Source organism: Leptospira broomii serovar Hurstbridge str. 5399 (assembly GCF_000243715.2).
GTDB lineage: Bacteria > Spirochaetota > Leptospiria > Leptospirales > Leptospiraceae > Leptospira_B > Leptospira_B broomii.
This window is the reverse complement of record NZ_AHMO02000008.1, coordinates 1,955,020-2,070,362: the sequence shown is the minus strand read 5'-3', so window position 1 is coordinate 2,070,362 and position 115,343 is coordinate 1,955,020. Positions and strand designations below refer to the sequence as shown.

At 43.7% G+C, this 115,343-nt stretch carries 101 protein-coding genes and 2 tRNA genes (2 of these 103 only partly in view); 48 read left to right on the top strand and 55 right to left on the bottom strand.

The window, feature by feature from the left end:
* The 7 genes from LEP1GSC050_RS15235 to LEP1GSC050_RS15205 form a co-directional block, all read left to right on the top strand.
* Window positions 1-20, top strand: the end of a protein-coding gene (locus LEP1GSC050_RS15235; RefSeq protein ID WP_010572079.1) for a transporter. 1,345 nt of this gene lie to the left of the window's left edge; only the last 20 of its 1,365 coding nucleotides appear in the window; its start codon lies beyond the left edge, outside the window; the stop codon is at window positions 18-20.
* Window position 21: 1 nt separating this feature from the next.
* Entirely contained in the window at window positions 22-504 is a 483-nt protein-coding gene (locus tag LEP1GSC050_RS15230; RefSeq protein WP_010572078.1) for an LIC11213 family lipoprotein, read from the top strand.
* On the top strand, window positions 501-1,088 hold the full coding sequence (locus LEP1GSC050_RS15225; RefSeq protein ID WP_010572077.1) for a YceI family protein: 588 nt from the start codon (window positions 501-503) through the stop codon (window positions 1,086-1,088). The genes LEP1GSC050_RS15230 and LEP1GSC050_RS15225 overlap by 4 nt, the downstream gene beginning before the upstream one ends.
* Window positions 1,085-2,218, top strand: a complete 1,134-nt coding sequence (locus LEP1GSC050_RS15220) for a DUF5777 family beta-barrel protein (protein WP_010572076.1) — start codon at window positions 1,085-1,087, stop codon at window positions 2,216-2,218. Before LEP1GSC050_RS15225 ends, LEP1GSC050_RS15220 begins: the two co-directional genes overlap by 4 nt.
* Before the next feature lie 153 nt (window positions 2,219-2,371).
* A complete protein-coding gene (locus LEP1GSC050_RS15215) occupies window positions 2,372-2,875 on the top strand; it encodes an RNA polymerase sigma factor (protein ID WP_010572075.1) in 504 nt (167 codons plus the stop codon).
* A complete protein-coding gene (locus LEP1GSC050_RS15210) occupies window positions 2,872-3,924 on the top strand; it encodes a hypothetical protein (RefSeq protein WP_010572074.1) in 1,053 nt (350 codons plus the stop codon). The genes LEP1GSC050_RS15215 and LEP1GSC050_RS15210 overlap by 4 nt, the downstream gene beginning before the upstream one ends.
* Window positions 3,921-4,820, top strand: coding sequence for a hypothetical protein (locus LEP1GSC050_RS15205; protein ID WP_010572073.1), 900 nt, complete (start codon window positions 3,921-3,923; stop codon window positions 4,818-4,820). The genes LEP1GSC050_RS15210 and LEP1GSC050_RS15205 overlap by 4 nt, the downstream gene beginning before the upstream one ends.
* Before the next feature lie 2 nt (window positions 4,821-4,822).
* On the opposite strand, the gene LEP1GSC050_RS15200 is transcribed toward LEP1GSC050_RS15205, so the two are convergent.
* From LEP1GSC050_RS15200 to LEP1GSC050_RS15185, 4 genes are all read right to left on the bottom strand, one after another.
* Window positions 4,823-5,773: a DMT family transporter gene (locus LEP1GSC050_RS15200; protein ID WP_010572072.1), complete on the bottom strand. Its 951-nt coding sequence runs from the start codon at window positions 5,771-5,773 to the stop codon at window positions 4,823-4,825.
* A 55-nt stretch (window positions 5,774-5,828) separates the two neighbouring features.
* Complete coding sequence (locus tag LEP1GSC050_RS15195) at window positions 5,829-7,352, bottom strand: M14 family zinc carboxypeptidase (protein ID WP_010572071.1); 1,524 nt, start codon at window positions 7,350-7,352, stop codon at window positions 5,829-5,831.
* A gap of 103 nt (window positions 7,353-7,455) precedes the next feature.
* Window positions 7,456-7,902 (bottom strand): DUF2147 domain-containing protein, encoded by a 447-nt coding sequence (locus LEP1GSC050_RS15190; RefSeq protein WP_010572070.1) that lies wholly within the window; start codon window positions 7,900-7,902, stop codon window positions 7,456-7,458.
* A gap of 59 nt (window positions 7,903-7,961) precedes the next feature.
* Entirely contained in the window at window positions 7,962-8,411 is a 450-nt protein-coding gene (locus tag LEP1GSC050_RS15185) for a DUF2147 domain-containing protein (RefSeq protein WP_010572069.1), read from the bottom strand.
* Between the two features lie 233 nt (window positions 8,412-8,644).
* Here LEP1GSC050_RS15185 and LEP1GSC050_RS15180 point away from each other — a divergent pair, with 233 nt between their 5' ends.
* From LEP1GSC050_RS15180 to LEP1GSC050_RS15160, 5 genes are all read left to right on the top strand, one after another.
* Window positions 8,645-9,778 (top strand): hypothetical protein, encoded by a 1,134-nt coding sequence (locus tag LEP1GSC050_RS15180; protein ID WP_010572068.1) that lies wholly within the window; start codon window positions 8,645-8,647, stop codon window positions 9,776-9,778.
* A 152-nt stretch (window positions 9,779-9,930) separates the two neighbouring features.
* Window positions 9,931-10,746: a formylglycine-generating enzyme family protein gene (locus LEP1GSC050_RS15175; RefSeq protein ID WP_408605406.1), complete on the top strand. Its 816-nt coding sequence runs from the start codon at window positions 9,931-9,933 to the stop codon at window positions 10,744-10,746.
* A gap of 70 nt (window positions 10,747-10,816) precedes the next feature.
* The gene (locus tag LEP1GSC050_RS15170) at window positions 10,817-12,889 is read left to right on the top strand and encodes a SpoIIE family protein phosphatase (protein ID WP_010572066.1); all 2,073 of its coding nucleotides are present in this window, start codon (window positions 10,817-10,819) and stop codon (window positions 12,887-12,889) included.
* Window positions 12,890-13,090: 201 nt separating this feature from the next.
* Complete coding sequence (locus LEP1GSC050_RS15165) at window positions 13,091-13,519, top strand: MarR family winged helix-turn-helix transcriptional regulator (RefSeq protein ID WP_010572065.1); 429 nt, start codon at window positions 13,091-13,093, stop codon at window positions 13,517-13,519.
* 68 nt (window positions 13,520-13,587) lie between these two features.
* The gene (locus LEP1GSC050_RS15160; protein ID WP_010572064.1) at window positions 13,588-14,337 is read left to right on the top strand and encodes a glucose 1-dehydrogenase; all 750 of its coding nucleotides are present in this window, start codon (window positions 13,588-13,590) and stop codon (window positions 14,335-14,337) included.
* A 98-nt stretch (window positions 14,338-14,435) separates the two neighbouring features.
* Here the strand turns inward: LEP1GSC050_RS15160 and LEP1GSC050_RS15155 are convergent, their stop codons facing one another.
* From LEP1GSC050_RS15155 to LEP1GSC050_RS15115, 9 genes are all read right to left on the bottom strand, one after another.
* The gene (locus tag LEP1GSC050_RS15155) at window positions 14,436-15,380 is read right to left on the bottom strand and encodes a class 1 isoprenoid biosynthesis enzyme (RefSeq protein WP_010572063.1); all 945 of its coding nucleotides are present in this window, start codon (window positions 15,378-15,380) and stop codon (window positions 14,436-14,438) included.
* Window positions 15,381-15,680: 300 nt separating this feature from the next.
* Window positions 15,681-16,451 carry a hypothetical protein gene (locus LEP1GSC050_RS15150; RefSeq protein WP_020987778.1) on the bottom strand — a complete coding sequence of 257 codons (771 nt, stop codon included), beginning with the start codon at window positions 16,449-16,451 and terminating at the stop codon, window positions 15,681-15,683.
* A 107-nt stretch (window positions 16,452-16,558) separates the two neighbouring features.
* Window positions 16,559-17,515, bottom strand: coding sequence for a class I SAM-dependent methyltransferase (locus tag LEP1GSC050_RS15145; RefSeq protein WP_010572060.1), 957 nt, complete (start codon window positions 17,513-17,515; stop codon window positions 16,559-16,561).
* A gap of 84 nt (window positions 17,516-17,599) precedes the next feature.
* Window positions 17,600-18,172, bottom strand: a complete 573-nt coding sequence (locus tag LEP1GSC050_RS15140; protein ID WP_010572059.1) for a C40 family peptidase — start codon at window positions 18,170-18,172, stop codon at window positions 17,600-17,602.
* Window positions 18,173-18,191: 19 nt separating this feature from the next.
* A complete protein-coding gene (locus tag LEP1GSC050_RS15135; RefSeq protein WP_010572058.1) occupies window positions 18,192-19,154 on the bottom strand; it encodes an alpha/beta fold hydrolase in 963 nt (320 codons plus the stop codon).
* Window position 19,155: 1 nt separating this feature from the next.
* A complete protein-coding gene (locus LEP1GSC050_RS15130; protein ID WP_010572057.1) occupies window positions 19,156-19,953 on the bottom strand; it encodes an SDR family NAD(P)-dependent oxidoreductase in 798 nt (265 codons plus the stop codon).
* On the bottom strand, window positions 19,950-20,801 hold the full coding sequence (locus LEP1GSC050_RS15125) for a metal-dependent hydrolase (protein WP_010572056.1): 852 nt from the start codon (window positions 20,799-20,801) through the stop codon (window positions 19,950-19,952). Before LEP1GSC050_RS15125 ends, LEP1GSC050_RS15130 begins: the two co-directional genes overlap by 4 nt.
* 62 nt (window positions 20,802-20,863) lie before the next feature.
* Entirely contained in the window at window positions 20,864-21,817 is a 954-nt protein-coding gene (locus LEP1GSC050_RS15120; protein WP_010572055.1) for a M24 family metallopeptidase, read from the bottom strand.
* 75 nt (window positions 21,818-21,892) lie between these two features.
* On the bottom strand, window positions 21,893-22,987 hold the full coding sequence (locus LEP1GSC050_RS15115; protein ID WP_010572054.1) for an AraC family transcriptional regulator: 1,095 nt from the start codon (window positions 22,985-22,987) through the stop codon (window positions 21,893-21,895).
* A gap of 134 nt (window positions 22,988-23,121) precedes the next feature.
* Between LEP1GSC050_RS15115 and LEP1GSC050_RS15110 the strand changes: the two genes are divergently transcribed.
* Window positions 23,122-24,402, top strand: a complete 1,281-nt coding sequence (locus tag LEP1GSC050_RS15110) for a citrate/2-methylcitrate synthase (RefSeq protein ID WP_020987570.1) — start codon at window positions 23,122-23,124, stop codon at window positions 24,400-24,402.
* A 60-nt stretch (window positions 24,403-24,462) separates the two neighbouring features.
* On the opposite strand, the gene LEP1GSC050_RS15105 is transcribed toward LEP1GSC050_RS15110, so the two are convergent.
* From LEP1GSC050_RS15105 to dusA, 5 genes are all read right to left on the bottom strand, one after another.
* Complete coding sequence (locus LEP1GSC050_RS15105) at window positions 24,463-25,449, bottom strand: cytochrome-c peroxidase (RefSeq protein WP_010572052.1); 987 nt, start codon at window positions 25,447-25,449, stop codon at window positions 24,463-24,465.
* 330 nt (window positions 25,450-25,779) lie between these two features.
* Window positions 25,780-27,642, bottom strand: coding sequence for a 7TM-DISM domain-containing protein (locus LEP1GSC050_RS15100; protein WP_010572051.1), 1,863 nt, complete (start codon window positions 27,640-27,642; stop codon window positions 25,780-25,782).
* Window positions 27,643-27,819: 177 nt separating this feature from the next.
* Entirely contained in the window at window positions 27,820-28,761 is a 942-nt protein-coding gene (locus tag LEP1GSC050_RS15090) for an MBL fold metallo-hydrolase (protein WP_010572050.1), read from the bottom strand.
* Between the two features lie 32 nt (window positions 28,762-28,793).
* Window positions 28,794-30,695 carry a PP2C family protein-serine/threonine phosphatase gene (locus LEP1GSC050_RS15085; RefSeq protein WP_010572049.1) on the bottom strand — a complete coding sequence of 634 codons (1,902 nt, stop codon included), beginning with the start codon at window positions 30,693-30,695 and terminating at the stop codon, window positions 28,794-28,796.
* Between the two features lie 80 nt (window positions 30,696-30,775).
* A complete protein-coding gene (gene dusA / locus LEP1GSC050_RS15080) occupies window positions 30,776-31,801 on the bottom strand; it encodes a tRNA dihydrouridine(20/20a) synthase DusA (RefSeq protein WP_010572048.1) in 1,026 nt (341 codons plus the stop codon).
* Window positions 31,802-31,933: 132 nt separating this feature from the next.
* Between dusA and mnmC the strand changes: the two genes are divergently transcribed.
* Both mnmC and LEP1GSC050_RS15070 read left to right on the top strand, forming a co-directional pair.
* On the top strand, window positions 31,934-33,889 hold the full coding sequence (gene mnmC, locus LEP1GSC050_RS15075) for a bifunctional tRNA (5-methylaminomethyl-2-thiouridine)(34)-methyltransferase MnmD/FAD-dependent 5-carboxymethylaminomethyl-2-thiouridine(34) oxidoreductase MnmC (RefSeq protein WP_010572047.1): 1,956 nt from the start codon (window positions 31,934-31,936) through the stop codon (window positions 33,887-33,889).
* A 5-nt stretch (window positions 33,890-33,894) separates the two neighbouring features.
* On the top strand, window positions 33,895-35,769 hold the full coding sequence (locus LEP1GSC050_RS15070; protein ID WP_010572046.1) for a RecQ family ATP-dependent DNA helicase: 1,875 nt from the start codon (window positions 33,895-33,897) through the stop codon (window positions 35,767-35,769).
* Between the two features lie 90 nt (window positions 35,770-35,859).
* Here the strand turns inward: LEP1GSC050_RS15070 and dinB are convergent, their stop codons facing one another.
* The 4 genes from dinB to LEP1GSC050_RS15050 all read right to left on the bottom strand — a co-directional run bounded on the left by dinB (window position 35,860) and on the right by LEP1GSC050_RS15050 (window position 39,237).
* Entirely contained in the window at window positions 35,860-36,975 is a 1,116-nt protein-coding gene (gene dinB / locus LEP1GSC050_RS15065) for a DNA polymerase IV (RefSeq protein WP_020987372.1), read from the bottom strand.
* A 44-nt stretch (window positions 36,976-37,019) separates the two neighbouring features.
* Window positions 37,020-37,742: a ComF family protein gene (locus LEP1GSC050_RS15060; RefSeq protein ID WP_010572044.1), complete on the bottom strand. Its 723-nt coding sequence runs from the start codon at window positions 37,740-37,742 to the stop codon at window positions 37,020-37,022.
* A 285-nt stretch (window positions 37,743-38,027) separates the two neighbouring features.
* Window positions 38,028-38,465 carry a hypothetical protein gene (locus LEP1GSC050_RS15055; protein WP_010572043.1) on the bottom strand — a complete coding sequence of 146 codons (438 nt, stop codon included), beginning with the start codon at window positions 38,463-38,465 and terminating at the stop codon, window positions 38,028-38,030.
* Between the two features lie 100 nt (window positions 38,466-38,565).
* A complete protein-coding gene (locus LEP1GSC050_RS15050; protein WP_010572042.1) occupies window positions 38,566-39,237 on the bottom strand; it encodes a hypothetical protein in 672 nt (223 codons plus the stop codon).
* Window positions 39,238-39,407: 170 nt separating this feature from the next.
* On the opposite strand from LEP1GSC050_RS15050, the gene LEP1GSC050_RS15045 reads away from it, so the two are divergent.
* Complete coding sequence (locus LEP1GSC050_RS15045; protein ID WP_010572041.1) at window positions 39,408-40,052, top strand: hypothetical protein; 645 nt, start codon at window positions 39,408-39,410, stop codon at window positions 40,050-40,052.
* 327 nt (window positions 40,053-40,379) lie between these two features.
* On the opposite strand, the gene LEP1GSC050_RS15035 is transcribed toward LEP1GSC050_RS15045, so the two are convergent.
* Entirely contained in the window at window positions 40,380-41,426 is a 1,047-nt protein-coding gene (locus LEP1GSC050_RS15035; protein WP_020987398.1) for an NAD(P)-dependent oxidoreductase, read from the bottom strand.
* 80 nt (window positions 41,427-41,506) lie between these two features.
* On the opposite strand from LEP1GSC050_RS15035, the gene LEP1GSC050_RS15030 reads away from it, so the two are divergent.
* The 3 genes from LEP1GSC050_RS15030 (at window position 41,507) to LEP1GSC050_RS15020 (ending at window position 45,309) form a co-directional block, all read left to right on the top strand.
* Window positions 41,507-42,565: a lipase secretion chaperone gene (locus tag LEP1GSC050_RS15030; protein ID WP_010572039.1), complete on the top strand. Its 1,059-nt coding sequence runs from the start codon at window positions 41,507-41,509 to the stop codon at window positions 42,563-42,565.
* Window positions 42,562-44,337, top strand: coding sequence for an apolipoprotein N-acyltransferase (locus tag LEP1GSC050_RS15025; protein WP_010572038.1), 1,776 nt, complete (start codon window positions 42,562-42,564; stop codon window positions 44,335-44,337). The genes LEP1GSC050_RS15030 and LEP1GSC050_RS15025 overlap by 4 nt, the downstream gene beginning before the upstream one ends.
* A gap of 192 nt (window positions 44,338-44,529) precedes the next feature.
* The gene (locus LEP1GSC050_RS15020; RefSeq protein WP_040911754.1) at window positions 44,530-45,309 is read left to right on the top strand and encodes a ribonuclease H-like domain-containing protein; all 780 of its coding nucleotides are present in this window, start codon (window positions 44,530-44,532) and stop codon (window positions 45,307-45,309) included.
* 24 nt (window positions 45,310-45,333) lie between these two features.
* On the opposite strand, the gene LEP1GSC050_RS15015 is transcribed toward LEP1GSC050_RS15020, so the two are convergent.
* Together LEP1GSC050_RS15015 and LEP1GSC050_RS15010 are read right to left on the bottom strand one after the other, a co-directional pair.
* Complete coding sequence (locus LEP1GSC050_RS15015) at window positions 45,334-46,362, bottom strand: MBL fold metallo-hydrolase (RefSeq protein WP_010572036.1); 1,029 nt, start codon at window positions 46,360-46,362, stop codon at window positions 45,334-45,336.
* A gap of 24 nt (window positions 46,363-46,386) precedes the next feature.
* Window positions 46,387-47,535, bottom strand: coding sequence for an LBF_2804 family protein (locus tag LEP1GSC050_RS15010; protein ID WP_010572035.1), 1,149 nt, complete (start codon window positions 47,533-47,535; stop codon window positions 46,387-46,389).
* 43 nt (window positions 47,536-47,578) lie between these two features.
* Here LEP1GSC050_RS15010 and LEP1GSC050_RS15005 point away from each other — a divergent pair, with 43 nt between their 5' ends.
* Both LEP1GSC050_RS15005 and LEP1GSC050_RS15000 read left to right on the top strand, forming a co-directional pair.
* Window positions 47,579-48,454 (top strand): LIC10920 family plasminogen-binding lipoprotein, encoded by an 876-nt coding sequence (locus tag LEP1GSC050_RS15005; RefSeq protein WP_020987424.1) that lies wholly within the window; start codon window positions 47,579-47,581, stop codon window positions 48,452-48,454.
* Window positions 48,455-48,866: 412 nt separating this feature from the next.
* Window positions 48,867-49,175, top strand: a complete 309-nt coding sequence (locus LEP1GSC050_RS15000; protein ID WP_010572034.1) for a hypothetical protein — start codon at window positions 48,867-48,869, stop codon at window positions 49,173-49,175.
* 89 nt (window positions 49,176-49,264) lie between these two features.
* On the opposite strand, the gene LEP1GSC050_RS14995 is transcribed toward LEP1GSC050_RS15000, so the two are convergent.
* From LEP1GSC050_RS14995 to LEP1GSC050_RS14980, 4 genes are all read right to left on the bottom strand, one after another.
* Entirely contained in the window at window positions 49,265-50,224 is a 960-nt protein-coding gene (locus LEP1GSC050_RS14995; protein WP_020987707.1) for a polyprenyl synthetase family protein, read from the bottom strand.
* Window positions 50,225-50,312: 88 nt separating this feature from the next.
* A complete protein-coding gene (locus LEP1GSC050_RS14990) occupies window positions 50,313-51,212 on the bottom strand; it encodes a transglutaminase-like domain-containing protein (protein WP_010572032.1) in 900 nt (299 codons plus the stop codon).
* A 326-nt stretch (window positions 51,213-51,538) separates the two neighbouring features.
* Window positions 51,539-52,363: a transketolase gene (locus LEP1GSC050_RS14985; protein WP_010572031.1), complete on the bottom strand. Its 825-nt coding sequence runs from the start codon at window positions 52,361-52,363 to the stop codon at window positions 51,539-51,541.
* Window positions 52,364-52,387: 24 nt separating this feature from the next.
* A complete protein-coding gene (locus LEP1GSC050_RS14980; protein WP_020987641.1) occupies window positions 52,388-52,774 on the bottom strand; it encodes a hypothetical protein in 387 nt (128 codons plus the stop codon).
* Window positions 52,775-52,870: 96 nt separating this feature from the next.
* Between LEP1GSC050_RS14980 and LEP1GSC050_RS14975 the strand changes: the two genes are divergently transcribed.
* Together LEP1GSC050_RS14975 and LEP1GSC050_RS14970 are read left to right on the top strand one after the other, a co-directional pair.
* A tRNA-Thr gene (locus LEP1GSC050_RS14975) sits at window positions 52,871-52,943 on the top strand.
* A 53-nt stretch (window positions 52,944-52,996) separates the two neighbouring features.
* A tRNA-Tyr gene (locus LEP1GSC050_RS14970) sits at window positions 52,997-53,078 on the top strand.
* 280 nt (window positions 53,079-53,358) lie between these two features.
* On the opposite strand, the gene LEP1GSC050_RS14965 is transcribed toward LEP1GSC050_RS14970, so the two are convergent.
* The 4 genes from LEP1GSC050_RS14965 to LEP1GSC050_RS14950 all read right to left on the bottom strand — a co-directional run bounded on the left by LEP1GSC050_RS14965 (window position 53,359) and on the right by LEP1GSC050_RS14950 (window position 60,572).
* Window positions 53,359-55,098, bottom strand: a complete 1,740-nt coding sequence (locus LEP1GSC050_RS14965) for an alkyl sulfatase dimerization domain-containing protein (RefSeq protein WP_010572029.1) — start codon at window positions 55,096-55,098, stop codon at window positions 53,359-53,361.
* 273 nt (window positions 55,099-55,371) lie between these two features.
* A complete protein-coding gene (locus tag LEP1GSC050_RS14960) occupies window positions 55,372-56,976 on the bottom strand; it encodes a hypothetical protein (protein ID WP_020987338.1) in 1,605 nt (534 codons plus the stop codon).
* On the bottom strand, window positions 56,966-59,647 hold the full coding sequence (locus LEP1GSC050_RS14955; protein ID WP_010572027.1) for a transglycosylase domain-containing protein: 2,682 nt from the start codon (window positions 59,645-59,647) through the stop codon (window positions 56,966-56,968). The genes LEP1GSC050_RS14960 and LEP1GSC050_RS14955 overlap by 11 nt, the downstream gene beginning before the upstream one ends.
* Window positions 59,648-59,705: 58 nt before the next feature.
* Window positions 59,706-60,572, bottom strand: coding sequence for a ChaN family lipoprotein (locus tag LEP1GSC050_RS14950; protein ID WP_020987289.1), 867 nt, complete (start codon window positions 60,570-60,572; stop codon window positions 59,706-59,708).
* Between the two features lie 119 nt (window positions 60,573-60,691).
* On the opposite strand from LEP1GSC050_RS14950, the gene LEP1GSC050_RS14945 reads away from it, so the two are divergent.
* Window positions 60,692-61,402, top strand: coding sequence for a dienelactone hydrolase family protein (locus LEP1GSC050_RS14945; RefSeq protein ID WP_010572025.1), 711 nt, complete (start codon window positions 60,692-60,694; stop codon window positions 61,400-61,402).
* 27 nt (window positions 61,403-61,429) lie between these two features.
* On the opposite strand, the gene LEP1GSC050_RS14940 is transcribed toward LEP1GSC050_RS14945, so the two are convergent.
* The 5 genes from LEP1GSC050_RS14940 to LEP1GSC050_RS14920 all read right to left on the bottom strand — a co-directional run bounded on the left by LEP1GSC050_RS14940 (window position 61,430) and on the right by LEP1GSC050_RS14920 (window position 67,195).
* A complete protein-coding gene (locus LEP1GSC050_RS14940) occupies window positions 61,430-62,536 on the bottom strand; it encodes an alpha/beta hydrolase (protein ID WP_010572024.1) in 1,107 nt (368 codons plus the stop codon).
* Between the two features lie 32 nt (window positions 62,537-62,568).
* On the bottom strand, window positions 62,569-63,111 hold the full coding sequence (locus LEP1GSC050_RS14935) for a glutathione peroxidase (protein ID WP_010572023.1): 543 nt from the start codon (window positions 63,109-63,111) through the stop codon (window positions 62,569-62,571).
* 120 nt (window positions 63,112-63,231) lie between these two features.
* Window positions 63,232-64,554: a thiolase family protein gene (locus LEP1GSC050_RS14930; RefSeq protein WP_010572022.1), complete on the bottom strand. Its 1,323-nt coding sequence runs from the start codon at window positions 64,552-64,554 to the stop codon at window positions 63,232-63,234.
* Window positions 64,555-64,941: 387 nt separating this feature from the next.
* Complete coding sequence (locus LEP1GSC050_RS14925; RefSeq protein WP_010572021.1) at window positions 64,942-66,267, bottom strand: thiolase family protein; 1,326 nt, start codon at window positions 66,265-66,267, stop codon at window positions 64,942-64,944.
* A 52-nt stretch (window positions 66,268-66,319) separates the two neighbouring features.
* Entirely contained in the window at window positions 66,320-67,195 is an 876-nt protein-coding gene (locus LEP1GSC050_RS14920) for a thioesterase family protein (RefSeq protein WP_010572020.1), read from the bottom strand.
* Between the two features lie 153 nt (window positions 67,196-67,348).
* Here LEP1GSC050_RS14920 and LEP1GSC050_RS14915 point away from each other — a divergent pair, with 153 nt between their 5' ends.
* Window positions 67,349-67,960, top strand: a complete 612-nt coding sequence (locus LEP1GSC050_RS14915; protein ID WP_010572019.1) for a TetR/AcrR family transcriptional regulator — start codon at window positions 67,349-67,351, stop codon at window positions 67,958-67,960.
* Window positions 67,961-67,994: 34 nt separating this feature from the next.
* On the opposite strand, the gene LEP1GSC050_RS14910 is transcribed toward LEP1GSC050_RS14915, so the two are convergent.
* Entirely contained in the window at window positions 67,995-68,900 is a 906-nt protein-coding gene (locus LEP1GSC050_RS14910) for an esterase/lipase family protein (protein ID WP_010572018.1), read from the bottom strand.
* 196 nt (window positions 68,901-69,096) lie between these two features.
* Entirely contained in the window at window positions 69,097-69,492 is a 396-nt protein-coding gene (gene msrB, locus LEP1GSC050_RS14905) for a peptide-methionine (R)-S-oxide reductase MsrB (protein ID WP_198012856.1), read from the bottom strand.
* A gap of 359 nt (window positions 69,493-69,851) precedes the next feature.
* On the opposite strand from msrB, the gene LEP1GSC050_RS14900 reads away from it, so the two are divergent.
* A complete protein-coding gene (locus LEP1GSC050_RS14900) occupies window positions 69,852-71,612 on the top strand; it encodes an acyl-CoA dehydrogenase family protein (RefSeq protein ID WP_010572016.1) in 1,761 nt (586 codons plus the stop codon).
* Between the two features lie 207 nt (window positions 71,613-71,819).
* On the opposite strand, the gene LEP1GSC050_RS14895 is transcribed toward LEP1GSC050_RS14900, so the two are convergent.
* Window positions 71,820-73,358, bottom strand: a complete 1,539-nt coding sequence (locus LEP1GSC050_RS14895) for a TolC family protein (protein WP_020987786.1) — start codon at window positions 73,356-73,358, stop codon at window positions 71,820-71,822.
* On the bottom strand, window positions 73,333-76,500 hold the full coding sequence (locus tag LEP1GSC050_RS14890; RefSeq protein WP_051184881.1) for an efflux RND transporter permease subunit: 3,168 nt from the start codon (window positions 76,498-76,500) through the stop codon (window positions 73,333-73,335). Before LEP1GSC050_RS14890 ends, LEP1GSC050_RS14895 begins: the two co-directional genes overlap by 26 nt.
* Before the next feature lie 174 nt (window positions 76,501-76,674).
* Here LEP1GSC050_RS14890 and LEP1GSC050_RS14885 point away from each other — a divergent pair, with 174 nt between their 5' ends.
* From LEP1GSC050_RS14885 to cfa, 4 genes are all read left to right on the top strand, one after another.
* On the top strand, window positions 76,675-77,427 hold the full coding sequence (locus LEP1GSC050_RS14885) for a biotin--[acetyl-CoA-carboxylase] ligase (RefSeq protein ID WP_040911748.1): 753 nt from the start codon (window positions 76,675-76,677) through the stop codon (window positions 77,425-77,427).
* Window positions 77,428-77,429: 2 nt separating this feature from the next.
* The gene (locus tag LEP1GSC050_RS14880) at window positions 77,430-78,203 is read left to right on the top strand and encodes a type III pantothenate kinase (RefSeq protein WP_010572012.1); all 774 of its coding nucleotides are present in this window, start codon (window positions 77,430-77,432) and stop codon (window positions 78,201-78,203) included.
* A gap of 28 nt (window positions 78,204-78,231) precedes the next feature.
* Window positions 78,232-78,867: a ParB-like protein gene (locus LEP1GSC050_RS14875; RefSeq protein ID WP_010572011.1), complete on the top strand. Its 636-nt coding sequence runs from the start codon at window positions 78,232-78,234 to the stop codon at window positions 78,865-78,867.
* A gap of 347 nt (window positions 78,868-79,214) precedes the next feature.
* Window positions 79,215-80,330 carry a cyclopropane fatty acyl phospholipid synthase gene (cfa, locus tag LEP1GSC050_RS14870; RefSeq protein WP_010572010.1) on the top strand — a complete coding sequence of 372 codons (1,116 nt, stop codon included), beginning with the start codon at window positions 79,215-79,217 and terminating at the stop codon, window positions 80,328-80,330.
* Window positions 80,331-80,382: 52 nt separating this feature from the next.
* Here the strand turns inward: cfa and LEP1GSC050_RS14865 are convergent, their stop codons facing one another.
* Both LEP1GSC050_RS14865 and LEP1GSC050_RS14860 read right to left on the bottom strand, forming a co-directional pair.
* A complete protein-coding gene (locus tag LEP1GSC050_RS14865; RefSeq protein WP_010572009.1) occupies window positions 80,383-80,865 on the bottom strand; it encodes a crossover junction endodeoxyribonuclease RuvC in 483 nt (160 codons plus the stop codon).
* A 66-nt stretch (window positions 80,866-80,931) separates the two neighbouring features.
* Window positions 80,932-81,681: a YebC/PmpR family DNA-binding transcriptional regulator gene (locus tag LEP1GSC050_RS14860; RefSeq protein WP_010572008.1), complete on the bottom strand. Its 750-nt coding sequence runs from the start codon at window positions 81,679-81,681 to the stop codon at window positions 80,932-80,934.
* Window positions 81,682-81,871: 190 nt separating this feature from the next.
* Here LEP1GSC050_RS14860 and LEP1GSC050_RS14855 point away from each other — a divergent pair, with 190 nt between their 5' ends.
* Window positions 81,872-82,465 carry a Tll0287-like domain-containing protein gene (locus LEP1GSC050_RS14855; RefSeq protein ID WP_084695343.1) on the top strand — a complete coding sequence of 198 codons (594 nt, stop codon included), beginning with the start codon at window positions 81,872-81,874 and terminating at the stop codon, window positions 82,463-82,465.
* Between the two features lie 14 nt (window positions 82,466-82,479).
* On the opposite strand, the gene LEP1GSC050_RS14850 is transcribed toward LEP1GSC050_RS14855, so the two are convergent.
* From LEP1GSC050_RS14850 to LEP1GSC050_RS14835, 4 genes are all read right to left on the bottom strand, one after another.
* Complete coding sequence (locus LEP1GSC050_RS14850; protein ID WP_010572006.1) at window positions 82,480-83,361, bottom strand: bile acid:sodium symporter family protein; 882 nt, start codon at window positions 83,359-83,361, stop codon at window positions 82,480-82,482.
* 206 nt (window positions 83,362-83,567) lie between these two features.
* A complete protein-coding gene (locus tag LEP1GSC050_RS14845; protein WP_010572005.1) occupies window positions 83,568-86,168 on the bottom strand; it encodes a SpoIIE family protein phosphatase in 2,601 nt (866 codons plus the stop codon).
* Between the two features lie 220 nt (window positions 86,169-86,388).
* Complete coding sequence (locus LEP1GSC050_RS14840) at window positions 86,389-86,898, bottom strand: LIC10604 family protein (protein WP_020987712.1); 510 nt, start codon at window positions 86,896-86,898, stop codon at window positions 86,389-86,391.
* A 40-nt stretch (window positions 86,899-86,938) separates the two neighbouring features.
* Window positions 86,939-88,807 (bottom strand): sodium:solute symporter family protein, encoded by a 1,869-nt coding sequence (locus LEP1GSC050_RS14835; RefSeq protein WP_156895969.1) that lies wholly within the window; start codon window positions 88,805-88,807, stop codon window positions 86,939-86,941.
* Between the two features lie 140 nt (window positions 88,808-88,947).
* On the opposite strand from LEP1GSC050_RS14835, the gene LEP1GSC050_RS14830 reads away from it, so the two are divergent.
* The 10 genes from LEP1GSC050_RS14830 (at window position 88,948) to prfB (ending at window position 103,086) form a co-directional block, all read left to right on the top strand.
* Window positions 88,948-90,171, top strand: a complete 1,224-nt coding sequence (locus tag LEP1GSC050_RS14830) for an aspartate kinase (RefSeq protein ID WP_010572002.1) — start codon at window positions 88,948-88,950, stop codon at window positions 90,169-90,171.
* A 30-nt stretch (window positions 90,172-90,201) separates the two neighbouring features.
* The gene (locus LEP1GSC050_RS14825; RefSeq protein ID WP_010572001.1) at window positions 90,202-91,266 is read left to right on the top strand and encodes a putative peptidyl-prolyl cis-trans isomerase; all 1,065 of its coding nucleotides are present in this window, start codon (window positions 90,202-90,204) and stop codon (window positions 91,264-91,266) included.
* Window positions 91,267-91,302: 36 nt separating this feature from the next.
* Window positions 91,303-92,865, top strand: coding sequence for a spiro-SPASM protein (locus tag LEP1GSC050_RS14820; protein WP_010572000.1), 1,563 nt, complete (start codon window positions 91,303-91,305; stop codon window positions 92,863-92,865).
* Complete coding sequence (locus tag LEP1GSC050_RS14815) at window positions 92,840-94,459, top strand: cytidylyltransferase domain-containing protein (RefSeq protein WP_010571999.1); 1,620 nt, start codon at window positions 92,840-92,842, stop codon at window positions 94,457-94,459. The genes LEP1GSC050_RS14820 and LEP1GSC050_RS14815 overlap by 26 nt, the downstream gene beginning before the upstream one ends.
* Before the next feature lie 1,054 nt (window positions 94,460-95,513).
* On the top strand, window positions 95,514-96,254 hold the full coding sequence (locus tag LEP1GSC050_RS14810) for a TetR/AcrR family transcriptional regulator (RefSeq protein ID WP_010571997.1): 741 nt from the start codon (window positions 95,514-95,516) through the stop codon (window positions 96,252-96,254).
* Between the two features lie 35 nt (window positions 96,255-96,289).
* Window positions 96,290-96,694, top strand: coding sequence for an iron chaperone (locus tag LEP1GSC050_RS14805; protein WP_010571996.1), 405 nt, complete (start codon window positions 96,290-96,292; stop codon window positions 96,692-96,694).
* Window positions 96,695-96,990: 296 nt separating this feature from the next.
* The gene (locus tag LEP1GSC050_RS14800) at window positions 96,991-99,639 is read left to right on the top strand and encodes a valine--tRNA ligase (protein ID WP_010571995.1); all 2,649 of its coding nucleotides are present in this window, start codon (window positions 96,991-96,993) and stop codon (window positions 99,637-99,639) included.
* A gap of 158 nt (window positions 99,640-99,797) precedes the next feature.
* Complete coding sequence (purD, locus tag LEP1GSC050_RS14795) at window positions 99,798-101,069, top strand: phosphoribosylamine--glycine ligase (protein ID WP_010571994.1); 1,272 nt, start codon at window positions 99,798-99,800, stop codon at window positions 101,067-101,069.
* Window positions 101,070-101,072: 3 nt separating this feature from the next.
* On the top strand, window positions 101,073-101,918 hold the full coding sequence (locus LEP1GSC050_RS14790) for a hypothetical protein (RefSeq protein WP_010571993.1): 846 nt from the start codon (window positions 101,073-101,075) through the stop codon (window positions 101,916-101,918).
* Window positions 101,919-101,982: 64 nt separating this feature from the next.
* Window positions 101,983-103,086, top strand: a complete 1,104-nt coding sequence (prfB, locus tag LEP1GSC050_RS14785; RefSeq protein WP_010571992.1) for a peptide chain release factor 2 — start codon at window positions 101,983-101,985, stop codon at window positions 103,084-103,086.
* Window positions 103,087-103,199: 113 nt separating this feature from the next.
* On the opposite strand, the gene LEP1GSC050_RS14780 is transcribed toward prfB, so the two are convergent.
* The 3 genes from LEP1GSC050_RS14780 to add all read right to left on the bottom strand — a co-directional run bounded on the left by LEP1GSC050_RS14780 (window position 103,200) and on the right by add (window position 107,044).
* The gene (locus LEP1GSC050_RS14780) at window positions 103,200-104,549 is read right to left on the bottom strand and encodes an adenylate/guanylate cyclase domain-containing protein (protein ID WP_010571991.1); all 1,350 of its coding nucleotides are present in this window, start codon (window positions 104,547-104,549) and stop codon (window positions 103,200-103,202) included.
* Window positions 104,550-104,749: 200 nt separating this feature from the next.
* Window positions 104,750-105,295: a GyrI-like domain-containing protein gene (locus tag LEP1GSC050_RS14775; protein WP_010571990.1), complete on the bottom strand. Its 546-nt coding sequence runs from the start codon at window positions 105,293-105,295 to the stop codon at window positions 104,750-104,752.
* A 429-nt stretch (window positions 105,296-105,724) separates the two neighbouring features.
* Window positions 105,725-107,044, bottom strand: coding sequence for an adenosine deaminase (gene add, locus LEP1GSC050_RS14765; protein ID WP_010571988.1), 1,320 nt, complete (start codon window positions 107,042-107,044; stop codon window positions 105,725-105,727).
* 119 nt (window positions 107,045-107,163) lie between these two features.
* On the opposite strand from add, the gene LEP1GSC050_RS14760 reads away from it, so the two are divergent.
* Window positions 107,164-108,360 carry a DegT/DnrJ/EryC1/StrS family aminotransferase gene (locus tag LEP1GSC050_RS14760; RefSeq protein ID WP_010571987.1) on the top strand — a complete coding sequence of 399 codons (1,197 nt, stop codon included), beginning with the start codon at window positions 107,164-107,166 and terminating at the stop codon, window positions 108,358-108,360.
* A 180-nt stretch (window positions 108,361-108,540) separates the two neighbouring features.
* On the opposite strand, the gene LEP1GSC050_RS14755 is transcribed toward LEP1GSC050_RS14760, so the two are convergent.
* Window positions 108,541-109,140 carry a hypothetical protein gene (locus LEP1GSC050_RS14755; RefSeq protein WP_010571986.1) on the bottom strand — a complete coding sequence of 200 codons (600 nt, stop codon included), beginning with the start codon at window positions 109,138-109,140 and terminating at the stop codon, window positions 108,541-108,543.
* A gap of 99 nt (window positions 109,141-109,239) precedes the next feature.
* Between LEP1GSC050_RS14755 and LEP1GSC050_RS14750 the strand changes: the two genes are divergently transcribed.
* The 3 genes from LEP1GSC050_RS14750 to LEP1GSC050_RS14740 are packed head-to-tail and all read left to right on the top strand — an operon-like array spanning window position 109,240 to window position 111,252.
* On the top strand, window positions 109,240-110,067 hold the full coding sequence (locus LEP1GSC050_RS14750) for a carbon-nitrogen hydrolase family protein (protein ID WP_010571985.1): 828 nt from the start codon (window positions 109,240-109,242) through the stop codon (window positions 110,065-110,067).
* A 15-nt stretch (window positions 110,068-110,082) separates the two neighbouring features.
* Window positions 110,083-110,676: a YdeI/OmpD-associated family protein gene (locus LEP1GSC050_RS14745; RefSeq protein WP_010571984.1), complete on the top strand. Its 594-nt coding sequence runs from the start codon at window positions 110,083-110,085 to the stop codon at window positions 110,674-110,676.
* Between the two features lie 42 nt (window positions 110,677-110,718).
* The gene (locus LEP1GSC050_RS14740) at window positions 110,719-111,252 is read left to right on the top strand and encodes an inorganic diphosphatase (RefSeq protein WP_198012855.1); all 534 of its coding nucleotides are present in this window, start codon (window positions 110,719-110,721) and stop codon (window positions 111,250-111,252) included.
* An 11-nt stretch (window positions 111,253-111,263) separates the two neighbouring features.
* Here LEP1GSC050_RS14740 and LEP1GSC050_RS14735 read toward each other — a convergent pair whose 3' ends face one another.
* From LEP1GSC050_RS14735 to LEP1GSC050_RS21130, 3 genes are all read right to left on the bottom strand, one after another.
* A complete protein-coding gene (locus LEP1GSC050_RS14735) occupies window positions 111,264-112,088 on the bottom strand; it encodes an alpha/beta fold hydrolase (RefSeq protein ID WP_010571982.1) in 825 nt (274 codons plus the stop codon).
* Between the two features lie 28 nt (window positions 112,089-112,116).
* Entirely contained in the window at window positions 112,117-112,377 is a 261-nt protein-coding gene (locus tag LEP1GSC050_RS21135; protein WP_010571981.1) for a dehydrogenase, read from the bottom strand.
* 86 nt (window positions 112,378-112,463) lie between these two features.
* Window positions 112,464-113,000 (bottom strand): SDR family NAD(P)-dependent oxidoreductase, encoded by a 537-nt coding sequence (locus LEP1GSC050_RS21130; protein WP_010571980.1) that lies wholly within the window; start codon window positions 112,998-113,000, stop codon window positions 112,464-112,466.
* A gap of 167 nt (window positions 113,001-113,167) precedes the next feature.
* Between LEP1GSC050_RS21130 and LEP1GSC050_RS14725 the strand changes: the two genes are divergently transcribed.
* The 3 genes from LEP1GSC050_RS14725 to LEP1GSC050_RS14715 form a co-directional block, all read left to right on the top strand.
* Window positions 113,168-114,127 carry a helix-turn-helix transcriptional regulator gene (locus LEP1GSC050_RS14725; protein ID WP_010571979.1) on the top strand — a complete coding sequence of 320 codons (960 nt, stop codon included), beginning with the start codon at window positions 113,168-113,170 and terminating at the stop codon, window positions 114,125-114,127.
* Between the two features lie 246 nt (window positions 114,128-114,373).
* Window positions 114,374-115,276, top strand: a complete 903-nt coding sequence (locus LEP1GSC050_RS14720; RefSeq protein ID WP_010571978.1) for a diguanylate cyclase — start codon at window positions 114,374-114,376, stop codon at window positions 115,274-115,276.
* Between the two features lie 44 nt (window positions 115,277-115,320).
* Window positions 115,321-115,343: the beginning of a class I SAM-dependent methyltransferase gene (locus tag LEP1GSC050_RS14715; RefSeq protein WP_010571977.1), read on the top strand. The gene runs 652 nt beyond the window's last position; 23 of the gene's 675 nt are visible here — the first part of the coding sequence; its start codon is at window positions 115,321-115,323; the stop codon falls past the right edge of the window.

Below are 115,343 nucleotides of genomic sequence, written 5' to 3'. Positions count from 1 at the left end.
CGGCACAGGCTCTGTTTTAAGATGCACGGATTAAGACTAAACATTTTAATCCGCGGATTTAGAGTCGGGAACTTAAAATTCATTTTCCCGACATGCAAATCTAAAGTCATAAGTGTTCGTTTTGTCCTGATTTTTATCGCCGCTTTAGTCCTATCTTGTGAAAATTCGGGAGCGGATAAAATCAGAGGCGGCGCGTTAGAGACTCTTCTTCTTAGCGGGCAACAAATATCCTATCAATGCTCGGTCGCGAAACCCACATTTGCCAGCCTCGACCAAGGACAAGGAATCACTTCTCACTGTGGACAATGTCATAGTGGAGGAAACATTCGCGCAGGAGTGGACGTTACGAGTTACGCTTCTTTATCCTCGATAGTCGTTTCGAATAACCCGAACAGTAGTATCTTATTTCGGGTGGTTATTCCCGGCGGCCTAATGTCCCAGTTCACCTCGGACCTGTTGAACCAAGCGATTTATTGTTGGATTAAGGGAGGTGCAGGTCCATGAGCTACTTAACGGACTCCATTAATGGAAGATTGTACGCGTTAAGAATTCTATTCCTGGCGATTTCGGCTTTACCGGTATATGAAATCGCCGGAATCGAGTTGCCGAATTCGAATCTCAAAGTCGCCTCTGGTAAAGTATATTTTAAAAGCGAAGCTCCGCAAGAAATCATTCGAGGCGTCGGACAGACGGTTTCCGGTGAAATCGATCCGATTCAAAAAACGTTAACTATCGACATCGATCTTCGCGACTTCACGACCGCAAATCGACTTCGCGACGCTCATTTGCATGATAATTATCTGGAGAGCGACGACTTTCCGTTTGCGAAGTACAAAGGAAAGCTTATTTTCTTCGATTCGATCACGGGAAAGGCGAAAACGATCGGAACTCTTTATCTACACGGAAGAGAAAAAAGCGATTTTACCATCGAAGGGATTTTGTCAGGGAAGGACGGACACCTAGTATATACAGCCACTTTCACCGTACTACTGAGAGATTTTTTGATCGAGGTGCCTAAATTACTGAATCTGAAGTTAAACCAAAAAATCGAAGTCAGAACCGTTTTTCTCTTAGAAAGTCCTCAATGAAAAAGAAATATTTTATCTTCCTGATTTTTCTGATTTCACATTCTCTTTTCGGAGAAGGTTCCGCATTCATGAGCCCGACGCTAATCAATATGCCTTCGACGGAAAATGTCGGATATAAAAATTTAGATCTTAGATTCAATCATAGATTCGGAGACGCTCAGAACGGCTTTAAAGATCTTTTCGGCTTGGATTCTGGAGCAAACATTTTAATCGGAGCCGATTATGGAATTACGAAAGCAATTTCGGTCGGAGCTGCCAGGATCTCCGAGAATAAAACCTACGAGTTACGCTCTAAAGTTCGGTTATTATCTCAATCTTCGATTTTACCGTTCACCATGAGTTTGTGGGGGGTCGCTTCGCAAGATACAGATAAAGAGATCATCCCTTTAAATCCCGCAATTCAACCGCCTTCGACCGGCATTTCCGTTCTAGACGCGAATATTTCCCAAAACGTAAATCATTACACCTTAACGGATAATGATAAAAGAAGTTACATGGCTTCGATTTTGGTTTCCAGAAAATTCAATAAATATTTTTCGTTACAACTTTCGCCGACGTTCGTTCATCGCAATTTCGTGAAATCGACGCTTCGCAACGATCGATTCGGAGTCGATGTGGGAGGAAGGCTTAAATTATTTAAGCGAGTGGATTTTACCTTCGAGGCCATCTTTACGAAACAACGCGACTACATCGGAACCGATTACGTCTCTGCGAGCGGACCAACCACCTTGCAAGGAGTCCGGACCCTAACTGCGACGGATATCAATACTCTTTACGTCCTTCCACGGGATCTACCTGCCGTATATTTTCAAAATGTAGTCCTCCATAAACATGTTCCACATTATACCGTTCCGTTCAGCTTCGGCGTCGATTTCGAAACCGGAGGACATGTATTTCAACTTTTTATCACGGACATACGCGCTTTGGCTCAGACCAAGCTTCTCAACGGAGGAGATTTCGATTTCGGAAAGCGCCAATATTCGGTCGGATTCAATATTCATAGAAGCTTCTCGTTCGAAGAGGAAGCAAAAGGCGTCGAATGGGAAGAGATAAAAACCGATAACTCCGGAGCGATCGAGAATTCCTCCGAACATCGACAAGAATCCATGAAAGAATCGGAGAAAAAATAGGAAATAGGACGGTTTTGCGAAAAAGGACGTCCCTATATTTTAGAATCGTCATATTACATTCGGCGCATTGAAAGCTAGCGAACTCGCTTTCTATACGATCGAAACTTCTTGACTGGAGGAAAGATTTAGGCGGGAATCGAATTAATCCTTCCTATGCCAGAAAAGAATCCAATCGTCGAAGTTTACGAAATTAACAAAAAATCCCTATTCGTTTATTTCTATTCGTTAACCGGAGATTTTGACAAGGCTGACGACTTGGTGCAGGAGGTTTTTCTAATCCTTACGAACGATCCCGGCAAATTCGATCCGCAAAAAGGGAATTTCTACTCTTGGGCGAAGATTGTAGGTCGTAATCTTTACTTTGGAAGTCAGCGGAAAACCAAGAAAGTATTGGAGGGAATGGATATGAATTCGATCGCAGCAAGATTACCCGACGAACCGCGTATCGAATCCGAAAGTATCGCCCGTCTTTCCGAATGTTTAAAGGAACTCCCTGACCATCAACGCAAAGTCATAGATGCAAAATACCTCACTCGCGATAGTTTAGAAACGATCGGTTCCAAATTAGGAATCACGAAACGGTCCGTAAGTAGACGATACGCTGAAGCTCTGAGAAATCTTCGTAATTGCTTAAAGAACCAGGGAGTCGGTTTATGAACTTTCAGGACCAAGTCAAGGCGTTCGAATCCGATCCGGTTCCGTTCGAAGAATTGGTCGCATCCTTCTTACTCGATGAAAATATAACGGAGGGGGACGAACTCCATGATCTGCTTAAAGCCTCGCCCATTTTACGGAAGAAATTCGAAGAGATCAATAAAATACACATAGGTCTGACGGAAGCATTTCGTATTACGAATAAACATAGATCAAAATTCCAAGCTCTAAGAATCGTAATCCCTGCAAGCGGAATCGCGGCAGCGATCCTGATAGGTCTTTCCATTTATCTTACTCGGATGCTCCCGATGCGTAAAATGGAGCGAATCGACATCCTGACTTTCGGAACCTGTATCGCAAACCAAGCTTCGAATCTCAAATCCGAAAAGCTTTCAGTCTGCGATTATTTCTTTCATACCTCCTCCAAGGGTAAATCCTTAAGACTGAGGCTCTTACCTAATTCCGAAGCTCAAGTTTCTCTCATAGATGGAACATGGACTATCAAGTACGAAAAAGGATCTTTGCTTATAGAATCTTATACGAATGAAACTTTCCTCGGAGGATTTGCGAAAGATCTGGAAGTTAATTTCGGATCTAAAAAAGCGATTTTACTCGGAACAAAAATTAGAGTCAGTCCGGGGCCGGAGAATAGTACGAAGTTGGAAGTATTGGAAGGGGGAGTAAGACTCGTTAATTCGGAATCGAGTGTCTCCCGAGTCGGCGAGCAATTACTTGAAAATGAAACCGTAACTTTCATTACTGAGGATGAAGACTCTAGTATCCGACCCTTATCGATCGAGGAAAAAACGATTCTTACGCGCCTATTTTCCGGAATGGAACCTAATAACGAAGGGAGATCCTCCGGTGCCGATCCCGGAAAAATCCTTTTCCCGGAAGCGGTTCCGGTTCCAGGAAACCGGATCTTATTAAAAGACGGTAGGGTCAAAAAAGGAAACGGCTTATTACAAAATAAAGATATATATATTCTTATAATGGATAATCGGATAGAAGAAATAAAAGCCTCTCAAATTCGAAGGATTGAATTCGAGTGACATCTCATTTGGCGATTAAACGGAATGTAATCGCATTACTTCTGGCATATTTAACGCAATCGGTAATCTCTGCCGATACCGTGCGCTTGAAAGACGGTCGTGTAATCACTAACGTTAAAAGCAAGATCGAAGGCAAGGAGATTCGACTCGAATCTCCGGACGGCACTGCTCAATCCTTTCCCATGGATATGGTAAAGGCGATCGAACCCGGCCCGATTGTTTCTACAAAGCCTAAAATTAAAATCAAACCTTCCCAGACTAAAAAACCTGAAAGTGAGGAAACTATAAAGGTTCCGGATACCCCTAAAATCCCGGAGGCTCTTCCCATAATACCTCCGGTCGAAGTTATCGAGATACAACCTCCGGTCCCTCCACTGATCGCTAAACCCGAACGAAATCTATCTTGGCTTTGGGCACCCGCACCGATACGGTCTGGTTTACTCGGAACCGATCGTAGGAATCTTGGGATAGGTCTTATAATCGGAAAATCGATTTCTTTTCTATTGGCGGCAGCTTATAGACGACCTTCGCATTCCACGCTCTCCTCGGGTGAGGATATCACGCTCCTATATTTAGGAGACAAATATTTACAGTCTAACAACGATAAGGCCTTTTCTCTCATCCTATCTCGATATGAACACTTGTCGACTCACGTTTATACTCCTTTCGGAAACAATATCATCGATCATGACGAATATGAGAGAAGAAAACGATCGACGACGAATCTATTCATATTACTGGTATTAATAGACGGAGTATTCACTTATTTTAATGGACCTTCTCCGAGTTCCGCGATCTTAAGTCGTTACAGTCGACTATCCGTGACTCCAACTTACGAAGCGACTCCGGCAGGATTATCTAGCGGCTTTCGCACCGAATGGTCGTTTCGCTTTTAGGATCAAGCCCCGGTTTTGGAGACTCTTTCTTTTGAGGATCCGAAGAGTTCCGCAAATAAAACTCCGGTCATTACCAAACCGCACCCGAGTAACCCGACAAATTGCATACGTTCACCTAAAGTGTAATATGCGATAACTGCCGAGAAAACCGGCTCCAAAGAAAAGATCAACCCCGCCCTCGTCGGAGTTACCGCTTTTTGATATTTCGTTTGTAAAAACGTAGTCCCGACGGAAGAAATCAAACCGTTATAAACCAAAGCTGGCAGCACTCCGGTTTCCCAATGCCACATCAAAGTCTCCCACCCCAAATAATCCAAGCCGAACGCCAGTAAAAACGACAGTATGCTAGTGGTTAGCGTTTGTGATAAAAGTAAGGTTTGTATCGAAACTTCCCGACTTACCCTATCCATTAAGAGAATATAAAGTGAAAAGAAAAAAGCCCCCGCGATAGTTATGACGTCTCCCCAATGAAACAAAAAGGATAGCTTACCGCTGCCTACTTCAGGATCGAACGAAAGAAAGAACAAACCCAGCATGACGATGATTACGCCTAGTAAATTTCCCGCATTGGGAATTCGGCGAAAAAAGATAGTCTGCAAGATAGGAGTTATGACGACCAATGTCCCGGTCAAAAATCCCGACTTTGTTGCTGTCGTAAATTTTAGGCCGATTGTTTGACAAGCGAATCCCAGAAACATCCAGAATCCCAAAAGAATAGGGAACCATAGTCGAGGCTTTTTCGATTCTCCGTAAAATTCTTTTGTCGGTTTCTGTAATAGGGCATAAATTAAAAATACCGCCGAAGCGATCGCGAATCGAATTCCCAAAAAAAGGGACGGAGAAACGGAAACTAGGCTCAGTTTCGTTGCAGTAAACGTCCCTCCCCATACTAGGGTACATAGTATGAGAGCACCTTCATTTTTGAATTGCTTCATCGCAAATCTTTGTTCCATATTCGAATGAATGACCCGCTTTTCGGCGCGCTTCTTTTAACGAAATTACGAGCCACTATCTTAGCCTCTTCAAGACCAAATCCACCGCTTTCCAAGATTTCCAAGTCGGCCCTTCCCAATATAAAGTTTCATAACCGTCTTTTTCCAGACGAATTCGTATCTTTCGAAGAGACGGAAACGTTTGAAAGAAAAGTCCGTCTCTAGGACGGGAAGAGCGAGTTTCGTTTTGAAAGAACGTTTGATTTTCATATATTACATTAGCCGATATAGGATGTCCGCCCTCATCCCGAATCCGGAAGAAGATTTTGTTTCCTTCCAAAATTTCCTCCAACAGTAAAGTCCAAGCGGGGCGCATCGATTCGACGATTTTGGGAACGTCGGAATAAGGGGGGTTGGAATGAGATGTTTCCAAAAGATAAGCGAGAGTACCGTATTTAAAGAAAAAATAATCCTGATCGACTCCATCGACTCCGTAAATATTTTTTCTTGCTTGAAACGACTTTTCGGGATTGTAACTACGAATTTCCGACGCGATTCTTTTTCCGAGATCCCAAGTAAGATCAGGCTCCGGATTTTTCGTATCATCGATGGAATAAGGAACCAAGATGCAATTCGCATAAGCGTGATAGCTAATCGAACCGGCAAATCTTTCTTTTTCCGCCAAGGCGATCATAGCCTTTGTCTCCGGTTCCGATGCTGGACCGGGGCCGCGATAAAACGTACTGGCAGGAATCGAAGATGTTTGATTGGAATTCGTCTTCCCCCAAAAAAAAGGATAGTTCCTATTAATATCGACACCTGGATTATCCTTTTCTAAAATAGGTCCGTAACCGGGCGCTCCGTTTTTTCGCCCCATGGCAATGGTATCCTGCCAAAAAACTTTGGCTCCGTCCGGATTTACTATCGGTACGACCCAGATCTTCAGCTTAGAAAGAGCGTCCGCATATTCCTTTTTAGAGGATAAAATACCGTATATCACGTCGTAGCAATGCTCGACGGAAATCACTTCGTTAGAATGATGAGCACAATTGAAAAGAACGGAAACTTTTCCGTCATCCGAAAGACGAGTATCGGTAAGTAGGATCGCGAAAATGTCCGAACCTCTGGCCGATTTCCCGATCACTTCGAACGAAGCCTGACCGGGAAATAACTTCGTTGTCCAATATAAATAATGAAAATTTAAAGAATTATCCTTATACCCTTTTTTTACGTCGCCGAGAGCGAAAATGGATTCGTTGATTAAATCCTGATAATTTCCGGAATAGTATTTAAACGGATATTTGTTTACGATCGATATCCCGCTTTTCGGAAAACCGTATTGCTTAAGCGTTGCCCTGGATATTACGGCGTAATATGAATCTTTCTCTTCGAAAGTAAATGGAATGCGATAATCAGTGATTCGAAGAAACTCTTCCTTGGCCCCTCGATCCACCCGTAGCAAAGCGGTTTTACCGGAATCGTTCAGAGGTCGAGAGGGTATTGTCGTTCGGTATAGACAGGATGCCAATGAGGAAAGAATCAGGCATCCAGCAGGAATGATGAATAAGCGAAATCGAAGCGGGAGCTGCACCGGAGGCAAAGATAATCGAATACCCCTTCTTATGCAAACCAAGAAAAAACGGTAAGCTCAAATCTAGGAAGGGGTATTTTACCGAATCTATCCTAATGCAAAGATAGATGTATTATTTTTTTATCCAGTATTGAGTCCTGCCTAGCAGCGAAAAGCCCACGTAACCTCGAACTTCCAATTTCTTCCCACCTTCGACCAGCCGGAGAAAGCACTTATACCATACTCCGTCGTTAGGATCTAATATACGTCCGCCGCTCCATTTATCGCCGTCGGCAGATAACCCATTTATGATTACCATACCGAGTACGGGTTTGTTCTTTTCCGCACCGTCACATTCGGTACATCTCGCAGGTTTTCCGTCCTTATCGTTCGGTTCCGCTAAGCTCGTAACCTTCCCGAAAATTTTCCCACCCTGCTCGTAGATTTCGACGACGGATTCCTCTTTTCCTTGCTCGTTAACCGTCTTCCAGGAACCGGTCACGGGTAGAGGTTGTGTGAGTAGGCTTCCCGGGATCAGAAATAATAAAATTAAATACGGTGAAATAAAAATTCGTTTCATTATAATTTCCTTATATTTTCATCCTCCGGACTAGAATCCGCCCGGAGGATTCTAGTCTATTATTTTTTAACCCAAGTTTGAGTGCGCCCTATCAACGAAAATCCGATGAATCCGCGCACATGCAGTTTTTTTCCGCCTTCGACGGCTTTTATTTTGCATTTATACGTTTTACCGTTGTTCGGGTCCATAATCGTACCACCGGTAAATTCGTCGCCATCCGCAGAAAGGCCTTTCATGATGACTAGTCCTATAACAGGCTTATCCTTATCGGCGCCCTCGCATTTTGTACAAACCTTCGGTTTTCCGTCTTTATCGACCGGATCCCTTAGGCTGACAATCTTCGCATAAATCTTTCCGCTTTGTTCGTAGACTTCTACGACCGATTTTTCGGTTCCGTCCTCATCGTCGATCGTCTTCCACTTCCCTACAACGGGAAGAGGATCTGCAAAAATCCCGTCTGAAACAAGAAATGCAGCCAAGGCAATAGAAAGAATGAGTAATTTTCTCATGGTCGATGAACCCCTTACATGTTTTATGGAAAGAGTTATATTTAAAGCCGATTCGGTTGGATCAAGCAAACTATTCTTTGATACGGGATTTTTTCCCTGGAAAGGGTGTTTCAAATGAGTAAAAACCTGGTGTTTGACAGGTTTTTACTCATCTTGTAGAATGAAACGGAGTAGACAGGCTCCGTCTCTCGACTTTTTTTGAACAGTTATTCGATAATGTAGGTTTGGATGAAATGCATGTAGAATACAGAATAATTTCTTTTTTCCTCGCGACAACTGCCTTCATTCTGCAATTCGATTGTAAAAATCAAGGAACGGATCGGCAAAACCAAACTCTTCTGACCGCCTTGGCGCTCTCCGGCCAATACGATCCGGTAGGAGAATCCGTTACATCGGCGCTGGATTCAGTATCTTCTTCTATGGAAGGTTTGACCGGCGAAGGGTCCAGCGTTGCGTTTTCCGAGAAAAGAGGCGGCACAGGAGAAAAGCTTCTTTCGATTCTTGGTAGATACTGGAACCGAGGATTTGATTTCGGCGAATTGGGAGCCTACAATCTTTCTTTTCAATGCTGGGGCGGCGGTAGTTATAAACGGCAGGTTACTTCCGTCAACGGCTACGATTTTATAGACAATTATTTAGTCAGTTCTTCGCGAATTCCCAACTCCACATTCTTCGTTTCGAAAACGTTTCAGGACTGTACTTTCCTTCCCTTTACGAGCTGGCAGATAGAAGGAAGTTCGGAGGCAATTTGGAGCGGACTTTCCGGAGCAAGACCGTTTGTCCAAAGCGGCTCAACGCTATCCATAGGACTGAATCGAACGGTAAAAAGCGGAGCAAACAGGATTACAAAATTGACCGGAACAGGTTCCACATTATCGTTTTCAGGCGCGTCTCCTTCTACTAAACAAGCTACCTCGATATCCTGGACTAGCGTTTCCGGCTCTTCGATTTCCTTTTATACCCAGACGATTAGTATTTTACGAGAAGGTTATACGGGATCGAATCCTCTTTTTTCTCATACGGTCAGTACTCCGACTCCGCTGCAAATCGGAGTGGATAAGAGTAGTTCCGATTTTCTAAATTGGTACCGGATCTGGGGAATCGGAAACATTCAAGTCGTTCACCAGGAAGAAGGATTCACGGCCACCGTTGCAATAGTATCGCCTGTAAAATGGCGTTATGTGGACTGCCTTCCAAAATCCGGAAGCATTTCATTTTCCCTTTCGGGAAGTCGGAGCGGAAGTGGGACGGTGATTTTTAACGGTGGGAAAGGGACTTACTCGTATTCGGGTACGGATACCAAAGGAAATTCCGCCTCCGGCGCCGGTTCGATCGATTTCTCTTCCTGCAGCCTACCGACATTTTAAATGAATTTTTCTCTTGCCAGCAAGAATCCCCATTCAGAAAATTTAATTAATCTCTATGAATTCCGAGACGTAATGTCGTCATGAACTCTTTTCGTCCGGTCCATATATTCCTACTATTACTCTCTTTAGCCTTTATTATTGCTCCTCATATCATGGGAAATCCGGATGCGGGTAAACCTTGCCGAGGAAAGAAAATTCCGAATATGAAATGCATTCCGGCAGGAGATTTTATTCGAGGGAGTAATCAATACGAACTGGACGAAAGACCCGAAAACAATGTTTATATAAGCGATTTTTTTATGGATACGTACGAAGTCACGAACGCCGACTTTGACAAGTGTACTGCCGCTGGAAAATGCAAGGATTGCCTCCGGAACGGAACCTGCGATTTTATAGGTCCGAAATACGGAGATCCTTATCTCAAACCTAAACAGCCCGTTGTAGGAGTTAGTTGGTATACCGCAAAGGAATATTGCGAGTGGGTGGGCAAACGTTTACCGACCGAAGCTGAATGGGAAAAGGCAGCTCGCGGTCCTAACGGAAATTTATATCCTTGGGGAAACAAGCCCGCCACTTGTAAAAATGCAGTCATCAATGTGAAAAAACATAAGGGCTGTGCGCAAGAAATATTGAATCCTCCAAACCTAATGCCGACTTCCGATGTGGGAACTAGAGCTCCCGGAATATACGGTCTTTACGATATGGCGGGAAATTCCTGGGAATGGGTGCAGGATTGGTATACTCCGAATTACGCGGCCTGTGGAGAAGATTGCAAAGGTGTCGATCCGCAAGGACCTTGCCAAGGCCAAGAACCCTGCCCCGGATATGATAGAAAAGTGTTAAAGGGAGGATCTTGGTGGTGGTCTGCCTATTACGCAAGAGGTTCCAAGCGCAGGGCACATATCCCGCAGAACTTCCCCGAATATCACCATTTCGGCTTCCGTTGTGCTAAAGATTCGGACGAATAAAATCTTGCAACAATGATGCGATCCTTACAAATAATAACTCTTAGCCGACTTCGGCCATATATGCGTAAAAATGAAAATCGAATTGAAAAACCTTTTAAAGAAAACCCGTTTCCAGATAGTCGGAATATTAATATATTCATTAATATTTATTAATGCTCTTCGTTCCGAACCTCCTAAGTCCGACTGGTCTCTCAAAAAATCTCCGGCTATTTTGAAGGAATGGTCTTCCCGACATTTTGCGGAGGATCCATTATTGAACTCGCGCAATACCGAGACGTTTCGCGAGAGTGAGATAGTATCCCTACCCCAAATTCCTAAAACGGATTCCCGGGAAAATTATTTCTCCGTCTATTCCCATACAATTCGATGTTCTTCCCCTGCGGGAGAGGGCGGGGAATGCCCGTATCGAGTCGCAGTATATCTTCCATTTTGCCCTTCGGGTTGCATCCTACTGCGCGAAGGGAGTGTATTGGAATCGGATATAAATTTATACAAACGACAAAAGCAGAATGTTTCACGACCAAGAATCGTCCCGATCGAAGCCTTCAACGAAGAAGAACATTTAGATCTAGTTTTATCGCCTTTTGCAGGTCCGAGAAGCTTGCGGGAAGATCCGATCTTAGGAACGTTCGAAGAAATCCAGTCCGTTTTTTTATTGAAAGCGACTAGAGTTTTATTCTTCACTTCGTTAGAACTCTTTTCGTTCGTCTTTTTTATATTTATTTACTTAAGAAGAAGACAGGATAAATTCAATCTCTCTTTTTCGATCCTGAATTTATCCTTAGCGTTATGGTATCCGTCTTACGAGGGCTGGAGCTTATACGTACTCGATTCGCCGTGGACTTATATTTTCTTTGGATATTCGTTGGGAGCGTTTTTACCTATCCTCTTTCATGAATTCACTCGCGGAATTTTTCAATCTCCGAGGGATAAAATCGGGACAATATTGGAGATTACTTTTTTCATACATACTCTCTGGCCTTCTTTGGAGTACGGGTTCACTGGAGGTTTATTCCTTTTCAGTCGATATGCGTTCGATACCTTCATCGTCGTTCTAGTTTTCTTCTTCATTTATACGACCTACATATTCATACAATATCGTAAAACCAGCATCTTGTCCTTTCGTTGGGTCGTTTCCGGATTAGTTTTGGTGGCGACTTCCTCCTTTTACACCGTGCTCTCGTTCGCAGGAATCGGCAACGCAGGTACTTGGGTAAATGAAAGCTTTTTAGGATTGACCCTTTTATTCAGTCTCGCGCTTGCAAAACGGTATGCCGAGGTGTTCAGAGCTCTGGAAAATTCTCAAAGCAAATTGCAAATATTAAACGAATCACTCGAATCGAAAGTAGAAGAAAGAACTCGCATAATCGAATTGCAAAAAACCGAATTAGAGCAAAAAGGAAAAATCCTGGCACAGGACCTTTCTATCGCCGGGAAAATCCAATCCTCCCTACTCCCTAGAGAACTTCCGGTCATTCCCCACGCTTCTATGGCATACCGTTATCGCCCTATGATGGAAGTAGGAGGCGATTTATTGGACGTTTTATATGACTCGAAATCGTTAACGCTAGGAATGTTCATCGGAGACGTAACCGGACACGGAGTTTCCGCTGCGTTACTTGCGTCGATGGTAAAGATGACTTTAGGGAATTGGGCAAACCATCTACAGGACCCGTCGGCGTTATTGCAGCATATACGACAGCAACTGGAAGGAAAGTTGGATGGACATTTTTTAACCGCCACGTTTATCACCATAGATTTAAAGACAGGCCACGCGCTAATCGCGAATGCAGGGCATCCGGAGTGTTTGGTTTTACGAAAGAACGGGCAAATCGAATTCTATCGACCGAAAGGCGTCGCTATCTACGAGTCCATTCCTACCGATTATCAAACCGAGGTTGTCCCGTTAGGTCCGGGAGATAAAATAGTTCTCTACACTGACGGAATTCCCGACGCTAGGAACTCCGAGGGAGATTTACTAGGAGAGGAGTATCTTGCGGAAATATTGAGACAAAATTCAAACCTGACTCCCGAGCATTTATGCGATGCAGTTATGAAGGCCGTACAAGCTTATCAGGGAGAAAACTATTCTTATCAGCATCAGGATGATATGGCCTTACTGGTCGCAGAATATATCGGGTAGACGAGCCTTACGATAGAAATTGTCGCTTAACGAAAAGCGATAATTCAACCGATTTCTGTCATCGACAAACCGAAGCGAGGCATCCTAATTGCTCGATACAAACCCTATTTTTAGATTGTTCGAAGATCTCTAAAAAAAAATAAAATCACGACTTTTTTTCATTTACTCGTTGTCGACTCATATATTTCGATGTCGAAATATATGAGAGCTGATTATGTAATCCATCTATTATCCAGAACTCGGGATAGAATTCAAAAATTTCTCGGACGAGAATTGGAAAAACAAGGGATTCACGACCTAGCTCCAGCTCACGCAGGAGTCCTTTTTGCATTGAGCAAGACTGGACCAATGCGAATGAGCGAGTTGGCTACGATCCTTGATCGCACGAATTCGACGGCGACCGCACTTTTGGATAAGATGGAAGAGCTCGGCTACGTAATTAGGACAAAACTAGATCCGGACGAGCGAGTCACCATTGCGGATTTAACCGAAAAAGGGAACCGATCGGTGGAAAAAGTGATAAAAGCCTCTAAAACTACTTTAAATAAATTGTATAAAGGTTTGGAAGAAGCTGAAAAGGCGGAGTTCATGCGACTACTTTCCAAAATCCATGCTAATTTTGAAATTTGAAAAGATACAGCAATTAACGTATTAACAGCATTTATTTCGATATCGAAATAATAATGAAGGAATTTTTTATGTCTAAGAATAAAACAGCGGTAATCACCGGTTCTGCACGGGGAATCGGGAAAGAGATCGGACGAATTTTCGCGGAACGGGGATTTAACGTAATTATCTCCGATCTTAGCCAGAAAAATTGCGAGGATACTGCCGATGAATTAAAGTCTGCAACCGGAAGCCCCGTCTTAGGAAAGGCTTGCGACGTTCGATCCAAAGAACAAAACAAATCGTTAGGGGAATTTGCTTTGGATCAATTCGGTTCTCTTGATATCTGGGTCAACAATGCGGGAGTCGTGGAGGACGATCTTTTGATCCGGCTTAGCGAAGAAAAATGGGATTTAGTTCAGGATGTCTGCTTAAAAGGGGCTTTTTTGGGAACGCAAACTGCGGCTAAAATCATGCTCAAGACCAAGAAAGGAAGAATCATCAATATAGGATCCGTTTCGGGATTTTACGGGAATGGAGGACAGAGTAATTATTCCTCCGCCAAAGCGGGTTTGATCGCACTCACTAAATCATCCGCGAGAGAATTAGCATCTCGTAATATAACAGTAAATTGCGTCGCTGCCGGGTTTATCGCGAATGGATTTGCCTCGAACCTATCGGAAGAAATAAGAAATTCTATCTTAAATACGATACCGTTAAAGATAGATAGAAACCCCGAAGAGGCAGTCGCATCCGCCGTGTATTTCTTAGCATCGGACGAAGCGGACTGGATCACCGGTACAACCTTAAGGGTAGATGGAGGAATGATGATTGGATTTTAGAATCGAATCAACCGATTTGCGACATTCATTCTATTGAGGCAGAACAATCGAACCCGGAAAATGCATAAAATGGAAATATGGAAGATCCTCGATCAGTATTATGTTTTGATGTTTTTAGATTCCAAGCTCGAATAATTCACGATCGGTAATCTCATGGACGATAAGCAATGTGCGTATTCCGTCAGATGCAGTTTTGCAGCTATCTGTGCAGCTTCACTTAAGTAAGAATTAATCAAATCGGAAACCTTTTGATCCAAATTCGATTCCTCAAACAAAGTAAGCATTTTGACGCGAGTCTGTTTTCCCCAATCAAGCTGAACCTTCTCCGGAAGAAAATAGATCATAGAAGAGACTGATCCGGTTTCGATATCTTCGCCTAAATCCCGATAATCCTCCAAGAGTCGCCATGCTATTCCGAAAGATTCGTACATTTTTAAAACCGATTCCGCTTGCTCTCTCGAAAGAAACGACCTCGCCAACAAATAAGGCTGAAGAGACCAAATGGCCATCTGCGAACGAAATCGAGTTAAATAGTCTTCCAATGTATCAGTGAAGCCATTATCGCGGATCGAGCGAAAATATTTATCTATAAATTCCTCTCGAACGAGAGAAGCCTTATGAATTTCCTTATCGAATAATTTACCTGCTTGAGAATATTTTTCCCATGCCTGAGTACGTAATTGAAGCAGAGTGCCGGATGTCTTTAACGATTTATCGACTAAGTGATCATCGAGAGAATAGAGCAATAAGGCGGACGAATGAGATTGAATGAGCAAGGTCAACCAAGGATCATCCCAGGGAAGATTATGGGCCCGCTCATTTATCCAATAGATAATCGTATAACACGGTCCGTGGTATTTATTAAAAAAATCGAAATTATTGGATATCGCACCTCCCGAATATTCTCTTAAAAAACGAAGCGTTTCCGTTCTCAGAGAAGCCGGAAGTTCGTTGCATAGGTTTAAAATCGCCCCGTTGAAAAGCTTATGAAAGCTCTCTTCTTCCATCGAGGCCTCGTACTTACCGAATTCCAACTTTAGCATATGTTAAAATATATATAAAAAATAGTATTTTACCATTTTTTTTCTTTAAAATTACATTTTTTTATATAATAATATGCGAAATATGTATTTTTACACATAAATGCATATTATCTCGTCTTCTTAGTCGAAGGGAGTTCGCCGGAAGAAGAAAGAAAGTTCGATTTTATCCGAGCGACAGACCTTTTTATCCACGCGCCTTTTCGGAGAATCTAGTAGTAACTTTACTTCGAAATCCATTCATGAAAAGAAAATCGGATCTATATTTTACTACTATATTAAATATATTGAATTTTCTTTAAATTAAAAGGCGAATCCGAGCAAAATCTGAACCTGAGCTCCGTATCCTGCCTGTCTATCTCGGCCGACTTTGTCAGGCTCCAGCCAGTCCTGTTGGAATTGCCGTGGATCCCAATACGTATTAGCAATATAAGCCCCTCGATGAGCCTGATAGGATTTGTTTAAATAAAGTAAGAGATTGCCGCCGAAATGAATGAAGAGTCCGGAAGCAAAGAAATAACGGAACCCTGCTCCTGCGGAGATAAAACCTTTTTTTTGCAGCACATTCCAATCGTGATCCTGGGTTGCTCCTATCGGAACCCAAGTTACTGTCTTTCGTTGTTTTTCTGAAAACGTTTCCAAGCCAGTTCCTACAGCGAAAAAATATGGATTAGCGAAAGGAAACCATTCGAATTGCAATCCGATTTGTCTTTGTTTTTTTTCATGATTCGTTAGCGTAAATTGTGCAGATAAATCCGATTGGACTCCGTTTAATTGTAGGTCAAATCTTTGGATTGTTCTTTGCTCTTGCCATAGTAATGTTACGGCAAATCTTTGAGAGAGTTGGTGTCCGATTCCCACCCAGGTAAAGCCGTTCGCCCCGATTCCACCCAGGAAAAACTTACGATTTGCCCGCCTCTGTATCTGATCCTCTTCAATGACCTGAAGATCTCCATTTAACGAAGCAGGTTGTACTGCGGATTCGGTCTTATCCTGGGCCAGAATCGAATCATTTAGGGAAAAGATTAGAAGTATGTAAACGGAAATAAATAGGATCGATATGCTTGTTCTCATAATTCCGTCCGAATCGTGCCAGTATTATTTATTTCCAAAGATAGGTCAAGCGACCTAAAAGAAGACTATAAGAAGTTATTGAGCAAATCGAATTGAGATAAAAACAGTTAAGATTTATTTTTCATCTTCCAGACTGCTCGGACTTTTTCATTTCGAAAATCTTCGGGGTGAGTAGCTTTCGTCAAATCCTGTATATCTTCCCAAAGTAAAGAATCTGGATCCATCTTAAATTTCCGAAAGTTAGTCGAGAAATACAATGTCGCATTCGGTTCGGAAAAATCCTTGAAGACTGCATTTAACAGAAAAGGATAATCGCGTTGCACGTCGAATATATCCCTCATTTTCTTACTATTCGAGAAAGTGGGAGGATCAACGATAATCAGATCGTATTTTTCCCGCCTAGGATTTGATCGTTCTTTCTTGAGCCATTCGGTTACGTCTTCCCTCAGAAATTCGTTCTCGTCCGGGTACATTCCGTTCAATCGAAAATTTTCCTCCGACCAATCCAGATAAGTTTTCGATAAATCGATACTCGTAACGCGCTTGGCACCGCCGTCGATCGCATATACGGAAAAAGATCCCGTATATGAATAAAGATTCAAAACCTTCCTATCCTTACTTTCCTTTCGAACTAAATCCCGAGTGATCCGGTGATCCAAAAAAAGGCCGGTGTCCAGATAATCGCTTAGATTTACTTTGAATTTAAGCCCGCCTTCGCGCGCGATAATCGAAACTGCTCGATCCCCCATTTTTTCATATTGAGCGCTTCCTCTTTTTTGCTCTCTTCTTTTCCAGAATAAATTATCGGGGGGAATATTGAGAATTTTTAAAATAGAAGATTGAATAAACAACCTTTCTTTTTCTCTATCTTCGTCGGAAAGAGGATATTCGTTCAAATATTCCGAGACTAAACAATAGTCTTCGTAAATATCGACGGAAATAGGAACCTGGGGAATGTCTCGATCGTATATACGAAAGCAGGTAATTTCCCGCCTTCTCGCCCATTTTTTCCAATGCTTGGACATACGAGATAAGCGATTGTCGAACATCTCCAGATGCTTCATACCGGACAGAATTGCCGAACTCTTCCTAAAATCCAGCCCAATCGATCCGAATACATGGTTTTCTAATTTGTCTTAAATTAAAGGTTAAGGGCGAGTCGCCATGACGAATCTCTTCTTATAATACGCCTCGTCCAAAGAATTTACCGTGACTCCCCGAACGACCGAGGCATGCACGAATTTCCGATCCTTTAGATACACGCCGACATGATTAATTCCTTTCTCATAAATATCGAAAAAAACGAGGTCGCCTTCCCGTAAGTCCGAACCTTCTACCGACTTTAAAGTCTCCGAAAGCCTTTTCGAGGAACCGGCGATCTGACGGTGATAAACTCGTTCGATTAATTTGGAAGCAAGATGCGAACAATCGATTCCGTCCTCATCCTTTCCGAAATCTTTATGGGAAGTTCCATACCAATAATATACGGCTCGATACAGCTCTACATTATCTCCCGGTTCGATTTCTATCTTCCATTTCGATAGAAAAAAATCATTAAGGTCCGAGTCCGTCGGTATGACGGCTTGCACAGCGATCAAATTTTGAACGAAAAAGATATTCGTAATAAAAAGGGTAACCGCTCCGAATTTGACCAAGGCCGCCGACTCTCGATCCGAAAATAAACGATTAAGTCGTACGCGTAATTTTCTTTCCAATGACATTCTTTTTGTTCAGGAATATTTAGCCGGTTTCCCAAACAAATTCCTTAATCTTTTCCGTTATGAGTCCCGGTAAAATTCTTTGAACCCAATGATTCGAGTTAAAGCGAAACTCCCGGTACGAAGAACAAATTTCCTTATGTAACTTATAGGATTCGGGCCGAATCGCAAAATCATTGACCGGAATAAAAACCTGTACCGAAGGTTCTATATACTCCGGGACCGGGAATTTTTCGCCGCGTAACAATTCCCGATATAAATTCATCGGCCAAAGCGACGAAGCAAGAATTTCTTCTTTCGTTTTAGAACGTAACGAATCTGCCTTGGGGACGCCGCCTAAGTTCATCGCCGTCTTCCAAAGAAATTTCGGAAATAATTTCCAGGACAATTCCGGTAAAAACGGAATCTGAAAGTATATAATGTACCAAGATTTACGGGCCTGAGTCAGGGCCTTCCAAATCGAAACGGGATTGATCGAAAAGAGTAATCGGAAAATACTTTTTTTCGCTAAAATCGGATGCGGACCTCCCATGGCCGTATAAGATTTTACGAATCGAGAATACCTTTTATCGGCGACGAAGGCCCAACAAATCAATGCTCCCCAATCGTGCGCAACTAGATGAATTGGTTTCCCGTTACCGAGAAACTGGATGACAACCTCTAAATCCTCAAAAATTCTCCTGACATTATAGGCTTTTTGTTCTTCGGGTTTAGAGGATTTTCCCGCTCCCCTAAGATCCAAAGCCGCCACGTTATATTCTTCGCATAATGCATCCAGTTGATACGACCAGGTCCGATGATCGTCAGGGTAACCATGAACAAAAAGAATCGTCTGCCGGTTCGGTCTTTCTTTACTAATATGATTGTACTTTAGAAAAATAGAAACTTTTCCGTTGTTAATCGAAGCTTCTTTAAAAGTATTATCTTTCGAAGATTCGGAGGACTTCCCTCTTTTGGTAATCACGGCACAGTCGATCCTATTCATATCATGAAAATTTTTGCCCGAGGCGCTCCATCGCCCTGATAAAACCGGGAGACATTCTCGTAAAGAATCGAATCATCTTCGAAGTAAATCCCGGAAACACATGAAGTTTTTTCTTTTCCATTCCTCTAATAATCGCTCTAACCACCATTGCCGGACTGTCGACGATAGCCGGCGGGACTACTTTTTGTTTATCCCCGCCGAACTGTTCGGATTTTAGAATATTCGTATCCGCAAAGAACGGATATATATTCGTAGTATAAACCCCATGCTTACGATAACCGGAATCCAAAGCTTTACCTAAAGCTCGAATTCCGAATTTTGAAATGGAATAGTAAACCAGTTCTCCCGGGGCGGTAATGCCGGCCACCGAGGATAAGTTTACGATATGGCCGTATTTTCTATCCAACATCGCAGGAAGAAATAAACGGCTCAGATAAATGGGTGCGTAAAGATTAACATCCAGTATTAATTTCCATTTGTCATTCGGTACATCCAAAAGACGACCCATGAAAGCCAAACCTGCATTATTGATAAGAATGTCCACCTTGGAATCGATTTTCACCGCTTCCTTGTATGCCTTCATACAACCCGCTTCAGTGCTTAGATCGGCGGCAAAACTTCCCAATATGCGACCGTGAGCCGTCTTACCGTTAAGATATGTCTCCGGTTTTGTATCCGGAGCTTTCACATCTGTTAGAATTAAATTCGCTCCCTTCTCTAAAAGTTGTTTCGTTAATTCTCTTCCGAAGCCTCCGTTGGCCCCGGTAATCAATATGTGTTTTCCGTTTAGATTGCTCATGCAATTTCCTTATATCTATGTTCTGGCGATTGTAGAATAGCTTTACTTAGTTCCAAATTGTCTTCTTGATCAGGATGAAAGTTAGGTTTGAGATATCTGAAAAAAGCGGCCAACCAATGAAAGAAGACTTTTTCGTCCAAGAACAGAAAACGAAAAGCATCTTTTCTAGTTTTCCATCTAAAAGTCAAACCGTCCTGCCACAGGAGGATCTCCGCTCCGATGAAGGTCATCGGCCAAAATACTAAAGTGGCCGCAAAAAAACCGAAGACGCGCCTGAAATAATTCCCGCTTACATCCAATAGAACGTCGAAAGCGGCGGATTTATGCTCGATTTCTTCCGCGGCATGCCATTCCCAGAGTCGTTTCATTTCGGGCTCCGCTCCGTCTAAAATCTTCATCTTCAAACCGATGGTTGCTATTAAAGAAGTATAATGTTCGGCGCCTGCAGTCGCGGAAAGGGACATCATTTGTGAGCCGAATCTTTCCAGAATTTTAAAGCAAAGTGCATTAAAGAAACCTACAAATCCGGAGATTCTATACCCTTGATCCTCCAAAATTTTCCAGGTTTTCTTATGTTCTCCCGCATGCTGAGCTTCCTGTCCAATGAAAGCGCTCGCATTCCTAAGCACTCTCGGATCCTTTATTTTTGTCATAAACTTCTGAATACTTCGAATGAAGAATTTCTCTCCATCCGGAAAGAACAAAGTCCAGGTATTCATAATATGCGTCTTATATGCGGATCCTTCCAGCCAATGTTTGCTTGTTCCTCCGCTCGAGAATTCGAATTTAGGCTTCCTGACTGGATAAAAATTAAAACTCTTAGCTTGTAAGGTAGATTTCCTTTTCATAATATTAGTACCTTTTTATTTTCTAATAAATATTTCTATTATTCTTTTTGAATTTCCTTCAATCAGGCAGGAGCGCCTTCGTAAATCTCCTTCGCTTTGCGACCCGAATACTTCTTCTTATTTTTTTCCCATTGCCGGACATGAGGAAGAGAATCATCAAGCCAATAGGCGGTGGATTCTGTAACGACCAATATCTCTTCCCATTTTACGCCGAAGGATTGATCCGCCTGCGAACCCGAATATATCCTGCCTATATGCGGTTCTACTGCCCATAATCCCGGTTCTGCCGAAAATTCGGAGGACTCCGACCACAAAGGAGAGGAGGTGGAACTCCAAGGAAGCAAACCCTCTACCATCTGAGGAACTAAATAGGCAAAGGTTTGTAACGGGAATCCCAGGAATCTTCCGCCGGGTAAATTATAAGCGGGCAACTTGCCGACTTTATGCCCGAGAACCCCTTGTGGATAAACGGAATGGCAATTTACATATCCTGTAGAACGAATTCGCGCGTCGACTTCCCGATATATATCACCTAATGTTCGTTTGGCTAAAACTCCACGAATTATCAACTCGCGATATTCTTCCAGCGCGGCCATCGCTCGATCATGTTCGGGATTTTCACCAAAGGAAAAAGAATATCCGATATCCGCCGAACAACCTTTAAAGGACGGGGCGACGTCCAGAATTACGGCCATTCCTTCCTTTAATTTGCGTTTAGAAGGTTGAAACTCCTGGCCAAAATGAGGTAGGATCCCCTCCCCTTTCCGGAGGTGACGGAGGGATAACGGCCTTTTAAATCCTCGAAATGCGGTTCTATCTCCGAACCAGGCAAATCCATAATGAAAGAAGGAGGACCCGCCCTTGGCTCGGATATATTCGTCTATTTTCCATGCGGCCTCTTTTTCGGTGATTCCAGGATAGAGGTCCTGACGAACGGACTCTACCGCCTCGTATGCCAACGATTGAACCCTACGATGCTCCTCTAATTCCGATAAAGAATACTCTTCTCTCGACATGAGTCCCTCCGCCTGACTCGAATTCGAATCAAGCGGATTTATTCTAACAGATATGCGAAAAAGAATCGTCCGATCTTATGAAATGCGACCTTTTTTTCTCCATTCTTGAGGGGTCATTTCGGCGATTTTTAAAAATTGGGCGTTGAATGTGGATTTGGAATTGAAGCCAACCTCGTAGCCGATCGACAAAACAGTTCGGTCCTCCTCCTCCAAAAGCAAATTTTTTGCCTCTTCGATTCTAAATCCGTTTACGAACTCATTGAAATTCTTGCCGTATCTTTCGTTCAAAATCCTGGAAAGTTGGTGGGGGGAAAGAAGTAGCCTCGACGCAAGATCTTGGATTTTCAAAGCCTCTTCCCGATAAATTTTTTCCAACTCCATCAGTTCTTGCAATCGGGTCTGAACGGCGTGCAAGTCGACCCCGGCGATCTGGGTTCGTTCATAGCGCTTTTGCTGTATTTCGGTTTTTAAGGAGATAAAAAAATACGGGTATCGGGACGAGAATATGAAAATTAATACGATTCCGAGAGTTTGAAAACTTGCACCGACCGCTAGTACGTCCGTGCTTTTCAGAAAATAGCCCAGCCAGCAAAGTTCGATCGTCGTGATAATTACGAGCAGGGATGTATAAACCAGAGAAGAAAGAGGAATTTCCGTTTCTCTTGAGACTCGTCGAAACAGAATCCAGAGAAGCAACGAATATGCGGTCTGATGTATAAACCCGAAGACTGCAACGAACGTTAGAAAATCGATTTTGTTTCCATGGACTGCGTTGTAGATTCCCTCCTTTCTGAATTCTTCCGGAAGAAACAGGATCGCGAGACATTCTCCCGAAAGCAGAAATATTGCGGGAAGAAAGTGAGGCCCGATCGAGATTTCCCTGTCCAGAGCGAACTGAACCATATTTCTCGAGATTAACAAAAGGGCGGGTCCGATGGCCCAAACGGACGGGAAGAAGAAAATCCAAAGCCATGTCTTGTCCAGGGCCTCCGGAACGAGAGTCAGCCCGAGCCGGCTCTCGACGGACGCCAAAAGAAGAGCCAAAAAAAACATGCCGCTTGGAAGTTTTGATTCCCTCTTTTTTGCCAGCTCCATCATGGCTAACAGAAGCGAAAGAGCCGTTCCGAATTGGATCCAGAAATGAAGAAAAAAAATCGGATTGAGTTTCAAAATTCGAGACTCCGCAGCCTAGCGAGGAAAGAAGTAACCTCCGGCCGATGTTTTGTCCAGCCGAAAGGGAAAATTCACGAATCGATTCCCGAAGGAAGGTTGACTCTCTCAGCTATCCCTCTTTTCCTATCGGTATGAGCGACTTCGTGGAATTGAAAGTTGGAGACCAGGTTCACCGTATTCCGTTGATTACGGGAACGGACGGAAAGAAGGGAATCGATATTCGTGAACTACACGATAAAACGGGTCTTACTTCGTACGACCCCGGATTCTTCAATACTGCCTACGCGCAGAGTAAAATATCGCGACGAGATCCGAACACGGGAGATCTTCATTATCGCGGTTACGACGTCGCCGAATTAGTTCATTATTCTACGTTCGTGGAAACCAGTTACTTACTTATCTATGGCGAGCTTCCGGACGAGAAGCAATTAAAGGAATTTTCCACTAAACTGTCCAAACATAGCCTAATCCATGAAGATATGATCAATCTCTTCGACGGATTTCCGGGAAAGGCTCACCCACTCGCAATTCTATCCGTAATGGTCTCGTCTCTTTCCAGTTATTACCAGGACGAATACGAAGAGTATTTGGATAGAGGAATCGATCAAGCAGCGAGACTTCTCGCAAAAATCCGTACGATCGCAGCATTTTCCTACAAGAAGATGATCGGGCAGCCTTTCGTGTATCCGGTAGATAGGCATCCTTATTGTACGAATTTTCTATATATGCTTTTTTCTCTCCCGTCGGTTAAATATCAACCTTCGGAAGATCATGATCGTATTCTAAATCAATTGTGGATTTTATACGCTGACCACGAACAAAACGTTTCGAATACTACGGTGCAATTAATCGGCTCGACCCAAGCTAATATCTTTGCCTCGATTTCCTCCGCGATCAGCGCTCTGTGGGGATCAAGAGAAGGAGGTCGACAAGTCGCAGCTGTCGAATTGATCGAAGATATTATCAAATCCAAGCTTTCCGTTCCGGAATATTTCGAACGATTCACCAAAGGCGAAGTTCATTTCCATTCCACCGGATTCGGACACGATGCATACAAAGCAAAAAGTAAACGCTCCATCATCGCCCAAAAATTGTTCTCCGACTTTTATAGACAGAAAAAATTGGATCCGATCGCGGAAATCGCATTGCAAGTGGACGAGCATTTGAGCAAAGATCCCTTCTTTATACAAAAGAACTTATATCCGAATTTGGAATTCTATAGCGCAGTGCTGTTTCATAGTTTAGGAATTCCGAAAGAACTCTTTACTGCGATGCAAGCGATCGGGAAACTTCCCGGCTGGTTAGCGCATTGGAGAGAGCAACGACTTTCTGCAGATTATTCAAAGGTACGTCCTCGCCAGATTTATACCGGTCATTCTCCCAGAAAATATAAGCAGATTTTAGAAAGATAAAAAAAACCGGTCCTTGTTAAAAGGGCCGGCCTGAATAGGTTTCAATTCTGTAAGTTCGTGCTAGTTAGACCGATTTTTATCGGATAATGCTTTCAAGAAACTGACGATTGAGCCAATTTCTTCGCTAGAAAGTTCCTTTCCTAGTTGAATAAACGCCATTTTCTTCACCGCTTCATCCAAAGTCTTCACTTTTCCATCATGAAAATATGGCCCGGTTAATGCGACATTTCGTAAAGAAGGAACCTTAAACACGTAAAGATCCGCTGCGTTTTTCGTTAAAGTAAATCTTCCTTTGTCTTCCACATTTTCATAGGAATTAACTTGTCCTAATTTTCGGAACGAATTTCCGCCTAAAAGAGGACCATTATGGCATTGAATGCATCCAGTAGATACAAACGCATCTAATCCTTTTTGCTCTTCCGAATTTAAAGATCGGTGGTTTCCGTTTTGGAATTCATCAAAACGATCCTTAGTAATAAGGGTTCTTTCGAATGCGGCAATTGCTTCGGCCAGATTGTCATATGTAATCTTCTTTTCTTGTTTCGGAAACGCTTTGGCAAATAATTCAACATATTCAGGTATCTCTGAAAGCTTCTTTTCCACAGCAGCTTCGGACGACATCGCCATTTCTCCGGGATTTAGGATAGGTCCTTTAGCCTGAGCCTTTAAATCAGCCGCTCGCCCATCCCAGAATTGCGCCACATGAAATCCTGCATTCAAAGAAGTAGGAGAATTCCTATCCCCATTTTTGCCAAGCGCACCTGGAGAGGTGGGTAAATTATCGACTCCTGCACCTTTTCCACTGATGTTATGGCAGGAACTGCACGCTTGGGTATCGTTTACGGAGAGCTTCTTTTCGAAGTAGAGCTTTTCTCCGAGTTTTACCAACTCAGGCGTGTCATTTTGAGATCCGGGCATTTTTGCCGGAATCGTCCCGAAGTTCCTTTTTGCATCTTCCATCAGTAGTTTCGTCTTTTCGGACGGACCGCAGGCCAAAATTGCGAATAGAAGGAAACCAGTCATCGCGATGAGGCGTTTTTTAATCATCGTTACATCCCCTCAAATTAGAATGATTCTAAGACTTTAGACTTTCCGACGAAATTAGGTTACTGCAAGCCTTTTTTCGAATCGGCAAGGAATCCTTGTCAGTGCGTCAGAGTTGTTTTGGGGGCTAGTTGTCATTCCCCACCCTAGTGGGCGGGGGCCGGATCGGTGGTTTCGCGGAGTTGCCTTATTTCACAGAATTAAAGATGTGACCATCCTTTTTCGGCTAGGTTAAGAGTGGGAGCTCCCACATGATCTGAGCTTATTTTTGAATTGAAATATCAGAATTCGATTTGGTCTCGGTAAGCCCGAAACTCCGATTCAAAAGACAGTTTAGGTAGGAACCCTGAGTTCGAACTCGAGATTTCCCTTTTCTGTAAGAAGGACATAGCGCCCGTTCAATTTATCCGTCCTTGACCGAATATCGGAAATTACGAATTCAAACTTATCTTCGTTGGAAGTCCCGAATCCGCTCTGTGAAATTCTTAAAAGCACTGAAGTACCTTCTCTCCCCCAAAAAAGGTTAATTTTTTCCTTCGTTCCTTTTTTCAGAATCTTCCCGGATACCTCGAGGAATATTTTATGCACTTGGAGACATTGGTCGATCCGCAAGGATTCGGATATGTTCTGAATTTCGACATGCAGATCTCCCGAACTCGGATTTTCCTTGAGAAATTTCTTCAACTCTTCTTCCACTAATTCGGTTTTCGTTCCCTGGTAATTCATTAGAAAAACCATGTCACGAACGTTAGTCATTGTGTCGCTTAGTTCGACTTTCAATTTTTGGAAGGACCGATCGTTCTTCTCCTTCGATTCCAGCTCGTACATCAGAGATTTCAATTCGGAATCCATATTGCGATTAATTTCGAGTGCGGCCTTCGCTTTCTCCTCCGCGTTGTGCTTCAATTGTTCATTATATCGAACCTGCAAATCCGCGAAGTCTTTGGATTTTTCCAAATCCTCGGTAAATCGGACCGAAATCAAATATGAATTAAATATGATAAATCCGACTAACCCTACTGGAAAACTATATGGGAAAAGAATATAGACTTCGAACAACCCGTAAGTCACGTCGTTTATCATCGCTACGACCAAAATCAAACCCGACAAGCAAATCTTTTTGGCCTTATTTTCGCCCGCTTTCCATGCTGATCCGATCCCGTAGAGTAGAATCGCCGTATATATCGGGGGAAAATACATAAAAAACGAATATAAAGTGACCACATCCGTTTCGCTCAAAATCGTAATAGCCGCCGTAAACAAAACGGTCGAGCTCATTGCTACGAGCATCCACTTTTCTTTGTATTGACGAGGATACATTTCCCGCATCATCAAGTAAATGATCTGAAAGAAAGAGACTTCGCAAAGAAATTCCAATCGAATTCTTAAGTCCAGCGGAAATTCCGGAATAAGCGAATATTGTATATTAGAAGTTATGAAAGTATAAAATGAAACCAATAGGCAAAAGACGGCGAAGAAGGCGGGAACGTAATCCTTACGATAGGAAGCAAAAAAGACGATATGATATAAACCTACCGAAAAGATCACGCAGATCAAAAGAGTATCGCGAAACGCATCCGTTAATCCGCTCGTAAAGAGGATGTCGGCGCCGCCGAGAAGAAACCCGTTTCGGATTCCTCCTTTTAAAAAATTTCCTCGATAATTCGAAACATTAACGATCAGATCGAATTCAGATTCTTTAATCGGAATGTTTCGAATGACGGGATGGGCGATAAAAAAAGTTCCCGCAGAATTCTCTCCGGTAATCCCATTCGCAAAAACCTGTCTGTTTCCCAAATATACAGAATAAATACCCGGAAGCCTGGGAATTCGCAAGACAAGATTCTCCTCCTTTCCGCTCAACCGTAAATGAAGTTTATATGATGCATGCCCCATCAAAGGAAAGTGATGATCGTAATCTCTCCAAATTCCGGGAACGGTTTCGTATTCAGGCGGCTGTTGAAATCCCTTCCCTGGATAAAAGAGCTCCCCCCATCTAAATTCCCACTGCCCGGCTAACGGAATGATATTACCCCAAAGATTCGTATCCCGTAAATCGATGACTCCCTTGACTGCACGAACATTCGGAGTCCCACTCCCGGAATCAACGCATGACACGGTGCAGACTAGCAAAAGCATAGCAACCGAAATTAATAGAAGTTTTCTTTGATCGTATTTCCGGGAAAAAAGGCGCACTATCCAAATCCATGCTTAGAAGCGGGGAAGGCAAATTAAAATTTCGTCGCGAAAAACTCTCCCGAAACGGACACTCGATAATCTCTCTGGACCGAGATAATCTACGTAATTCGATGAAGAGACGAATAAAAGAGCGAATGATTTATTTAAGAAAGCTATGTTACCCAGGGGATAAAATTATATTTTCTTTCTGGATCTCTCGACTTTAAAAGCGATTCCTTGCGCATTTATCTTTGCGTCGAACGATACGAACTTTTGTTCCTTAGCACCGTAAAAGATTCCACGTTTTTCTAATTGGTCTTCGATATAAGAAAGTACTCGAGCTTCGCAAAATCCGAGCAACGATTCTCCTTCCAAATCGGTTTTACCGGCGGAAATTAGAATATGCTTCATTGTTTCCAAGCCTTCTTTCATTTGGTCAGCACCTGATTTCATGTCGGTCCAAACTCCGAAATGAGTCAGATAAGCTTTCTCCGCTCCGCTCCCTATAATTTTATCGATGGATATAAGGGCTTCTTCCGGATCGAAGTCCGTTGGAGTTGTCGAAGGATATAAGACGGGTTCGCTTCCGTTTCGAAAAATCCCGTAGCCAAGGCCGAAAGTATCACCGGTGAAAATTCCATTCGTTAAAGAATCGTAAATGCAAAAATGATGATTAGCATGCCCGCGAGTATGGATGAATTTGAGAGTCCTATTTCCCCAAACCAATTCTTCCCCATCGTTCATGATACGAACCGACGATTCCGGGACCGGTTGGATTTTTCCGTACAATTTGTAGAAAGCTTCCTCTCCATACACTTGAATGGAACTCTTAATCAGCCGCTCGGGATTTATGAGATGTGGAGCCGCCTTGGGGTGAGCAAGAACTTTCGCATTCGGACAATGTTTGATCAGCTCGCCCGTTCCTCCAGCATGATCAAGATGAACATGGGTAATGATAATATAGTCCACTGCTTCTTTTTTCAAACCCTGGTCTTCTAAGGTTTTCAGAAGTTTGGGAACCGCGTAGTTAGTATTGTTTTCTACGAAGGCGGCGCGATCCCCCTCTCTAACTAAGTAGGCACAGGCTAATCCTTCTTCTATATATCCGCAATCTATGGTTAAAACGGTTTCTGCCATTAGTCTTTCGCCGAAGTTTTATGAATCATGATCTAAATTACGTCCACCGCAAAATACGTTACGTCGTCAGGCAACCTGAATCCGGCAAATTCCCGCAGTGACGATAGGATGGATTCGTTTAGATTTCTAGGACTTCTATTGAACGAATCCCGTAATAAATCCAACAATCGTTCTTCTCCGAACATCTCTCGTCCGGCATTTAAAGCTTCGGTTATTCCGTCCGTATAAAAGAAAAACCTATCTCCTTTTTTTAAATCGCGCTTCCAAGTCCGCAACACGATTTCCTTTCTCCATCCTAATATCGGCCCCCTGCCCTCCAGGAATACGGGTAACGAGGAAGAATCCGTCAATACGATCGGGGACGGGTGACCTGCTAAGGAATATCTGATTTCACCTGTTTTAGTATCGAATAAGGCCGCCACGGCGGTGATGAAATTCTTTTCTACGACAGGAACCATTCTCGCGTTCAAGGATGTCAGAAGATCTGCCGGCTCCGGATGCCGCGGAGCTAATTCCAAGAAACTTATCTTCAACATGGAGGCGATCAGGGCCGCTGAAATTCCGTGACCCGCTACGTCGCATAATAGAAATTGCACTTGTCCGTCCCCGTAATCGTGAAAGTCGAAATAATCGCCTCCGATCTTTTCGACTGGAACGTATACCGAATTAACGCTTAACCCTGCGATTTGTCCGTCCAATCCGGGTATCAATCTGGATTGTAATCCGCCGGCGACTAATATCTCTTCGTTTAATATTCTATACTGTTTTTCCAACTCGTGAGTTCTGCTTTGAACGAGAGTCTCTAAAGAATCATTCAATTTCTTTAAATCCTTTCTAGCTCTCGCATTTTGGATGGAAATTCCCATAATGCCCGAGAATAAAAAGACTAAGAGTCCGTATTGGGAAAAGAATTCGTTTTTGCCGGTCAACAAATCGACGGCAACGTCCGTCACTCCTAGGACTGCGGCGAACAACGCTCCCAACAAAACCAAAGTCGCTTCCGCACTTTTTCTAAATTGAGAGGCAAGAACTCCAATTAATGTCGGAATTTTTAAAACCAGTAAGACTTCCCAAGCGTATACGAGCATAATTCTCGAATCGGGATTGAAATCGTACAACTGGAGGAATCCGAGAACAAGGTCTCCCAAAAGAATACATTTGGCAAAAATTCCAAGTCTCCTTTCGAACATCGCATAAACGAAGAGAAGTAGGAAAGCAGGAAATAAGGTTTGGCAGAAATAGAAGACTCTGATAATTAATTCGAAGGATAGCCCGATATAATGAGTCTTGTTGAGCAGGGTTCCTCGCCAGCCGACAAAAATTATCGCGGATAAAGCGAGATAAAGACTCGCGTTAGAGTATCGATTCAGGAGATACGCGATCGCTTGTTGTACGAAAATGCCTAAAAATAAAACGGCAATCACAACTTGGAATAAATCCTGGTATATCAAATCCTCCTTTAACGAATCGTAATCCCCTACCTTCGGAGTTCCTCGAAAAAGGCCGCAAAGGAATAAGGACTCTCTGCATTCGATCTCAACTTCTAAAAGATTTTTCCCCGGGCGAATCAAGTCCGTCGGAATTGCGTAAAGTCTTGGGCGAAACCAGTACGGAATGTAAGGCTCGAAACTCCCGGTTTCTCCTATCAAAGAACCGTTCCAGTATACTTTATCGGCGGATTGGATTCTGTCCAAATGAATGCCTTGCGTAAATCCTTGCTGCAGTTTAGGATATTCAATTTCTACGCGATATACTCCATGAACGGGAGCGGGAAATCCTTGGGATCTTAGACTTTCTCCTGGATGGATGGCAGTCGGTCGTTCCGCTCCCTTAACCTGAAATGTCCAGCCGTCTACGACCGTGCGAACCGGAACAATCGACTCACCCAGGACGGAACAGACGAATAGCAGATAAATTCCAATCGTTTTCAGCATGGCAATAGGGAGCGTAAGCTAAAGAGTATTGGACCTAAATCAAGGCTTTTTCGTGCCCAGATACAATTCTAAAATTTTCTTTATACGGGCTGGAGTTCCAGGTCGAGCTTTTGATCTAAAAACTCGGAGGGGATCGAAGCGAGTGCATCTCGCAGAAGCGTTGTCGGAGGATTCTGATGCATTCCTTCTGTGAGAATACGACGGTATATTCTAGAACCCCTCACTTCATGGAAGGCACCTAAGAGATGCCTTAGTATTCTACTCGGCTTTTCGCCTTCCTCGGTCCGTTTTTGAATGTATTCCTGCATTTGATGAAAAATTTCCCGACGAGTAGATCGTATTTTTCGCTCCCCGAAAAATCTCTGATCAACGGTAGAAAAGAGAAAGGGATTTTCATAAGCCGCTCTCCCGATCATAACTCCATCTACCTTCGTTAGATGCTCGCTTGCGATATCCAAAGTCCGGACACCCCCATTAAGCTCTAATTTCAGATTCGGGAAATTACGTTTTACTTCATATACGTCGTCGTATCTTAGGGGCGGAACGGTTCTATTTTGGGCGGGACTCAACCCTTCAAGAATTGCGATTCTTGCATGTATAGTGATCCTCGTTGCCCCAGCCTCGGAAACGGTCCTTACGAATTCTAGTAGATCTTCGATGCGGTCTTTTCCGGGGATCCCTATTCTGCATTTAACGGTGACAGGTAAGCGAACTGCAGAATTCATTGCGGCAATGCAATCGCTCACACGCTTTGGATCCCCCATTAGACAAGCTCCGAAATTTCCTTCCTGAACTTTATCGCTAGGACATCCAACATTTAAATTAATTTCGGAATAACCATATTCTTCTCCGATCCTCGAGGATTCGGCTAACTTAAGGGGATCGTCTCCGCCCAATTGTAAAGCGACGGGGTTTTCTTGAGGATGAAACGAAAGATGTCTACGAGTATCCCCTCTCAAAATCGCACCCGTCGTAACCATCTCGGTATATAAGAGAGTCTTTTTTGAAATCAGACGTAGAAAAAACCGAAAGTGTCGGTCCGTCCAGTCCATCATCGGTGCGACGGAAATCGGATATGATAGCGGCACTTTCTGAATTGGGCTCATATCGGTTCCTGAATACGATTTTCAGAATTCGATTGTAAACGTCAAGTCGCTAGAAATCCGCTTGGATTAACGAGATTAATCCGGATTTTAGTCAGTAATGACTGCAAGGAGACGAAATACGGAGGTTCGAAAATGATCGAATGGAAGGAAAACGGCACACCTGTTTCCACCGAATTCGATGATATCTATTTCTCGCCCGAAGACGGCTTAGCCGAAACCAAACACGTATTTTTAGACGGGAATCGACTGGAATCCCGTTGGCGTCGGGATTCGTTTCCGGATAAAAAACATTTTGCGATCTTAGAATTGGGATTCGGGACTGGGCTTAATTTCTTTGCGACTTGGAATCTTTGGAAAAAATTAAGAATTCATAATAAACTTTCGATTCTTCGATTCGTTTCCTACGAGTTATTCCCGCTCACCGAACGAGAAATAAGAAGAGCGATTTCGCATTTTTCGGAATTGACCGAAATTCTTTCTATTTTTCTAAAGAGGTATTCCCTCTTAACCCAAGGTTGTAATTCTTTTCTTTTTGAAGAGGAAGGGATTGCCCTAGACCTTTGGATCGGAGACGCTAGAGAGCTGTTACCCGAAACTTCCGGTCGATTCGATGCCTTTTTCCTGGACGGATTCGCTCCGTCTAAAAATCCGGAATTATGGGGAATACCGATCTCGAATCAATTCTCCCGTTTGGCGGACCAAAACTCCACGTTAGCTACGTTTACAGTCGCCAGAATCGTAAAAGATTCTCTTACGAACGCCGGGTTTACTTTGGAAAAAATTCCCGGATTCGGGAAGAAGAGGGAGATGTTGATCGGAACATTCAGAAACGATCGGAGCTTACCACCCGAGCAGATTTTTATTCGAAGGTTTCCTAAATCGCCACTTCCAAAAAAAGTTGTAGTAATCGGAGCAGGACTGGCCGGAGCAAGTGTAGCTCGTTCTTTTGCGATACGCGGCATCGAAGTGATTGTCCTGGACGACTCTTCTCCGAATCGAGCCTCGAATATTCCGAAAGCGATCTCACATCCGCATATTACAAAATTTAAAAGTCCGACGAGTCTCTGGACAATAAGGGCATTTGGTCATTCGCTCAGGCGCTATCAGGAACTTCTGCCGAAAGATTCGTATGAAATACCGGGTACGCTTCAGCTTGCCGGAAAAGATTTAAATTGGGAAAGAATCTCGGAAGGGATTCGATCGCATCAACTTTCGATCGAAATCGCCAAACTTCAGGAAGATGCGACGAGTTCTTATCCTTCATTACCGCCGGGCTCGCAGGGAGTGATATTCCCTTCGGGGTTTTGGACCGAAACCCCCGAATTGGTTTCAAATTTATTAAAACATCCTAATATATCTCTTAGAACGATTCATATTTCCGACATACGATTCGATCAGAACGAATGGAAAATTTTATCGGAAGAGAATGAAATAGAGACTTCTCCTTGTTTAGTTCTGGCGAATTCCAACGGAATCGAATCGCTATTATCGAAATTTTTCGGAGAACCACTTTTCTTTTTATCGAAAGTCAGAGGTCAATTACTGGAGCTTTCTACGGAAAACGAGAATGAGAGCGATCCGATTTTTGTAGGGGAACATTATATAACTCCGAGCAAGAATAAGATTAGAGTATTAGGATCCACTTTCGATGAGTTCGACTTAGATCCAAGCCCGCGAAGCAAGGATCGGGAAAATTTATTGAAATACGCGAAAGAGCTATTGCCCGGCGAAATATGGGACGGTGAAAAAAATCGGATTAGCCGGGAATTCGTCGGATTCCGCTCCCAGACGAAGGACAGATTTCCGGTACTTGGAGAACTGCATGATCCTGCAACGTTTCGAAAAATTTACGCCGGCGCGGGTCTTCCAAAGAACCGAGATAAAAGGATTTCCGTTCCAGATGCGGTTCCGGGACTCTATGTATTTGGCGGGTTAGGCTCAAGAGGCGTTCTCTCTTCTTTGATTGGTGGGGAAACTCTTACTTCCATCGTCTTGGGAGAACCCTTACCGATCGAAAATAGCTTGTACTCGGCATTGCATCCCGCAAGATTTTTATACCGAGCTATCAGGAAGAAGGAGGAGAAATAGGAAAAATGAAAACTTCTACAAAACGATTGCCTCTTCAAAAGAAAGACGATTGGAGAAAAATCCTGAAAGCCTCCTTCGGATTTGCCGAATTTCGCCCGGGTCAATGGGAGTCGATCGAGTCCATACAGGAAGGACGGGATGTCCTATCGATTCTCCCGACGGGCGGAGGAAAATCCCTCATCTACCAACTACCCGCCTTCGCTCAAAAAGAATTTTTAATATTAGTCGTATCCCCGCTCATCGCTTTGATGAAGGACCAAGTGGATAGCCTGAAAGGAAAGGGGTTAGAAGCCGCATATTGCAATTCTACTCAAGATGAACTTGAGCAAATTAGAATATTATCCGGTGCCGCAACCGGAAAAATAAGAATTCTTTATGTTTCTCCCGAAAGAGCCACATCGCGTTCCTTCCTGGATCTCGTCCCAAAATTACCGTTGGGCCTAGTCGCAGTTGACGAAGCTCATTGCGTGTCTCAATGGGGGCATGATTTTCGCCCCGAATATCGCAAGCTCTACACCTTAAGATCCTCTTTTCATGAAAATATCCCTTGGGTCGCGTTAACCGCCACCGCTACCGATCGAGTAAAGAAGGATATTTGCGATAGCCTCGGATTGAAAAATCCAACCTCTGTTCAGGGAACATATTCCAGACCTAATTTAAGATTCAGAATTCAGTTTCCGGAATCCGAAAGAGACAAGGAGAAGGAGCTACTTTCCATTCTAGAAACCGGCAATTTTCGCAAATCGAATTCGGGTAAGGCGATCATCTATTGTGCGACCAGATCGAAGGTCGACGATGTTTACGAAATGCTAAAGAAGTCAGGATACAAGGTCGGAAAATACCACGCCGGTCGAACCGACTCTAGCCGCGAAAAGACTCAGGACGGTTATACATCCGGCAAAACGAACGTCTTAGTGGCCACTAACGCTTTTGGAATGGGTTTAGACAGTCCGAATGTTCGATTGGTCTTACACTATCAGGTTCCTTCTTCGATTGAAAGCTATTATCAGGAAGCCGGTCGTGCGGGACGGGATGGAAAAGATTCGGATTGCGTTTTATTCTTTCATACTAGCGATTTGAGCATCCAGAATTTTTTACTCTCTAAAGAAGCGAATTACAAAGGCGGAGAAACGTTACTCTCTCACGTGAAATCTTACGCATCTTCTTCGGTTTGCAGACAGCAACTTCTATGCGGTTATTTCGGAGAAACGATCGAACCTTGCGGAGTTTGCGACTCCTGTCTTGAAAGCGATCCTAGCGATCGTGAGAATTTTTTAGAACGAGAACGAATCAAAGCGACAAGGAAGAAGGAGAGAGAATCTCATATTTTCGAAACTAGCGAGATTCAATCTGCAGAAGGTCTATTGGCGGAATATCCGGCTAAATTCGGCAAGAAAATCATCGCGAGCACATTACGCGGTTCTAAATCGAAGGATATTCTTCGGCGTCGATTGGATAGATCGAAATTTTACGGAAATCTCTCGCATATACCGGAAGAATCCATTTTAAAGCTCTTAGAGGATTGGTTAACTAGTAAAAAACTTTTAATTAAAGGCGATAAATATCCTAAGCTCTATCTCGCATCGGGCGGAAAACCCTCCTCAAGAGTGAGGAGTGTCGAAGGACGGGACGGTAGCGTTAAAAAAATTTCCCTCACAGGGGAAAAACTTCTCATTAAGGAATTGAAAAATTTTCGAGATCGAATCGCCCGGAGGCGAAAATGGAAGAAATTCATGGTTCTTCAAAATCCGGTGTTAGTTCGGATTGCGGCGCAAAAACCTTCGACGCTGGAAGATCTAACTCTGATAAAGGGAATGGGAGATTCTAAGGTAAACCAGTACGGAAAGGAAATTCTGGAAATTATAGAAAAGTTCGGTTGATGATTGCACGACCAACCGGATGTGAACGAAAGTAATTTATATTTCCAGAATATTCTTGCGACTGAAAATCGTTCGGCGGTAGTGAAAAGTCTATAAATTTAGAAACTGTTCCTGATCCGGAAAAAGTGACCCGGCAAAGCCATCCTCATTTATTTCGTGAATTTCCGTTTCCGGATGAGAGAGACTCAAACCTAATAGGCGAATCGGCGAAATAGAAGATCCTTGATCGAGCAGGAACTCCTCTAAGAGCTCCTTTCCGAATGAAAAAAATTCCGTAGCAGACGTCGGTGGAATCGGCAATGTTCTACTTCTCGTTTTAAGAGTAAAATCCGAAAACTTAATCTTCAAAGTGATCGTCCTACCGGGAAATGATTTGGACGAAAGCCTCCTCTCAAGCTCGATCGCAAGATCCTTTAATTCCATCAAAAGGTCATCCGTCTTTTCCAAATCTATCGCAAAGGTGGATTCCGCTCCTAAGGACTTTCGGATCCTATCGGATAAAACCGGTCTTTGATCGACGCCTCTTGAAATAGAATAGTACCAACGTCCTGTTTTTCCGAAATTCTTAATAAGAAATTCCAACGATCGGCGTTTCAGATCGCTACCTTTGAAGATCCCAAGAGCATGCATCTTTTTTAATGTAACTTTTCCGACTCCGGGAAACGTCTCGACATTCAGAGATTCTATGAACGTTTCCGTTTCCTCCGGTCGGATTACGGTTAATCCGTCGGGCTTCTTAAAATCCGTAGCGACCTTTGCGGCAAATTTATTAATCGCCACTCCGGCGGAAGCGGTCAGATTCGTTTCGGCTTTAATCCTGGCCCGAATTTCCTTCGCAATTTCGGTCGCAAACGGGATCCCTTTTTTATTCTGAGTCACGTCCAAGAAAGCTTCATCTAAGGATAACATTTCGACCAAATCAGTATATTCTAAAAATATGATTCGAATTGCGGTCGATACCTCCTTGTAAACTTGGAATCTAGGAGGAACAAAAATTGCGTCGGGGCAAAGGCGATATGCCTGCGAGCATGGCATTGCGGAACGAACCCCGAATTTCCGCGCTTCGTAACTAGCCGCACATACCACTCCTCGGGAGTTGGGAGGACCTCCTACCACCAAGGGCTTTCCTCGGTATTGCGGGAAGTCCCTTTGCTCCACGGAAGCGAAGAAAGCGTCCATATCGATATGTAAAATCTTGCGAAGCACTTGCTTGGAAAGTCATACTATACATATAAATAGTTATGTCAATGCTATTCCATAGTTCGTAAGTAGGTTAATACGTAGATTTCTTCCGAACCGTTTTCTCTTAAAATCCGACTCGCTTCGTTAACGCTCGCACCAGTCGTAAAGACATCGTCCAATATCAAAACCTTTTTCGGGCATTTTCCGATCCATTCTTCCCGGATCGCCCAAGAATTTCTGGCATGAAAAAAACGGTCTGCATAACTTTTTCCGGCCTGTCTTGTTTTGCCCATTTTTTTTAGCGGATGAATACAAGAAAGATTCAAAGTTTCTTCCGTACGAAGGAGAAGTTCCCGCATCGGAGAGAACGGGCGAGTGGGAACCGTTCCGAACCAAGGTGGAGATGAACTTGGTAATAATAGATAAGCTTGCAATCCGACGTTTTTAAAATTTCTTAATACTTTCCTTGCACCTAAGCTTAGAAATAAAGAAAGTGGATAGGCCGATTGTTTTTTAATTTTATTTAATGCTTCCGCAAGAAGATCGGTTCGCTCGTGCAAGAAAAAAGCTCGCGTAAAAAATACGTTTCTAGAAAGACAATAACTACATTGTCCGGCCTCGATCTTCCAAGAACACACGGGACACTTCGGGTATTTCAGAGTATCCTTTGCTAAATTAGCACATTCTTTACACAAACCCGAGTGACGGGAAAAGAAATCTTCCCGGCCGCAAATCCCGCATAGAATCGGATAAAAGTAATTTAAAGCTTCGTAGGCAACCTTTCTAATCATACCCTATTACGGGTAAAGGATCGAAATGATAGCGAATTTTTTCCGAATCACCGAACTACTAAGATTTCGGATTCCTCTTCTTGACCCATAATCCGTAAAGAACCCCTACGGCGAATCCTGCTATAAGAATGATTATTACTTTCCAATCCAAAATAGTATCACCTAAAAAATCTTCGAACGCCTGCGGATCTCCGGCGAGATATGCATCGTATTGCAAACGAAATCGGCAAAATCCATTCTCGAAAGTCGGTCCTCACGCATAGGGTTTCCTTTTTCATATCATTATTATTCCAATATATAATCCGGCTCCAAAATTCTCGGACAATAAGTAAAAATCGTTCCCAAATAATGCCTGGCTAATGAATGAAATAACCATTCTCCCGCAGATCGTTTTACGTCCAAAAAATTCGAATTCGCAAAACCGTTTCGTTCGAAGAACGAATCCAGACTCCAATCTTCCTCTCCCGGCAATACTTGAATTTTCAACATCGCATAAAAAGCGCCCGACCCCGGATCGAAACGAAAGACAATCGATCTCCCTCCTGCTGGATTGCGTATCGTAAATGTCGCCCATCCTCCCTTCGGCCCGGATTCTTCGGATTTCAGTTCGTATAATTCGTACTGAAATTCTTTTTCATCGCCGAAGAATTCCCTGTAAGTAGTCCTAAACGCCTCGGAAAACTGCAGCTTGGTTTGTAAGAGAGGATCCTCTTCAGGGTTCATACGGTAAGAATTTTGTAGGGAAACGGATTCTTCAATGGAAAATCAGGGAAGAGTTTCCCCTAAAATTGTTAAACGAAGCTTTCGACTTTTAACGGACTCTTTAACCTACCCAAAACAATGGGTAGCGTTTTTGAGGGGCTTCAAATTCCTTCAAAGCTCCGTCGATGATGCAAGTTCGCTTATTTTCATTTCCGAAATTGCAATCGATGGAATAATCCGCCCTTTTTGATCTTTCTATTAAAGGAATCACATAGGGGATCTTATGAAAAATTTCATTTTTGGAATACTCAATCTTTTCGCGAAAGATCAAAAGGTTTTCTCTCTTTTTCCCGATGTAGATGGAAGTCACACCTTCTCTTTCATTCCTCTCAAAGAAATACACGACTCCCTCGGCAGTTATCATTATCGTGCGAAATAAACTAGTATTATCGTCAGCATATCCTAAAATTTCCGGTTCAAAAACATACACTTGCCCGTTTGCGGAAGCTCCGTGCTTCGTCCCGAAATCCTTGATATCCGAACTCGAAATAAATAATCCAGAAGTTTCATCATCGCCAAGATCCAAAATTCTTTGAAGCTTATTCTTGACAGAATGTTTAAGTAGAATAGGAAAACCTTCCATTCCTTCTCCTAAGATTTGCTGCCGACCATCGACCGAGCGATAAACTATTTTATTACCCTTTTTTAAAGTCGCAAAATGAATTTCATCCTCGTTTTCCGAGGCCGAAAGTAAGATCGGTAAAAATATCAAAATAGCGAAGAGTCGTTTCATGGTCCACCTATCGGACTTTTATCAGAGAAGCTCAACGTCCCACCCCATATTTTCTTATCAATCCGCCGCTGATTGTTCGAGTTAATTTTGCGTAAAACTGGATGAAATAGTCTGGAAATTATCAATTAGGACGATATTTTTATACGAAAGAAGGTTTTAAAATCTTGAAGTTGTTCGAAGAAACAAAATATTTTTCAATCGTCTTATTCATTTACATTTCCCCCTTTTTCTCCCTTCCAAGCGAATCCGAAAACACGCAAATCTATAAAGAAATTATTGTGCAGGATTTTGAGCACGAGAGCTTCGGTCCCGAAAACATAAAAGCGAAGCTGGGACCTGATTTTACCCCTGAAGTCAGAATTTCATCCGTCTTGCGTACTCCGGAAAGAGATTCGACAAAATCTTTGTATGTCGAAGTGACTGCGGAAAAAAATCAGTCCTTTGAAATCCTTTTTAATACCCCTTGGGTATCCAACGACTTTGTGAAAGAATTCCGCTTTCATCTTTATGCGAACGAAGGTGGAGGCTCCCTATACATGTTGGTGCGCGATTCTACGCTCGATATTAAGAAAATATTAATTACTCATTTTCTATTTTCCGGCTGGAAAGCGATCGACCTGGATATCAGCCGTAAAGTTCGGCAGGATGACATAGTCTCTCACAAACATTCCGAACTGACTTTTTTAGGCTTCTTATACGAGGCGCCGTTTGAACGAAAAAGAGGAACAAGAGAAATCTTTGTGATCGACGATATTCTCGCCAAAGTTCGCCCCAAATATTTACTGTTTCCTTCCGAAAAGACTTTGGTGAAATAAATATCATACAAAAACTTCGTCGGAGTTCCTACGAACGATCCTGGCAAAGAAAGAAAAAGAATTTCATCCCGGCAGTGGATTTTGGGACAAAATGCCCCGCCCTTCCTGGGCGGGGGCTGGAGCGCAGCGGCGGTACCCGGCACGTATTTCACAAAATTTAGAATATTACAACCATTTTATGTTCAAAAATTATGTTGGAGCTCCCACAGATTTTTTCCTTTATTTTCAGTGGACGGATCCGATTTTCCGTGATATAAAAAGCTTCTTCGCGAGAAACCGCCTCCATCCCCCGCCCAGGAAGGGCGGGCAGAAAAAACCGGACAACCGCTATACGAGTCCCATATCCAGACGGATAGGATAATCATTTCTCCTTCGCTCGAAATATTCCCAATCTCCGAGTGACCATGCCTCTCTTAAAAGACCATCTTCCTTTTCCAGAAAAGTTTCGGTCTTCCAATCACTATCAGCAATAAGAAAGTTTTCTATCGGAGGAAGCGGACCGTCTTTGTACAAAATGCAAAGTTTTTCCGCCAATCTATAAGTACCGAGTAATCGACCGAGCTGACTATAGCCTGCGATATGCGGAGTGAAAATGGAATTCGAGCATTGTGAAAGTTTTCGAATGAGATCTCCTTTCGGAGGCTCCGGATCAAAGACGTCGATCACTTTCGAGATATCTTCGCGGGAAATAATTTCCTCGAAAGCTTCCCGATTCAAAATTTCTCCGCGACTGGTATTCAAAACTAAAGCTCCGCTTTGTAATCGGATTGCTTCCGTCTTCGTAAACATTCCCGATGTCGGATAAGGAGTTTCGAAAGTCAAAGGAACATGGAAACTTATTATTTCACAATCGCATACTTCGCTTAGCGAAACGGACGCTTCTTTGATATACGGATCACTATAAACGAATCCGATTCCGTAAGAAGAAAGAATCTTTGCAAACGCTTTACCCGTATTTCCGAATCCGACTAGGCCGATCTTTTTTTTTCTCAAATCTTCCGTTGAGAAAAAGGATCGAATCCCTACCCAACAATATTCGCCAACCGATCCCGCGTTACATCCGGGTGAGTTTAGGAATATTCGGCCCGCCTTTTTCAAATCGGACACATTCACATGATCAGTGCCGGAGCTCACCGTCGCAAAAATCTTAACGCTCGGAAACCTAAGAAAGGTTTCCGAATTGATCGGGAGACGAGTGTTTGCGATCAAAATTTCAGGTCCTTCCTTAGCCACCGACTCCAGATCGTTCTTCCTATAAGAACGTGTTTCCAATTTCCGGAAATTCGCAAAAATGAATCCTGCTCCGGCGGTCCCTTCAGGATAATATAGTAAAGGAAGTGGCACCGGGATAGTTTCCGAGGAAGAGACTTTCATTCCAATATTTTTTCTTTCAAAAACATCTTGCCAAGACTGCCCTTGCGGTTACTTTCATCGCTTCGAACCGGAAACTAAATATGTTAGAACGAATCAAACAACTCCCCCGCATCGTTTGGCTATCAGCCATCGGCATTTTTTTATTACTTCTCGTCATTTTTATCCTATGGGAACCGACCTCCAAAAGCGGCGGCTTCGGAAATAGCCAAGACACCTTGGATGGATTCACAATCTCCCGAAACGATGCCGGCGAATGGACCCTTAATCCCGAAATCGTGGATACTTCGCGTAGTATTTATAAAGACGGAGAGTGGTTATCGTACGATGATATTTTAAAATTCACCGCTTCGGGCGAACTGGATCTGGTTTCGGAGCTATGGGCACTGCGCAGACGCTGTCCGGAAGGTTACACCGTCGACCAGTGCAACGAAGTAGTAAAAGCGTTTCTCTTAGACCACTATCCCGGTGCCGCAGGAGAAAAACTAATGGCGTTATTCAGAAAGTATCTCACCTACGAGCAAGTGCTGCGATCATTCGAGATGCCAAAAGATCTGAAGCAGGATGAGACGTACGAACTTATCAAAAAGAAACGACGGGAAGTATTTTCCGAGCAGGATGCCAAACTTATTTTCGGCCTAGAAGAATCCGAACGGCAATACCAGTTCGGACTTTCTCATTTTTTGAATGAAACGAAAAACGTTTCGGGAGATCAGAGGATCAAACGATACGAAAATTATAGAAAAGACGTCTACGGAAACTATTATGATACGGTAGTAAAGAGAGAACCGAAGTTTAACAAGTACGAAACGGAATTATTCCTAAGAGAGACCGACATGAATAAGATGGTAGCGGCCCAAAAAGATTCGCAGCTTCGGTCCATACGGGAAAAATATTTCGGAAAAGACGGCGCGGATCGGATCGAAAAAGTTTATAAGGATATTGAAATACAAAAGACGAAGGAATTGGAAACCGATAAGGAAGAGCAAACTTGGTTAAAAGCTAATCCGAGCGCAAAACCGGCCGAAAGAGAAAAAGCGATATCCGCAATTCGAACCCGCATCTTGGGATCTCAAGACGCCGAGGAATACGGACGTAGAAAAGCTCTTGAAGAAGATCAAAAACGATTAAATCTCAAATGACCTTCTTCCCGAAAAATCCCTTACGACTGTTTCTATCTGCGTTCGGGATTTCACTCGGATTACTTTTCGGAATGGAGCCTTTCGGTTTTTTTCTAGCCGGGGGCGTTTCCGCAATTAGCGCCTACTTATTTTTTATAGAGTTAAAGGAATGGCCGCAGAAATTTCAGATTCTTTGGCTATTGCTACTCTCTCAAATTTTAAATTTCACCATATTCTTCTGGATTCCATCTTCGATCTCAGCCATCTCGGGAGCGGGGGGATTTATTTCCTGGATTCTCTTTTTAATCTACGGTTTTTTTTCCCACGTAAAACTATTTTTGTCCTTTTATGGCTGGAAATTTTCCGTCGACCTCTATAAGAAATATCGCAATAACAAATCGGAACTTCTTCGCCTAGAATGGTTCCTATTTCCGATTTGGGGAATCATAGGAGATATCGTAACGCCGCAATTATTTCCTTGGTTCTGGGGAAATTTGGCCGAAGGGAATCTGTCTTTCTCCCAGACCGCCGCCGCTACAGGAGTATACGGAGTGGGCTTCTTCCTTCTCCTGGGCGGCGCAAGTATTGTTTCATTACAAAATTCAAATTTACGAAAACTAGGCATTCTCGGGATCGTGTTCTTCGGACTTATATGGACTCTCGGGGGATATCGATTATTAACCGCCCCCGATTATAGAGTACCGAATACCACACCCAACGTGGAAAACAATTTGCTTAAGCTTTCGGCGATCATGATTCAGCCGAATACTTCCCCTGCTAAACGTGAATTTGCGGAAAATCCCGAGTATATCGGGCAGGCGATGAGTAGAAATCTGGAAATGGCTTTATCCTCTTCTTTGGAGAATGTCCCGCCTCCGGATCTTATCTTTTTTCCTGAATCGGCGATTCCATTTCATGGAACTGACCTGAATCCGAATAATGTTTCGTCGGGTGTATATTCTCCTACATTTCACGGACTCGTATTATACTTAACTTATAAAACCGGAGCGGATTTATTATACAACGAATTAAATCAATCCGATGAAGGATTGAGAAATCAAGTCACTTTGATCTCTTCCGAAACGAGAGAAATGCAACGTTATGATAAACGTCGCCTATTAGCGTTCGGCGAATATTTACCGTTCGAATCCGCCTTTCCTATCCTAAGAAGTCTATTTAAAGAAACATCTAGGTATGTCCAAGGTGGAAGTCCTAAACCGCTTTTAGGAACGCGCTCGTTTTACCGTGTTCGGCAGCCATCCCCGCCCACGCCACAGGAAATTTCTGCGATCCAAACTCCGGGAAACTTTCCTCCTTCAGCGAATTCCTCTTCTCCCGAAGATAGTGTTCAATACCAGATCCTACCGCTGATTTGCTACGAAGCTATGTTCCCTTCACTTGTGATAGATTCGATTCGCGAAGCTCGCAAAAATGAATATACGATTTTGGCAAATCCTACGAACGATTCTTGGTTTTCGTCAAGAGTGGAAGCCTGGCAGCACGCTGGTACTTCCCGTTTTCGAGCGATAGAATTCGGTTTAAGCTTTGTCCGACCGACGGTTAGCGGGATCTCCTTCGTAGTCGATCCGTTTGGCAGAGCCTTGAGCACTCCTATAGAATCGGGAGAAATCGGAACTAGAGCTTTTCTCTTACCGGTAACTAAACTCGCTCAGGAAGGAAATACATTTTACTCACGATGGGGCAATCTTCCGTTTTACCTCTATTCGATCATCGGTGTGATTCTATTCCCTTTTTTGAATATTTTTCTTTTCGGAAAGAGCGCAAAAAAATAGACAAATGTTTCGATAGAAAAACTAAAATAAATTATGCGAAGAAGAGAATTTCTTTCTCGCTAAAAACGAGTCGTCGAACGACTTTACAAAAGAATAAACGCCCCTGATTCACCGCGAATTGAACAAAAAAAGAAGGGGGCTTTGAACAGAGAACCGAATTTCGGATCTATTTCGACACAAAGAGGGGTGGATTTGTTACAGCATACGTTTTGTCACCTCCCCGGTATCAACACCGTCGAGGAAGGAAACCTTTGGCAAAGGGGAATTTTAAATTGGGAGTCTCTTCGAGAGGAGTTACTTTTAAAAGCTAAATCTCCCGAAGACACATATTCCAGATTGGTATTAGATTCTATCGAGTTTTCGAAAAAAGAACTGGAGAGAAATAACTGGGACTACTTTTTCTTTGCTCTTCCTAATGATCAAAAATGGCGACTCTTTCCTCATGTTCGATCTCGGCTTCTTTACCTGGATATTGAAACGAGCGGACTTTCACGCGAGGACTTTATCACGGTAGTCGGAACATATGACGGAGTTACGTTTAAGGAATTTCTGCGCGGACGGGATATGGACGACTTCCCGGAAAAGATTCACTCCACGCATATTCTTGTCAGCTATAATGGCGTAGCTTTCGACGTCCCTTTTATCGAAAAAGAATTCGGACGAAAATTTAAAAATCGACATTTCGATTTAATGTATCTTTTACGCAGTCTAGGCTATCGAGGCGGTTTAAAGGGTTGTGAGAAAGCATTAGGAATCGTTAGAAATCTTCCCTTCGAAGTTAACGGTGCGGATGCCGTAAGACTCTGGTGGCAGTATGTTCAGTATGACGATTTGGAAGCTCTCGATTTATTGTTGCGATATAATCGAGAAGACGTCATGCATCTCGAACTCTTATTCATCAAAGCCTATAATTTAAAATTACAACAAACTCCTTTTTATGGAGAAGTAATTCAGGAAGATGCTCCCTCTTAATAAGTAAGAACATCTTCGGTAATTCTATGCCGAAGCATCCCCGATCCATCGATAAGTTTCATACGGTGGTTCCGTTTCGATGACTTCGACCCACCCTTTTTCGACGAATTTTCGCACCATCGAATGCAGGATTGCCATTGCGGTATTATAGTAACCGGAATGAGCGACCTTTTCGCCCATTGCTTCATGGGTCAGACTAGAAAGATCATATTCCTTTTCCTTTAATCTGCGAATGATACCTCTTTCCAGTATCTGTAAGGTCTTAAACAATAATTTGATCGCCTTTTTCGGATCTTCAGGCTCCGGCCCATGCGCTGGTAGCAATCGGCGGATCGACATTTTAGAAATTCTATCAAGAGATCTATAATAATCCTCGAGATTACCGTCGATCTCGGCATAAATAGAAGAAATATTCTGTAAAACCAGATCTCCCATAAAGAAAATATTTTCCTCCAATATATAGGGAGTCAGATGCCAGAGATTATGACCTGGAGTGTGTAAAAATCCGATATCCCTACCCCCTGCATGAATTACATCCCCTTCCACCAATTCCACATCGAATTTCAGAATAGGTTGTATTCGATCTCCGCGACTTAAGGTCATCCGTAAATTTTCATTACCCGCTTCCAAACGAACGATTTCCCGTTTACGATCCTCGGGAGATCGGTGTCCTTTATAAACGAGTCGTTTGGAAGCTCTATTGAATACTTCCACGTATTCCAAATAATTGCCGATACCGGTGGCCATTCCTTTCATCGCATACAGCTTAGCGTCGGTATAATAACGAATCGTAAGTATTGCACTAAGATGATCCAGATGATTATGGGTATAGAAGATATGCTTTATTTTGCTTAAATTCAAACCGACTTTTCGAAGCGCTTTTTGAAGCATTCCGAGATTTGCGAGATATCCCGAATCTATTAGTGCAGGTTCTCCGTCCGGAAGAATGTAAATATTATTGGGAGCGTAAAACGGTTGGGGAATTTCGGTTTTGAGGATACCGTCTCCGATTTCGACTACCTCTGGGATTGAATCATACTTATAGACTTTCAATTAGAATCCCCTCTTAGTTTTTCTCTAAGAAAATAGGTTACTCTTTTCACGACAAGCCTCTAAATTACCCGAGCGGATATAACGCGAAAGTTCGGCTATTAATGCCAAACGCGGTTCGGCTTCTTTTCCCAGAATTCGCTTAATATGTTTTGTTTCAAAAGAGGATAGCTTTCCATCAAAGGAACAAGCAAGGCACAACAATCTCAAACAAGCCTCCTTTTCCGATTCCTCCAAATTTTGAATCAGAATCCTAAACGTTTCTAAATCGTCAAAGGTTGTCGCATCAGACGCGATATCGAAAGCTTTGAAAAGTTTTACTAGCAGATACTCTAGATTCGGGTGAAATCTTTGAGTAAAAACGACCGAATTCCCGACAGCCGATAAAAATGCCAGCTTCGCATTCGTACTTAGGAAATCTTTTCTTTCCAAAATTTGCTCGGTTATCTCCCTCGCTAAAACTCTTGAAATCAATCGAATTCTCAATTCGGAAAGAATGGAATATATAACTACCCCGTCCCATATTGCGGTGATTGGAGCCGCGATAAAGTCCGTATAGACTCGCAGCGAATTTCTCGCGAGAATTTTGCGTAGAACTATTTTTGCTAGCAAATTAGAAAGAAGAACTTTGGCTTTGTACAAAAAGGTCGCTACGAGAAAACTTCTCTTATCCGTTAGTCGTAACGGATCGATTCCCAAAAGTTTTAAATCCGGATCGGGAATTTCCAAAGCCATTCTTGCCAAAAGATTTACGTTCCCCGTCAATAGTTCAGGGTCGTCTTCCAATTCCATTCCCGCTAAACTCGTCAATCGATACGCTCCCCATAACCCGAGCTTATACAGAATATAGAATTCTAATATCGTTCCGAATAGCAGCGCCAACCCGGCGTATGTCCATTTTTCTATAAAGACGGGAGAAAGGAATTCAGGAGATTCCGGAAAAAGCTTTTCGATGAGAATGATGCCGCATGTAGTCCAAAAACCCGCGTGCGTTGCCCAAAATGTAACCCAGCGAATGATTCGGTTACTTTCCGGAAAAAAATCCGTAGGGATTTGCCCGATGTTAGGTCCGTTCTTCCTTTCTTCTTGTCGGACATAATCTTGGAGAATATTGATTCCCCATCGTTCCAAAAGACCCGGCTTATATTCGGGGAAAAAGTCTTTTCTGGCTTCCATTCCGTGACGATCCAATCCCGAAAGAATGGAATCGTCAATCTGAATGGGAACCTTAGCCGGATTCTTTAGGTCAGATCATTTGATTCCAGGCGTTATAAAACCCAGGGATTTCATTCTTGACCCTGCCTTACCGATGATTGATACTAGAACTATGGGATCCCTTACGATGCTCGACCGACTCGCGAATCTGAAAAAAAAACAACTATATCTAGTCGGCAGCCTGCTACTTTTTACTCTCTCCTGCGAGCACCACAACTCGACTAAATCCGACTTAACGGTAACTTCTACGGACGGTTCGGTCAACTTTAGCATTCACGGGAGCTTGGATAAAACCAAAACTCCTAACTGCGGAACCGGATCTCCGTATACGGCAAGCAGCACGACAGGTGGGACCTCGACGACTACGACGACTACATCGACTTCGTCCGGTTCATCGAATACGCAATTTACCGTAATCAGCAGGCTTTATTATACGACCGGAGATTACGTTTATTTAAAGTTCCTGTATGATAGTACTCAAAACCAGGGACAAATAGATTCCCAACAAGGATTCTCTTATTCGGGAAGTTTAACCGCAAAACCTCTTGTCGCGAATTACGGAAAAATCGCCTGGGGCGGAAGCGGTGTGCCGATAGATACGTCCGTATCCGGTTCTCAAGCGCTTTCCTATTTAACGGTGACTCTCGATCTGGTCGGGAACGTCGTAGCCAGTGGGAGTGCCGGTTTGTCCCTCACACAATGTTATACCGTCGACTTTATCAATTGTACTTCGGCAACTTCGTCTAGTATGTGTTATACGCAGAATGGACAGCAATGTTTCAATTCGCAATCAGTATCGGGTGTAAGCGTTTCCATTAAAGGAGACGTAAATTGCACTAGCCAGTCGATTCCTGCAGGAACTTCTACAACCACCCAATAAAAAAAAGGGCTGCCCATCCCTGCGGCAGCCCGACTCTCTCTGCTAACTTTGAAATTATAGAATTACCGTTTTATGTGATTCTGTTCGTTTATTAAAATTCTCTCTTTGACAACTGAACCTTCTGAAATTCAAGACCTAAACTCTACATATTCTTATATGGATCAAATTTCTCGGTATATGGGACACATAATAGGCATTATACGCGAAAATTTCATTTCACGAATATTTAAGTATTAGACCCTTTTTCTCGTTATTCCGGGCTAAATTATTCTGAATCGGCTCGGTACTTTGATATAAATTCCGAGAGGCAAAAGCCCTATTATTTTCGGATGATGATTGCTTATGTTTTAAAACTTATTAAACTAAAGGTATGGAAAAGACACTAAACACAGATCAGAAGTTTAGGGAAAAAGTGAAAGTAGTACACGTCGAGCACAGACAATCTAGCGGAACTCATACTCCGCAAAAGTCTGCGATTCGGAGAAAAACGCAAGAAGAAGAGCAGATACCGAATTTCTGGCTCTTTTATTTGCTGATGACGATAGGTTCACTTTTACCCGTCATCGGCGTATTATTGGCGTTCATCGTGTTTTCTTTCGCGAAGACAAAATTCTTTAAGTTTTTGCCGTTGGTTATAAGCTTAACAGCAAACGCTTATTTTTTCTATCTTCGTCAGCATTCGGGATCAGTATTCCACTTATTGAAAAACGCGGTTAATTGATTTCGATTTAGATCAAGCTTCCCGATTCTTCTAAACGGAAGAAATCGGATTCTCTGCGATCCAAAACCAGAGTCCGGGTTCTTAAAGCTCTACACTTCGGTCAGCTTCCGGAACTGTTCCTTAACCAGGGCCCCTTCAGGAGTCTCAGGGTACCCCTTTAAAAATCTCAAGAGTTCCTCGACATCAGCCTGGAATTCCTCATTTAAGGTTTTACGAATATTATACCTATTGAGCAAAGAAAGGATTACCATTTCATCCTGGCTATTACGGTCATCCTTTGCAAAAAGGGAATGAGTCAATTTTTTATCGTTCTTATCCGCGTGTTCAAGAAGCTTTAGGACAGGATAAGTATATAAACCGTTTTTAAAATCCTTTAAGGGGATTTTTCCGGTCTGTTCTCCCGCCTGAAAGTAATCGATTGCATCATCCTGTTTTTGAAAAAGAGAACCTAGGCGGATACCGAACTCATGCAATTTTTTTAGACTTTTCTTGGGTGTCTCAGCAAGAATTCCCGCTGCCTGACAGACGGCCCCGAATAACGACGCGGTTTTACCGTAGACAACTCGATCATAAATACCTAAATCCAATTTCGGATTCCGTTCCCATTCCATCTGAATAAGTTCGCTGATGGAAAGATCTTTGATAACCTGAGTAAATAGATCCATCAATGATGGTGATCCTAGACTATTTAAATGATCGATCCCGCATGCCAATAAATAATCGCCTGCAAGAATGGCCGTTTTATTTCCGAATTTAGAACCTACACTAGGAACTCCTCTCCTAGTCTGCGCTTCGTCCACTACGTCGTCGTGCAAAAGGCTCGCTGCATGAATCAATTCCGCGATTGCTCCTACGTCCGTATATTTTTCCCCTTTATATCCTAATATCCTGCACATGCAATAATGCAGGACGGGTCGAATCCGCTTCCCTCCGGAACGAATCGTATAGTCCTTAATTTCGGCGAGCAAACGCAAATCCTCGTCGATGATTTCATATAGTTTTTTGTCGAACTTTCGGACGAGGAGGTCCTTCAATCCCTTGGCTTTCACGGAGTTTCCTTGTTTCGACACTATTTCTGAATGAATTTCCCGCTCAAGCAGGAAAGCTCAGAAATGCGGAAATGAAAGAAACTAATAATCAAGGTTTCCACTTACTATCCAGCGCTAGAAGATGTCGGGAAAGGATCTTTTCCATCTCACGATTTTCCTTCTTTCGGTAGATATGTATCAAATTCCGGAACATCCTCTTTAAGATCGTGAGGGAGCTTGCATGAGTAAAATATCGATCGTGAGCTTGAAAGCCGTTAGCTTTTAAGAAACGAATGCAAGTTGAACGATCCAGCATCACGCCTCCGTGATAGGGGTCGATATACGTCTCATAATCGTTGGACTCAAAATGTAAAAGAAAATGCAACGGCATATTTACTCCGTACAATGGCAGACGAAGTCTATGAGCCACTAGCAGATAAATTACGGATAAGGATATCGGGATTCCCCGTTTCTTGATAAAGACCCTGTGCAAAAAGGAATTGTCGGGATCTTCGTATTCGTCATGGTTTCCTACGAAACCTTCCTCTTGGGAAAGGACTCGAGTGAGGAAATGCACTTTAACGTCATCCGAGGCCAGATCCTCGTTTAGATCCACGAGCTCTTCCACTCTGAGCGCGATTCGATCCAAATATGTCCTGAATTCCGGATAGGATAATTCTGGTTCTATCACGGAGGAAAGCAGAAATACCCCTTCCTCCAAATCGTCGTAGTGGTTCGGATGTCCTTTTTCAGCCAATGCCACATAACGCAGCGTTATGCGTTCCGAATGAACCTCGGGTGCAACCCCTCTCGCAAATACGCGAAGTGTCGGATCTTTTAGCTCGTCGGCGACCTCGCACACTCGAACCTGCCAGGGAATCATCGAGGCAATCTCACCGATAATTTTAGATCTTTCCGCCGAGGTTGAAAACTCGAGTTGATAAAACTTATCCTCGATCTTATCGGGTGGGAAAGGAACTGTTCCGTAAGGTGAGTCGGAGGATTGCATAGCAATAACGTGAATCTTAGAAAAGCAACGTCAATTAGGAAGTTTTTCTAACGATCAAAAAAGGATGTGATGCATAAACTAACTATGTCGTTCGTTTATGTTCGCTTTCCGTTTAGGAAAAAGTATAGGATGAAGTCAAGGAAGTTGAAAGAGAAAATGAAAAAGCGGCGATTTTTTTCTAAGTTTAAAGGTTTGTAAGAAAGAACGATTTATTCAAAAAAAGACGAAGAAAAAATCTTTTAATTTGTTTTACGAAATAAAACGGTCAGTCAAGGGAAACTTTTCCTAACCGTTTTGGATTATTCGTTGGCCATTATCAAAGAATATTAAACGCTAAGGGCGTCCAGTTCTTCCAATGCCTTTTTTTCCTGCTCTGCATTTGGTGGAGTTCCATGCCAAGCCGGGTTATTCTCCATGAAAGAGACTCCTTTCCCAAGTACGGTGGTAAAGAGGATGATCGTCGGAGATCCTTTATGAGATTTCGCTTTTTCGAAAGCCGAAAGAATTGCGGCGATGTCGTGGCCGTCCGCTTCGATGACGTTCCAACCGAAAGCGGCAAATTTTTTGTCCAGAGGTTCCAAGTTCATGACGTCTTTCGTAAAGCCGTCGATCTGAATCCCGTTCTTATCCATGAATGCGATCAAATTATCGGTCTTATAATGTGCTGCTGATTGCGCGGCTTCCCAAGTCATTCCCTCTCCGCATTCTCCATCCGAGATACAGGCATAAACGGTGTAATTCTTTTTAGCCAAACGCGCTCCGAGTGCGATCCCTACCGAAACCGAAAGACCTTGACCCAAAGATCCGGACGAACTTTCGATTCCTTTGAGATAGCGAGTAGAAGGGTGGCCTTGCAATCTCGAGTTGATATTTCGAAACGTCAATAATTCGGACTCGGGAAAGAAACCCGATTGAGCCATTGCAGCATAACGGACGGCACAAACGTGACCGTTGGAAAGAATCAAACGATCTCTATCTTCCCATTCCGGATCGGTAGGTTTGTGATTCAAAACCTTCTTATAAAGAACGGCATAGATATCGGCAAGGCCAAGGGGACCTCCCGGGTGGCCTGACTTGGCCGCAGTGACCATCTTGATCACATTCTTGCGTATGTTATTGGCGAATTCTTTTAGTTCTTTGATATCGTTCATTCCGACCTGCTGCCTTTCTCAACCTTAACTTCCGGATCGGAAGAGGAATAATCCCGAGAAATATACGATTGTATATAATGGTAGAAAAACAAAGTGCAGTTTCCTATGGAATCTTTTTTTTCCGGTTATCCCGGACCATCCCATAAGAAGCATTAAAATCAAAGTTAGCGCCGCAACACCTCGATGAATATCGATGATCAATCGATCCACTACAGGAATAAATCCGGCGGCATCCATTCCACCGAATAGATATTTTAAGGATAGCAAGTAAGTCGCTGCAGCGAGATTAAAACTCATTCCTGCTATATTGAAAATTCGATGCAGACGATTGTTTCTAAAGCGAAACCAATATCCGAGATAAAATAGAATGATGGAGATCGTCATCCCCAGATTGACAAGGAAAAATGGCATTTTATTCCACTTAGCGATTCTATCCGAATGGAGAAAATCCTTTTTAATCGGTTGACCCGGGAATTCCGATTTGAATACTGGTCAACGAGTCCGAATGCTGCCTTAGCTCAATTGGTAGAGCAGCTGACTTGTAATCAGCAGGTTGGGGGTTCGATTCCTCTAGGCAGCTGATCTGGCGCAGGAAAAGGACATCTTTCTTTTCCGGACTCTTCCAACTACTTCGGGTAGGTACTCAAGCGGTCAACGAGGGCAGACTGTAAATCTGCTGGCCAAGCCTTCGAAGGTTCGAATCCTTCCCTGCCCAATAATTTCTTCATAAACAAAATCAGGATTCGAATAGAGTAATGCGTTTGCGACCCGTAGGGAGCAATACGAGACAGGATGTCGAGTAAGCATTACGACGAGCCTACGCGAACGAGGCAGGATGCCGAGTGACGGGGAGGCGAATCCTTCCCTGCACAATAATTTCTTCATAAACAAAATCAGGATTCGAATAGAGTAATGTGTTTGCGACCCATAGGGAGCAATACGAGACAGGATGTCGAGTAAGCATTACGACGAGCCTACGCAAACGATGTCTTTCTTCAATTATCTCCCAGATACGGAAGTACGGGTTCCATTGGAGAAAAATTTCCGAGAAATTTTGCGAATTCCAAGAGATTCCCTTTTTTGTATTCGAATCCCCTTAATGCGGCTACGGGATTTCTTACCCTGAGCAACATCTCTTTCCATTCTTGAGAATTCAAATAAACTAATATGTTTGAATCGGAAGCCAATTTTGAAGTAATCTCGGCGACTCCTTTTCTCAGGTGAATCGTAAACTCATCCCCAGTGTCCTTGAATTTAAAAGAAACCTTACCGTCGATCTTTGCGCTCGCGACCGGGTCCAAGTTCGTCGCAAGATTGTCGAAAAAGACCGAAAGAGGATATCGGCGAAGCAGAGGAGGATTGGGCTTAACCTGCAACTTTGCGACAAAGCCGTCTCGAATTTCTATCGCTTCCGTCAAATAATAATGCCTAGCATTCGCATTGATTTCTTTCTGCCCTAATTCTCTTAACGATCGAATCCGGATTTCCTTTGCTTTCTTATTCCCGGAATTTATTCGCAAAATGTATCCGGTTAATTGAAGTGCCGACTGGTAATTTTTTTGTTCTAGCTTGTTTTCGGCGAATACCAGTAATTTTTCTTCGCCTCCAGCCAAATCCGAAACAAGTTTCGCCTGCTCATTCCTAGATAACGGTTGTAAGTCGGCGGAATCGCCGCTGAACCAACCTAAGTTTCCGCTAAAGACTGCCCGAACGGACCAGGAAACTTTTCCGTATACTTCCTGGAGATAAGGCGATGAAGCCAAATGCTTCGGCAACTTAACATATTCCACTAAGTCGTCGGGGTTGAATCCGCGATTGATTCCGCGCAGGGATTGATCGTGAACGAATTGAATCGCGTCCCGGTAATCGGTTAAAATTCCGGAAATACCGGAAGACCCGTTAAGAGGACGTCCATGACTAGGAACTAGATATTCGGGTCGAAGGGCCCGGGCAATATCCAACGATTGATACCATTTTTTAAGACTTCGAAACCAAGTTCCTCGAATCGTATATAAATTCGGAAACGATTTGTAGAAATTATCCCCCACTAATAAGGCTTTACGATCCGGAATCCAAACGTAAATCTGATCGTCCGTTTCTCCGGGTGCATGAATCAATTCTAATGGTACTCCTGCAATGGTAACCGATAATTTCTCCTGAAACGTTTTTGTAGGAGGCAGATAATCGATCTTAGTCGAGCTATTATATCCCTGGTAAGGCCCTATTCCTACGTTAACTACCTCGTCTTTCGTTAAGTAATTTCCGTACATCCGTGCGCTTCTGGAACCGATGATGGGAGTCGTTTCGCTAGCCAGTCTTTCTATATTCGTCTTCAAACTTTCATGGGCAAAAACCTCCGGATTGCCGCTTATCGCAAATGCCGGAGAACCGAAAATATGATCCGGATGACTGTGAGTATAAACGATCGCCTTAACCGGCAAATCGGAAATCTTACGAAACTCCGCCATAACTTCCTCGCCCGATTTAAGATCTTCCAAAGTGTCGACGATAATCAACCCGTCCTTTCCAACGATTAATATCGAATTTGAAATTCCGAAACCGACGGCCGAGTAGATTCCTTCGGCGACCTTATAGATCTTCCGTTCAAATTCGGCATTGAATTCTTCCAGCTTCGGAGCTTGGCGCACGGACGATTTTGAATCCGATACGCTACACGAAATAAAAATTAGAATTTGTACAATAGAAATATATATTATGAAATTTTGTTTATTCATCGTGTTTTCCTGCTGGTAAAGTTTACGAAATTAAAATACCAAGGTGCAATAAAAATTATACTTTAGCCTAATGTCGGCATTGATTGCGTTGGCGAGTCATTTGCCAATATCGAAACGGCTTCCCGCCGCAAACTATTCCTTCGCCAATGAGATCCCATACCGATACGCATAGGTTAGTCGGGTCGGACTTCCCATTCTATCTTTCAACAGTTTCCGAGAACGAAAAATAGATCGAATTGTATCAGGAATATTTTAAGCACAACCCGTACGCGATTATTGCTTTTCCCAAAGAATCGAGCTAGGCTTCACCGATATAATATAATATTCATTCCCTTTTCGAATTTCAGCGTAAGTTCTTTTTAAAATTTTTCGATACACGATGTAATCTAAGTTCCAAGGCCCTAATATGGAAAGCGGACCGGCTACCGGAGTGGAACTTGTGACATCGAGCGGATTCGACCCATCGGAGATCGGAAAATTCTTCCAAATCCACTTTGCGTTGACAGGTAGATATCCGAGGTCGGCAAAAGCGTAACTTGCATCTTCTTCCTCTTCGTTAACCGAGGCCAAGATCGTATCCAAATTTCCCGGAAGTACTTCCTTGCAAAATTGAGGTTGAATGCTGACCGGTCCGAAGAACGGTCGTCGAATCACTTTACAAATATATTTTGTTCGATCGGATAAAAGTAAATTCGCTTCGCGATCTCTAATGTCCCAGAACGGAAGATGATTCTTTTCTTCGTCAGGAAGAAGCTTCGACAGGATTTCATTAAACTCGGTCTCTTCTTCGCCGTCATCGTCCCTGTCCGATATTCCCGTATTCATTAGAGAAAGGAAATACTCCGCGCCTTCCCTTCCGCCACCGTGAATTGCATATGCAAAGACAGGATCCGGATTTTCCTTTATTAGTATTTTCAACGCTGGTAGGTATGAACTAATCCAGTCCGTGCTGGACATCTGACATATTTTGCGGAAGAGCAACTCTGCTTCTTCTCCTCCGGTGTACGTATCCGAGGGAAAGGAACAGGCCTCCTTTTTACGATCCATAAGTAATAAGTTCTTAGCGGATTCGAGTTTGCCTCGTCTTACATTGCCGTAGGAGGAGCTCATTAAAAAATAGCGGGCACTCGCTTCTAGACGCCCCCTATTTCGTAGAAACTTCGCATATAGATATAGTATATCCGACTTGGAATCCACGCTGAGGCTCTTGGATCGACCGGATAAAAAAATTCTACGATAAGGTGTTCCTTTTCCCGATTGTAATGCGGAACCCACCCAAAGCGGCAAAGCGGCGTCTTTAGTTAACAGACCTCTCTCGACCAAGTAGGCAAATACATGATCCCAGCCTTCGTAGTCTCTCGTCTTCATTTTAAGCGAGTAACAAAGCCGAACTAGCGGGAGATTCTCCTTTTTCGAAAGGGAACGATAGGGTTCCGGTATCGACTGCGGCGGATTTACTGCGGCATCAGAAACAGTCGTTTGTTCGACAGGAGCAAACTGCCGAGTCGATTTAGCGCAGGAATGGGTGATCCCGATTAAAGCGTAAGGACTTACGCCCAAGCCTTGAGCAAGTCCCTGAACAAAACCTGACCATTCCCCTTTTTTATTTTTAATCGTACCGGCCCTAATCTGGTATTGCAAAGCGGGGATATACTTATTAAATTTTTCGTAAAGAAAGTAAAGCCGTGTCGAAGCGGTCTTCCGCACATCGGAATTGGAGGCGGTTTTAGCGACTTCCTCGTAAAGAGGAATCGCAAAGACTGGAGATTCTTTTTCCAACGAATAGGCATCTTCGTACGTAATGGAAAAAACCGGCAGAACATAAACAAAAAAAAGGACAGATGCACATAAGATATATTCGGAAAACCTAAAATACATTCTTTAGGATCTCCCTTTTAGCGTCGGCTTTATGAGTCAGGGGACAAATTTCCGTCGGGACGTGGGACGGGTGAAACAGTTCGCTTGTTTTTTTATTGCAATCGGGGCCGGGCAATTTTCCCGACTCCGGGCAAATCATAACCGATACGGCTCTTTGAGAGAAAGAGTATTTTCGTCTTTCGTCACGATCTCCCGATTCGGCAACATCGAATAATTTTGCGACCGTCCCCCATAACGGCGCGGCGACCGTTCCGCCTAACGCCGACGAACCCATTCCGTAGATAGGAGAATCGTAGCCGATCCAAACCGCCATCGAAATTCCGGGTCGAACTCCTATAAACCATGCGTCTCGATACTCGTTAGTAGTTCCGGTTTTTCCCGCGACCTCTCCCCTATAACCCGTATTCCTAACGCCGGCATGGTTCGCACTGCCATGCAACAAATCGATCATGATCTCCGCGGTCGGAGGCGATATCGCGCGTCTCTCGTTCGGCCAATGCAGATTGAATTCATCCTGCTCTTTTCGTTGATAAACGACATTACCCGAACGATCGGTAACTTTCTCAATTAAATGCGGGCGAATGATGTTTCCGTCGTTTGCGAATGACGAATAGGCGGATGCCATTTCTAACGGGGATAATTCCAGAGACCCGAGTGCGAGAGAAAGATCCCTTCGAAAGCGATTCTTTAAAATTTTCTCTTCGGGAAAAAAGAATCTTCCGAATGTTTCGGAAATTTCTGATAATCCTAATTTTTCGGCAATTTGAACGGCTGCTGTGTTTTTGGATTTCGCTAACGCGATTCTTACCGAAATATCTCCGTCGTATTGACTTCCTATATTTTCGGGCATCCAATTAGAAGTGGAATTTCTATAGATCAACGGAGCATCCAGAATATGAGTCGCAGGAGTTACGATCCCTTCGTCGATTGCTTCGGCATAAAGGATCGGTTTGATTGTGGAACCTGTCTGACGATACATTCCCGCCGCTCTAGGAAATTGGTTATCGGATTTAAATTCGGTTCCTCCGTGCAGCAAAAGAACATCCCCGGTCTGAGGATCTACTGCTACGACCGCTGCCTGCAAACCGCTATCTTCTCCCGCCCTGAATTTATCGGTATCGATAAAAAGCTCCAGCGCCGGTGATAGGTCGGCGACAAGATTTCGAAACGGATTGGCGTCGGAATTCTTACCGATTTCCGTCAACCTTTGCTTTCTAACTTGCCCCGATCGTATTATGGAATCGACATGCGATTTAACCACCCTCTGCAGTTCCGCCTGAACCGGTTGAGAAATCGTTGTATGCACCGAAAACCCGCCGGTTTCGTAGATATTAGTATCCGGGTATAGAGTTTGCAAAAATTTTCGGACATGTTCGGTGACGTATGGTGAATCGTCCTTTCGATTTCCATAAACCGTCTCACCGGGGGATCTAGTATTAAACGAAGTATATAAATCTCGCATCGAAGGGCGTAGATCTTCCCTTAAGGCGCCGTCATTTTCCAAAGATTTAAGAATCGCCTCCACTCTTCCCATAGAAAGATCAGGATTCTTTAATGGAGAATAACGATTAGGTGCGGATGCCAAGGATGCCAAAACAATCATCTCGGCTAAGTTCAAATCCTTAGGTTTTTTCCCGAAATAAAACTCGGATGCGCTATCGAAACCGAACGCCCCGTGTCCGAGGTATACGTTGTTCATATAATGCAAAAGAATCTTTTGTTTATCCAAATGAGATTCTAAAGCGTAAGCGAGTTGCGCTTCCTTTAATTTTCTTTCCAGACTTTTTTCTCGATCGTTTAATAGAATTCGAGAAAGTTGCTGGGTTATCGTGGAAGCTCCCTGTTTAAACCGTAAATTCGAAACGTTCACGAAGAAAGCCCGCAATAGCGACGAATAGTGAATGCCTCCGTGCGAATAAAAGTTTCGGTCCTCTACCAGCAAAACCATTCGTTTCAAATTTTCAGGGTAAGCGTTCCATTCTAAATTACTGGTTTTCTTTCCGAAAATCTCCGAAACCTTCTTGCCGTCTCGATCGTAAATTACGGTGGGTTGGTGAATGTAAAAGACATTCAGCAATCCTTCTACTTCCGATTCGCGCTGAATAACTCCGATCCAGAAAAAAATCAGGAAAACTAATACGAAGGGAAGCGGAAGTAAATATAACCAAAAATTTAAACGAATCTTTGGAATTCGGAAGCGTCTTCCCCTATCAAGAAGTCGTTCGGCTAACGTCTTGATCGGAGGACGAAACGGGTTAGTATCCTCACCGGGTTCTCGTGCTCGAATCTTTTGGAACCAAGGACGCGATTCGGAAGGCGCTTCGAATTTTTCCCGCAAGGATGCGATTTTACCGTTGAGAGATTCCGCGAACCGAGAGCTTAAACTAGCCTTCGGTGATTCCGGCTTGGAATCCGCTCTATTCGAAAAATTATGGGCTGCCTCGTGCGTTTGAAGTTTCGGTTGTGGATTAGGGGTGAAGACGTGAATCGGTTCGGGGTCTTGAACATTAACTTTATGCGCTAAGCGAACTAAAGCCTTGTGCCCGCAGCGATAACAGGTTAACCGAAAAACCGTCTCGGTTGGAACACTTTCCGGTATTCGGGATAAAGTTCCACAAGCCGGGCATTCGAACTTAGATTCGAAAAGAGTTCGTACTCCTATCTCCTGCATCAGTGGTACTGTCGGAGAAAAAGCGTGCTCCTACAAGCACGAAATTATGGCGGACGTCTTACGGAAGTGACTTTCTCGTCGTTATAACCAAAAAGTCCGCAAGCTCGAATTCCTCCCTACCCAATTTTCGCCCTTCCTCTAAAGGAAAAACGCTAAATACTAGGACTTTTAAACCCATTTGTCTTAGACGATAGGTAACTCCCATACCTTGATCGCTATGAAAACGACCGTTAATATGCACGATCTTTCTGCCGGTAGTATAAAACTCCTCCGCGATAGCATCAGCCATGCTAGCATCCCAAAGATATTGAGCATCTATGAAGTTTTGTATGTTCGATGTCGAGCCTTCCGAGTGATGTCCCCCCATCGCTTGCGTCAACTTAGCTTCATATTCGACTTGTCGATGTAAACGAAGCAGATATCGAGGCGGCAGAAAAGGGGAGCGGATTTTCATTAAAGACTGGATCCCTTTTTGAGAGACTAGATTCACGTATCGTCTAGGTGCATTTGAAGCTAAAACCGGAATATTACGAATTTTTGCGGCTTCAACAATCGGGTGATAATCTTTCGCATAATTAGGCCAAAATTTTGTATGATTCAAGTATCCTTTTTCGGTTAGACCCTCCTTTAGATATTCGTCTACGATAATCTGCTGATCTCTTTCCAACATTTCGAGCGATAACGTGAGGGCGAAACTCTCGGATAATTTTTTAAACGTACTAAGCTGCCATTCATGACCTGCCGCATCATCATGCTCTTCCCCAATTATAATCACATCGGCCTCACGAACTTTACTTTCGACGTTAGTCCGGGAGACGAGGGTTTGAGATTTAGAATCGAATATCTTCTCCGATACCAAGCCGTCGGATTGGGAAGCTAGTCCGAGCGGCATCATGAAAATTAGGAGAACTTTTCGAAATAACATAATCAGAGAATGAACATGGATAAAAAAAAGAAAAGAATTTCTTTAAAGGATTTCAAAATGGAGTCTTGACTTTTCATACGTTAAACGAATGAATTTCCGCCTTGAACGAGGAGTTCCGTGTGATCCTAGAACAAACCCAACTCTCAATCGATGACGGCGGCATAATGCATGCATTTATCGCCAGACCGGATCACGGGCCTTCCCCCGCTCTTATTGTTTTGCAGGAAGTCTTCGGAGTAAACCATCATATAAAAGACGTCGCCCAAAGATTCGCTAAGGAAGGATTTTATACGATCGCGCCGGAATTATTTCATCGAACGGCCCCTCCCGGGTACGAGGGTAGCTATGAAGATTTTAGGGCCGCTCGCCCTCATTTTAGTGCGATCACGATCGAGACTCTTGAATCCGATCTAAAGGCGACGTATTCCTGGTTACTTTCCCGTTCGGAGGTAAAATCGGATTTGATAGGAAGCGTCGGTTATTGCCTGGGAGGAAAGGTTTCCTTTCTTGCAAATTCGTTTTTACCCCTGCAAGCGGCGGCATCCTATTACGGCGGAGGAATTGCCCCCAGTCTATTATCCTATTGCGAAAGACAGAACGGGCCTATCCTGCTCGTGTGGGCCGGTTTGGACAAAAATATCCTACCCGAACACTATAGATCCGTATCTGATTCTTTACGAAAACATAATAAACATTATGTAGAGGCGATATTTTCCGACGCTAACCACGGTTTTTTCTGCGATGCAAGATCGGCCTATAATAAAGAAGCCGCACAGCAGGCCTGGAGTTTGACCGTTTCTTTTTTAAAAACGTATCTTATGATTTCTTAATCGATATTCGAGGCGATGGTTTCCAATCTATCTAGGATTCAGCGAATTGCTCCACTGCTGGGAATAGTAACTCTCCGCCTGCAAAGGTGCAGGGCTGCGGGTAAAATCCATCCGTCTTACGGCAGATCCGTCGGGGTAGGTTCCCATGGAGAAGTTTCCGTTTCCCGAACCCAAGGCGGTATTGGCTCCGGCAGCCGTTCCGTTAAATGCATAGTCTGTCAATGCATCCAACTGCCTCCAGACTCCGTAAAAATCGTAACCGTTCAGGGCGCCGATTCCTAGAATCGTATCTTTGATCGGAACGTAATGATCCGACTTCAATGTGTAGCCGCCGTACGAATCCGTATGGATAACCTGATAGGATCTTTCGGTGGATGCGATGGACGTCACGCTATTAAAGATATCGATTCCCATCCGATGATCGTTCGTCTGATCCTCTTCGTAAACCTGGACGATTAGTTTAGTTGCGTTGGTAAAATCGGTCAGATTCGCGTTCGTCGTACTGAATGAATACCAGGGGGCGGCGAGATACATGAAAGAACCGAGAGAACCCCAAGACTGTTCGAACAAACCTTTATGAGCCATATAGGGAGTGGCGCCTCCGCCATAGGAATGACCCATGAACCCGACTTTCCTAGTGTCGATCTTACTCGGAAACGTATCGACCGCAAATTTAAGTCCGGCCCACATTATATCATAATTCTGTGTTGGAGGTCTTGTATCGGAAAAGTAAATGGGAAATACGACGACGTAACCTTTCGAAACGTAAAAATCGATCAGCGGGTAATACGGTTCTGCGGAAGGAGAGCTAAAACCGTGAAACAAAAATAGTACAGGGGCCGGACTAGATTGATCGGCAGGGTAATAAACGCATACGCGGCGATCAGCGATGGGATTTTGAAGGGGAGCGACCGCGACTTGATGAGTTCCGCGCATTCCGTACCCGCTGGTAATTTGCGTAACCGGCCCTTGAGGAGAAATTCCCGTAATCGCGCAGTTGTTCAAAAGATACGGGTACGACAGGACTAAAAGAACGTCCTGGATCATTTCCGTCTCGCTCATCTTCTTTTCGTGTTGAACGCAAGCCGCTAAGAGAGGTAACAAAATAATAACGACGAAGAAACGAAAATTCATATGGCTTACCTTTGGAAAAGGTCCGACAAAATCTACTTCAAAATTTTCTCGATCGCCTCGGTGATTGCCTTACTGTCAGGTTCTACGGCGGAAGGATAACGAGAAATGATCTTACCCTCGGGCGAGATTAAAAATTTTTCAAAGTTCCATTGAATTTCTCCGGAAGGTTGAGCGGAAGAAGTTAGATACGAATATAACGGATGCTTATCTTCCCCCTTCACGGAAATCTTAGACATCATATCGAAGGTGGCTCCTTTCTGAAGCCTACAAAACTGTTCGATATCCTTATCGCTACCCGGTTCCTGAGATCCGAAATTATTTGCGGGAAAACCGACTACGACAAAACCCCTGTCTTTATATTTTTTATAAACTTTTTCTAAATTGTCATACTGGTAAGTATAGCCGCATTTAGATGCGACATTCACGATCAATACCGTTTTTCCCTTATATTTAGAAAGCGATATATCATTTCCGCGAATGTCCTTAACCGTAAAATCGTAAAGACTCTTTGGAGCTCCCATTATTGAAAGAAACGGTAGGCCAATAAGAAACGCGAAAGGAAGTTTCCAATACATAGTCCTTAGACAAAACCTGTCTGTCCGAAAGTCTCTCAAAAAGTTTTATTAGGGAAAGAATTTTAAGAACGCCCCGGACTTGTTCGTCCGGAGCGTTCCTTTGAAAGGCGAATTGAATTCTTATCGGTATCGCTCGATAATCATCGTGGCGGCGATTCCGCCGTGAGCACAAGCAGTGATTAATATTCGATTCGCGAACTGATCCTCGGCTATGTCCATAATGGCATTGGCAACTAGACGGACCCCGGTTGCCCCGAAGGGATGTCCGATTGCAATCGATCCGCCGTTAGGATTGATTTTCTTGGCATCGAAACTTTTTTCCCAAGCCCAACCGGTATCGATTCTGATCTGCTCCATTGCGCCAATGGCGGTCGCCGCATAAGCTTCATGAATTTCTACGTAATCCATATCTTCGATCGCTAAACCGAATTCCTCGAGCAAACTCTCCGTTGCATAGGCTTGCCCGACACCCATAAGGTTTGGATGAACTCCCTTCATTTTCCAGCCGCTAAGAACTGCTTCAATCTTTAAGCCTAGCTCCTTCGCCTTTTCCACTGTCGTTAAAATAAGTCCGGCAGCTCCGTCAGAACGAGGACTTGCGTTAAAGATCGATACGGTCGGCCCGTGCGTAACCTTCAAATCTTTTCCATACTTCTTTTTAAAATCCTCGAACTTCATTTGAGGATTGTCGAATAGCAACATTGCTCGACCCATTCGACTCGGATTTTCCACCAAACCTCTTCGCAATTCGACCGCTTCGTCCACTCTTAGTTCGTTGCCTTCTTCATCCTTAACCGGAATAATATACGGAGAATACTTTCCTGCCTCGGATGCTTCCAAAGCTCGTTTGAAAGATTCGAACGCTACTTTATCCGAAATTTCTCTAGAAAGATTATAGCTTTGCGCGAGGATCTCCGCAGTGACCTGCATTCCGTAGGAATTTTCACCGTCATCCAGTCCGTCTTCCAAGGTATCGCGGATTTCGACTCCTTCCGGTAAATGATCCGGAAGGAGTTTCTTAAGTTTGTCAAGGGAACCCGCTTTTTTATTCATTCTTGCGTTTTTAACGATAAAGGGCATCCCAGTTTGGGATTCTTCTCCGATCACAAGAAAGAGTTCCCCTTCACCGAGAATAATTCTTCTAGCGGCCTCGGAAACTGCCTCTAATCCCGACACGCAATTGTTTGAAAGAGTAATGGAAGGAACTTCGTCTCTCAAACCCACTAAGTTCGCAATGACGCGAGCCGAGTTTGGCGCGCTCGGAAAACCCTCACCCGCTATGATTCCGTCAAACAATTCTTTCTTTAAACCGCTCTTTTGAATGATGTCTTCAGCAACGATGCGACCTAAATGATGAGCCGGATAAGATCCAAGAGCTTTTGCAATTTGAGCAAAAGGAGTTCTACGCGGCGTGCATATCGCCAATTTCCTTTCGAGTTTCATACTCTATCTCCTGACGGTCGCCTTATCTTATTTTTGATATTCGGCCTGTCTTTAAAAATTAGACCGCTCTTATTATAGAATATTCACGAAAAACAGAACGATCGTTCTTATTTTTTATACCGAAAATACAGAAATAAGGGCAAATAGAGCATTCTTTTTGAAAGTCTATCCAATAGCTCATTATTTCAAGGCTAATAGTATGAGTTATAACGGTGAATGAACTCGGTCGTTTCAAATAAATTTCGAGATCAAACCTATATGATTCGATACGAAAATCCCTGCTTTAGGCGGTAAAAAGAATAAGTCGTCGGCCTAGCTCGAGGATAAAAAAACCCCGAGGGAAAATAACTCCCCCGGGGCCGATATAAACAAAAGTTTAAAGACTTCTTAACCTTCGTATCTTTCGATCAGCATAGAACCTGCGATTCCGCCGTGAGCGCAGGCCGTTATGACGACGCGCTTGGCTTTTGCATCTTCTTTCAGATCCATGATTGCATTCGCTACGAGACGAATTCCGGTCGCTCCGAACGGGTGTCCGATCGCAATCGATCCTCCATTAGGATTGATTTTCTTATCGTCGAAACTTTTTTCCCAATCCCAACCGGTATCGAGCTTGAGTTGTTCCAAAGCAGCGACTGCAGTTGCAGCAAACGCTTCGTGAATTTCTACGTAATCTATATCTTGGATTTTTAAACCTACGTCCTGGAGCAAACCTTCGGTCGAGTATGCTTGTCCGATTCCCATTAAGTTCGGGTTGACCCCCTTCATTCTCCAGCCGGAAAGAACCGCTTCGATCTTAAGGCCGAGCTCCTTAGCTTTTTCAACAGTCGTCAAAATCACTCCGGCGGCGCCGTCGGAACGAGGGCTTGCGTTGAAAATGGAAACGGTCGGTCCATGAGACGCAGTCAAATCCTTGGCGTATTTCGTCTTAAACTCGTCGAACTTCATCTGAGGGTTATCAAAGAGAAGCATAGCACGACCCATACGACTAGGATTTTCCACAAGACCTTCGCGAAGACCGACTGCCTCGTCGATGGCAAGTTCAGTTCCGTCTTCGTCTTTAACCGGAATTATATAAGGAGCGTATCTTCCAGCTTTAGAAGCTTCTAATGCACGCTTAAATGATTCGAATGCGAGTTTATCCGTGAGTTCTCTAGATAGATTGTAATTTTGCGCGAGAATCTCGGCGGTGACCTGCATGCCGTAAGAAGTTTCACCGTCGCCCAATCCGTCTTCAAGAGTGTCTCTTAACTCCACTCCTTCCGGAAGATTGTCGGGCAATAGTTTCTTCAGTTTGTCCAATGACCCGGCTTTTTTATTCAAACGAGCATTCTTTACGACGAACGGCATGGAAGTTTGAGATTCTTCCCCGATCACCAAATAAACCTGGCCTTCACCCAAAATAATACGACGAGCGGCTTCGGAAAGGGCTTCGATTCCGGAAACACAGTTGTTCGAAACGGTGATCGAAGGGACTTCGTCGCGTAAACCGATTAGATTCGCGATGACACGAGCAGAGTTCGGTGCGTTAGAGAATCCTTCTCCAACTACGATTCCGTCAAACTGCTCTTTTTTTAGTCCGCTTTTTGCGATGATATCTTCGGCCACGAGGCGACCTAGATGATGTCCGGGATAAGGTCCCAGGGCTTTCGCAATTTGAGCGAAGGGAGTTCTACGTGGCGTGCATATCGCCAATTTTTTCTCGAGTTTCATAGTCTTTCTCCAGACATTAGTCTTACTTCTATTACTGATTTAATTAAATACTTCATTTATCAACGTCCGTTACTCTACCTTCCGCGAATTCGGTTACCCGAGCGAATCCGGTTACCAATTGTTCGGGAGGTTTCTTGGGTCTGGATTTACTTACGGAAACTACAAGCAAATCATCTAAAGACTCTGCTAAGATTTCTCCGGTTACGGAATCGGTAATTTCTTGGCGCATTCTACTCCAAATTTTTTCAAAGTTTCGGATCCAAGTGCGAACTCTAGCTTTTCTTCCGGGAACCAAAGGTCGGTGGTAGCGGATCTTTCCACCCATATAGAATAATGTAGTATCCAGCGCCACCAGGTCTTCTAGCGAAAGACCGGAATCCGCAGTAAAATGCCATCTCCCCTCTTCCAAAAGACGCCAATATTGAGACGGGTTGTACTCGCCGAAAGGATTTCGTTCGCAATAAAACAAATCCCGATCGGTAGCGGCGCGTTCGCAACGGCCCGAAAAAGGAAGAATGGATTCAAAGGAAGCGATTAAGGCCTCGGCGCTTTCCGCGGCCGCTAAAATTTGCAACGGTTGCCGGTCCTTTTCAATTCGAATCAAGGTTCGAATTTCTGCGGCGACCTTTTCATTGGGTCCGAGTACTTCCTGAGTAAACAGTACTACACCGGTTTCTCCCGGCCGAACCTCCGTCCGAATTCCCAATTCCATATTTTCCATTTGCTGGGCAAGAAATCGTATATCCGAAGCGATCGTATTAATTCGAACCGAGTCTTCGAGCATGCGTTTCCAATCGTATCCTGCTTCTTCCAGAATCCGATATCGATCCCCGAGACAAGCGTCTTCGTAGGTCCGACTAGTCGTATGCCTTTGAGTATCCAGGTCCGAAAACCTGGTCTTGACCGTATGTAATTCGGGTGCAGACATTGGAGAACTTCCTGGCACTAGGTTAGACATGGTCGAAATCGGGGCAACAAAAAATACAGAACGTTCGTTCTGGTTTTTTATCCACTAATCTCAAATTCTATTGACGAGAAGGGGATTTTCGAGAGATAATGAAAATACCCAAGAATTAGCCAAATGACAGCGCAGAGAAAGAAGCGAGACTCCGGGGCGAGCGTCCGGGAACGGATCCTAGACACTGCCACGGAACTTTTCTATAAACAGGGATTCTCCAATACCGGGATGAGACAAATTATCCAGGAATCGGGGTCCGTGGCGGCTAGTCTGTACGACCATTTCCCTTCTAAAAAGGAACTCGGTATCGCGTACCTTGCCCGACAAGAAGAAAAGACTTTGGCGGACCTAGGTTCCTTAATGGACCGATATCCTGAAGTGCAGGAGTTCCTTAGGGCTTGGGTGATTCTCAAAGAGAGACAGATTCGGCACGCGGAATTTCATGGAGATCCGTTTGCAGGTTTTGCGAATCAGGTCATGGATTCCGATCCGGAGTATACGGAGTTCTTAAAGGGAATCGCAGATAAATGGATCCGAATGATCCGGGAGTATTTGAGTCGAGCCGTAGCTTCCGGTCAACTTGCCAGAAACATGGATATCCATTATATCGCAAGACGGGTGTTGATGGCTTATCACGGTTCCATAACTCTTTGGAGAATGACAAAAGATCTGCGATATATTCGTGAAATGGAAGATTCGCTACGTGAAATCTTCGAAGAATATACGATTCGATAAAAATTCGATTTTTATCGAATGTTAATCCTATTCCTTATCTCTTCTTTTTCGGCTTAGCCGATTTTTTTCCCGCCGTTTTCTTTTTGGCAGCGCCCGCCGTTTTCGGCGAAGATTTCTTCTTAGAGGTTTGAGAAGTCTTTTTCGATTTAGCTTTTTTAGGAGTCGCAAGGACTACGCTCTCCGAATCCTGCTTAACGGACTTATGTTTAATCGGAAGCGGATCTTTCTTCTCTTCCGCCGTAATCAAAGAACTTAGACATTCGATTCCCAACGGTCCAAGATATAAATTCAAGTGGCCGTACTCCGGAATCTCCACGTCGTCAAAATGACCTAGCCGAGCGCTTTGCCAAGGACGAACGATAGAATCACCTCGAGTAAAAATCGCTTGGACATTATGAAATGTGGAATAGGTCTCTACGACTTCGCGCACCAGTTTTGATCCGGGGACCATTTGCCAGGTGCAAGGAAAGATCGGCGCAGTATACGCCATATACGTTCCGTGCAAAGGAGAACCCACGGTAAAAATTTTACGAACCCTGTCCCTTCCTTTATAACTCAATCCGGCTGCGATCAGGCCGCCCATCGAATGCCCAACGATGTAGCAATCCTTGATTCCCTTTTCTAAGATGAAATTTTCCAATAGCTTGCTTTTCTTCCGAATATCTCCGGTTTGAAAACCGAGCGGGACCGCATAAACAGGATGCCCCAGAGATACCAAACAATCTCGCATCGCCTTCCAGGTAATGTTCCTTCCTAAAAATCCGGTAACTAACACGACGGGACGTTTGTCCCCTTCCTTATGATCCGGTAAGGTCACAAAGATTCCGATGATATTGCTAACCAAATAATAAAAATTGTAATAGAATTCGGCGAGATGCTGGATAATGACAGGGCGAACGGAACGATTCTCGGGAAAATAAGTTAAATGGTCTTTCTTCATGCGGCTGAATCCGAACTTTGCGGATGCTCCGATGTGAAGGTTCTTTGAGTTCCTTTCCCGCGCAAACAGAATTTTGTCGCAAATCCTAGTGTTCGGACTCGGATAAAGGCAGAACGTAATTAAAGTAAATTCCTTTCTAAATTATCCTAGAAGGAACGCTGAGAAACGTAATCCTAGGATAATGCAAAACTCCGATCTAATCTTTTTTAAACTTTAGAGATGCGGAATTGATACAATAACGTAAACCTGTAGGAGCCGGCCCGTCCGGAAAAACATGGCCTAAATGTCCGCCGCAACGCGCACAATGGACTTCGACTCGAGTCATTCCATGGCTACTATCGGTTTCCGATGCTACCCCTTTTTCCGTCGCGGGTTTGTAAAAAGAAGGCCATCCGCTACCGGATTCGTATTTTGTATCCGAGTTGAAAAGTTCCGCTCCGCAGGCCGCACAAAGATACTTTCCTTTTTCTTTATTATAATAATATTCTCCGGTAAACGCCCTTTCGGTTCCCTTTTCCCGTAATATCCGGTACTGGTCGGGAGTGAGGGCCTTTTTCCATTCTTCTTCGGATTTCTGCACTTCGTAGCTCATCTTATTTCCCTTCGTCTTTTCCTTCGGTACTCCATAACTTGGAGAGCAGGTTCCACTCAGCATTCCCGTCAATAGGGGAATTATGCAGAGAAGAAATACAGGTTTACTCATGGCTTTTTCTCCCGCTATATATTTCGACGGGATTTAAAAAGGTTACGTTCGAATTAGATGAAAATCCCGTAAAAGTTCGACTATCAAAGGATTTTAGATTCTTTATTTTGAATCAAAGCTATAACATCTAAGCAACATAGAGAACACCCGTTCGGAAAACTTAGATACATTCGGAAAAGCAGGTACAGCTTGACAACACCTTCCCAAGAGAGTAAACCTTACCTTCAAAGCTCTGCGGAGGAAACGCGATGATTCAAGGAAACTATTTCCAAGATAATGAAGATCTATTATTGCATTTTGATACTCTTATTGATTGGGAAGAGGCGGTAAACGCCTATGAAGGGAATTTCGGCGATGCGGCCAAGTTCAAGGAAACCGGCGACGAACGTTATGCTTATGCGCCGTCTAGCGTAGAGGAAGCCAAGGAATACTATCGTTCCATCCTCGAATCGTTAGGTGAAATGATGGGAGATTTCGTAGCTCCTCGTAGCAAGGAAATGGACCAGATCGGATTAAAGTACGAAAATGGAAAAGTAACGTTCCCGAAGGCACAAGAAGAATGTTACAAAACGCTAAAGGACTCCGGGTTGATGCCGATTTCAATCAGTCGCAAGTATGGCGGACTGGGCTTACCGGTAACTGTTCAATCTATAATGTGCGAAATCGCTGCGAGAGCAGATGCTGCATTTTGCTTAGCTTACGGAAACATAAACATCGTTGAAATTATGGAACGATTCGCTTCGGAAGAAATGTGCAAGGAATGGCTTCCCAAAGTTGCTGCGGGAGAGTTCAGCGCGGCAATGGCGTTGACCGAACCCAATTACGGATCCGATCTTCCAAACGTCCAGACAAAGGCAGTACAGGCTCCCGATGGAACCTGGAAAATCACCGGAGCGAAACGATTCATCACTCACGCATGCGGCTATATAGATTCACCTTCCGTGATCTTGACGTTAGCGAGAACCGGATCTCCTGAAAGTGGAGCACGAGGATTATCTTTCTTTTTAGTTCAAGGTAAGGACGTTCATATCGCAGGAGTCGAACACAAAATGGGACTACATTGTTCCCCTACCTGCGAAGTAGTATTCGACAATGCACCCGGCCTACTGATCGGAAAAACCGGCTACGGTCTCGTGAAATATTCGATGGGAATGATGAATGCCGCTCGTTTAACGATCGCAACTCAATCTCTTGGAATCGCAACTGCCGCGTATTTCGAAGCAAATAAATATGCGTCCGAAAGAATCCAATTCGGAAAACCTATCTGCCAAATCCCGGCCGTGAAAAAAATGTTGGATCGGATGGAGAGGGAAATTTTAGCCACTCGTTGCTTAATCTCCGAAACGGGTAGAGCCATAGAACTTTATCATTGGCGCAAAGAACGTATGATTAAAGAAGAAGGAAAAAGCGAGCGCGATGTAAGCCAGGACGAGACCATTCGTCGCTGGGAAAAACTCGCCGACTTATTCACTCCTATGAGTAAATATTATGCTTCAGAAGGCTGTGTTTCCATCGCTTCTGACGCATTACAAATTCATGGTGGAAGCGGATACACCGAAGATTACGACGTAGCACGGATCTATCGGGATAGTCGCATTACGACCATCTACGAAGGAACCACCCAGTTGCAAGTCGTAGCTGCGATCGGAGGAGTCGTTTCGGGAATGTCTCCGACAGGAAGTCTCCGACAGTATATCGAATCCGAACTGGCCAGTTTTAAACCGTCCGAGGATTTGAAAAAACTCTGGGAATACGTGGAAACCACGGTTCAGAAATTCAAGACGATCACCGACAGCCAGGTAAAAGATACGTTAGCTTTCGAAACCGTGGAAACTGCGGCTCGGCTCGTATGCGGACTCCTTTTGGAAAAATCTCTCCTAAAGTCAAGCGGAGATTCCAGGAAAAAAAGGGAAGAAGCATCCAAAGCTTATAATATAGATTCCTTAGCGATTGCAGAAGGGAATTTATTCAAGTTAGAGAGAGCTTCCCGCCAAGCAGTGGCCGTTTAGATCCGTTCTGGAGATCGCCGGCAGCATTTTGCGATGCTATCGGTGATCCTGTTCGCGTATTTCATATCGGCTTTATTCCGAAAGAAACGACAGTTCATTACTAATTTGGAATAAAGCTGATGTCGCCAGAACGTCGATACGGAAAAAAATCCGAGCAAGCCCGTGCAGGAGCTCCAACACGGTAGAGAAATTCCGTTTTAAAATTCTCTAATTTTCCTTACTTTCTTTTTCCGCAGGAAGACGAGGGATCTCGCCGGTTGTAACTCCGACGACGATTCGATTCAAATTATGTTGGTGCAACATCCTACGGTAAGTCATTTCGGACGTTAAAGCGGAAAGTCTGGCCGTAATCGATTCGATCCGACTCGTCCTTCCGGTCCTATAACTCGCGACTTGCGATTGAGCCGTCTCCTGAGCTAGAGTATATGCTTTTTCATAAATAGTAAGAAGTCTCTGAGAATTCTTATACCCTTCGAACGCGTTTCTAATCTCCTGAGACGCGGTTCTTCTGGTTTGAGACACGGTAAGTTTCGCCTGTTTCCTTTGAGAATCCGCCGCGCGGTAGTTTTCGAGCTGGGCAAAAGGAGTGAGCGGTACGGTGACCTGGAATTGAGTAACGATATCCTTATTATAAGTCGTTCCAGGTGTAGGAAAAGAATAATAATTGTTAAATGCAATGGAAGGCAGATAGATGTTCGTCATCGCCACCGATTTATTCCATTCGCTCGCCTTGAGGCTTTTATCCGAAGCGAGAACGTCGTATCTTTTCGAAAGAAATTCTTCCGGCTCTCGATCCACTGGGGCATCCGGTAGATTATTAGCTTGGTATCCGGCGACCTTAAGAGTCGGCTCGCTGCCCGCCATCGTAAATAAAGTAATCCTTACCTGTTCCAATTGAAATTTAGTGTCTCCGAGCGAAGCTTCGGCATTGGACAACCTGGTTTCTGCCGAAAGTAGCTCGGATCTCATTATTCGACCCAAGGAATAAAGTCTGCGCCGTTCCTGCACATCCTCCGATGTCAAATCGAAAGTTTGTTGGGCGAATCGTAAATTCTCCTCTAACATTAGAAAATTAAAATATGCCTGGGCCAATTCCAAATACATTCTACCTGCTTCATGTTTCGCTTCCAGTCTTCTCTGCTCAGTGGTAAATTTTGCTGATTTGAAACTCAAAAACGACGTTATCATAGTATTGATCGGAACGCTCAATAGAATACGCGAACCGGCAGTAGCTGTCGGAGAGATAGTAGTCGAAGTTCCTCCGGTAGAGGAAGGGACAAGCAACGCCCCCGGACCGTACTTGTCCAGATTGGCTTGCAGTTGATTATCGGCCGATATTTGTTGAGCCAAAGAAGCGGTCGGAGTCGGATGAACGGGAGGCGTCGTGTAGAATTTGTTATACACATACGATAAAGTCGGAAAGAACCCGGCAAATTGCGCCCATTTTTGAGCCTCCGCCTGTTCGGTGGTCTCGTTTCTTAAAGCGATCCGTTCCGTTCTCTCTACGGCGAGAATGTACAAATCGTCTAAAGAGACTGCGTAACGTGACGATGCTCTTTCCACATCCTGAGTCGTTACTCCGGTTACTTGTTTTAAATTATCCTCTACGACGCCGTCCTTTAGTTTGACTTCAGTCGAAGTTAGCGACGTCGAGGAGGCGCAGGAAATAAAGAAATGAAGAATGGACCATATGCAGATAGGAAGAAAAAAAAGAACTTTTTTATCTATTATGCGATAACTTATCATTCGATTCCTTTTCCATAAGAAAATACGCGGCAGGCACCACGATAAAAGTAATAAGAGTCGAGAGAACCAGTCCACCCAAGATGGTAATTGCCATCGGGACGCGAGTCTCGGAGCCGGGTCCTAATGCTAGCGCCGGTGGAATAGCCGCCGCAATGGATGAGAAAGAGGTCATCAACACCGGTCGCAATCGGACAGGACAACCTTCCCGGATCGACTCTGCAATGCTTTTTCCTTGCGAGCGGACATGGTTTACGAATTCGACTAATAGAATAGAGTTCTTCTTAACAAGCCCGAGCAACATGATCAAGCCGATAAAGCTATACATATTGAACGATTGCTTCGTAAAATAAAGAGCGATTAGCGCCCCGGAAAAACTGAAAGGCATCGCTAATAATATATAAAGAGGTTGCTTTAGGCTATTGAACTGACTCGCTAAAATCATATAGGACATTACAATTCCCATAACAAGGGCGAATAAAAGACTACTAGCGGATTCTCCGGCTGTCTTTGCCGAACCTGTCACGTCGACCGAATAGCCTTCCGGAAGCACTTCTTTAGCGATTCGTATGGATTCTTCCGTAGCTTTGTTCTGTCCGACGGCTACCGGAGGATTTCCGAATATTTTAATCGTTCGATCCCGGTTAACGCGAGTAATATTCTTTAGCGTATTCGTGGCTTGAAGAACCAAAACGTCTTTTAAACGCACGAATTCACCGTACGTATTGCGAACGCTTATATTCGGTATGATGTCGGCTTTTTCTCCCTGTTCCTTGTTAATCTTAACGCGGACATCGTAACTTCTCCCGTTTTCGGTAAATCGACTCACCTTTTTCCCGCCCATCAGAGGTCCGATCGTATTTCCGATATTCGCCATACTAACGCCTCTCAAAGCAGCGGCTTCTCGGTTGGGTAAAATCCGGACTTCCGGCTGTCCCGAAACGTAATCCGTATCGATGTCCAATAGAACTCCACTTTGGTCCAAGCGATTTCGAATTTCGTCGGCAACCTTGGCTAAATTGGCCCAATCCGGTCCGGACAATACGAGCTCGACTGGATATCCTCTTCCCGCACTAAACCCTCTTTGCGACAAGTCCTGAACGGAAAATTTACATTCAGGAACGAGTGCTTTTAAATCTTTTCGTAAATCACCGAAGATTTCGTTTTGAGTTATTTCTCTCCCCGTCTTTTTGCTCTTTGGTCGTTGTCCCATATCTTTGACCGAAACAAAAAACATCGCCCCGTTGGATTCCGTTCCGCCCATTCCGCCTATATTAGACATATACTTGGAAATTTCCGGTTTCTTAAGAAGATACTCCTCCACCTTCTTCATGGCTTCGTTCGTTCGGTAGATGGAGGACCCGATCGGCATTTTTGCACGAATAATAAAACGACCCATGTCCTGTGGAGGTATAAATTCTTTTTTTAGGAGCAGCAAAAACCCTAGAGAAAGCACGAACAGAAGTGTGGACAATATAAGGATGATTTTTGGAAACGCTATCACGTAGTCCAATGCCTTACCATAAATGCGTTCCGAAAATTGAAGGAATCTTTCGATGATCGGATCCATCTTTTTAAAGAAGGAAATCGGCGCTACCGCGGCTTTGAATTTGGCGATCGTTTGTTCGAATCGATTCGGATCGGATACGGGTTCGGGAAAACGTATCGTCGCCTTTCCGCCCCGTTTCTTATGCTCCTGAAGTTTATGCTCCCGATAACGCGAAGCTCGCATCGGAGTAAAGCTCAAAGCTTCGAATAAAGAAAGAGCGACCGCGACCGCGACCGTTACTCCGAATTCGAGGAAGTACCTACCGATGATTCCGGACATGAAAGCGACTGGAAGGAAAATTGCGATAATCGCCAGAGTGGCGGCTAACGCAGCGAATCTGATTTCTGAAGCCCCGTCCAACGCGGCTTGGAACCAAGTCTTTCCCATCTCCCGGTGTCGACTGATATTCTCCAGGACCATGATAGCGTCGTCCACGACGATTCCCACTGCGAGGGAGAGTCCGAGAAGAGTAAAGGTATTCAGCGTAAATCCCGCGAAATATAATATTAAGAAAGTCCCCATCACGGAAGTAGGAATTGCAAGGAGTACGTTCCACGTGCTGCTCCAACTTCCCAAGAATAATCTACATACAAAGCCGGTCAAAAGCGCGGAAAGTACGAGCGTAAAGATCAGCTCTTTGACTGAATCGCGGATAAATGTAGTGTTATCATTCGCAATGGAAAGATCGTATCCTTTCGGAAGCGTCGGTTTTAATTCCGCGATCTTCTTCTTAATTAGATCTCCGACTTGAACCGCGTTTGCGCCTTTGAGTTTTTTAATTCCTAATCCGACTGCTGAAATTCCGTTAAAGCGCGAAATCCTTCTAATTTCATCCAAGCCGTCCTCGATATGAGCGACTTCACGAAGACGAACGGGTCGAAACATGGCGGCCCCGCTTCTCGAATTTATAAAGATATTCGAGAACTGCTCCACTGTCGGGACGTCTCCGACAGCTCTCAACGAAACTTCCGAACTTTTGTTTTCCACTCTCCCCGAGGGCACTTCTATATTCTGTTCGGTTAATGTATTTGTAATATCATTGACGGTCAATTCCGCCCTAGTCAATCGTATCGGATCCAAGAAAACGTTGATCGTCCGATCCACGTATCCGCCTAAAATGATTTCTCCTACACCCGATATCTCTTGAAATTTATCCTTGAGATGCGATTTCACGAAGATCATTTTTTCTTGATCCGTTCGACCGACGGCTGTCAGCGAAATCCAAATGATGGGTGTGTCGTCCGGGTTGGACTTCATCAAGATAGGAGGGTCCAAGGCGTCCGGTAATTTGTTTTGAACTTGAGCGATTTTAGTCTGAATTTCTTGAATCGCAACGTCTACATCGCGCTTCAATTCGAGTTCCACAGTGATTGTGGCGGAGTTATCGGTGGATACCGATCTAACTTCTACTACTCCCTGAACCGTAAGTAAAACTTCTTCGATCGGATCCACCACATCGGTTTCCATAACCGAAGCGTTGGCACCCTCTAAATTTAACGTAACGTTTACTACCGGAAAGTCCACGTCCGGCATCTGAGAAAGTCCCATCCGGGAAAACCCTATAGTGCCGAGTAGGATAATACCGATCATCATCATCCATGCGAAGATCGGGTTACGAATGGAAACTTCTGATAATTGCAAAGGAACCTCTAATTAATGCGGGATCGGTCCCGAGAAACGAGATCTAAGTTCATTTTTTCAGACCTCCCTTTTTATCGCCGGTGCCAGATTTTTTCTTGTCCGAAAGGAACATTCCAATATGAAATTCCCATGTCTTTTCGACTTCTCGAACCCGATAAAGGGATACTTCTTTCCGAGGCAATCTCGACAAATACGATTCTAAAGGGGAAAGAATTTCCTCCAGGAACCTGGATCCAAGCTGACTTTCAGTCTCAAGGAAGGGGACGTAAAAATCGAACCTGGGCGATACTAGGGGACGAGCCTTTCATATTCTCCGGAAAGTTTCGTTCGACAGGCGAATTACCTTCTCCGAATCTTTTTTCCTTATTCATCGGAGTCTCCGTAGCTAAAGCCCTGTTATCAACCTATCCTTCTTTACACGAATCGGGCGATCTTAAAATCAAATGGCCGAACGATATTTTCGTGAACGGTAAGAAAGTTTGCGGGATTTTAATAGAAACCGAAAAAGAAGGAGAAGACTGGGATTGGATCGTCGGCATCGGGATTAATCTTTTCGGAAAAAGTCTCTCGGAAGAATTACCCGAAGCCGGATTTGTGACGTCCTTGACGACCGAGGCCGGAAGAAAAAACCGTTTCTTAGAAACGCTCCTACCGTTGTTAAATGATGCGGCCCTATCCCTGGCCGACGGTAAAACGTATCTTTCGTTTATTAACGAACGACTTCTATGGAAAGGAAATGCGATCTCCTATACGGAAAACGGAGTTCCGCAGACCGCGATATTATTGGAAGTGGATGATTCCGGACGCCTACTCGTTCGATCTCCTTCCGGAGAAATCACCGAATTCATTGACAGTCCCGAAGATTTTAGATCCCTGGGTTAGGAATGATTCTAGTTATAGATGTCGGTAATACAAATACCGTTTTCGGAATTTACCGGGACGGTTCCAAGGAACCTATCTTTCATAGGCGAACCGTAACGAGAAGAGACCGGACCTCCGATGAAATGGGCCTTTTTCTAAGAGGGTTTTTAAGGGAATTTGAAATCGATAGTTCGCATATTCGCGGAGGAATTTATTCTTCGGTAGTTCCCCAATTGAATCCTATCTTAGAAAGAATGATCCAAGATTGGTTTAAGATCGACCCGATTAGAGTTCATTATCAAATGAAACTCCCGTTCGGAATTAAATATCCTAGACCTTTCGAGATCGGAGCCGACCGTTTGGTAAACGCCGCCGCTGCGGTAGTCGATCATCCGGGAAAAAGTATCATCATCGACTTAGGTACTGCGACTACATTTTGCGTAGTCGACGAATCTCCGAATTACTTAGGCGGAGTTATCGCTCCCGGATTAAAGGGATCCATGGACGCTCTCACGCGAAACGCCGCCCAATTGCCGCCGATCGTATTCCAAGCGCCGACGAAGATACTAGGCGATTCCACGATCGAATCCATCCAAGCTGGATTTTTTTACGGATGGATCGGATTATTGGAAGGAATCATACGAGAAATTAAAAAAAGCTACGGGCAGGAATATACCGTGATTGGCACCGGCGGATTGGTTACCACTATCCACGCAGCCCATCCAGGAATTTTCGATAAAATAGAACCGTTATTAACGTTACGAGGGTTGCAATTTCTGTACGAATTGAATCATTAATGCGATTCGACACGAGAGTAAGATTAAAATGACCGACATCCAAGAATACACATCCGATCTGCAGATAGACGATTTCAGCGTAGTCGATACTTCGACTCTACATCCGACTCAACTCTGCCTTGGATTCCGAGAGGTTCAATATAGAATCGGACAATTTAAAGAAATGTCTTCGGAAGATCTGGATTCATACTTAAAAGAGAATTACCTTCCAGTGGTAATCGGCCCGGACAAGCGACCTTACGTCGTGGATCATCATCATCGTGCTCGCGCAATCGAACTCACCGACATGCGTGATACGGTCTATATTAAAGTTTTAAAAAACTGTTGCGAATGGAAAGAGAGAGACTTCTGGTTAATGATGCGGGAAAATGCATGGGTATACTTATTCGACAAAGATGGGAACCCCGCAGATACCGAGGAAATTCCCTCCAGCCTGGAAGATCTAAAAGACGATAAATACAGAAGTTTAGCGTGGGCGGTACGCAAAGCCGGCGCTTATGAAAAATCGGACAAACCGTTTCAAGAGTTCCTATGGGGAGATTTTTTTAGGCAGCGGATAGATTTTGAGGATACTGAAGAAGGGTTTCAAGCTGCCGTAAATAAGGCCGTCGAACTTTGTAAAACTCACGAAGCAAAACATCTGCCGGGATTCATTAAAAATTAGGCGTTCTTAATCCGATCTAAGGGGGTAGGATCTTATTCCGGTATAAATTGAAAAACGGTCACAATTGAACCTATAATTCTATGTCGCTTAACAGAAAGCGTATCCGCAAAAGACCAATGTAATCTACTCCGTGTCCGAACACCTAACTTGGATTTTATCATCGCCTACTTTTAATTAGACCAAGTTACAAATTCATTTCGATTTCTTAATTTACCTTTTCAATTGATATTTTGCATATAAATTCCCGAAGAATATCATCCCTATTTTAAACTTTTTCGATTGCGATCTTTACCAGAAGTCTCTACACTTCATCTTGCTAAATCCTGCCGATATACGGAGGCATTCCGATGCGAAGCGCTATTCGAAGTAAAGTGGAAAATCTTTTTTCCGGAGCGGGTATTTCATTCGGAGGAAATTCCCCCTGGGATATTAAGATCAGAGACGAAGCCTTTTACGAAAGACTAATCGCAAAAGGCTCGTTAGGTTTTGGAGAGGCCTATATGGACGGCTGGTTCGAGAGCGAACAGTTGGATCAAACCGTCTATAGAATCGTTAAAGCAGGACTCGAAAACGCCGGTGGAAAATCCTGGAGAGATATTCTACTACTCGTACTTTCACGGTTGATTAATCAGCAAAATAAAAGTAGAGCCTTCGAAGTCGGGGAAAGACATTATGATCTCGGAAACGATCTCTTTCAAGAAATGCTCGATCCGGAACTCGTATATTCATGCGCCTATTGGAAGAACGCTGCCAACCTAGCAGAAGCGCAAAAAAACAAACTGGATTTAATCTGTCGTAAAATCGGATTAAAATCAGGTATGAAAGTATTGGATATCGGTTGTGGTTGGGGAGGCTTTGCCCGGCATGCTGCGCGAAACTACGGAGCGGAAGTCGTAGGAATTAGCGTTTCAAAAGAGCAACTAGCTCTAGCCAACGATCTTTCCAAAGGTTTAAAAATCGAATTTAGGCTACAGGACTATAGGGACGTGAACGAGTCTTTTGATCGTATCGTTTCCGTCGGTCAAATGGAGCATGTCGGGTTTAAGAATTATAGGACCTATATGAAACTTGTTTATAAATGTCTTAAAGACGAAGGTCTCTTTCTCTTACATACGATAGGATCCAATGATACCGCGAGAGTAGGAGATGCGTGGATAGAAAAATACATATTTCCGAATTCCCTTCTTCCTTCGTTGGCTCAATTAACGAGTGCAAGTGAAAATTTATTCGTATTAGAAGATCTACAGAACTTCGGAAGCGATTATGATAGAACCCTAATGGCCTGGTATCATAATTTCGAAAGATCCTGGAAGAAAATAGGATCCAAATACGGAGAAAGATTCCACAAAATGTGGAAATTCTATCTTCTTGCGTGCGCAGGTGCATTCCGAGCTCGTAAATTACAACTTTGGCAATTTGTTTTCACGAAAGGTGTGGATGGCGTTTACGAGGCCGCAAGATAATTCGATTATAACGTTCGGTTCGAATCGTGGAAGGTAAATGAAGCGGATACGTTTACAAACCGACCGATCCGGCCATTGCTAAGCCTACGTACGCGGATGCTAACGCATCCCAAGAGTCGTCATGTCCGGTCAAATCACGCAGTCCAAGCAACAATCCTAAGGCGGATTTTATATCTTTCTTATCGGCGGTTCCGCTACCGGTAGTTCCTTTTTTAATTTGAGAAGCCGTCGGCTCGACGACGGGAACATTATGCTCTCCTAATGTAAGCAAAATGACTCCCCGAGATTCGTACACTTTAGCTGCAGTGGATCTATTCTTTGCAAAAAAAAGCTCCTCTACGCAGGCGAGATCGGGTCGAAATTCGTCCAATATGGCGTCTAACTGACGGCGAATCGCGATTAAATTTACCGGACTTTTCGTACCCGGCGGGACTTCGATCGTCCCGTATGTGCGAACTAGAATCACCGACTTTACTTTCTCTAAAACGGCATATCCCATGCGATGGGAGCCAGGATCTATGCCTAAGACTTTCATCCTCTAAAGAAAGTTCAATTGTTCGATCCGTTTTCGAACAATAAAAAATCCTTTATTATAAGCCGATCATTCATATTCTTTCTCTAATTCCGGAGCCAATTCGAAGTTGGAATTCACGCTCTGAACATCGTCATGAGATTCGAGATTATCGATTAATTTCATCACTTTATCCGCAATCTCCTTATCGGCCACTTCGGTAGTGACCAAAGGAACGAATCTAATTTCGGATTCGTCGGTCTTAATTCCTTTATGATTCAAGGCATTTTGAACCGCCTCATAATCTTCTGGAGTCGAGACTATCCTATAGACTTCGCCTTCGTTTTGAACGTCTTCGGCGCCGGCCCCCGCCGCTAAATCAAAGAGTTCCTCTTCTCCGATCTGATCCGAGGGAACGATAATAATCCCTTTTCTTTCGAAAAGACGACTAACGCTTCCGGTTGTTGCGAGGGAGCCTCCCAACTTGGTCAGAATACTTTTAATTTCGGGAGTAGTTCTGGATTTTTTATCCGTTACGGCCTCGACCATGATTGCAATACCGCCGGGACCGAAACATTCATAAAGGCATTCCTCGTAAACGATGCCCTCTAATTCTCCAGTTCCTTTTTTAATCGCCCGTTCGATATTATCCTTAGGCATATTCGCGGATTTGGCCTTCAACACCGCGAGACGTAAACGAGGATTTCCTTCCTGGTCCGATCCCCCCATTCTTGCGGCTACGGTGATCTCTTTTACCACTTTTGTAAAGATCGCCCCTCGTTTCGAATCGATCGCGTCCTTCTTACGCTTAATAGTGGCCCACTTACTATGACCCGACATCGGATGTTCCCCTTTTTATCGAATTAAGAATTGATTGTTTGGAATTTTAAGCTCGAACACGAGTTTTCAAATACGCTTTTTTCAACAAATCCCTATTTTTCAGCCTTGTCCATCTTTTTTGAGAGATCGACTTCGCTCCGGACTAGATGGAAAGGCTTGGCAAAGAACTCGAATTCGATATGATTGTTATGTGAATAAGAATAAATCCTCCCTCTTCCGCAAGATAATCCTCCAAGGGACTGCAATCGCAATTTTAATCCAATTTTTTGCCGTTTGCGATCGTAACCAAGATTTAGAAAAAAAGGAAATTATCAAGGCCCTCTTCGAAGAACTTCAGGCGGATTTGTTAAAAGAACTCCAGGAATCCATAAAGAAAAACGGAATCGCCTCTTCGATCGCAGTTTGTAAAACGATCTCTCCAGCCAAGGAACGCGAACTTTCCGCAAAATATCCTGGCTTAAAATTGCGAAGAATCTCCGAAAAAAATAGAAACCCCGAGCATGCACCGAACGAATGGGAAGCTAAGGTTATTACGGACTGGAAACAATTCGCAAGAAAGGGAAACCCCCCATATATGTTCTTTGAAAGCGCTCCGCAGGAACTCCGTGCCCTTAAGCCTATCCTATTGGCCAATGAGACCTGCCTAAAATGCCACGGTCCGACTGAAAAGATAGATGCAAAAACTAAAACTGCGTTAATGCAACTCTATCCGGATGATAAAGCGACAGGATACAAACTGGGAGACTTGAGAGGCGCCTTTTCCGCAACTTGGAAACGCTTATAATCTAGTCCGCGATATTAGGACTCGACTTCCTCCGGTAATGGGAAAAGTCGAGACCAAACCAAAGCCATCGTGATACCCGTTAAATACATCCAAATGCTGAATACTGCCGATGGTAAGGCGACCTTCGGACCGAAAAATTGAACTGCAAGAGTCATTCCGAGCGTGGTATTTTGAATAGCGACTTCGATCGAAATCGTACGACATTGCCTTTCCCCGATTCGAAGAAATTTAGGAAGGAAGTATCCGGCAGCGAAACCGAATGCATTATGTAAGACGACCGCCGCTCCGACAAGGCTAATCATATTCCAAAATTCGCTTCTATTCTTAAAGACTACGAATCCGATCACGAAAACCAAAAATAGAATCGAAAATATTTTGTAAGGCTTTTCTATCGCACGGGCGATTTTAGGAAATCGATAGTTGACACTCATTCCTATCGTAATCGGGATCACGATAATAATAATTACGGTCTTTAACATTTCTATAAAAGAGATTTCTAAAATTTTCCCGGAAGGCGCGTCCAACAAAGATCCGAAAAAGGAAACAATAAACGGTGTTAGAAGCGGACAAAGTAGAGTCGAAACCGAAGTAATTACGACCGCCAAAGCCACATCCCCTTTAGCCAAATAGTTGATGAGATTCGAAGTCGTTCCGCTAGGACAGGAACCGACCAGAATGACACCTAACGCTAATTCATATTCTAAACCTAAAATCAAAACGACGGCATAGGCGGCTAAAGGCATAATCACGAAATGTCCGATCGTTCCGACTAACGATTGCAAAGGAGTGGTTAAGATTCGTCGAAAATCGCTCAAAGCGAGTCCGAATCCCATTCCTAACATGACGATCGCAAGTAAACTAGGAAGCAAAGCTTTTTCGATAACGCCTAATTGCATCGGCGGTCTCCTTAAAATAACAAATGTTCAATCAATTGGGTGCCCGAGTTCGGCCTCCCTTTCATGTGGAGTGATTTAAGGAGGATCATCGGAAAAGAAAGCGTTTTTTATTCGGTTCGGGAATGCACACCGATCAAATCGGAATTTTCGAATGGGCGCGGCCGAATCGAAATACGTTAGTCTCCTTTTGAAAATACGGAAAAAAATTAGCTCTTTAAAGAAACCGCTTCTTTCCTTTCCGACGAAAAATTAGATAGTCCTATCGCTTTTTTATTTTCAGGATCTAGTCGTAAAGCCTTTTCAAGAAACTCGCGCCCTCTAACTTCCACGCCTATGGATAAGTATATATCCGCCAAAATAATAAGCGCCTTAATATGATTCGGTTTTCTTAACAGTAAACGTTCTGCGATATCAATTGCCTTACCCATTTCACCGGCCATCTTATACGCGTGAGACGCGTAGAAAAAATGATCCAGGGAAGCCGGCGATTCCACGATAAAATCCTCCAAAAACCGAGCCGCCTTGGAAAAATTTTTCTCTTTAAAATGCTGCTCTCCCAAAAGACGAAGTAAATTTTTATCGTGAGGACTAGCTTCTTGTGCTTTCTCCAAAAAATAAAGACCTTCTCGCTTTTCTCCAATCTGAAGAAGACTTTTACCCTTATCATAAAACTCTAAGTATTCTCGACCGGACTTAGATCGTGCTTCTTCGGATTCTCCCAAATACTCCGCGCGCAACAGGGTAAAATCGTCGTACAATTCTCCCTTTGTTTGAAGAATTTCAAAAATACGAGTAGGATCTCCCTGACCTTCTTCGACGATGCCTAAAATTTGTTCGGTATCCTCATTGATGATGGATTCGCCCGACGAATTGACCATCTTCAAATCATCCTTCCCGTCCGATCCGATAAACAGCACATCTTCAGGGGCGAGCTGAAACGTCTGAATGATTAAATTTTGTTCGTTATCGGGAATCCCGAACTTGCGACAAGTTAAAGTCTCTTCAATAAACGACGCTTTTCCATCCCGATATAAAATCGTCCAAGGATGTTCGGCGTTTATATAATAAAGAAATCCCGACTTTTCGTCCAAAATTCCGATTACTGCCGATATGTACATGGATCCGTTAAAGGATTCGTAAACTTGCTGCAACTCCATAAAGACTTGTTTTAACCATTGTTCGGGGGAAACTTCTCTTTCTTTGGTCATTTTGGATCTGGTGAGAATCGCACGGAACACCACACCCAATACTAAGGCGCCCCCGGCACCCTGTATCGATTTTCCCATCGCATCACCGTTTAAAAAAACGGTATATTTCCGTCCCTTTAGCTCCAGATTCCCCGCAACGCAAATATCCCCGCCGATTTCGTAACTCTTAGTTTTGAATTCGAAATTCTTTTTCTGTTTAATGTAAAAATCGACCGATACGTTAGTACTTTTATTTTCATTGACCGTAAGCGGGTTGATGAGCAGGGTCGTGAGAAAATAATCTCCGTCTTGCTGGACTTTTAAACGCTGAACCTGTTCGAGAGTATGATTTAATTCTAATGTTCTTTCCTCGATCTTTTTTTCGAGAGAATCGTTCAATTCCTCAACTTCCTCGTTTAGCCGTACGAATTTATTCGCGAGTATGATTGCCAAGCTCAGAATAAAGAACACGAACGAATATCCGACTAATCTTGGAAAAATAAAAATTCCCCGATCGGTCAGAATGTCCACTACCGTAGCGACTAACACCAGTCCCATTCCCGCAGCGATCAATAACGCATCCCTATTTTTCTTTCTGATTTCTCTTATCAACCAGTAGAATGCGACCGCTACGTACCCTAACCAAATCGGCTGGACTATATTCTGATTTACGAACATGTAATTCAGAACCTCGCCGGTCGCCAAGATATAGAATGCGATACCTAAACAAAGAACGTCCAAGACCTGAAAAAAACGCGATCTCGGAATTCTAAAATAAGCCCGAAGAAAATGACTAAAAAACGGAATGGTAAAAATCAGGACTAAGTATTCCATCTTTTTCATCGTAAAGAAGGAAATACCAAGATCGTATTTAATTTGATTTCTAAAGAATTGATAAGCGACTAGGAGAAGAGTAAACGCGGAAAAGTATAAATTCTCGGATTCTTTTCGCCTGCGAATAAATAGGAATGCAAAATAAATTCCGACGGTCAAATAAACCGTCAAGAATAGAAGTTTCAAATATTCTTCCCGATAAAATCTTGAAATTATTTCCTGGCTAGATCCGATTTCCGTCCTATCATTCGTGATTCCGATATCGTTAGGAAAGTATTTCTCCACTTTTATAAGGAGAAGGTTTAGACTTCCTTTATTCAACAAATCGTCGGGAATCTTATAAATTCGGACCTTATCATAAGCCTGCGGCTTTTCCGCTCCGAAAGTTCCCGTCTTTCCGATCAACGAACCGTTCCAATACGCTTCGTCTCTATCGGAAATAACGCCGAGTCTAATCGAAGCTTGTTCGCGAAAATTACGATCGCTAACTCGAATGACTCTTGCAATCCAGATCGTTTTAATAGAGGAATTCGATTCGATTTTTCGGGTAAAATAATTGCTCGGCGCCGAATAGTCTTCCCATTCTGAAAAGGTTTCGGTCCCATTCAAAAAAGATTCGTAAACGATTTTCGGATCAATCTGACGATGAATCGTCTTCCAACCTTGTCCATCCAAGGAAGGTACCGCGGATAAGTCAGAAATTTCAGCAACGCTGATCTCGCTGGCGATTAAAGGAAAGATATTAATGCAGAGGCAAACACAAGCGAACCTGATAAGGGATTTCATCCCGAAACATCCAAGGCTAATTTAGTTACGGCGCAGTAGGGTCGTTTTCGCTTTAATTCTGGTGAATAGATTTATCTTACAAGACCTTTCGAGTCGACTATAAAACGGGTAGAATCAGATAACAATTGCATTTCGAAGAAATCGAATACTCACTTCTATCTATTTTCTTTGCGTTTATGAGAGAAACTTGAGATTAGAATGTGATCAAGAAACTTCTAAATCATTTATTCTCTAGCGTTATGGATAGTTCTCTCAATATCTGATGAATTGTTGCGGTATGACCGAAAAAGAAGCGCGAAAGAAATCGAAAAATCGGGTTATAGATTTTTCCCTGTTCCCGAATACGAACTCTTGTTAAGTAAGGACCAAGCTTTAAAAAATGATATTCCCAGGTTCCTTGATACGGTAGTCCTTCGCTCAAAATTCTCACGAGCAGGGAGGAAGGACGACTTTCCGATTCGAAGCAATAACGAATATGATGCCCATGGGAATCTTTTTCCAACCAAACGGTATCACTTTCTTTTAGTACGGAGCGAACGCCGGATCTCCAGCGCGGGTATTCTTCCGGATTTCTTATTACGGCAAACGCTTCTTCGATCGGAGCGGCAATTTCCCGTTCCCCTTCCGCTTCGTGCTCCTCTGGCAGCAATAGCCCGATTACAATAATTACGATAACTATCGTCAGAAAAATAGCCGTTGAAATCGCTAACCAAAACATGAATCGATCCAAATCGTCCGTTTCCGCTTACCGGATACAATCGATTTTTAGATCAACTGATTAATTTATTTTGCACCGTTTTTATATCTTGGATTCGAACCGTTTGAAGTTTGGTTTTGTTCATCCAAAGCCTATACGCGCTAATTCCGGAAATGAACGATAAACCTAGATATATTGCGGCATGAACGAGTTCTTTTTTAAGAAGAGTCCCAGTACCGAATAACGATGCGTAAAGAGAAATGCTGGCCAATATCCAGATCCAACAACGGGAGTAAAATTCTTTCCGAACTTCGGTACCTCCCCATTTCCCCCAAAAACCGAACGGTTGCGTTCTTATTACGAATGCATTTAAGGTATCTTTTCCGATCGGAGGCGTTAGAAATGTGACCGTAATAGAAACGAGCACACTTCCGATCGCAGTCCAGAACAATAAGTATTCGGATCGAACATCGGGAAAAACGGGATACAAGACTAAGGAAAGGCATAGAGCCGTTAACATGCCCGATAATTCGGTCCAAGCGTTCGCTCTCCACCAAATCCATCTTAAAATTTGCGGAAGCCCGAGTCCGGAAGCCATCGCTAGAAAAAATTTCCAAGCGGATTCGATGGATCCCATCTGAGTCGCCACCAAAATGGAAATGCCGGCCATCAGTACCACCGCAATCCTACTCGCTCTCACTGTTTGTTTATTATTTGCGGACGGTTTTAGGAATCGAAGATACAAATCATTTACGAGATAACTTGCTCCCCAATTGATATGAGTATCGGCAGTCGACATAAACGCGGCCATCAAACTCACGAAAACTAAACCTAAAATTCCCGAAGGAAGAATCATTTTCATCAAGGCGGGGTAGCCCATCTCGCGGTCGTGCTGAACCATACTTCCTTCTGGAAAAAAAAGATCGGCCTTAGCAAGCGGGAAGACGACGAGACAAACCAATCCGGTCAAAACCCATGGCCAGGTTCTCAGGATGAAATTTGCGATATTAAACCAAAGAGATCCCAGTTCGGCGTCTTTAGGAGTTTTTGCCGTATGTAAACGTTGAGCTAGGTATCCGGATCCGTCGGAATAATATTGGATCCACCATTGCACTCCGATGAATATTAAAAATATTGTAAGTGGCAATTGATTCTCGCCTTCTCCGAAGGACGGCCAGAAAGAAAGTATCCCTTCGGATTTTCCGGGATATGTTAGCTCGAGCTTGGAATAAAGACCGTCTAACCCGCCGACGTAGTTCACCGCGTAAAAGGCGAATATAACCGCACCGCAAATCCCTAATGCAAATTGAAATAGATCGGTTAGAATGACGCCTTGAATCCCGCCCATGCTACTGTAAAAGACTACCACGGAAAAGAGAAGTAGAACGGTTAAGGTGTTATTCAAATCGTCGAAAACTAAAAAGTTAGGCCAGATTGAAGATACGATTCCATACGCATTCCCTCCGAGCAGAACTTTCCAATCCAAAAAGGGTCGAGTGATTTTAGACATCGCTTTAAACACCCAACCCAAAATAATCGAATTAATTAAGATGCTTAAAAAGAAAGCCTTACTAGCGCGTAAGATCGCCGCGCCGATTCCAGAATATCGGATCTCCACGATTTCGATATCAGTAAGAACTTCCACTCTTCTCCATAATGAAGCAAAGAAGACGGTCATAGCCATATAACCGAGGGCCCAGCTCCACCAAAGCCAGTTTCCGCTCACACCGTCTTTGGCGACGACGCCCGTGATTACTAACGGAGTATCCGCCGCAAACGTAGTCGCTACCATCGAAGTTCCCAACCACCACCAGGGAAGTTTTCGATCCGCGACGAAGTAGGAGCTCAAACTTTCTCCGGCTTTGGAAGAAAGCAAAATTCCGGCCCCGAAAGCGAAGGCAATGTATACGCCGATTAAGATCCAGTCGATAGTCGAAAAAATGGCGGCCGTCCTTTCTCCCCGGTTGGGAAGTCTTTTTCCTTAAGATCGGCGGGAAAGCTTGGAAAACAAGGATTCTTTCAATCTTAGAAATCGATTTCTCTTGATCCCGTCCGAAGTCGCGTAAACATGGCCACGAGACTATGGCAGCTATCATCGTCCAAAAATACGGAGGCACATCCGTAGGAACTCCGGAAAGAATTCTAAACGTTGCAAAACGCATCAAACGTTATTATGATGAAGGCGATCACGTAGTCGTAGTCGTTTCCGCGATGGGACATACGACGGACGAACTCGTCGGCTTAGCGGAACAAATTAGCAAAACTCCTCCACGACGCGAAATGGATATGTTACTCTCTACCGGAGAACAGATCTCGATTTCCCTCCTGGCAATAGCTCTTTGGGAAATCGGAGTCCCTGCAAAATCCTTTACAGGGTCGCAAGTAAAGATGGTCACGGACGGGAATTTCTCAAATGCCAAAATCGAAACGATAGATAGAACCAGAATCGATTCGGCTCTATCGGAAGGCAAAGTGGTCATCGTCGCCGGATTCCAAGGAATCGATAAAAACGAAAATATTACGACTTTGGGAAGAGGCGGTTCCGATACTTCTGCAGTAGCACTTGCTGCCGTATTAGGTGCAAAAGAATGCGAGATTTATACCGATGTTGACGGAGTTTATACCGCCGACCCGCGAGTCGTAAAGCAGGCAACGAAGCACACTCAAATCACTTACGAAGAAATGCTCGAACTTGCAAGTCTCGGAGCGGGAGTTCTGCATTCCCGTAGCGTGGAGCTCGGAATGAATTACGATGTAGTCATTCATGTTCGTTCCAGCTTTAATGATAATCCGGGCACTTTGGTGGTGAGCGAGGATAAGATTATGGAAAAATTAAAAGTCAGCGGAGTGACCGCAAAAAACGATCAGGCCCGAATCACCATCGCAAACGTTCCCGATAAACCTGGTCTTGCCGCCGACCTATTCGGTAAATTGAGTAGTAGGGACATCCTCGTGGACGTGATCGTTCAATCTTCCCCTTATGACGGTCGAAATACCATTTCCTTTACCGTTCCTAAAAAGGATTTGGCGGAGGCTTTACCGATTTTGGATTCTTTCGCAAATTCCCATGGAACCGAGAAGGCCGAAATCAACGAAAATATCTCCATCGTTTCCGCGGTCGGGATCGGAATGAAATCCCACGTCGGAGTTGCGGCACAGATGTTTCAGGCATTGGCCGATGCCGGCGTAAATATCGAAATGATCTCCACGTCCGAGATTAAGATATCCTGCGTGATTCCCAAAGACCGCACAGAAATCGCGGTAAACAAGATCCACGGCACCTTTGGACTCTCGAAAAACGGTTGAACGTTCGGCACTAGGCGAGAATTTCTTCTTGTGCCCCCTATATTTGGTCCGGTTTTTACGCCTTTTCGGAATCGTCGTGGTTTTCTAACCTCGACCCTGATAGCCGTGTCCTTTTTTTGGACCCCGAATTCTGCGGAACCGGCGGAATCAATCAATCGAATTATCGCAACGATCGGTAGCCAGTCGATTTCGGAATTGGACTATGACGACGCATTGGACAAATACTTAAAACTTTCCCGGTTTCTTAAAAATGAAGATATGCGTAAGTCACAGAGGACTCGCGTAATCGATTTTCTTATCGATAGGGCCATTGTTGACGCAATCGCCGAAGAAGAATCCATTCAAGTGAACCAAAAAAGGCTGGAAGGAGAGATCGACAAAAGGATGGAATTGATGGGTATTACGTCTCGAAAGCAATTCGAGCGAGCCATCGAAGCAAGCTCCGGAATGTCCTACGATCTATGGATCACCGAACTTCCCTACCAAATCAAACGCGGTCAGCTACTCCAATATAAAGTACCTATGCCTCCTCCGGCCGAAAAGGATGTGCGGAATTGGTACGCTCAAAACAAAGAGAAGGTCGGTTTCGAAATTCAATATAGATTGATTGCGATCGCGCCTAATAACGAAAGTATCGCCGAGGAAGCTCGAATTCATAAGGAAGCCACAGAACTTCGCAAAACATTGCAAGCCGATTCAAATTCATTTGCTCTAATCGCCGGATCTCCTAGAAATAGCGACGTCAAACTACGCGGTCGAAAAGGATTGGTGGATTGGATCTCTTCCTTCGAGTTATATAAAATCAGTAAATCTTCCGCCATCGCCGCCTCTCCGCTCCAATCGGGTAGTATTTCGGAGGTGTTTCGTGACGAATACAAACGCTATTGCATTCTAAAGGTGGAAGGTAAGAGAACGACTCCTTTCGACACGATCAAGGCGGGAATTATGAATATTCTGGCTCGCGAAAAAGAGGAAGAAAACTTCCAAAAATGGGTTCGAGAGCAAAGAAGCACTGTCCCGATTCAGATTTTCGACGATGCTTATAAAAAGGAAAATAAGATTCCGGACCAAAAAGAATCCATCCATCTAGATTGATTTTCATTTGCTGCAGCTCGAGTCAGAAATAAAAATATGAAATTTCCTCCCCAAGCGATCGCATTTTATATTCCCCTTTCTAAATTCCCGTTCCTGTCAGCTAGGGCGACTCAAGAAACCTCGGACCATCTTCGAACGGCGCTTCACAATCTGGCTCAGGTATTTCCGAAGCTCCCAATCTATTCCAACGCTCGATTTGACGCGACCTTGTCTTTGAAGGATCTCGCGCATGAATTCGGTTTTACAGGATTCACGATAATTGATTCGGACTCGGAGGCTCATTTTTTTTCGACAATCGCCGAACAATTACCCCCCTCGAGAACGGGGGATCCGGATTGGGACGAGGCTAGTTTTATCGTTCTGGACGGAATCTTTCCCTTATTAGATCCGCAGCTAAGTCGCGAAATCGCAGAGAGACACGATACGTTTCTTGCACAATATTCTTATTCCGAAAATCTTCCCGTGGGAATCGTTCCTCGTATCCTTTCACGAGAATTCGTTCGAAGCCTTCCGGCTAATTTTACCGGAAGTACTCAGGATTTCTTAGCGAAGAATATCAACCATTATGATACGGAAATTTTTTATCATTCACCCGACTTAAGACAGTGGCGTTTGGATTTTTCTCTTCTCGACCTTCGTTCCGTTTTACTCGTTAACTCTTTTCTGGCAAAAAAGAAAGATTGGAAGTACGAGGAGATTTTACCCTTTTTACTCTCTAATCCGGATGCGTTTCGAGTAGGACCAAGTTATATGGAACTGGAACTTTTCGGGGGAAGACTTCGGGAATCCAATATTTATCCAGCAAGTAAACTGACCGAAAATCGAACGGAGAGCCGTATCGAACCTTCCCTTTTGAATTCTCTAATCGAGCAGCACCGATCTAATTTCGGAACGGAATATAGCGTTTGCTTTGGCGGTTTAGGCGAACCTATATTACATCCTCGATTTCCGGAATGTATCGACATTGTCCTAAAATCGGCATCGTTAAAAGAATTATTTATTGAAACGGATTTATTCGACGATATCCGAAAATTGAAGCAAAGTTTCGAGAATCGCACTAAAGAAGAGTTATCAAAAATCTGTCTTATAATTAATTTAAGTACCTGGAATAAAAAAACGTATGCCGCTTTATACGGATACGACGGATTCGATACCGTTGTTCGAAACTTAGATGAGATTTCACAGGTTCTTCCGAAGTCCTCCATTTATCTCCAATTCCTGAAATTAAAAGAGATCGATTCGGAATTAGATTCCTGGTATGAAACGACGGAGAAGGCGGGATACGGAATCATTCTTCAAAAGTATAATTCTTACGCGGGAAAACTACCCGAACGTCGGGCCGCGGATCTGACGCCTTTGGAAAAAGAATTTTGCTGGCATTTAGCTAGAGATCTCTATGTAAATGCGGACGGATCGGTTGCAATATGTAAGCAGCAGCCAGGGACCGCATCTAGAAGTCTCGGAAATCTAAATTCACAACCCTTACTCGATATTTGGAAAAAAGGTCATCCGTTCTTTGCACTCTCCGCAAACGGAAAGCACAAAGAGATCCCTGCACCTTGTCTTTCTTGCGATGAGTGGTACACTTTTAACGCCTAAAAAACCCGGCTCACTGTATGCGTTCATACAGGCGAGAACGAGTTCGACTCGCTTTCCCGGAAAAGTATTAAAGGAACTTCCGGAAGGTTCGGGAAACGTTTTACTGGATCATATCCATTTTCGACTCAGTAAGGTTCTACCTCAATCCCGCATCGTTTACGTCATTCCGGAAGGAGATTTCGAGTTGGAATCCTTTCTCGCTTCAAAGAATAGACGAGTCTTCTCTGGGCCGCTCGATGACGTAAGAGCACGATACATTCTCGCTGCCTCAAAATTCGGTGCAGAAGCCATCCTTCGCTTAACGGGTGATAATCCGTTTTACGACGTAAAACATCTAGGATTGCTTTTATTATCCTTCTTAGAGGGAACTTCGCAGCTATCTTACTTCAAAGGATTACCTTTAGGAACGGGAGGAGAGGTTTTTCGAACCGAAGCTTTACTGTGGGAGCCTAAAGGCGGATTGGAAGAGCGACATAGAGAACATGTTAGCCTACATATTAAGGAACATCCGGAAAAATTTCGAATTACTTCAATTCCCTCCTTGATTGCGGAGAAGGATTCGAATAGAATTCCGCGTTTCCGTCTGACCGTCGATACTCCGGAAGATTTTCGGACAATGCAGGCGATCTTAGAAGAACCTGCAAAATCGATCCCGAATACGGATACTAAAATTCCCGCTTTCGGCTTGGATGATCTACTCAAATGGGAGGCAGATCATCCAAAATTATTCGAGGGGAACGCGAGCGTTCCTCAGATAAAATTTCCTCTGCCCACGTCGAACCGAAAGTCGAAGGGCAATATCGCACTTCTCATCGCTCCAGCAAAAGAATTCGGAAGCGGCCATGAAGCAAGATCGCACATTTTATATTCCCTACTTCCCGACCGAGATTGGGAACCCGCATTGGTTTCCGAATTCCCCAAGGACGGCGAATATCAAGGATTAATAATCGACTATAGAGATATAAGTATTCCGATAGAATATAAGAAAACGAAACTATTGCTTTTGGATCATTTTGGTAAAGAAAGAAAAATCCACCCGCATTTCGATCTCCTCCCTCACCCTCTCAATCGCAGCAGCTTTGACTGGAGTAATATTTTGCTCCCTCCTTCCATTACGAGCTATTCATTAAATCCGGCAACGGAGGAAGTGAAACAATATGAATTCTTTTGCTACGCCGGCGCGATCGAAAAGCGGCAATCCGATGACCTTGACCGACTTCTACTTCGGCAGTCCCCATCTGGGAAAATCCTAAGAGTAGGCGGGAGTCCACCTTCCACAGAGAGCGGAAGAATCGATCATGTCGATAGACTTTCAACGAACGATTATTTAACGGCTCTCAGAGGATCAAAACGATTCTTCGGATATTTTGGACAAAGCCTATTCGAAGCCTTGTATCTTGGGATTCCGTCCGCGACGTTCGGAATCTCACCCATTCATGAAACTCTTTCGTCCATGCTGCAGGAGGACGCAGGAATTCCATATTACAAAAACGCCGATTCCATAGAATTTTCCACCGGAACAAGAATTCCCGGACCGAAAGGTTATCATAATATATTAGAATATATTGATTTAATGTTTTATCATAAATCATAACCATCTCCTACTTCGCCAACGTGCCGACAAGGAAGATTGTAGATCTTTAACCGCCCCGTAGGACCTTTTTAAATGCGATCAAAAAGTAAACAGATTACATGCGAAAGGATCGTGCAAAACCGAGCTCAACCTAAAATACGCGTTAGACGGTACCGTGAATTCTACTCGTCAAGATCATAATCATTTTGAAAGCCTAACCGAAAATTACAGAGAATTACCGAAGAATCTAGAAGATCTTATCGCAATATCAGCAGTATACTTCGTCGTTTTTTAATAATTTGGCTTAGACGAGTTTTAAGACTGGCAATCTCTTTTGATAAACGATCTGCCGCTATTTCTAAGGGAATTAATAATTCCTCTTTTAATATAGAACCAAGGTATATATTTGAAATACCTTTCATAAATTCTCTCAGTGATAATAGACTATCTCAACGTCATAAGTATTTGTACCAGACCGGGCAAAGCAGATGCGCCGCCGGCTATGAATTCTCGTGCTATATCGACCTTATCTATTTCCATTTAGCATCTCTAAACGGATTTCCAGGCGGTATTTTTAGATCTTCAATAACATGATCGTTGTTTAATATTCTTAACTTCCTTCTACCTTGGATTTGAATATCGGTCGGGAGTTTCCTAGAATATTCACCTTTCAAAATTTTTTCAGTCTCAGTACAAGCAAAGCTTTCTATCGCTTCTATATACTATCGAAATAGATCAGTATCCTTAATCGTTATTATTAAGATTTTACTCTTAGTATTTTTCTTTAAGCAATGGGTCTTTTCGCAAATTGCGACTAACTAACGTTAATCGACAATATCTCTTCTTAATTTGTAAATTTCTTACACCAATTCCCATAACTGAATTTTAATCCATTTCAAACCGACCGTCCGTCCAATTCCAGACAGAAAGGCAGGAAACAATAAATCTTATGTTTGTTTCCTGTGTACTTTTTTTTAGGGCGTAATGGAAAAGAGTTTGACCAAAACTTGTCGAAAGTGCACATTCAAACCGACCGTCGGTCTATACCGACGGTCGGTTTGAATGGAGAAATCTAATGATTCCACCTAAAGTTTCCACAAGAGAAAGAATTCTTAACGAATCCAGAAAGCTATTCTTTGCAAAAGGATACGAAACAACATCGATTCAGGATATTCTCTCCGCGCTTGATATCGCGAAGGGTACGTTTTACCATCACTTTCAATCCAAGGAAGAATTATTGGAAGAGATTGCTGTGAAGTTTGCTCAAGAAGCACACTCTACAATGCAAGCAGAGATCGGAGACCTTGGAAACGAGGGAACAGGATTGGATAAAATTCGAAGAGCTTTGATCGTTACTCATAATTGGAAGAAAGGAAAAGCGGAAGAAATTCGGTTCTTATTAGAATCGCTCTTCTCAGCCGGTAACCTTCAATTGAGAGATAAGATTCATAGAAAATCCGTCGATCTTAGTTTTCCACTTTTCGTGTCCTTAACGTTGGAAGGCCAACAAGACGGCTCTTTACAAAGCAAGTTAAGAGCGGATCATTTAACTTCCATCATCTTCGATCTTTCCGATGCGTTAGGGGAAAGGGTCGCTTTCTTCCTTTTAGGAAAGAGCAAAGAGAGCGACGATGAGATATATGAGCTAATGCTTTCGTATCATAAAACGATCGAAGGATTGCTCGGATGTCCGGAAGGCGGATTGGATTATTTCGATCGAAACGAATGGACGGAGTTATCTAAGTTATTTAGAAAACCCGAACCTATCGCTGAAAGTTTCTCGGAACCCGCTCCATTAGTGGCTAACGCCAGTTAACGTGCCAACGGCAACTCGATTGCCGAGGATAGAATATGCTACTCTATGCTCTTGTTCCAACACTTCCCAGGATCGATTGGGAAACTCCGATCGATTCCGGAATTGAAGATTATATTAAGCGGTCATCCGAAATTCGGAAAAGTAGAATGCAGGAATTACTCGATTTTATGCGAACCGAATTTCCCGACCTTCGAGAAAGTCTAAAATATAAGATGCCGACCTTTGAAAGAAACGGGAAAAGTATCTCTTTTGCAAACCAGAAGAACTATCTCTCCATTTACTTTCCGGAAGAATCCTTTGTTAGAGCCTTTCGTGCGAAAGCGAGCGGTATCACCAGCGGAAAAACCTGTATCAACTTGAAGGATAAGGATAAGGTTCCGATGATATATCTGAAAACCTTAATTAAAAAGGCTCTCGCGGATAAATCCAAGCGAAACTGATACAGGCTGTTCTTCAAATCTTAAAGTGAAATACGACCTTCGAAGTAGTTCCATCGTCTTCAAGGTCGTATTCCCGAAAACCTCACTCGGCAATCGCCCGATTAAAACGATCAATGGGAATAAAGTCCGTACTATGGATCGGATCCGGTCTCTCCAATGGTAGGGTTCTATATTCCGCTTCTGCCCTAATTAAACAGTATGGGACATAATTAAGCAGTAATTCCCAAGCTCGAATCGAAGGGTTTCTAATCACTTGACCTCTCCCTTCCGCGGAAAAATCTATCCGAACGAAGGCTATGAAGAAGCAGATAAACGATCGTTACGAACCCGCGAGCGTCGAGCCAAAATGGATTTCCCTCTGGGAAGAACGTAAAAGCTTCCAGCCAAACCAAGCAGTATCTCCTTCCTTTACGATCGCACTACCTCCCCCGAACGTAACAGGCAGTCTCCATATCGGGCATGCGCTCAATCATACGATCCAAGATATCATCATTCGAATCGAACGGAAGAAAGGAAAATCGGCCCTTTGGATTCCAGGAATGGATCATGCCGGAATTGCCACTCAAGTCGTCGTGGAGCGGGAATTAGCAAAAGAAGGAAAGAAACGTTCGGATTTTACTAGGGAAGAATTCGAAAAAAAGGTTTGGGAATGGAAGGAGCATTCGGGGGGAATGATCCGAAATCAGCAAAAACTCTTAGGAGAATCCGTTGATTGGTCCCGACAAAGATTCACAATGGATGAAGGCCTATCCAAGGCTGTTGTCAAGGTTTTCAAATCCCTATATGACGAAGGTTTAATTTATCGCGGAGAACGCATCATCAACTGGTGCCCTAAAACTCTAACTGCGATTTCCGACTTGGAAGTCGAATACAAAGAAACAAAAGGGAAATTATACCACCTACGATATCCAATCGTCGGACAACCGGGTAAATATATTATTGTCGCCACTACTAGACCAGAAACCATGTTTGGCGACGTCGCTGTCGCCTCGCATCCGGACGACGAACGTTATAAAAATTTAAAAGATGCTCTGGTGGAGCTCCCACTCACGAATCGTACGATTCCGATCGTATTCGATAGTTTCGTAGATAAGGATTTCGGTTCCGGTTTGGTAAAAATCACACCTGCACATGATCCGAACGACTTCGAAGCCGGACAACGTCTCGGTCTCAAACCGTTGATCGTAATGAACCCGAATGCTACTCTAAACGAACACGCGGGAAAATACGCGGGATTAGATCGTTTTGTTGCTCGAAGAAAGATAGTCGCAGATCTGGACGAGGCAGGATTGGTCGAGAAGATCGAAGATCATGTTCATTCCATAGGACACAATTCCAGAGGCGGAGAAATTATAGAGCCGTACCTTTCCCTGCAATGGTTCTGTAAAATGAGATCCCTCGCGGATCTTGCTATCGAAGCGGTTCGCTCCGGTGAAACCGAATTCGTTCCCAAACTTTGGGAGAAGACTTTTTTCGAATGGATGAACAATATCCGAGACTGGTGCGTTTCTAGACAACTTTGGTGGGGACATAGAATCCCTGCCTATCATTGCAAAAACTGTAAACATACCGAAGTCTCCGAATCAAAGGTGGAAGTTTGTCCGAACTGTAATTCTCGAGATGTTGAGCAAGATCCGGACGTACTGGATACCTGGTTCTCGTCCCAACTCTGGCCATTCTCAACCTTAGGTTGGCCTGAACGTACGCCGGATTTCGAGAAATTTTATCCGACGCAAGTTCTCGTTACGGCTTTTGATATCATCTTTTTCTGGGTAGCTCGCATGATTATGATGGGCAAAAAATTTACCGGAAAATCGCCTTTCGCGAAAGTAATCATCCATGCGCTTGTTCGAGATAAGGAGGGAAAAAAGTTTTCCAAGTCGGTCGGGAACGTCGTGGATCCTCTCGATATGATGAACAAATACGGAACCGATTCGTTCCGTTTCTTCTTAGCTGCGACGCTCCCCGAGGCAAAAGACGTTCTCTTTGACGAAAGCCGACTGGACGGTTACCGCTCTTTCTGCAATAAGATCTGGAATTCCAGCAGATTTATTCTGATGAACTTGGAGGAAGGATTTCAAAAGAAAGAATTGGAAAATTCGTACGCTTCCAAATTAGAACCCATGGACAAATGGATTCTTCAAAAATTCAACGAAACTCTTTCTAACTACGAACGAGCCTATTCCAAATTTCTTTTCTTTGAAATGGCTTCGGAAATTTACGAATTCGTTTGGGGTGATTTTTGCGACTGGTACATCGAACTCGTAAAACCGAGAATCTACGGCAAATTAGGACCCGAATCGCAGGAAGTCGCCAAGCACGTATTAGTGGACATTCTCGTTCAAGCATTAGGATTATTGCATCCGTTTATGCCTTTCTTAACTGAAGAAATCCACGAGGTATTCGGAGAGGGAGAATTCCTGATAGGGACGCCCTTCCCGACTAAATATTCCGTTTCGGCGGAAGACGAGGGAGTCGTTAAGACTAATATTATGCAGGAAGCCATTAAACAAATCCGCGTACAAAGAACGGAAAATAGCGTTCCTCTCGACAAAAAATGCCAAGCAATATTAAAATCGACTAATCCGTTAGTCGCTTCTTCAGTTAAAGACTTCGAAGTTTCGATCTTGCAGCTGGCTCGGTTGGAAAACATTCGCGTAGACGAGGCTTACTCGATCGAAAAAACGGATTCGGTCGGGGCATTCCGATTCGGAGAAGTTATTCTTCCCCTATCCGGAATGATCGACTTCGAAAAGGAAAGGGCGCGATTAGAGAAAGAACTTCAAAAAGTCGGACAAGAAGAGGAGAAACTTTCCTCTAAACTCGAAAATGTAAACTTTCTTGCGAAAGCAAATCCGGATATCATCGAAAAGGAAAAGGACAAGCTCCGACTTTTAAAGGAAAAAGTAGAAATCATTCGTAAGGGAATTGAAAAGCTTTCTTGAGCAATAAGAAAAACGATTTTCTAATGGATCCCTATCGATCCTACTGAGTAAGGGGCTGGCCGGATTTTTCTAATTCGGCTTATTTTGAAAATGGCTCCTTCCCGACCTTTTTCAAACGGTATTGATATCTTAAGAATCTTGGAGCGGTATTTTATATTATGTCTCGTGTCCTTTTAATCGGCTCTGGCGGTAGGGAAAGTGCGATCGCCTACAAACTAAGGCAATCTTCAAAATTGACATCCCTTCATGTTTTTCCGGGAAACGGAGGCTTTCCTGAGGAGGAACTGCTCCCTATAGATTCCTTCGACTTAAAGCAAAAAATCTCCGTGCAAGAGTTCGTTAGAAAAGAAGGTTACGATCTAGTCGTAGTCGGCCCCGAGGATCCTTTGGTAGACGGTATCTGCGATTGGCTTCAGGAAATAAACGTACTGACTTTCGGACCGTCCGCTTACTGTGCTCAAGTGGAAGGATCCAAAGAATTTGCAAAATCTTTAATGAAGGAAGCCGGAGTTCCTACTGCAAAATACGAATCTTTTTCCGATTTCGAATCCGCGTTAGCCTATACCCGAAAAGAGGGAGTTCCTATCGTAATTAAGGCGGACGGGCTCGCCGCCGGAAAAGGTGTTACGGTTTGTTTTCGGTTCGAAGAAGCGGAAGTCGCACTCAAAGAAATTTTTTTAGACAAGAAATTCGGCGCGAGCGGTAATAAAGTCGTCATCGAAGAATTTATGGAAGGCCAAGAAGCTTCCATTTTTGCGATCAGCGATGGAGTCCGATATTTTACGCTACCCGCGGCACAGGATCATAAGCGGGCTTATGACGGAGACAAAGGGCCGAACACCGGAGGAATGGGCGCATACTGTCCTACGCCTATCATCACACCGGAAACATTAGAGAATATTAATCGATCCGTTTTCGATCCTATGTTCGAAATATTCCGAAAAAAAGGTCACCCTTATAAAGGATTATTATACGCAGGATTAATGATCACTCCGAAAGGCGAACCGAAGGTAGTGGAATTCAATTGTCGTTTTGGCGATCCTGAAACGCAATGCGTGCTTCCGATGCTGGACGGCGACTTATTGGAAATTTTCGTAGCGTGCGCCAAAGGAAACCTCTCTGGCGTAAAAACAGGCATTCTGCCCGGCGCATCTACCGTAGTCGTTTTGGCCGCGGATGGTTATCCCGAATCTTATGCAAAGAATATTCCTTTAAATATCCCAGAAACAAGTAGTAAAGATATCGTAGTTTTTCATGCAGGAACTTCAAAAAAGGATGGAAACATAATCTCCACGGGTGGAAGAATTTTAGGAGTTTCGGCCCGAGGAAAGAATCTGAAAGATTCTGTAGAAAAAGCTTACTCTTATTTAAGCAAACTCGTCGCGCCCAAAACCTTCTACCGAAAGGATATTGCTCGCAAAGCATTGTAGACTATGCCGTTTCTCGTATCTGGAAATATAGATTTAATCGATCAGGTTAGCCTTCGTAAATTAGAGAAGCATCTGGGGGTCATCTTATCTCCTCATCAATATCCGATCGAACAATACAATTTAATTCGTAATTCCTTAAGATCAAAACTAGATTCGGAAAACTTAATCCGAAGAATGAGTCGGAAAGAATTACTTTCCTTTATCTATATCCTCACTCAGTTCGGGGACGTCGTCCAAGGAGAGACTCCTCAAGAATATCTCGACGTCGACAATATCCCTGTCGTTTTAGAATGGCAAAAGGGACATTTTATGGTTCCTTACGAAGTCCTGGATTTTCTTGCTCATTCTAGAGTATTTCGAAATCAAAATTACCTGTTTGCACTGATCCAGCCGCTACCTTCGAAGGAAAAGAAAGCTTGGATCGAATGGATAGGAGCCGGGTACGGGAAAACGTTTCCGAGAGAGATCAATCACGAGCTTTATTTTCAATGTCGACATCTGCAAAAGCCCTTCCAGGGAAAGAGCCTAGTCCAGGAGGAAGTCATTCGGATCGACCAATTGTGGGCTCCGGGAAAAAATGAAGTCGCGGACTGGTTTTATAAAGGAATTACGCCTTTCTATACCGCCATGAAGGAGCTCCAACGGGTCGAAAGAGATCCTTTCTTATTGCATGTTTTAGACCTAATTCGTTCGGGAAAACTTGTCCTAAAACGCACCCCGGAGGAATTTGGTAGAAGAGAGGAGTTTGATCTCGTCTCGACTGTGGAAGGCAATACTCCTCAACTGCGGGACACCGTATTTAGTTGGGAAGTAGAACGGGAAGAACGCGAAGACTTTCTTTTCCGTTAAAGAGCTAACTCTTCCTTCCCTCTTTTCTCACATCTTATTATAAAGCAGTAAAAAATCGATCCGTATGGAAGTTAAGAACGCCAAGGAACTCAAACGCCTTTCTAAAGAATTACAGGAAAATTTCCTGAATCGATGGAAACTCTTGAATCTGGATAAGGATCAAGATCAATTAAAGTCCTTTAATGATAGAATATCCGATCCCTCGTTTTGGGATAACCCGGATCAGGCAAAATCCGTCAGCCAAAGAAAAACCGAATTGGAACGAAAGCTTGCGCCTTGGATCGCAATACGACAGGACATCAACGACTTTCCCGATTTGGTAGAATTAACCTTTGAAGAAAAAGGGGAAGACGGTGTCGAAGAACTTAGCTCAGAATATTCCCGTCTAAAAGACGAGTTTGAACGGCTAGAACTCCTGGGCGCCCTGAACGAACCGGAGGATATGAAGCCTGCATTCTTAAATATTCATCCCGGTGCAGGCGGCACGGAAAGTCAAGATTGGGCGGAAATGCTTTTTCGAATGTATTTAAAATATTTCGATAAGAAAGGATATCAGTACAGCGTCGTTGATTTTCAGGAAGGCGAAGGTGCAGGTATCAAGAATGCGACGATCCATGTGATCGGAGATTTCGCTTACGGCTTTTTGAAATGCGAAAACGGAGTCCATAGACTAGTTAGAATTTCCCCTTTCGACGCAAACAAAAGACGGCACACATCTTTCGTTTCGGTTCACGTCAGCCCAGAGTTAGACGACGATATCGATATAAAAATAGAAGATAAAGACCTGAGAATCGACGTGTATCGTTCTTCCGGTGCAGGCGGTCAGCACGTCAACACAACCGACTCGGCAGTCCGGATGACGCATATTCCGACAGGGATCGTCGTTGCCTGCCAAAATGAACGCTCGCAAATTAAAAACCGTGACACCGCGATGAAAATGCTTAAAGCTCGTTTATACGAAATGGAACAAGAGCGATTAAAGGAGGATTTGCAAAAAAAATCCGGCGAAAAGAAAGATATCGCCTGGGGGAATCAAATCCGCTCATACGTATTCCATCCCTATAATATGGTTAAAGATCACCGTACTGATTATGAAACTGGAAATGTTCAAGCAGTTATGGACGGAGACATCGAACCGTTTATTATGGCTTACTTAAAAACCCTCTGACGAATCGACTTCCTCCCGATAAGGAAATTTTGATTCGCTTTATATACGTTCAAAATCGATCGAAGCGGAGAAGTTCCGCAAAGTAAACTGCATAAGGTGAAAATTCGCCGTAACTAAGAGGCATTCCCGTTAAATCTAAGTTCATATAGCTTCCAAAATCTTCGATTCGGCTTTCTAGGGTTTTTACCTTCCCTAAATTCCGGGCGCAGTCCGGCCAGAAAATACATCCGAGTATCCCCTTTATTTTTTACAGGAAGCGACCCGCGAGAACGAAAGACAAAAAAATCTTTTGTTAGTTCCACTACGGGCCTCGTTACGTTAACTCTTCCAGGTTCGCTACTAGATTCCATTCGACTGGCAAGATTTACCGTATCACCCCAAACATCGTATGAAAATTTTCGACTTCCGATAACGCCGGCGACTAAAGGACCTGAATGAATTCCGATCCGAGTCTTCCACAACGGGGCGCCAGTATTGTCGGTTCGCATTTGATCCAGCCGTTCCAACATTCCCAACGCGGTCAGCAAGCTATCGACAGCATGGGAGGGACGAAACGAAGGAACTCCTGCCACGCACATATACGCGTCTCCGATTGTTTTTAGTTTTTCTAAATTATGAACCTCAGTCACTGAATCGAAATGGCGAAAGCAAGTATCCAATTCTCGAACTAAATCGTCCGGAGAAAGGTTTTCTGCTATGGAAGTAAACCCGTAAAAGTCGGTAAATAATACGGTCGCTTCCGAGATGTATTTCGGTTCGGAATATCCTGTTCTCTTTAACTCCTCTGCGGTTTCTTTGGGAAGAATATTTAAAAGAAGTCTCTCAGATTTATCTTTCTCTTCTTGAAGTAAACGTTCCGCCTCCCAAGCTCCGCTCGCTAGTTCTTTTCCGAGGAATGTCAACCAAAGGACTACAAGGATAATGCTGGTAAAATAAAAATAATCCTGAAGGTCCGAAGCTAATTCTAGGATAGGATCGAAAAAATAAGGAATTATGCGAGCTAGAACGAATAAGAAACCGAGGGCCAATTCGGTCACAAAAATGAAGATCTTCTCTTCGGGCGGATAAATGTAAAAAGGAAGCGCAAAACTCGCAAGAATATAAAGATCTAAACCTGCACTCGGCGAAAGAATCCTAGAAATTATTAACAATTGGCTCCAGCCGGAAATCGAAAGCAGAATTCTCGCGCTTTTATTTCTTCCGGTAATATTTAGCCAAAGTACGAATGCATAACCTAGAATGTTCAGGAACCAAAGAAAATACAACCATCCGGGAAAAAATAATCCGAACGCAAGAAATACGATGTAATAAACTAAAGTAAAAAATCCGGTAATGATTACGACTGCGTTTGTAGCAATGATATATCGATTACCCGGACCAGTACCCGTTCCGGCCGAGAGCAAACGTTTCCATAAATGGACCGATCGCATACAAAAAGCTGTAGCATTAGTAACGAAGTTCATCGAAACCGAGTTTTAAAGTTTTCGACGGAACTGAAAAGCGATAATCTAACCGCTTTAATAAGATATTACTAGAAATCGGTCTTATATTCTTAAAATTAAGTAAGAAAAAATGCGCGTTCCCCGTGTGCGTAACGGGGAACGAAATATTTTATAACCGAGAAAGGTTTCAATGCATCAACGATCAATAACACATAATGTCTTTAATCGATAGGTAATAAGTATTTTGCATTTTTACCCGCAACAGGTTCGTAGATCTCCATTATATAGCGACTTTCTAAATCGCATCCCCGTTTCTCACATGCCTCGAAAAGTTTCGGATAGATCTTATAGATTCCGAGAAATACGGAGAAAAAATTCTTAAAGGGAAAATCCACAACGAGGTATTTGCGTACCGGAATTGTACGCTCTTCCAATGCTAAAGAAATACCCTGCGGTTTTGTTTTTAGCGGCTCCGAAAATAATACCCCCACCTCAGATCTAAGTTGGTCTTTAGGTACTTTCCGCGGATTATCCAGATAAATCCCGAATATCCTATAGCCTTTCAAACCGCTCGCCGGAAGCTCTTTCATTAGAGTTCGAAACGTTTCCCCAACTTTTCGATACTCCCCGGTTTGATGGTGAGAAATTACGTAAAACGGTCCCTGAACTTCTTCTCGAACTTCCACCGTATTAAAAGCACCCATGTAACCTAGAAATACGATCAATAAGAGAAGTATTACCCCTGCAATAGATAAACCAATTTTCATAGAAACCTCGAATGAACTACTTCATGTAACCGATCGGAATCGAAAATTAGCGAAGTGCAGCCGTTTAAACGGCTTAGTGTTCCGAAACATGTTCCCATAAAAGTATTTCTAACGTTAAAAATTAAACTTTGATCGGCTCTTCTTGCAATTATAATTAATGTTTTCGAATATTCGTAGGCATTGATAAAACTCAAGTTGCGTTGGATTTCCGCGGATAAGAAGCGATCAATTTATCGGAACGAAATCTTCGGGACGGGCAGAACCGCACTTACCAACCGTTAAACGAAATAAAAAAAAGCGTTTCTAGAGAAAATACCGTAAACAAAACCGTTCGGTTCAGAAAGAGATAGGATTTGAATTCGATAAAAATCCGATTCGAAGATTTCAGTTGTTCACCAAACCGTTGCAACTAGTTTTGCGGACGGTGAATTAGCGAACCCCGTATTTTTCTTTTATTCGTTTAATTTTAACTTCCATACCCTTCCACAAAGTCTCTTTTTGCGGATGGAATGTAGCATAGACTCCTTGTCGAACAAGATCTATGATTTCTTCCAACGAGAAGTCTAGAAAGCGCCAAAGTTTAAAATATTCATAAGTAAGATTGACGTTAAAAATTTCGGGATCATCCGTGTTGATGCAAAGTGGCAGCCCTTGATCGTAATAATACCGTACCGGATGGTTCTGCTCCTTTCTGACGTATTTGCCGGTAAACACGTTAGACGTCACACAGATTTCGATTGGAATTTTGTTTTCCCGAAGATAGTTGATCAATTCAGGATCCTGAATCGCGGAAGTTCCATGTCCGATACGTTCGGCTTTACATTGTTCCACTGCCTCCCAAATCGCCCAAGGACCGTCGTCTTCTCCGGAATGTGCAACGACTCGAAGCCCTGCTTCTCTTGCTTTTTTAAAGACTTCGACATAATCCCTCGCAGGACCCATTAATTCTGCGCCGCCTAATCCGATTCCTATAATTTCCTTTTGCTTGAGCTTGAGAACTCGATTAAGATTATTCATCGCGTTCTCGGGACCGAAAGAGCGAGAAACGTCGACTAGAATTCGAATTTCAATTCCATCCTTTGCTTTTTCTTCACGGATTCCTTCCACGAGTTGACTGACCATTTCGTCAAAATCCAAGCCGTTTTGGATAAATTTGGAAGGCGCAAAGAAAACCTCGGTATAGAGAATATTATTGGTCCTCATATATTCCGCGAGACTGCCCACAAAGTAATACAAGTCCGCAGGCTCTTTGACTAAGCTTTGGATAAAGAAGAATACTTGGATGAATCCGTTCAGATCCTTGAAATTGAACTTGGCCTCGAATTCTTCATCGCTTAGAGAGATGCCGTTCTTTACCATGAGCTTCTTCATGGTTTCCTTATTTACGCAGGCTTCCAGATGCAGATGGATTTCCGTTTTAGGGAGTTCCCTAATAAAATTGATGACGTCTTGGTCCTGAAGTTTTTGGCCCGAAAGATCCGCGGGTTCCAGCAGCGCCGAAGCGGTCGACCTGCCGGATTCATGCGCTTCCGAATCCCCGAGGAGCCAAGAAGGAGGTCGATCGACTTCTAATTCCAGAAGTCGTATTCGTTCGTTGAGTAGATTATTAATCTGCTTATCGAAGGAAATTTGCAGGGACGATGAATACGGCCTGTCGGCGGGTAGCCGACTTTTTAATCGATTCAGTTCCGTTACGTCACGGTCGAGGATCCGGATTCTATCCAGGATGTCGGCGAAGGTTAAACCCACGGGAGCAGAATAGGGAATCGCCTCTCGGATTTCAATTCAGAAAAAGATTCCGGAGGTTTTCCCCTTATCTTTTCCAAAAATTCGCCGATCTTATAGGAAGCCCTGGAGGATTTTGTCGCATGATAACAGCGAGAAAGACTTTCTTACCTTTTGCACTACCGTTGATCTCGGAAAGAGCCGTCGAAGAAGTTTCCGCCGTACTCCGTTCCGGCTGGATCACCTCGGGGCCGAAAGTGAAAGAATTCGAAGAAGAATTCGCCAGATACACCGGCTCGGCATACGCGCTCGCATTAAATTCCGCGACCGCGGGTCTTCATTTAGCGCTAGAGGCTATCGGACTTTGCTCCGAAGACGCAGTCTTCGTTCCGGCGGTTACTTTTACCGCGACTGCGGAAACGATCTGTTACTTCGGTGCCGAACCGATCCTGACCGACGTGGATCCTATTTTCAACCTGATGACCGAAAACACATTGAGAGAAGCGATCGATCGGGAATGCGTTTCCTCTAAAGGAAATTTGGTTCATAAAAAAACCGGAAAAACCGTTCGAGCATTGATGCCCGTCCATTTAGCCGGAGCAATCTGCGATATGGACGCCTTGAACGCAATTGCTCGAGAATACCATCTGTACGTAATCGAAGACTCCGCTCATGCCTTCCCCGCGACTCATAAAGGAAAAAAGGTAGGAACTCACGGGGATTTTACCGTCTTTAGTTTTTACGCCACCAAAGGAATTACTACCGGCGAGGGCGGAATGGTAACGACTCGCCATTCTCATTTTGCCGAGCGAATCAAGTTGATGCGATTGCACGGAATCAATCGGGAAACTTTCGATCGTCCAGGCTGGTACTACGAAGTAGTTTCCCCGGGTTTCAAATACAATATGAGTGATATCGCTGCCGCGATGGGTGTCGTTCAATTGTCCGAAGCCGATGAACTTTGGAAACGAAGAATTCTGATTTCGGATATTTATCGTTCCGAGTTTTCCGAATTGCCTTTTCTTCATTTACCCTTACCTGCAAAATCGGGCGAGCATTCCTGGCATCTATTTAGAGTCGAGGTGGATCGCGTAAACGGAAAGATCGATCGGGACATTTTATGTTCTGAATTAAAGAAAAGAAATATAGGCTCGAGCCTGCATTTTATTCCTTTATACGAACATCCTTTTTATCAAAGGTTCGGCTTTGAAAAGAAATACTATCCGAATGCGGACTCGATGTTTCAGAGAACCCTATCACTTCCCTTATTTCCGGGAATGAGCGACGGCGATATAGAGGATGTGGTCTCCGCGATTCGGGAAATCTTTTCGAAGTTCTGACGAACCAAGAAACATTCAACGAAGTCGATCTCAGCTTTATTGCAAAAAATCCATTTCCTAGGATCGATAGAACGAAATTCGGCGATCTTCAAAAAACATTTGAAGGGAAGAAAGCGATCTAGCGACTGCAATATGTAGCTATTCTCCGCGATTTCTTCGAGACCTAAGCTAAAGTTTAATTTAATTAAAGAAGACGAAAAATAAAAATACTTTTACGAAGAGCACAAGTATACCTGCTTCCAGTTCGCTCGCTTCTTGCGCCTTATCGAAGGACGTTAAGGCCAATATCCACTCTTCTACTTCTTCGGCGATCTCTGCATCGTCGAAATCGACCAGATTGATTTTTTTGTATCCGCCTTTCGGAATAGTTACGCCGCAGGTAGAACAAAGATCGGAAAGGATCTCCATGGATTCCTCTCTCACGATCATGGAGAATTCTCCCATTTCCCGGGTTTCGAGTAGGACTGCCTCTCCCAACTCTAAAATTTCCTCCATGACCGCTTCGCTTCCCTCTTCCTCGGCGAGTTCTCTCCATCCGCGTAGACAGTCCAAAAGTTCGTCCGCAAGTTCCAAAATCTTGTCGGAAGCTTCCTTTCGTTTTTCCTCGGAGAGCGATTGCGGAAATCCCATCATCCAGGATTCCTGAACGGCATTCAAAGCCCCTTCTCCGCTGCTTAAAAAACCGAAGAGCAAATAGATCAATGCCCAAGGATTTTCAGGATGACCGTTTGCTGCGCAGAACTTTTGGAAAGATTGAAACTCTTTAAGCGGGAATGCCATACGTTCTAACAGAATTCTTTTACGGGGTTTACGTGCAAGCAGATTGCTCTTTGCAAATAGCTTTCCAATTTATGGCGATAGAATAAGATCTGTTCTATCATGGCTAAATACAAGGCTGCGGTAATACAACTAAATAGTAATGCAGATCCTTCCGCCAATTTAGCAAAAGCAGGAGAGCTGATTCGAAACGCCGTAGACAAAGGCGCAAAACTGATCGGCCTTCCCGAAAATTTTTCTTTCCTCGGATCGGAAAAGGAAAAATTGGAATGTGGAGCGGAGATTCAAAGATTAGCGGAGAATTTTCTCGGTCAAACTTCCCGCGAACATCACATCCATCTCTTGGGCGGAGGATACCCGGTTCCGACTGTTGACGGCAAAGTATTCAATACGGCAGCTCTTTACGGTCCGGAAGGAAAAGAAATATTCAGATATTATAAAGTTCATTTGTTCGACACCGACCCGGGAGACGGAGTAGAATATAGGGAATCTAGAAGCGTCGATTCGGGAAAGGAACCGTCTCCGATATTTTTTTCCTCCGATTTGGGTAATATTTCGACTGTAATATGCTATGACCTTCGTTTCCCCGAGCTATTCCGAGTATTGGTTTCTAAAGGAGCGGAGATAATATTCGTTCCGTCAGCATTCACAAAACTGACAGGCATCGCCCACTGGGAACCTCTTTTAAGAGCTAGGGCAATAGAAAATTTTTGTTACATTCTCGCTCCCGCGCAAACGGGTTTACACGGAACCGGAAGAGAAACCTACGGGCATTCCATGATCGTTTCTCCATGGGGAGAAATTTTATCCGAATCGGGAATAGAGGAAGGAATTATTTACGCTGATATCGATACCGAAGAAATCATGAAAGCTAGAAAGAAAATCCCGTCTTTAAAACATCGTAAATTCGTTGCGGCATGGGAAAAGTAGAGGTAAAGGATTCATATGAGCGGGGAAACCAAAGAAATTCCAACGATTGCGTTTCGTTCCCAAAAAGAATGGGAAAAATGGCTGAAGGGAAATCACTCGGCTATGGCTGGAGTCTGGCTTAAATTCGCCAAAAAGAAATCAGGAATAGAAACCGTCACTTATGAAGAGGCAATTGAAATCGCTCTCTGCTACGGCTGGATCGATAGCCACAAAAAACCTTTCGATACTCTGCATTGGATACAGAAGTTTTCTCCTCGAGGTGCGAGAAGCATTTGGTCTAAGATCAACCGAGATAAGGCGGAAAAATTGATTGCTTCGGGTAAAATGAAATCCGCCGGGTTGAAAGCGATCGAAAATGCGAGACAAAACGGATCCTGGGAAAAAGCATATGATTCCCCAGGACGAATCTCCGTGCCGGAAGATCTAAAGCTGGCTCTGGAAAAAAACAAAAAAGCGAAAGCATTTTTTGAAACTTTGGACAGTACGAATCGATATGCTATATTATTTCGAATTCATAACGCTAAAAAAGAAGAAACAAGAATCAAGCGACTTAGACGATTCGTGGAAATGTTGGAACGTAACGAGAAAATTCATAATAAAAAGTCGTAACTTCTTGCTTTTGGGCGGAGATAGTTAAGATCAAAGACCATGATATTACACCCCTGGCACGAAGCCAGCCCCGGCCCCAATCCTCCGCATGAAGTTCATGCTCTCGTTGAAATTCCGTCCGGAAGCAAAGCAAAATTCGAAGTGGATAAAGAATCAGGTCTGATTCAGTTGGATAGGGTTCTTTTCGCATCCGTGCATTATCCGGCGCATTACGGTTTTATTCCTCAAACCTTGGGAGACGATAAGGATCCATTGGATATACTTGTTCTATGTTCCGAGCAGGTACCTCCTCTTTGCCTGGTCCCCGCTCGGGTAGTGGGAGTCATGAGAATGATCGACAGAGGAGAAGGTGATGAAAAAATTTTAGCGGTCGCATCCGGCGATCGAAGTTTCGACGGAATCGAGCATGTCTCTCAACTTCCTGCTTCTTTTCGTGCGGAACTCACTCATTTCTTTTCAGTGTACAAACAGTTGGAACAGAAAGAAGTTAGAGTCGAAGAACCGGAAGGTCCGGCAGTGGCCAAAGACTTGATCGTAAAAGCTTTGGAACTATACCGCCGAACCTTTCCCACATAAACGGATATAGATTAGCTGCTTTGAACGTCGTCCAGAAACCCTTTGAGGAGCGGGAAGAACTCATCCGGTTTATCCAAATGCAACCAATGACCTACTCCTTCCATGACAGTGTACGAAAATCCCGAACCTAATTTATGTAATGATAATGGACCGTTATTTTCAGTCGTAACGACCGCATATTGTAGCCCGGAAAAGTTTTTCAAAGCGGGGCTCGGATCGTAATCCAACAGACTTTCGGTCACTCCGATTACGGTTTTCTTCGGCATCCCGGCAAGCTGATTCCAAATTCTCGTCTTCACCATTGGATTCGATTTCGCAAGAAGTTGTTCCCAATATCCATACGTAGTTTGTTCATACGCTTCCGAGCGTAAAGCTGACTTTACACCGTCACGAACGCCCTCCGGAATTCCATTAGGGTCGCCGCCGGAATCTACGATAAAAAGACCCGCCACTTGCTCCGGATGTTCGCCTGCGTATTCAAGCGCGACGGAACCTCCCATGCTATGACCGACCAGTACGAATCGATTCAAGTGCAGGAATTTTGCGACTGCCTCGACGTCTTTTGTCATTGAATAGATCGAAAAATCCCCGTCTTCCGGCGGACCGGAACGACCATGTCCTCGAAGTTCTATCGAGATCACTCGTCGACTCCCCGACAATCTTTGTCTCACGTCTTCCCAATGAGAAACTTCTCCTCCGAACGAGTGCAAAAGAATAACCGGTATTCCACCCTCTCCTTCATCTTCGAACGCAATTTTACTTTTCGGTCCTTCGATAATCCGAGAAGTTCCCCTACAGAATACTATTCCTAATACCGAACACGCTATCATCATCATTTATAAAATCCTGAATCCGTTTTTCTTTTCAATCGCAACTCTCACCGAAAGTTTTTAAATAATAGTTTCCCCAATGCGGACGCGAACCGTCCGAATCTACAAAATCATATTCTGTCGAGAGCCCCCAACTGCTTAAAGCTTTGCCGTTCTTCGTACCTACGTTCGGATCGGAGGCCAAGGCAGCCACCGCTCGTCCTACAAACAAAGGAGTCTCGGACGAAACGAAATGTTTGTCTTTTTCGATCCCTTCTCTCCATGTTTCTTCGGTTACGCCGAAATGATCCAACATCGTCTCCGACCTTAAGAATCCAGGAGTAATGGCGAGTGACGTGACTCGCCAAGGTTGTAATTCTTTAGACAGGCAATGAGATAAATTTATGATGGAAGACTTTGTAAGACTGTACGGTAAATTTCCCCTGTATCTATAATCCGTGCCGTGACTTCTACCAATAGACCGGATCCTTTTTCAATCAGCAAGGGCGCACCGTAGAAAGAAGTGATGATATGGGAATTGAGACAGTTTCCGAATATCTTCAAAGCTTTGGAGATATCTTGTTCCCAGAATTTTTTTCCCCACTCAGCTAAGTGATCTCCTCCCCAAATATCGTTTACCAGAATATCTAAACCGCCGTTCGACTCTTTCTTAACTTGTGCAAAGAGAGATTTTACCTGCTCCGGGTCCGCATGATCCGCTCGGATAGGAACTCCCTTTCCTCCGACTTGAGAAACTTTCTCCGCAGTTTCTTCGATCGTTTCCTTTCGTCCTAGCTCGGACGTGAAATCTCGGCTGGTGCGACCCGTGACATACACTGTGCAGCCTAATTCGCCTAACGCGATCGATATGCCTCGACCCGCGCCCCTGGCTCCTCCTGCAACGACCGCAACCCTACCATCCAACGGTTTTTCAATCATGACATCAGTATACGACACCCTAGTTGTCATAATCTGTCATATTTAATAAATGGAATCCTGCGGCAGTAGCCAAAGATGGTAAAAGATAGGAATTCGAAATTAGCCTCTGAATATAAGGATTGCAATATATGACAGAAGATGTCATATATTGATGGTAAGATTGTAAGATGCGAGCAGATCGTCTTTTGAATATTCTTTTGCATCTCCAAGCCAAGGGGAAAACCACCGCAAAGGAACTTTCCTCCAAATTAGAAGTTTCGGAACGAACCGTTCACCGGGATATGGAGGCTCTTTCCGCCGCCGGAATTCCGATCTACGCGGAACGAGGGGTTGGGGGCGGTTGGATTCTGAGTGACGGGTACAGAACGAATTTAACAGGGATGAAGAGAGAAGAAGTGCTCTCTTTGTTTCTTCTTCAATCCTCTCGAATCTTAGAGGACCTAGGAAGAAAAAAGGATTTCGACTCCGCATTCTTAAAACTCTTGGCAGCATTACCGCCGGCTTATAAAAAAGATGCCGAGACAGTTCGTCAAAGAATCCATATCGACGGAGCCGGTTGGAACCAAGCGATTCGGGATCTTCCTCTGCTTCCGATTTTGCAGGATGCAATTTGGGAAGATAGAAAAGTAGAAATATTGTACGAAAAAGAAGGTCAAACTTCTCCGAGGCTTTTGGAACCGCTAGGACTCGTTGCAAAAGACACAGTCTGGTATTTAGTCGCTCGGAGGAGCAGGGAAATTCGGATCTACAGGATATCACGAATTAGAAATACTCGCCTAACAGAGGAAAGGTTTGAGCGCCCCAAAAAATTCGACCTAGCAAAATATTGGGAGGTGTGGTTACAAGATTTTCAATCAAGACTTCCGCAATATACGGTCAGAATTAAGATTACAACCGCCTTGGAACCACGGATACGAAATATTCCGTACGCTAAAATCACGAAGACGTTTCCTTCAAAAAAGGGTTGGAGCGAAATGGAGTTGGACCTAGAAACTCAAGATTGGGCGACAGGAATATTGATGCGTTTTGGTTCCGAAATAGAAGTGTTGCATCCGCCGGAATTAAAAGATTCCATACTCAAGAAAGCAAAAGAGCTTTTGAATCTATACGAACCTTCCGATTCCTGAAATCTCCGCCATGCACTGCAAAATCCGGCCTCCTTCTATGGAAAGTCTTCCGTTCGAATTACGGACCGTTCCTTATCGCCGCACACAGAATTTAGGCTTTAATCTAGATCGACGAAATATTTCAGTCCTTTATCGTTAAAAATTCCGAAAAAGCGATTTTACAGATGGCAGAAATCGACCCCGAAATTGTTGATTTTTGAATCTTCTACCTTCTAATTAGAAAGCCTCCCCAGGTTAAGAATTTCGATGCTACTGAACCCAGAGAGCGAACATACTCAAGTTAGAAATTTCTTAGAGCTTACTGCGGACGCAGTTATTCTAGCGGATTCCGACGGACGACTCATAGAATTTAATTCCAACGCAAAGAAACTGGAGTTAATTTCCGAAAACGAATCCTTGTTGGAAAAAGATTGGTACCCGGTTCTCAGACTCCTTGCTTTAGGCGACGCAGTTAATATCTTTTTAAGGACTTCCTCCATTAAGCGACGATTCGAAGTTAAAGTTGCGGAGATCCGTTTAGCGGATTTTCCTGAAAAAATTTTAACAGCCTATATATTTCAAGACAAAACGGAATTTAGGAAACTGGAAGTCAAGATAAAGAGATTAAAGTCCTTAGGTCATCGGGATAGAAATAGAATCCGAGACCTCGAAATAAGGGATCCATTAACCGGATTGTTTAATAGAAATTACATGATGGAAACCTTCAGTGCGGAGCTTTCCAAGGCTTCCAGAAACGGTCATTCGATAGGAATCATACTCATGGATATCGATCGCCTGAAAGGAATCAACGACGCCTTCGGAAATAGCAAGGGAGATATGCTCATCGCCGAAATAGGGAAAATTCTTTTGGAGAATTCGAGAAAGAGCGATGTTGCTTGCCGATTGGGCGGGGAAGAATTCTTGCTTTTATTGCCGGGAGCACAAAGAGAAACCGTTTTGGAGCGGGCCGAGAAGATTCGAGAGTTATTCTCCAAATTTTATATGGAAGATTCCGTCGATCTACTTACCGGAACCCTTTCCGCCGGAGTCGCTATGTTTCCAGCCGATGGATCTTCCGAAGACGATCTCATTTATGCGGCAAATTCCGCGTTGTATGTTGCGAAGCGGTCAGGTAGGAACAGGGTAGTTTCAACCGGAACTAAAGATTAAAATCTTACGAGACGGATTGAGAAGAAAATTCTCTTCTTACATATATGGAATACGTGGAATCCTTCGA

Coding starts and splice junctions, on each gene's coding strand:
- LEP1GSC050_RS14750 (WP_010571985.1), top strand. CDS start 109,240: ATGGCTAAATACAAGGCTGCGGTAATACAACTAAATAGTAATGCAGAT.
- LEP1GSC050_RS15210 (WP_010572074.1), top strand. CDS start 2,872: ATGAACTTTCAGGACCAAGTCAAGGCGTTCGAATCCGATCCGGTTCCG.
- LEP1GSC050_RS14720 (WP_010571978.1), top strand. CDS start 114,374: ATGCTACTGAACCCAGAGAGCGAACATACTCAAGTTAGAAATTTCTTA.
- LEP1GSC050_RS14790 (WP_010571993.1), top strand. CDS start 101,073: ATGCCGTTTCTCGTATCTGGAAATATAGATTTAATCGATCAGGTTAGC.
- LEP1GSC050_RS14890 (WP_051184881.1), bottom strand. CDS start 76,500: ATGATGATGATCGGTATTATCCTACTCGGCACTATAGGGTTTTCCCGG.
- LEP1GSC050_RS15130 (WP_010572057.1), bottom strand. CDS start 19,953: ATGAGCAATCTAAACGGAAAACACATATTGATTACCGGGGCCAACGGA.
- LEP1GSC050_RS15165 (WP_010572065.1), top strand. CDS start 13,091: ATGAGAGCTGATTATGTAATCCATCTATTATCCAGAACTCGGGATAGA.
- LEP1GSC050_RS15030 (WP_010572039.1), top strand. CDS start 41,507: ATGTTAGAACGAATCAAACAACTCCCCCGCATCGTTTGGCTATCAGCC.
- LEP1GSC050_RS15200 (WP_010572072.1), bottom strand. CDS start 5,773: ATGGAACAAAGATTTGCGATGAAGCAATTCAAAAATGAAGGTGCTCTC.
- LEP1GSC050_RS14800 (WP_010571995.1), top strand. CDS start 96,991: ATGAAGAAGCAGATAAACGATCGTTACGAACCCGCGAGCGTCGAGCCA.
- LEP1GSC050_RS14830 (WP_010572002.1), top strand. CDS start 88,948: ATGGCAGCTATCATCGTCCAAAAATACGGAGGCACATCCGTAGGAACT.
- LEP1GSC050_RS14850 (WP_010572006.1), bottom strand. CDS start 83,361: ATGCAATTAGGCGTTATCGAAAAAGCTTTGCTTCCTAGTTTACTTGCG.
- LEP1GSC050_RS15175 (WP_408605406.1), top strand. CDS start 9,931: ATGGGAAATCCGGATGCGGGTAAACCTTGCCGAGGAAAGAAAATTCCG.
- LEP1GSC050_RS14955 (WP_010572027.1), bottom strand. CDS start 59,647: ATGCAGGAGATAGGAGTACGAACTCTTTTCGAATCTAAGTTCGAATGC.
- LEP1GSC050_RS15090 (WP_010572050.1), bottom strand. CDS start 28,761: ATGGCAGAAACCGTTTTAACCATAGATTGCGGATATATAGAAGAAGGA.
- LEP1GSC050_RS14885 (WP_040911748.1), top strand. CDS start 76,675: ATGTCTTTTCGACTTCTCGAACCCGATAAAGGGATACTTCTTTCCGAG.
- LEP1GSC050_RS14950 (WP_020987289.1), bottom strand. CDS start 60,572: ATGTTATTTCGAAAAGTTCTCCTAATTTTCATGATGCCGCTCGGACTA.
- LEP1GSC050_RS15025 (WP_010572038.1), top strand. CDS start 42,562: ATGACCTTCTTCCCGAAAAATCCCTTACGACTGTTTCTATCTGCGTTC.
- LEP1GSC050_RS14725 (WP_010571979.1), top strand. CDS start 113,168: ATGCGAGCAGATCGTCTTTTGAATATTCTTTTGCATCTCCAAGCCAAG.
- LEP1GSC050_RS14780 (WP_010571991.1), bottom strand. CDS start 104,549: ATGAACTTCGTTACTAATGCTACAGCTTTTTGTATGCGATCGGTCCAT.
- LEP1GSC050_RS14810 (WP_010571997.1), top strand. CDS start 95,514: ATGATTCCACCTAAAGTTTCCACAAGAGAAAGAATTCTTAACGAATCC.
- LEP1GSC050_RS15085 (WP_010572049.1), bottom strand. CDS start 30,695: ATGCTGAAAACGATTGGAATTTATCTGCTATTCGTCTGTTCCGTCCTG.
- LEP1GSC050_RS15140 (WP_010572059.1), bottom strand. CDS start 18,172: ATGTCATTGGAAAGAAAATTACGCGTACGACTTAATCGTTTATTTTCG.
- LEP1GSC050_RS14915 (WP_010572019.1), top strand. CDS start 67,349: ATGACAGCGCAGAGAAAGAAGCGAGACTCCGGGGCGAGCGTCCGGGAA.
- LEP1GSC050_RS15120 (WP_010572055.1), bottom strand. CDS start 21,817: ATGTCGAGAGAAGAGTATTCTTTATCGGAATTAGAGGAGCATCGTAGG.
- LEP1GSC050_RS15050 (WP_010572042.1), bottom strand. CDS start 39,237: ATGAAACGACTCTTCGCTATTTTGATATTTTTACCGATCTTACTTTCG.
- LEP1GSC050_RS14815 (WP_010571999.1), top strand. CDS start 92,840: ATGAGTGGTACACTTTTAACGCCTAAAAAACCCGGCTCACTGTATGCG.
- LEP1GSC050_RS15110 (WP_020987570.1), top strand. CDS start 23,122: ATGAGCGACTTCGTGGAATTGAAAGTTGGAGACCAGGTTCACCGTATT.
- LEP1GSC050_RS14820 (WP_010572000.1), top strand. CDS start 91,303: ATGAAATTTCCTCCCCAAGCGATCGCATTTTATATTCCCCTTTCTAAA.
- prfB (WP_010571992.1), top strand. CDS start 101,983: ATGGAAGTTAAGAACGCCAAGGAACTCAAACGCCTTTCTAAAGAATTA.
- LEP1GSC050_RS15215 (WP_010572075.1), top strand. CDS start 2,372: ATGCCAGAAAAGAATCCAATCGTCGAAGTTTACGAAATTAACAAAAAA.
- LEP1GSC050_RS14860 (WP_010572008.1), bottom strand. CDS start 81,681: ATGTCGGGTCATAGTAAGTGGGCCACTATTAAGCGTAAGAAGGACGCG.
- LEP1GSC050_RS15180 (WP_010572068.1), top strand. CDS start 8,645: ATGCATGTAGAATACAGAATAATTTCTTTTTTCCTCGCGACAACTGCC.
- LEP1GSC050_RS15150 (WP_020987778.1), bottom strand. CDS start 16,451: ATGAGAACAAGCATATCGATCCTATTTATTTCCGTTTACATACTTCTA.
- LEP1GSC050_RS14930 (WP_010572022.1), bottom strand. CDS start 64,554: ATGAAACTCGAAAGGAAATTGGCGATATGCACGCCGCGTAGAACTCCT.
- LEP1GSC050_RS21130 (WP_010571980.1), bottom strand. CDS start 113,000: ATGATTGAAAAACCGTTGGATGGTAGGGTTGCGGTCGTTGCAGGAGGA.
- LEP1GSC050_RS15010 (WP_010572035.1), bottom strand. CDS start 47,535: ATGGAAGCCAGAAAAGACTTTTTCCCCGAATATAAGCCGGGTCTTTTG.
- LEP1GSC050_RS14865 (WP_010572009.1), bottom strand. CDS start 80,865: ATGAAAGTCTTAGGCATAGATCCTGGCTCCCATCGCATGGGATATGCC.
- LEP1GSC050_RS14965 (WP_010572029.1), bottom strand. CDS start 55,098: ATGAATAAACAAAATTTCATAATATATATTTCTATTGTACAAATTCTA.
- LEP1GSC050_RS14960 (WP_020987338.1), bottom strand. CDS start 56,976: ATGTATTTTAGGTTTTCCGAATATATCTTATGTGCATCTGTCCTTTTT.
- LEP1GSC050_RS15225 (WP_010572077.1), top strand. CDS start 501: ATGAGCTACTTAACGGACTCCATTAATGGAAGATTGTACGCGTTAAGA.
- mnmC (WP_010572047.1), top strand. CDS start 31,934: ATGATCGAATGGAAGGAAAACGGCACACCTGTTTCCACCGAATTCGAT.
- LEP1GSC050_RS15135 (WP_010572058.1), bottom strand. CDS start 19,154: ATGAATAGGATCGACTGTGCCGTGATTACCAAAAGAGGGAAGTCCTCC.
- LEP1GSC050_RS14925 (WP_010572021.1), bottom strand. CDS start 66,267: ATGAAACTCGAGAAAAAATTGGCGATATGCACGCCACGTAGAACTCCC.
- msrB (WP_198012856.1), bottom strand. CDS start 69,492: ATGAGCTACGAAGTGCAGAAATCCGAAGAAGAATGGAAAAAGGCCCTC.
- LEP1GSC050_RS15220 (WP_010572076.1), top strand. CDS start 1,085: ATGAAAAAGAAATATTTTATCTTCCTGATTTTTCTGATTTCACATTCT.
- LEP1GSC050_RS15060 (WP_010572044.1), bottom strand. CDS start 37,742: ATGATTAGAAAGGTTGCCTACGAAGCTTTAAATTACTTTTATCCGATT.
- LEP1GSC050_RS14755 (WP_010571986.1), bottom strand. CDS start 109,140: ATGGCATTCCCGCTTAAAGAGTTTCAATCTTTCCAAAAGTTCTGCGCA.
- LEP1GSC050_RS21135 (WP_010571981.1), bottom strand. CDS start 112,377: ATGTTGGATCATTTCGGCGTAACCGAAGAAACATGGAGAGAAGGGATC.
- LEP1GSC050_RS14920 (WP_010572020.1), bottom strand. CDS start 67,195: ATGTCTGCACCCGAATTACATACGGTCAAGACCAGGTTTTCGGACCTG.
- LEP1GSC050_RS15155 (WP_010572063.1), bottom strand. CDS start 15,380: ATGCTAAAGTTGGAATTCGGTAAGTACGAGGCCTCGATGGAAGAAGAG.
- LEP1GSC050_RS14900 (WP_010572016.1), top strand. CDS start 69,852: ATGATTCAAGGAAACTATTTCCAAGATAATGAAGATCTATTATTGCAT.
- LEP1GSC050_RS15170 (WP_010572066.1), top strand. CDS start 10,817: ATGAAAATCGAATTGAAAAACCTTTTAAAGAAAACCCGTTTCCAGATA.
- LEP1GSC050_RS15005 (WP_020987424.1), top strand. CDS start 47,579: ATGGGAACCTTAGCCGGATTCTTTAGGTCAGATCATTTGATTCCAGGC.
- LEP1GSC050_RS14735 (WP_010571982.1), bottom strand. CDS start 112,088: ATGATGATGATAGCGTGTTCGGTATTAGGAATAGTATTCTGTAGGGGA.
- LEP1GSC050_RS14935 (WP_010572023.1), bottom strand. CDS start 63,111: ATGTATTGGAAACTTCCTTTCGCGTTTCTTATTGGCCTACCGTTTCTT.
- LEP1GSC050_RS14895 (WP_020987786.1), bottom strand. CDS start 73,358: ATGATAAGTTATCGCATAATAGATAAAAAAGTTCTTTTTTTTCTTCCT.
- LEP1GSC050_RS14940 (WP_010572024.1), bottom strand. CDS start 62,536: ATGAATTTTCGTTTCTTCGTCGTTATTATTTTGTTACCTCTCTTAGCG.
- LEP1GSC050_RS15230 (WP_010572078.1), top strand. CDS start 22: ATGCACGGATTAAGACTAAACATTTTAATCCGCGGATTTAGAGTCGGG.
- LEP1GSC050_RS15070 (WP_010572046.1), top strand. CDS start 33,895: ATGAAAACTTCTACAAAACGATTGCCTCTTCAAAAGAAAGACGATTGG.
- LEP1GSC050_RS15105 (WP_010572052.1), bottom strand. CDS start 25,449: ATGATTAAAAAACGCCTCATCGCGATGACTGGTTTCCTTCTATTCGCA.
- LEP1GSC050_RS14805 (WP_010571996.1), top strand. CDS start 96,290: ATGCTACTCTATGCTCTTGTTCCAACACTTCCCAGGATCGATTGGGAA.
- cfa (WP_010572010.1), top strand. CDS start 79,215: ATGCGAAGCGCTATTCGAAGTAAAGTGGAAAATCTTTTTTCCGGAGCG.
- LEP1GSC050_RS14980 (WP_020987641.1), bottom strand. CDS start 52,774: ATGCCATTTTTCCTTGTCAATCTGGGGATGACGATCTCCATCATTCTA.
- LEP1GSC050_RS15125 (WP_010572056.1), bottom strand. CDS start 20,801: ATGAAAAGGAAATCTACCTTACAAGCTAAGAGTTTTAATTTTTATCCA.
- purD (WP_010571994.1), top strand. CDS start 99,798: ATGTCTCGTGTCCTTTTAATCGGCTCTGGCGGTAGGGAAAGTGCGATC.
- LEP1GSC050_RS14910 (WP_010572018.1), bottom strand. CDS start 68,900: ATGAAGAAAGACCATTTAACTTATTTTCCCGAGAATCGTTCCGTTCGC.
- LEP1GSC050_RS15055 (WP_010572043.1), bottom strand. CDS start 38,465: ATGAACCCTGAAGAGGATCCTCTCTTACAAACCAAGCTGCAGTTTTCC.
- dusA (WP_010572048.1), bottom strand. CDS start 31,801: ATGAGCCCAATTCAGAAAGTGCCGCTATCATATCCGATTTCCGTCGCA.
- LEP1GSC050_RS15035 (WP_020987398.1), bottom strand. CDS start 41,426: ATGAAAGTCTCTTCCTCGGAAACTATCCCGGTGCCACTTCCTTTACTA.
- LEP1GSC050_RS14985 (WP_010572031.1), bottom strand. CDS start 52,363: ATGAACGATATCAAAGAACTAAAAGAATTCGCCAATAACATACGCAAG.
- LEP1GSC050_RS14880 (WP_010572012.1), top strand. CDS start 77,430: ATGATTCTAGTTATAGATGTCGGTAATACAAATACCGTTTTCGGAATT.
- LEP1GSC050_RS15160 (WP_010572064.1), top strand. CDS start 13,588: ATGTCTAAGAATAAAACAGCGGTAATCACCGGTTCTGCACGGGGAATC.
- LEP1GSC050_RS14875 (WP_010572011.1), top strand. CDS start 78,232: ATGACCGACATCCAAGAATACACATCCGATCTGCAGATAGACGATTTC.
- LEP1GSC050_RS14775 (WP_010571990.1), bottom strand. CDS start 105,295: ATGAAAATTGGTTTATCTATTGCAGGGGTAATACTTCTCTTATTGATC.
- LEP1GSC050_RS15190 (WP_010572070.1), bottom strand. CDS start 7,902: ATGAAACGAATTTTTATTTCACCGTATTTAATTTTATTATTTCTGATC.
- LEP1GSC050_RS15145 (WP_010572060.1), bottom strand. CDS start 17,515: ATGAAGCATCTGGAGATGTTCGACAATCGCTTATCTCGTATGTCCAAG.
- LEP1GSC050_RS14990 (WP_010572032.1), bottom strand. CDS start 51,212: ATGCAATCCTCCGACTCACCTTACGGAACAGTTCCTTTCCCACCCGAT.
- LEP1GSC050_RS14745 (WP_010571984.1), top strand. CDS start 110,083: ATGAGCGGGGAAACCAAAGAAATTCCAACGATTGCGTTTCGTTCCCAA.
- LEP1GSC050_RS14845 (WP_010572005.1), bottom strand. CDS start 86,168: ATGAAATCCCTTATCAGGTTCGCTTGTGTTTGCCTCTGCATTAATATC.
- LEP1GSC050_RS14760 (WP_010571987.1), top strand. CDS start 107,164: ATGATAACAGCGAGAAAGACTTTCTTACCTTTTGCACTACCGTTGATC.
- LEP1GSC050_RS15185 (WP_010572069.1), bottom strand. CDS start 8,411: ATGAGAAAATTACTCATTCTTTCTATTGCCTTGGCTGCATTTCTTGTT.